The organism is Streptomyces sp. NBC_01508, assembly GCF_045040315.1.
Lineage (GTDB): Bacteria > Actinomycetota > Actinomycetes > Streptomycetales > Streptomycetaceae > Streptomyces.
Genome location: NZ_CP109419.1, coordinates 5999671 through 6115013, shown reverse-complemented (window position 1 = coordinate 6115013; position 115343 = coordinate 5999671). Strand labels below are relative to the sequence as shown.

97 protein-coding genes, 3 tRNA genes and 2 pseudogenes (2 of these 102 only partly in view) are annotated in these 115343 nt (G+C 71.4%); 33 read left to right on the top strand and 69 right to left on the bottom strand.

Features of this window, described 5'->3' with window-relative positions; all coding sequences use genetic code 11:
• Positions 1-697: the 3' portion of a methyltransferase gene (locus tag OG700_RS28320; RefSeq protein ID WP_405618372.1), read on the top strand. The gene continues 422 nt to the left of window position 1, outside the view; only the last 697 of its 1119 coding nucleotides appear in the window; its start codon lies off the left edge, out of view; the stop codon is at positions 695-697.
• A gap of 346 nt (positions 698-1043) precedes the next feature.
• On the opposite strand, the gene OG700_RS28315 is transcribed toward OG700_RS28320, so the two are convergent.
• The 5 genes from OG700_RS28315 to OG700_RS28295 all read right to left on the bottom strand — a co-directional run bounded on the left by OG700_RS28315 (position 1044) and on the right by OG700_RS28295 (position 6012).
• Entirely contained in the window at positions 1044-1910 is an 867-nt protein-coding gene (locus tag OG700_RS28315; RefSeq protein ID WP_405618370.1) for a hypothetical protein, read from the bottom strand.
• Positions 1911-1975: 65 nt separating this feature from the next.
• Complete coding sequence (locus tag OG700_RS28310) at positions 1976-3967, bottom strand: ABC transporter permease (protein WP_405618368.1); 1992 nt, start codon at positions 3965-3967, stop codon at positions 1976-1978.
• A gap of 139 nt (positions 3968-4106) precedes the next feature.
• A complete protein-coding gene (gene modA, locus OG700_RS28305) occupies positions 4107-4928 on the bottom strand; it encodes a molybdate ABC transporter substrate-binding protein (RefSeq protein ID WP_405618366.1) in 822 nt (273 codons plus the stop codon).
• Between the two features lie 41 nt (positions 4929-4969).
• Entirely contained in the window at positions 4970-5365 is a 396-nt protein-coding gene (locus OG700_RS28300; protein WP_405618364.1) for a molybdopterin-binding protein, read from the bottom strand.
• Between the two features lie 104 nt (positions 5366-5469).
• Positions 5470-6012, bottom strand: coding sequence for a molybdopterin-dependent oxidoreductase (locus OG700_RS28295; protein WP_405618362.1), 543 nt, complete (start codon positions 6010-6012; stop codon positions 5470-5472).
• Positions 6013-6284: 272 nt separating this feature from the next.
• Here OG700_RS28295 and OG700_RS28290 point away from each other — a divergent pair, with 272 nt between their 5' ends.
• A complete protein-coding gene (locus OG700_RS28290; RefSeq protein ID WP_405618360.1) occupies positions 6285-7124 on the top strand; it encodes a hypothetical protein in 840 nt (279 codons plus the stop codon).
• A gap of 76 nt (positions 7125-7200) precedes the next feature.
• Here the strand turns inward: OG700_RS28290 and OG700_RS28285 are convergent, their stop codons facing one another.
• The 3 genes from OG700_RS28285 to OG700_RS28275 form a co-directional block, all read right to left on the bottom strand.
• Positions 7201-7905, bottom strand: a complete 705-nt coding sequence (locus OG700_RS28285; RefSeq protein ID WP_405618358.1) for a class F sortase — start codon at positions 7903-7905, stop codon at positions 7201-7203.
• Positions 7902-9614, bottom strand: coding sequence for a DUF4331 domain-containing protein (locus OG700_RS28280; protein WP_405618356.1), 1713 nt, complete (start codon positions 9612-9614; stop codon positions 7902-7904). The genes OG700_RS28285 and OG700_RS28280 overlap by 4 nt, the downstream gene beginning before the upstream one ends.
• Before the next feature lie 414 nt (positions 9615-10028).
• Complete coding sequence (locus OG700_RS28275; RefSeq protein WP_405618354.1) at positions 10029-10580, bottom strand: hypothetical protein; 552 nt, start codon at positions 10578-10580, stop codon at positions 10029-10031.
• A 289-nt stretch (positions 10581-10869) separates the two neighbouring features.
• Between OG700_RS28275 and OG700_RS28270 the strand changes: the two genes are divergently transcribed.
• Complete coding sequence (locus OG700_RS28270; protein WP_405618352.1) at positions 10870-11343, top strand: DinB family protein; 474 nt, start codon at positions 10870-10872, stop codon at positions 11341-11343.
• Positions 11344-11352: 9 nt separating this feature from the next.
• Here OG700_RS28270 and OG700_RS28265 read toward each other — a convergent pair whose 3' ends face one another.
• The 9 genes from OG700_RS28265 to OG700_RS28225 form a co-directional block, all read right to left on the bottom strand.
• The gene (locus OG700_RS28265; protein ID WP_405618350.1) at positions 11353-12660 is read right to left on the bottom strand and encodes a hypothetical protein; all 1308 of its coding nucleotides are present in this window, start codon (positions 12658-12660) and stop codon (positions 11353-11355) included.
• A 116-nt stretch (positions 12661-12776) separates the two neighbouring features.
• Positions 12777-14378 (bottom strand): nickel/cobalt transporter, encoded by a 1602-nt coding sequence (locus tag OG700_RS28260; RefSeq protein WP_405618347.1) that lies wholly within the window; start codon positions 14376-14378, stop codon positions 12777-12779.
• On the bottom strand, positions 14375-15760 hold the full coding sequence (locus tag OG700_RS28255; RefSeq protein WP_405618345.1) for a tetratricopeptide repeat protein: 1386 nt from the start codon (positions 15758-15760) through the stop codon (positions 14375-14377). Before OG700_RS28255 ends, OG700_RS28260 begins: the two co-directional genes overlap by 4 nt.
• Positions 15761-15986: 226 nt before the next feature.
• Positions 15987-17564 (bottom strand): DUF4331 domain-containing protein, encoded by a 1578-nt coding sequence (locus OG700_RS28250; RefSeq protein WP_405618343.1) that lies wholly within the window; start codon positions 17562-17564, stop codon positions 15987-15989.
• 522 nt (positions 17565-18086) lie between these two features.
• Positions 18087-18944 carry a ferritin-like domain-containing protein gene (locus OG700_RS28245; protein WP_405618341.1) on the bottom strand — a complete coding sequence of 286 codons (858 nt, stop codon included), beginning with the start codon at positions 18942-18944 and terminating at the stop codon, positions 18087-18089.
• Positions 18941-19723 (bottom strand): ferritin-like domain-containing protein, encoded by a 783-nt coding sequence (locus OG700_RS28240; protein ID WP_405618338.1) that lies wholly within the window; start codon positions 19721-19723, stop codon positions 18941-18943. Before OG700_RS28240 ends, OG700_RS28245 begins: the two co-directional genes overlap by 4 nt.
• A 292-nt stretch (positions 19724-20015) precedes the next feature.
• Positions 20016-20092, bottom strand: a tRNA-Ile gene (locus tag OG700_RS28235).
• Between the two features lie 244 nt (positions 20093-20336).
• Positions 20337-20409, bottom strand: a tRNA-Asn gene (locus OG700_RS28230).
• 5 nt (positions 20410-20414) lie between these two features.
• Positions 20415-20487 (bottom strand) — tRNA-Asn (locus OG700_RS28225).
• Positions 20488-20689: 202 nt separating this feature from the next.
• Between OG700_RS28225 and OG700_RS28220 the strand changes: the two genes are divergently transcribed.
• From OG700_RS28220 to OG700_RS28205, 4 genes are all read left to right on the top strand, one after another.
• Positions 20690-20986 carry a YtxH domain-containing protein gene (locus OG700_RS28220; RefSeq protein ID WP_405618336.1) on the top strand — a complete coding sequence of 99 codons (297 nt, stop codon included), beginning with the start codon at positions 20690-20692 and terminating at the stop codon, positions 20984-20986.
• Between the two features lie 88 nt (positions 20987-21074).
• Positions 21075-22526, top strand: a complete 1452-nt coding sequence (locus OG700_RS28215) for an FGGY-family carbohydrate kinase (RefSeq protein ID WP_405618334.1) — start codon at positions 21075-21077, stop codon at positions 22524-22526.
• Positions 22527-22696: 170 nt separating this feature from the next.
• Positions 22697-24430: an ABC transporter ATP-binding protein gene (locus OG700_RS28210; protein WP_405622029.1), complete on the top strand. Its 1734-nt coding sequence runs from the start codon at positions 22697-22699 to the stop codon at positions 24428-24430.
• Positions 24430-26364, top strand: coding sequence for an ABC transporter ATP-binding protein (locus tag OG700_RS28205; protein WP_405618332.1), 1935 nt, complete (start codon positions 24430-24432; stop codon positions 26362-26364). Before OG700_RS28210 ends, OG700_RS28205 begins: the two co-directional genes overlap by 1 nt.
• A gap of 280 nt (positions 26365-26644) precedes the next feature.
• On the opposite strand, the gene OG700_RS28200 is transcribed toward OG700_RS28205, so the two are convergent.
• The 9 genes and pseudogenes from OG700_RS28200 to OG700_RS28160 form a co-directional block, all read right to left on the bottom strand.
• On the bottom strand, positions 26645-27889 hold the full coding sequence (locus tag OG700_RS28200) for an RNA polymerase sigma factor (RefSeq protein ID WP_405618330.1): 1245 nt from the start codon (positions 27887-27889) through the stop codon (positions 26645-26647).
• Positions 27890-28080: 191 nt separating this feature from the next.
• Entirely contained in the window at positions 28081-29994 is a 1914-nt protein-coding gene (dnaG, locus tag OG700_RS28195) for a DNA primase (protein WP_405618328.1), read from the bottom strand.
• A gap of 66 nt (positions 29995-30060) precedes the next feature.
• Positions 30061-31338 carry an NAD(P)/FAD-dependent oxidoreductase gene (locus OG700_RS28190; RefSeq protein ID WP_405618326.1) on the bottom strand — a complete coding sequence of 426 codons (1278 nt, stop codon included), beginning with the start codon at positions 31336-31338 and terminating at the stop codon, positions 30061-30063.
• A gap of 237 nt (positions 31339-31575) precedes the next feature.
• A complete protein-coding gene (locus tag OG700_RS28185; protein WP_405618324.1) occupies positions 31576-32940 on the bottom strand; it encodes a deoxyguanosinetriphosphate triphosphohydrolase in 1365 nt (454 codons plus the stop codon).
• Positions 32941-32975: 35 nt separating this feature from the next.
• Positions 32976-33244 (bottom strand): annotated as a pseudogene (locus OG700_RS28180) (CbiX/SirB N-terminal domain-containing protein); the annotation flags it as partial.
• A gap of 288 nt (positions 33245-33532) precedes the next feature.
• Positions 33533-33868: a divalent-cation tolerance protein CutA gene (gene cutA / locus OG700_RS28175; RefSeq protein WP_405618322.1), complete on the bottom strand. Its 336-nt coding sequence runs from the start codon at positions 33866-33868 to the stop codon at positions 33533-33535.
• A 22-nt stretch (positions 33869-33890) separates the two neighbouring features.
• A complete protein-coding gene (locus OG700_RS28170; protein WP_405618320.1) occupies positions 33891-35771 on the bottom strand; it encodes an ABC transporter ATP-binding protein in 1881 nt (626 codons plus the stop codon).
• Positions 35768-37531 (bottom strand): ABC transporter ATP-binding protein, encoded by a 1764-nt coding sequence (locus OG700_RS28165; protein WP_405618318.1) that lies wholly within the window; start codon positions 37529-37531, stop codon positions 35768-35770. The genes OG700_RS28170 and OG700_RS28165 overlap by 4 nt, the downstream gene beginning before the upstream one ends.
• A 12-nt stretch (positions 37532-37543) precedes the next feature.
• Positions 37544-38182 (bottom strand): NADPH-dependent FMN reductase, encoded by a 639-nt coding sequence (locus tag OG700_RS28160; RefSeq protein ID WP_405618316.1) that lies wholly within the window; start codon positions 38180-38182, stop codon positions 37544-37546.
• 52 nt (positions 38183-38234) lie between these two features.
• Between OG700_RS28160 and soxR the strand changes: the two genes are divergently transcribed.
• The 4 genes from soxR (at position 38235) to OG700_RS28140 (ending at position 41067) form a co-directional block, all read left to right on the top strand.
• Positions 38235-38690: a redox-sensitive transcriptional activator SoxR gene (gene soxR / locus OG700_RS28155; protein ID WP_405618314.1), complete on the top strand. Its 456-nt coding sequence runs from the start codon at positions 38235-38237 to the stop codon at positions 38688-38690.
• A gap of 19 nt (positions 38691-38709) precedes the next feature.
• Complete coding sequence (locus OG700_RS28150; RefSeq protein WP_405618312.1) at positions 38710-39483, top strand: aminotransferase class IV; 774 nt, start codon at positions 38710-38712, stop codon at positions 39481-39483.
• Positions 39484-39727: 244 nt separating this feature from the next.
• Complete coding sequence (locus OG700_RS28145; protein ID WP_405618310.1) at positions 39728-40261, top strand: hypothetical protein; 534 nt, start codon at positions 39728-39730, stop codon at positions 40259-40261.
• Between the two features lie 176 nt (positions 40262-40437).
• Positions 40438-41067 (top strand): class F sortase, encoded by a 630-nt coding sequence (locus OG700_RS28140; RefSeq protein ID WP_405618308.1) that lies wholly within the window; start codon positions 40438-40440, stop codon positions 41065-41067.
• 63 nt (positions 41068-41130) lie between these two features.
• Here OG700_RS28140 and OG700_RS28135 read toward each other — a convergent pair whose 3' ends face one another.
• Positions 41131-41910: a sulfite exporter TauE/SafE family protein gene (locus OG700_RS28135; RefSeq protein ID WP_405618306.1), complete on the bottom strand. Its 780-nt coding sequence runs from the start codon at positions 41908-41910 to the stop codon at positions 41131-41133.
• A 241-nt stretch (positions 41911-42151) separates the two neighbouring features.
• Between OG700_RS28135 and OG700_RS28130 the strand changes: the two genes are divergently transcribed.
• The 5 genes from OG700_RS28130 to OG700_RS28110 all read left to right on the top strand — a co-directional run bounded on the left by OG700_RS28130 (position 42152) and on the right by OG700_RS28110 (position 46369).
• Positions 42152-42352 (top strand): hypothetical protein, encoded by a 201-nt coding sequence (locus OG700_RS28130; RefSeq protein ID WP_405618303.1) that lies wholly within the window; start codon positions 42152-42154, stop codon positions 42350-42352.
• A gap of 33 nt (positions 42353-42385) precedes the next feature.
• On the top strand, positions 42386-42970 hold the full coding sequence (locus OG700_RS28125) for a TetR/AcrR family transcriptional regulator (RefSeq protein WP_405618301.1): 585 nt from the start codon (positions 42386-42388) through the stop codon (positions 42968-42970).
• Between the two features lie 100 nt (positions 42971-43070).
• Complete coding sequence (locus OG700_RS28120; RefSeq protein ID WP_405618299.1) at positions 43071-44468, top strand: MFS transporter; 1398 nt, start codon at positions 43071-43073, stop codon at positions 44466-44468.
• A gap of 82 nt (positions 44469-44550) precedes the next feature.
• Complete coding sequence (locus OG700_RS28115) at positions 44551-45312, top strand: SDR family NAD(P)-dependent oxidoreductase (protein WP_405618297.1); 762 nt, start codon at positions 44551-44553, stop codon at positions 45310-45312.
• A gap of 100 nt (positions 45313-45412) precedes the next feature.
• The gene (locus tag OG700_RS28110; RefSeq protein ID WP_405618296.1) at positions 45413-46369 is read left to right on the top strand and encodes an oxidoreductase; all 957 of its coding nucleotides are present in this window, start codon (positions 45413-45415) and stop codon (positions 46367-46369) included.
• Between the two features lie 97 nt (positions 46370-46466).
• On the opposite strand, the gene OG700_RS28105 is transcribed toward OG700_RS28110, so the two are convergent.
• Positions 46467-47420: a LysR family transcriptional regulator gene (locus OG700_RS28105; protein ID WP_405618295.1), complete on the bottom strand. Its 954-nt coding sequence runs from the start codon at positions 47418-47420 to the stop codon at positions 46467-46469.
• 70 nt (positions 47421-47490) lie between these two features.
• On the opposite strand from OG700_RS28105, the gene OG700_RS28100 reads away from it, so the two are divergent.
• The 3 genes from OG700_RS28100 (at position 47491) to OG700_RS28090 (ending at position 49987) form a co-directional block, all read left to right on the top strand.
• Positions 47491-48144: a maleylpyruvate isomerase family mycothiol-dependent enzyme gene (locus OG700_RS28100; RefSeq protein ID WP_405618293.1), complete on the top strand. Its 654-nt coding sequence runs from the start codon at positions 47491-47493 to the stop codon at positions 48142-48144.
• Positions 48145-48300: 156 nt separating this feature from the next.
• The gene (locus OG700_RS28095; protein ID WP_405618291.1) at positions 48301-48678 is read left to right on the top strand and encodes an antibiotic biosynthesis monooxygenase family protein; all 378 of its coding nucleotides are present in this window, start codon (positions 48301-48303) and stop codon (positions 48676-48678) included.
• A gap of 148 nt (positions 48679-48826) precedes the next feature.
• Positions 48827-49987: an alkaline phosphatase PhoX gene (locus tag OG700_RS28090; protein WP_405618289.1), complete on the top strand. Its 1161-nt coding sequence runs from the start codon at positions 48827-48829 to the stop codon at positions 49985-49987.
• 40 nt (positions 49988-50027) lie between these two features.
• Here OG700_RS28090 and OG700_RS28085 read toward each other — a convergent pair whose 3' ends face one another.
• The gene (locus tag OG700_RS28085; RefSeq protein ID WP_405618287.1) at positions 50028-51020 is read right to left on the bottom strand and encodes an ArsR family transcriptional regulator; all 993 of its coding nucleotides are present in this window, start codon (positions 51018-51020) and stop codon (positions 50028-50030) included.
• Between the two features lie 384 nt (positions 51021-51404).
• Positions 51405-54152 carry a pyruvate, phosphate dikinase gene (gene ppdK / locus OG700_RS28080; RefSeq protein WP_405618285.1) on the bottom strand — a complete coding sequence of 916 codons (2748 nt, stop codon included), beginning with the start codon at positions 54150-54152 and terminating at the stop codon, positions 51405-51407.
• Between the two features lie 415 nt (positions 54153-54567).
• Between ppdK and OG700_RS28075 the strand changes: the two genes are divergently transcribed.
• The 3 genes from OG700_RS28075 (at position 54568) to OG700_RS28065 (ending at position 58044) form a co-directional block, all read left to right on the top strand.
• Entirely contained in the window at positions 54568-55995 is a 1428-nt protein-coding gene (locus tag OG700_RS28075; protein WP_405618283.1) for a sensor histidine kinase, read from the top strand.
• A 19-nt stretch (positions 55996-56014) separates the two neighbouring features.
• Positions 56015-56683 carry a response regulator gene (locus OG700_RS28070; RefSeq protein ID WP_405618281.1) on the top strand — a complete coding sequence of 223 codons (669 nt, stop codon included), beginning with the start codon at positions 56015-56017 and terminating at the stop codon, positions 56681-56683.
• 107 nt (positions 56684-56790) lie between these two features.
• Entirely contained in the window at positions 56791-58044 is a 1254-nt protein-coding gene (locus OG700_RS28065) for an alpha/beta hydrolase family protein (RefSeq protein ID WP_405618279.1), read from the top strand.
• 7 nt (positions 58045-58051) lie between these two features.
• Here the strand turns inward: OG700_RS28065 and OG700_RS28060 are convergent, their stop codons facing one another.
• Together OG700_RS28060 and dusB are read right to left on the bottom strand one after the other, a co-directional pair.
• Positions 58052-59146, bottom strand: coding sequence for a hypothetical protein (locus tag OG700_RS28060; RefSeq protein ID WP_405618277.1), 1095 nt, complete (start codon positions 59144-59146; stop codon positions 58052-58054).
• A 39-nt stretch (positions 59147-59185) separates the two neighbouring features.
• Complete coding sequence (dusB, locus tag OG700_RS28055) at positions 59186-60376, bottom strand: tRNA dihydrouridine synthase DusB (protein ID WP_405618275.1); 1191 nt, start codon at positions 60374-60376, stop codon at positions 59186-59188.
• A 118-nt stretch (positions 60377-60494) separates the two neighbouring features.
• On the opposite strand from dusB, the gene OG700_RS28050 reads away from it, so the two are divergent.
• Complete coding sequence (locus OG700_RS28050) at positions 60495-61919, top strand: MFS transporter (protein WP_405622027.1); 1425 nt, start codon at positions 60495-60497, stop codon at positions 61917-61919.
• A 116-nt stretch (positions 61920-62035) separates the two neighbouring features.
• Here OG700_RS28050 and OG700_RS28045 read toward each other — a convergent pair whose 3' ends face one another.
• The 3 genes from OG700_RS28045 to OG700_RS28035 form a co-directional block, all read right to left on the bottom strand.
• Entirely contained in the window at positions 62036-62281 is a 246-nt protein-coding gene (locus OG700_RS28045) for a DUF6243 family protein (protein ID WP_405618272.1), read from the bottom strand.
• 187 nt (positions 62282-62468) lie between these two features.
• Positions 62469-62684 carry a hypothetical protein gene (locus OG700_RS28040; RefSeq protein WP_405618270.1) on the bottom strand — a complete coding sequence of 72 codons (216 nt, stop codon included), beginning with the start codon at positions 62682-62684 and terminating at the stop codon, positions 62469-62471.
• A gap of 108 nt (positions 62685-62792) precedes the next feature.
• Positions 62793-64175, bottom strand: coding sequence for a glycine--tRNA ligase (locus OG700_RS28035; protein ID WP_405618268.1), 1383 nt, complete (start codon positions 64173-64175; stop codon positions 62793-62795).
• Positions 64176-64316: 141 nt separating this feature from the next.
• Between OG700_RS28035 and OG700_RS28030 the strand changes: the two genes are divergently transcribed.
• The 4 genes from OG700_RS28030 (at position 64317) to OG700_RS28015 (ending at position 67687) form a co-directional block, all read left to right on the top strand.
• The gene (locus tag OG700_RS28030; protein ID WP_405618266.1) at positions 64317-65315 is read left to right on the top strand and encodes a metal ABC transporter substrate-binding protein; all 999 of its coding nucleotides are present in this window, start codon (positions 64317-64319) and stop codon (positions 65313-65315) included.
• A gap of 110 nt (positions 65316-65425) precedes the next feature.
• Complete coding sequence (locus OG700_RS28025; RefSeq protein ID WP_405622025.1) at positions 65426-66199, top strand: metal ABC transporter ATP-binding protein; 774 nt, start codon at positions 65426-65428, stop codon at positions 66197-66199.
• Between the two features lie 2 nt (positions 66200-66201).
• Positions 66202-67131: a metal ABC transporter permease gene (locus OG700_RS28020; RefSeq protein ID WP_405618264.1), complete on the top strand. Its 930-nt coding sequence runs from the start codon at positions 66202-66204 to the stop codon at positions 67129-67131.
• A gap of 61 nt (positions 67132-67192) precedes the next feature.
• Positions 67193-67687 (top strand): Fur family transcriptional regulator, encoded by a 495-nt coding sequence (locus OG700_RS28015; protein ID WP_405618262.1) that lies wholly within the window; start codon positions 67193-67195, stop codon positions 67685-67687.
• Between the two features lie 97 nt (positions 67688-67784).
• On the opposite strand, the gene OG700_RS28010 is transcribed toward OG700_RS28015, so the two are convergent.
• The 11 genes and pseudogenes from OG700_RS28010 to OG700_RS27960 form a co-directional block, all read right to left on the bottom strand.
• Positions 67785-68639 (bottom strand): isoprenyl transferase, encoded by an 855-nt coding sequence (locus tag OG700_RS28010; protein ID WP_405618260.1) that lies wholly within the window; start codon positions 68637-68639, stop codon positions 67785-67787.
• A gap of 38 nt (positions 68640-68677) precedes the next feature.
• The gene (gene recO / locus OG700_RS28005) at positions 68678-69427 is read right to left on the bottom strand and encodes a DNA repair protein RecO (RefSeq protein WP_382567880.1); all 750 of its coding nucleotides are present in this window, start codon (positions 69425-69427) and stop codon (positions 68678-68680) included.
• Between the two features lie 66 nt (positions 69428-69493).
• Positions 69494-70189: a response regulator gene (locus OG700_RS28000; protein WP_405618258.1), complete on the bottom strand. Its 696-nt coding sequence runs from the start codon at positions 70187-70189 to the stop codon at positions 69494-69496.
• On the bottom strand, positions 70186-71508 hold the full coding sequence (locus OG700_RS27995; RefSeq protein ID WP_405618255.1) for a sensor histidine kinase: 1323 nt from the start codon (positions 71506-71508) through the stop codon (positions 70186-70188). The genes OG700_RS28000 and OG700_RS27995 overlap by 4 nt, the downstream gene beginning before the upstream one ends.
• A gap of 110 nt (positions 71509-71618) precedes the next feature.
• Positions 71619-73757 (bottom strand): MMPL family transporter, encoded by a 2139-nt coding sequence (locus tag OG700_RS27990; RefSeq protein WP_405618253.1) that lies wholly within the window; start codon positions 73755-73757, stop codon positions 71619-71621.
• Between the two features lie 174 nt (positions 73758-73931).
• Positions 73932-74642 carry a TerB family tellurite resistance protein gene (locus OG700_RS27985; protein ID WP_405618251.1) on the bottom strand — a complete coding sequence of 237 codons (711 nt, stop codon included), beginning with the start codon at positions 74640-74642 and terminating at the stop codon, positions 73932-73934.
• 150 nt (positions 74643-74792) lie between these two features.
• Positions 74793-76589, bottom strand: a complete 1797-nt coding sequence (gene leuA / locus OG700_RS27980) for a 2-isopropylmalate synthase (protein WP_405618249.1) — start codon at positions 76587-76589, stop codon at positions 74793-74795.
• Between the two features lie 360 nt (positions 76590-76949).
• The gene (gene era / locus OG700_RS27975; protein ID WP_405618247.1) at positions 76950-77924 is read right to left on the bottom strand and encodes a GTPase Era; all 975 of its coding nucleotides are present in this window, start codon (positions 77922-77924) and stop codon (positions 76950-76952) included.
• 71 nt (positions 77925-77995) lie between these two features.
• Positions 77996-78349: a cytidine deaminase gene (locus OG700_RS27970; RefSeq protein WP_405618245.1), complete on the bottom strand. Its 354-nt coding sequence runs from the start codon at positions 78347-78349 to the stop codon at positions 77996-77998.
• Positions 78350-78372: 23 nt separating this feature from the next.
• On the bottom strand, positions 78373-78741 hold the full coding sequence (locus tag OG700_RS27965) for a VOC family protein (RefSeq protein WP_405618243.1): 369 nt from the start codon (positions 78739-78741) through the stop codon (positions 78373-78375).
• A 31-nt stretch (positions 78742-78772) separates the two neighbouring features.
• Positions 78773-79542 (bottom strand): annotated as a pseudogene (locus tag OG700_RS27960) (GntR family transcriptional regulator).
• A gap of 344 nt (positions 79543-79886) precedes the next feature.
• Between OG700_RS27960 and OG700_RS27955 the strand changes: the two are divergent.
• Positions 79887-81293, top strand: coding sequence for a polysaccharide pyruvyl transferase family protein (locus OG700_RS27955; protein WP_405618241.1), 1407 nt, complete (start codon positions 79887-79889; stop codon positions 81291-81293).
• Between the two features lie 13 nt (positions 81294-81306).
• Here the strand turns inward: OG700_RS27955 and OG700_RS27950 are convergent, their stop codons facing one another.
• The 11 genes from OG700_RS27950 to hrcA form a co-directional block, all read right to left on the bottom strand.
• Positions 81307-81684, bottom strand: a complete 378-nt coding sequence (locus tag OG700_RS27950; protein WP_405618239.1) for an MmcQ/YjbR family DNA-binding protein — start codon at positions 81682-81684, stop codon at positions 81307-81309.
• Positions 81681-82967 (bottom strand): hemolysin family protein, encoded by a 1287-nt coding sequence (locus OG700_RS27945; RefSeq protein ID WP_405618236.1) that lies wholly within the window; start codon positions 82965-82967, stop codon positions 81681-81683. Before OG700_RS27945 ends, OG700_RS27950 begins: the two co-directional genes overlap by 4 nt.
• Positions 82964-83461 (bottom strand): rRNA maturation RNase YbeY, encoded by a 498-nt coding sequence (gene ybeY / locus OG700_RS27940; protein ID WP_147872981.1) that lies wholly within the window; start codon positions 83459-83461, stop codon positions 82964-82966. Before ybeY ends, OG700_RS27945 begins: the two co-directional genes overlap by 4 nt.
• A 52-nt stretch (positions 83462-83513) precedes the next feature.
• Complete coding sequence (locus OG700_RS27935) at positions 83514-85622, bottom strand: PhoH family protein (protein WP_405618234.1); 2109 nt, start codon at positions 85620-85622, stop codon at positions 83514-83516.
• A gap of 194 nt (positions 85623-85816) precedes the next feature.
• Positions 85817-86929, bottom strand: coding sequence for a PfkB family carbohydrate kinase (locus OG700_RS27930; RefSeq protein ID WP_405618232.1), 1113 nt, complete (start codon positions 86927-86929; stop codon positions 85817-85819).
• 107 nt (positions 86930-87036) lie between these two features.
• The gene (locus OG700_RS27925; RefSeq protein ID WP_405618230.1) at positions 87037-87945 is read right to left on the bottom strand and encodes a ribonuclease Z; all 909 of its coding nucleotides are present in this window, start codon (positions 87943-87945) and stop codon (positions 87037-87039) included.
• A gap of 13 nt (positions 87946-87958) precedes the next feature.
• Positions 87959-88318 carry a histidine triad nucleotide-binding protein gene (locus OG700_RS27920; RefSeq protein WP_405618228.1) on the bottom strand — a complete coding sequence of 120 codons (360 nt, stop codon included), beginning with the start codon at positions 88316-88318 and terminating at the stop codon, positions 87959-87961.
• A 98-nt stretch (positions 88319-88416) separates the two neighbouring features.
• Entirely contained in the window at positions 88417-89166 is a 750-nt protein-coding gene (locus OG700_RS27915; RefSeq protein ID WP_405618226.1) for a 16S rRNA (uracil(1498)-N(3))-methyltransferase, read from the bottom strand.
• On the bottom strand, positions 89163-90236 hold the full coding sequence (locus OG700_RS27910; protein ID WP_405618223.1) for a nitronate monooxygenase: 1074 nt from the start codon (positions 90234-90236) through the stop codon (positions 89163-89165). Before OG700_RS27910 ends, OG700_RS27915 begins: the two co-directional genes overlap by 4 nt.
• A gap of 114 nt (positions 90237-90350) precedes the next feature.
• Positions 90351-91484, bottom strand: a complete 1134-nt coding sequence (dnaJ, locus tag OG700_RS27905; RefSeq protein ID WP_189108274.1) for a molecular chaperone DnaJ — start codon at positions 91482-91484, stop codon at positions 90351-90353.
• Positions 91485-92501 carry a heat-inducible transcriptional repressor HrcA gene (gene hrcA, locus OG700_RS27900; RefSeq protein WP_405618219.1) on the bottom strand — a complete coding sequence of 339 codons (1017 nt, stop codon included), beginning with the start codon at positions 92499-92501 and terminating at the stop codon, positions 91485-91487.
• A 164-nt stretch (positions 92502-92665) separates the two neighbouring features.
• On the opposite strand from hrcA, the gene OG700_RS27895 reads away from it, so the two are divergent.
• Together OG700_RS27895 and OG700_RS27890 are read left to right on the top strand one after the other, a co-directional pair.
• Positions 92666-93400: an MBL fold metallo-hydrolase gene (locus OG700_RS27895; RefSeq protein WP_405618217.1), complete on the top strand. Its 735-nt coding sequence runs from the start codon at positions 92666-92668 to the stop codon at positions 93398-93400.
• Positions 93401-93479: 79 nt separating this feature from the next.
• Positions 93480-94304, top strand: coding sequence for a DUF3097 domain-containing protein (locus OG700_RS27890; RefSeq protein ID WP_405618215.1), 825 nt, complete (start codon positions 93480-93482; stop codon positions 94302-94304).
• A 335-nt stretch (positions 94305-94639) separates the two neighbouring features.
• On the opposite strand, the gene hemW is transcribed toward OG700_RS27890, so the two are convergent.
• Both hemW and OG700_RS27880 read right to left on the bottom strand, forming a co-directional pair.
• Positions 94640-95872 (bottom strand): radical SAM family heme chaperone HemW, encoded by a 1233-nt coding sequence (gene hemW / locus OG700_RS27885; protein ID WP_405618213.1) that lies wholly within the window; start codon positions 95870-95872, stop codon positions 94640-94642.
• Between the two features lie 30 nt (positions 95873-95902).
• The gene (locus OG700_RS27880; RefSeq protein ID WP_405622023.1) at positions 95903-98122 is read right to left on the bottom strand and encodes a SpoIIE family protein phosphatase; all 2220 of its coding nucleotides are present in this window, start codon (positions 98120-98122) and stop codon (positions 95903-95905) included.
• Between the two features lie 316 nt (positions 98123-98438).
• Between OG700_RS27880 and OG700_RS27875 the strand changes: the two genes are divergently transcribed.
• Entirely contained in the window at positions 98439-99134 is a 696-nt protein-coding gene (locus OG700_RS27875; protein ID WP_405618211.1) for a two-component system response regulator, read from the top strand.
• Positions 99135-99185: 51 nt separating this feature from the next.
• Here the strand turns inward: OG700_RS27875 and OG700_RS27870 are convergent, their stop codons facing one another.
• Positions 99186-101078, bottom strand: a complete 1893-nt coding sequence (locus OG700_RS27870) for an AMP-dependent synthetase/ligase (RefSeq protein WP_405618209.1) — start codon at positions 101076-101078, stop codon at positions 99186-99188.
• Positions 101079-101316: 238 nt separating this feature from the next.
• On the bottom strand, positions 101317-103182 hold the full coding sequence (gene lepA, locus OG700_RS27865; RefSeq protein ID WP_405618207.1) for a translation elongation factor 4: 1866 nt from the start codon (positions 103180-103182) through the stop codon (positions 101317-101319).
• Positions 103183-103382: 200 nt separating this feature from the next.
• On the opposite strand from lepA, the gene rpsT reads away from it, so the two are divergent.
• Positions 103383-103649, top strand: a complete 267-nt coding sequence (gene rpsT, locus OG700_RS27860; protein WP_023541903.1) for a 30S ribosomal protein S20 — start codon at positions 103383-103385, stop codon at positions 103647-103649.
• 204 nt (positions 103650-103853) lie between these two features.
• On the opposite strand, the gene holA is transcribed toward rpsT, so the two are convergent.
• A complete protein-coding gene (gene holA / locus OG700_RS27855) occupies positions 103854-104840 on the bottom strand; it encodes a DNA polymerase III subunit delta (protein WP_405618205.1) in 987 nt (328 codons plus the stop codon).
• Between the two features lie 69 nt (positions 104841-104909).
• Here holA and OG700_RS27850 point away from each other — a divergent pair, with 69 nt between their 5' ends.
• Positions 104910-105161, top strand: coding sequence for a hypothetical protein (locus OG700_RS27850; protein ID WP_405618203.1), 252 nt, complete (start codon positions 104910-104912; stop codon positions 105159-105161).
• A 38-nt stretch (positions 105162-105199) separates the two neighbouring features.
• Here OG700_RS27850 and OG700_RS27845 read toward each other — a convergent pair whose 3' ends face one another.
• The 7 genes from OG700_RS27845 to leuS all read right to left on the bottom strand — a co-directional run.
• Positions 105200-106081 (bottom strand): YceI family protein, encoded by an 882-nt coding sequence (locus tag OG700_RS27845; protein ID WP_405618201.1) that lies wholly within the window; start codon positions 106079-106081, stop codon positions 105200-105202.
• 179 nt (positions 106082-106260) lie between these two features.
• Entirely contained in the window at positions 106261-107076 is an 816-nt protein-coding gene (locus OG700_RS27840) for an arylamine N-acetyltransferase (protein WP_405618199.1), read from the bottom strand.
• 96 nt (positions 107077-107172) lie between these two features.
• Entirely contained in the window at positions 107173-109683 is a 2511-nt protein-coding gene (locus tag OG700_RS27835) for a ComEC/Rec2 family competence protein (protein WP_405618196.1), read from the bottom strand.
• Positions 109680-110426, bottom strand: coding sequence for a helix-hairpin-helix domain-containing protein (locus OG700_RS27830; RefSeq protein WP_405618194.1), 747 nt, complete (start codon positions 110424-110426; stop codon positions 109680-109682). Before OG700_RS27830 ends, OG700_RS27835 begins: the two co-directional genes overlap by 4 nt.
• A gap of 528 nt (positions 110427-110954) precedes the next feature.
• Positions 110955-111800 carry a DegV family protein gene (locus tag OG700_RS27825; RefSeq protein WP_405622021.1) on the bottom strand — a complete coding sequence of 282 codons (846 nt, stop codon included), beginning with the start codon at positions 111798-111800 and terminating at the stop codon, positions 110955-110957.
• Positions 111801-112020: 220 nt separating this feature from the next.
• Positions 112021-112863, bottom strand: coding sequence for a hypothetical protein (locus OG700_RS27820; protein ID WP_405618192.1), 843 nt, complete (start codon positions 112861-112863; stop codon positions 112021-112023).
• A 204-nt stretch (positions 112864-113067) separates the two neighbouring features.
• Positions 113068-115343, bottom strand: the 3' portion of a protein-coding gene (leuS, locus tag OG700_RS27815) for a leucine--tRNA ligase (protein ID WP_405618190.1). The gene runs 625 nt beyond the window's last position; 2276 of the gene's 2901 nt are visible here — the last part of the coding sequence; its start codon lies off the right edge, out of view; it ends in the stop codon at positions 113068-113070.

Sequence of the window (115343 nt, the reverse complement as noted above, 5' to 3'; positions counted from 1 at the left end):
CAGCGAACTGCTGGGCGTGATCGGCGCGCGGCAGTGGCGCGTCAAGGGGGTGGATGTGCCGGCGCTCGGCTCCCGCGTGCATCCCCACTACGGCGTGTTCTCGCCGGTCAGAGGGGAGTACGTCGACCTCGTCGCGCACGCGCCGCTGGATGTTCGGCCCCGCACGGCCTTCGACCTCGGCACGGGCACCGGTGTGCTGGCCGCCGTCCTGGCCGGGCGCGGACCCGACCGTGTCGTGGCCACCGACATCAGCCCGCGCGCCCTCGTCTGCGCCGACGACAACGTCCGCGCGCTGGGCCTCGCCGAGAAGATCGAGATCGTGGGCCCGTGCCTGTACCCGCAGGGCCGCGCCGACCTGGTCGTCTGCAACCCGCCGTGGATTCCCGCGCGGCCGACCTCCACCGTCGAGCAGGGTGTCTACGACCCGGACAGCGGCATGCTCCACGGCTTCCTGGACGGGCTCGCGAGCCATCTCGAACCGGGTGGTGAGGGCTGGCTCGTCCTGTCGGACCTGGCCGAACACCTCGGTCTGCGGACCCGGCACGAACTGCTGTCGGGCATCGGGGCGGCGGGTCTGCGCGTGGTGGACAGGACCGACACCAAGCCGCGCCATCCACGGGCGGCGGACACCACCGACCCGCTGCACGCGGCGCGCGCCGCGGAGATCACGTCGCTCTGGCGCCTGAGCAGCGCCTGAGCAACGTCTCGGCAGCACCTTGCGCCGGACAAGAAACCGGTCAGTACTCCCGCGCCCGCCCGGGATCGCCGGCACGTGCCGCAGCAGTACGACCACCAGCACCGCCGTCACCAGCGCGAACGCCACGCTGACGACGGCCGCCGCATGGAACCCGGCGGTGAAGGCGTCCCGCGCGACCACCAGCAACTCGGCCCGGCCGGGGCTGTCCTGCGCGGGCGTCGTTGGTGCGGGCGTCGTTGGTTGGGTCGGTACTGATGAGGTCATGGGTGGACTGTGCGACGGGGTGTCCCGGGTCCGGCTCGGACGGTTTTGCGGTCCGGTTCGGACGCCGGTCCCCGCCGCCGGGTCAGCTCAGCAGCCCTCGCAGGGAGACCGCCGTCCGGGCGATGAACGCGTCGCGGGTCGTCTCGTCCAGCAGTTCCAGCGACAGGAACGGGTTGAGGTCTTCCAACTCCACCAGCAGCAGCTCCCCGTCCGGCGCGCGGCACGCGTCGACGCGCTGGATGCCGTGGTCGAGGGTGTTCCAGTCGATGAACTTCCGCGCGAAGTCCAGGTCGACGGCCTTGGCCTCGTACGGTACGAGTTCCCAACGCCGGTCCGGGTCGGGTGCGTGGAGCGCGTACTGAAAGTCGTGGTCGACGAAGTAGAAGGAGACCTCGTAGCGGAAGGGGACGCGCGGCTGTACGAGTACGTCCCCGAGAGCCCTGCCTCGATCTCCGCCTCGATCCCCGCCTCCCAGTACGTCACCCAGCCGGTCGCGCGGCACGAACCGCAGCCCTATGGAGTCCGCCCCGTCCTTCGGCTTGACGACGTACTCGTCGGCGTCCGGCAGCCGGCCCAGATCCTCGGCCCTGTCGACGGTCGGTATGACGGGAAACCCCGCGGCGCTCAGCTCCACCAGGTACTGCTTGCCCGCCATGTCGCCGCGCCCGGTCAGCGGGTTGTAGACGCGCACGCCGTCGGCCGACGCCCGTTCCCGGAAGGCGTCGTAGACCTCGCGGTAGTGGGTCACGGGGCCGCTGTTGCGTACGAGGACACCGTCGAAATCGCCCATGAGCCGGGCGGCGTCGGCCGGATGGCAGGTGGCGATGGTGAAGTCCCGGCGCAGCCGGGCGCAGAGCATGATGTCCTCGTCGCAGTAGCGGCGGCCCCTGGCCTCGTAGGCGAGGTCGGTGACGTAGAGGATGCGGGGAGACAGGGCGGCGGCAGGCATCGTGCTCCTGAGAGATACGGGGATGTCCGCAGGCTACGCGGCAGGACACCCCCACGCCCACGCCCTCACACAGCCACGACGCCCGCTTCCGTCGCCTTCACGCTCGCCCAGACCGGCACCCCGTCCGCGAGCCGGAGTTCGGCGGCGGCCTGCGGGGTGATCTCCGCCACCAGGTCCGGGGCCTCGGGCGAGGTGATCAGCACGCGCAGCCGGCTGCCGCTGGCGGTGATCTCGCGTACGGTGCCGGGCCAGACGTTACGGGGGCTGCCGCTCGGCCGGTCGCGGTGCACGGACACGGCCTCCGGCGCGATGATCGCCAGCGCGCGGGTGCCCGGCGGCAGCGGCTCGGCGACGACCAGCAGGCCGCCGCCGGTGAGTGTGAGCCCGTCCGCGGTGGCGGTGCCGGGCCACGCGTTACGGCCGAGCATCCGGGCCACCCAGGGCGAGCGGGGGTGGCGGGTGACATCGGCGGGCGGCGCGTCCTGGACGACGCGTCCCTCGTCCAGGACGAGGACCCGGTCGGCCAACGACACTGCCTCCACCGGGTCGTGAGTGACCATCAGACAGACTCCGCCGAAGCCTTCGAGGTGGGTACGCAGGGTGTGCCGTACCCGGGACCGGGTCGTCTGGTCGAGCGCGGCCAGCGGTTCGTCGAGCAGCAACAGCCGGGGCCGGGTCGCCAACGCCCTTGCCAACGCCACCCGTTGGGCCTGTCCGCCGGAGACCTGCGCGGGTCTGCGGTGCGCGAGGTGGCCCACATCGAGCCGGTCGAGCCACTGTTGGGCGGTCCGGCGGGCCTCGGCGCGGCGGACGCCGTGGGCGCGGAGCCCGTATGCCGTATTGCTCAGGGCGCTCAAGTGCGGGAAGAGCGCGCCGTCCTGGGGCACCCAGGCGACGCCCCGGCGGTGCGGCGGGAGCGCGGTGACGTCGAGCGCGCCGAGGCGCAGCTCGGCGTGGGCGCGGGGGGTCAGGCCGAGGAGGGCGCGCAGGAGGGTGGTCTTGCCGGCGCCGTTGGGGCCGACGACGGCGATGGTGGTGCCGGGTTCGGCGTCGAGTACGAGACGGGTGAAACCGGTGACGTCGGCGTGCAGCGCCCAGCGTTCACCGGTCGGCTCCTTCACCGGCCCCGGCCCCGGCGCCGCCCGGCCCGGCTCGGTGTCGTCCTCGTCGGGTGAACTCGTCTGTCTCCGGGCGGCCTTGTTCGCACCGTCCCGGGTGTCGCGTGGCGTACCCGTCCAGCGCCCGCGCAGCGCGATCAGTACGGCCATGGCGATGACGAGCAGCAGCAGCGAGACGGATGTCGCGGCCTCCGGCGAGCTCTGGAGCAGCAGATAGACCTGGAGCGGCAGCGTCTGGGTGGTGCCGGGCAGATTCCCCGCGAAGGTGATGGTCGCGCCGAACTCGCCGAGCGCCCGCGCCCAGGTCAGCGCCGCCCCGGCGAGCAGTCCGGGAGCGACCATGGGCAGCGTGACGGTGGCGAACACCCGTACAGGCGAGGCCCCGAGGGACGCGGCGGTCTCCTCGTAGGTGGGGCGCAGTCCGCCCAGCGCGCCTTCGAGGCTGATGACGAGGAACGGCATCGCGACGAACGTCGCCGCCACGACCGCGCCCGAGGTGTGGAACGGCAGCGTGATGCCGAACGTGTCCTCCAGCCAGGGGCCGAGCAGCCCGCGCCGCCCGAAGGCGAGGAGCAGCGCGACGCCGCCGACGGTGGGCGGCAGCACCATCGGCAGCAGGACCAGCGACCGTACGAACGCCTTGCCGGGGAAGTCCACCCGCGCCAGCAGCCAGGCCAGCGGCACCCCCAGGACCAGGGAGAGCGCGAGGGCCCAGAAGGAGACGAGGAGCGAGAGCTTCAGCGCCTCGACGACTCCGGGGCTGGTCAGATGCGTACCGACCTCGCCCCAGGAGGTCCGGGCGAGGATCCCGACGAGCGGCAGCAGCAGGAAGGCGACGGCGAGCAGCGCGGGGACGGCGAGCGCGAGGGGGGCACGGGTACGGGTACGGGTACGGGTACGGCCCGTGGCGGCCCGGCGGGTGAAGCTGAGGCGGCTCATCGGGCTCCTGCGATCGCTGGCATCCGCCTCGCGCGGCGGTGACGGGCCTGACATGGCCTGTCCTGACCTGACCTGCTTCGCAAGCGAGTTGGCGGGGCTGGGCGTGCCGGACCGCCGACTCGCTCGCGAATCGGGCGGGTTACGGCTGCTGGAAGCCGGCGTCCTGGAGGAGCTTCTGCGCCTCGGGGGTGCTGAGCCACGCGACGAACGCGGCTGCCGCTTCCGTGTGTTCGGACGTCTTGAGCGTGGCGGCCGGGTATTCGGCGACGGCGTTCTGCGCGTCGGGGATCTCGATCGCGTCGACCTTGTCCGTGGCGGTGGCCGCGTCCGTCTTGTAGACGATCCCGGCGTCCGCCTCGCCGAGTTCGACCTTGCTGAGGACGGCGCGGACGTTCGGCTCCTGCGAGACCGGCTTGACGTCGATCTTCTGCGCGTCGAGCACCTGTTCGCTGTACCGGCCGACCGGGACCTCGGGCGCCGCGAGGACGACCTTGAGCTTGGTGTCGGCGAGATCCTTCAGATTCTCGATCTTCTCCGGGTTGCCCTCGCCGGTGGCGATGACGAGCCGGTTCTTGGCGATGACGGTCGGCGTCCCGGTGTCGGCCTTCAGCCCGCCCATGGTCTTGGTGTCGGCGGTGACCAACGCGTCGGCGGGGGCGCCCTGTTGGACCTGCGCGGCAAGTTCCTGGGAGCCGGCGAAGGAGAACGTCACCTTGGTGCCCGGGTTCTTCTTCTCGTACGCGGCGCCCGCCGTCTTGAAGACGTCGGTGAGCGACGAGGCGGCGAGAACGGTCAGGTCGGCCTTCGGGGCGCCGGTGGCCGACCCGGTGGACTTGGCGCCGGTGGCGCTGTCGTCCTCCTTCTTGTCGCTTCCGCCGCAGGCGGCCAGCGGGACGAGCAGGGCCGCGGTGAGCGCCGTGACGGCGGTGCGGCGTATGGCGGGGCTGAGGGTGAAAGACATGAGGGTGAGACTCCCTGGCAGGCGGTAAGGGGTCAGCCGCGTCAGACGCGGTCGATGTGCACGCTGGTCGACTTCACACGGGCGGTGGCCTGCATGCCGACCTCAAGACCAAGCTCCTCGACGGCCTCCCTGGTCAGGAGCGAGACGAGCCGGTGCGGGCCGGCCTGGATCTCGACCTGGGCCGCCACGTCGCCGAGCTTGACGGCGGTGACGATGCCCGGGAAGGCGTTGCGGGCGGAGGTGTACGAGACGTCCTCGTCGCCGCTGCCGCTCTGGCCGACCTCGATCGAGAACGCGGCGAGGTCGCGGCCGTCGATGAGCCGTCGGCCGCCGTCGTCGCGATGGGTGGCGACCCGGCCGGCGTCGGCCCAGCGGCGAGCGGTGTCGGTGCTGACGCCCAGCAGGCGTGCCGCCTGACCGATTGTGTAGGACTGCATGCGCGGAAAGATAGGCCGCCAAGACTCGCATTTGCAAGGTTTGGGGTGAATATCCATAGCAGATGCATGTCGACTCGGAGGAACACCCAAGGGCGACGGACGGCTCACTCGGGGCCAGGGCCGGGGCCGGGAGCCGAGCTACTGAGGCCGAGGTCGGGAGCCGGGCCGGGGACGAGGCTCGCGCCGACCCACACGCTCGTGATCGCGCTGATGTAGCGCGCCCCGCACCGGTCGGTCGGCACGACGAGCTGGCTGCCCGCCAGATCCAGCGCCACCCCGTCGAGCGCGGTGGCGAGCAGCGCGGGCACATCGCCGAAGTCGGGGTCTATCTCACCCCAGGACAGCACCGTGTGGTGCCCGTCCCCGCCGGTGACGGCCAGCAGGAAACGGGAGCGGTCCCGGCGGCGCCGTACGTCGAAGTCCGGCCGCGCGTCGGCGACGACCTCACGGAGCAGGGGTCCTTCGAACCGGTGGTGCCGCGGCCCGCTGCTCGCACACTCGAAGACCACGTCGGCGCTGTGCTGCTCCCACCCCCGCCGGAGATCGGCGACGGTCAGCGTGCCGGGCCGGCCCACCTCACCGCGCAGGGCGAAGGCTCCCGTACGTACCGAAGTAGGGCCGCTGGGTGGCGTCTTGAGTCGGCCCATCGAAATCCCCCTCCGAACGGCGCACACGCGACAACCACGACGAGGTGATGCCCGCCGGGCGGCCCGTGGAATCATATCTGCGAGCTTCGAAGCTGCTTTGCCCTTGCTTCTGCGGTTGGAAGGCGCCGAAACCGGCCGCGATTGCGCCAACGCGGGCCGCGCTCCCCGGGAGGGCGAGGGCGGCGATCGCCCGGTCTGGACGTGGGCGGCCCCAGCGGTCACCCTGGGCGGGAGGGCGAACGCGCGGCCGGGACTTGGCAGTTGGGGGACCGATGAGCGACGACTACGGCTGGGACGACGGCGGAAGCGACTCGGGCTACGGATCCGGAGGGCCGAGTGGGCCGAGTGGATACGAGGACTCCGGAAGCTCAGGAAGCTCAGGAGGGTACGAGGACTCCAGCGGGTACGAGGACGCCAGCGGATACGGCAGTTCCGGCGGGTCCGTGACGATCGCCGCCTCCCACGAGACGGAGAGGCCCGTGTACGACGGGAGTTCGTCGGCCGCCGCGAGCCCGGAAGCCCTCGCCGCCGGTGGCGAGCCGGACCCCGAGGACGGCTGGAGCACCCTGCGGGTCGCCGCGGCGGCGGGAGGCGGACTCCTGGTCTCGGCCTTCCTCGGCGCGGTGGGTGCCCAGTTGGGCGAGCGGAGCGTCCAGGGCGCACGGGACAGGTTCGCCCGGCGGCGTAACGGTGCGGGCACCCGCGAGGGCGACTCGGCGACCCAATCGGCCTTCCTCGACGCGGTACGTGTGGTCTGCGACGCCCGTCCCTCCGACGGCGTCGCGGTACGTCTGTCCGGCCCCAATCGCACCGTGACCGTCGTACACGCCTCCCTGCCCCCGGACGCCGTCGCGCAGTTCCGCCGGCTGGACCTGGCCGATCCGCAGATCGCCGACCTGGTGGTCACCTGGGAAGGCAGGGTGAGCGGCTACAACGTGCACGACGTCTGGGTGGATTCCAGCGACGTATGGGCCACGTCCTTCAAGCCCGCACGGGCGCGGGGCGACGTGCGCGACCGGGCGATCCGGTACGTCTGGAACGATCGGATCCTGCTGTGGCAGCGCCGTACCGACGAGCCGTGGCGGTCCGGCGACGACGCGGGAGGACCGTAACCGGCAGCCGGATAAGGCCGGTTGGCCGTTTGCGGTTGGCCGTCTGCGGTTGGCGGTTGGCGGTTGACCGGGGCGCTCAGCTCGCGGACGTGGCGTAGACGACGAGGTTGTCGCGGTACTCGCCCCGCCCACGGTCGTACGTACCGCCGCAGGTGATCAGCCGCAGGGCCGGCGGGCCGGTGGTCGCGTAGACCTGGCTGTCGGGGATGGCGTTCTTCTCGTACTGCCGCAACGCCTGGATGGTGAACGTCACTTCGCCGCCGTCCTCGCGACGCAGGGTGACCTTGTCGCCGGGGCGCAGCGAGGAGAGCCCGTGGAAGGCACCGGGTCCGGTGGCCGAGTCGACGTGCCCGACGACGACCACCGCGCCGGGGTCGCCCGGCCGTGGCCCGTCGCTCCACCAGCCGACGCGGGCGGGGTCCTTCGGTACGCCGAGGCGGCCGTCCTGCTGCACCCGCAGGCCGAGGAGTCCCTGGTCGAGCCCGATGGCGGGTATCCGTATGCGGGTCGGAGGTGCGGCGGTCGCGGCGCTCCCGGAGGGGGCGACGGCCTCGTCCGGGCCCGAGTGAACGGGCAGGGTGCCTATGTCGGTGCGTCCCGGCGCCGGCTCAGGGGATGAAAGCAGCGCGGACACGCCGACGCAGGCCAGCGCCGTGCCGACGACGACCGTCCCGGCGGCGGCTGTTCGGCGCCGCCTCGGCGGCCGGAACTCTCTGCCGGCGCGCGGTCGCCCGCCCCGCCGGAAGCGGGGCGGGCGACCTGAGAAGAGCGGGCCGGTCATACCTGCTCGGCTCGCCGTCGGCGCAGGGCCATGACACCGGCACAGGCCAGCAGCGCGCCGCCGCCCACGGCCGCGACGGGCACGACGGGGAAGCCGCCGCCGAACGAGGTGCCGCCGAGGCCCGCGCCGACGCCGCCGTCGGGGTGCAGGGCGTCGGCCTGGTTGACGGCCGCGGTGTTGGGCTGCGCCACGTACGGGAACGAGTCACCGGGCTCGCGGTAGGGGGTGTCGACGGCGTCACCGGCGGCCAGCGCGGGCACGATCTTGCCGGTCTGCGCGGCGCCTTCGAGGGCCTGGAGCGAGATGTCGACGACGTCGTCGTTGAGCCGGCGGCCGTTGGGGAAGCCGGCCAGGTCCTTGCCGAGGACACCGAGCCGGTTGGGCTTGGCGGCGGGCGGGACGGACATGTTCAGGCGCAGTTCCTCGGCCGGGACGATGGCCGCCTTGTCGGCGTCGGCGTTGAGCTGCTGCGCGTTGAGGTCGGCCTTGATGGGGCCGCACTCCTTGCAGATGCCGGTGAGGAAGATCTCGACCAGGTCGTCGCGCGGGGTGGCGGGGGCGGGGACCCCGTAGATGCTCTGGATGAGCTTCGGGACGATCGGGTCCTTCACCTTGTCGACGACCGGTGTGACGGAGGCGTCCTTGTCCGGGGTGAGCGCGTTGAAGGCGTCCTTGTACTTCAGCGGTACGACGACCTCGTTGATCAGCGGGTTGCCCAGGCGTGAGACCTGGCGCCAGCCGCCCTCACCACCCTTGTCGGGTGTGCCGCCCGCGTCCCGCGCCTTGCCGTCCGTGGCGGCGCCGTCCACAGCCGCTCCGTCCACAGCCGAGGCGCTCGCGGCCGAGTCGTTCTCGCCGCCCTTGCCGCCGGTGACGTCGGCGCCCTTGCGGTCGGTCGTGGACCACACGCCGATCACGGGGTTACGCGTCACGTCGCCCTTCAGGGCCACGGACTTCTTCGGCACCTGGATGGCGATCGTGTTCACGTTGTAGCCGGCGAGCGTGTTGTGGCCGGTCTCCTTGAGATTGCCCCCGTACAGGAGGTCGAAGATCCGCAGATCCAGGAAGAAGGGGTCCGACGCCTGGCCCGCCATCGTCTGGCCACCGTCGGGCAGCGACTTCACGGCCTGCTTGCGCAGCGACGCGTAGTCGGGCATCGACGCCTTGCCCACGTTCGAGGGGGCGGCGGGTGCGTCGTTGAGGAGCGTCTTGCGGTTGCCGCTGCTGTCGGTGACCGTCAGGTCGTACGTCTGGCGGAAGTTCAGGGTCGGGTCGTCCAGGTTCTTGACGACACCGGTGTTGTAGAGGAACTGGTCCGCGGAGTCCCGGATGTGGTCCGTGAACTCCCAGGTGTAGGTGGTGTCGGGCTTGCCGTCGCCGTCCGCGTCGATCTTGATGTTGTAGCGCGCGTCGTTGGCGAACGGGTAGAAGTTCGGGCCGCCGTTGGGCTCCTGGAACGGGATCCAGTTCGCCACCAGGGTGACGGTGTCCGGCTTGTCCGGGCTGGTGAAGGCGTAGACGTCGGTGTTGTCGGCCTTCGGGTCGCCCGCGGTCATCGGCGCTTCGCGGTGGCTGGAGGCGGAGCTGGTGGCGGGAGCGAGCCCGGTGACGGCCGCCGCGGCCACCAGGGAGAGCGTGCCGACCGTGGCGAGAGTGCGCTCGCCGCGCCTGGACGCGTGCTTTCGTCTGGACAGACGTGAGGGCTGCATGGGTCATCCGATCCGGTGAGAGCCGCCGCGCGCCTCCGCGTCGTCCGGGGGCGCGGCGGCTGAACGCTGCGGTTGCTCCGAGCGCCACCCGGGCCGGCCCGCGGAGGCGCCCTGATCGGCGATGGCTACGCGGCGAAAGCCCCATACTGTGACGGAGAGCTACCCATAGGGCACCACGCGTGAGGAGACCCCGCAACGGCTCCTCGGCCGAATGGGGCGCGAAGGCGGGGACACGCCCTAGGGCGTGTTTCGAAAGTCCCGCCTGGCCGACGACGCCTGGCACGCGCACTCGCCGCGTTGTCGGAATCATCCAAGTACGTCCAGTACGAGAACGATCCTCCGCCTTGCGATCGCACGCACCAGACGCCGTAGGCCCCGCCCTTCGGGCGGACGGCGCTACTTTCGCAACACGCCCTAGAGTCCCTGGACCTGGTGGAGTTGCCCTGCGGGGACGCCGGAGAGGCCGTCGAGGGCGCTGCCGAGCGCGTCCCGCGTATCGCTCGTGTCGCTCGTGTCGCTCCGGGAGGCGAGATGCGCGGCCACGGCGGGGTCCGTACGCGCCAGGAAGGCCAGGTGCCTGACGGCGTGCGCGGCGACGTGATGCGACTTCAGACCGGGTGGGGCGGGGTGGCCCGGCCGCGGGGACCGGGCGACGGCGTGCGGGTCGGGCAGCGGGGTGCCGGGCAGGTCCGGCGCCGGGTCGGGATGGACGAGGTAGGTCAGCACGATCTGGCCGTCGTCGGTCGCACGCCAGCTGGTGGAGTGCACGAGGTGGCCTCCCTCGTCGCGTTCCGCCGGCAGCGCGAGACGCCGCGCGGTGTCGTCGGGACGGGCCCGGCCGCCCAGCGCCGTGATCAGCCGGCGGTAGGCGAAGCCCTCGGTCGGGTCGTGCCGCAGCAGCAGAGCTTCGACGAGGACGGTCGGTGGAGCGGCGGCCGGTGAAGCACCGTGAGAGACGGACGTCATCGGGTGACGGCTCCTGGGTCGGCGGACGAGCCCGACGTCACCGCGGGCCCTGGGCCGAACCTAATGCACAGCCTGTGCAACTGCATCTCGCACGCACAGGACGCGTGGGACACACAGGGCACACAGGGCACACAGGGCACACAGGGCACACGTTGCCGATTCCGCAAGGAAATTTGCCCCCAGGCGGTCACCCTGGCCACTGTGCGGGCAGACACGGAAACCGGCACGCGACACGAGAACGCGCCGACACCCCTCGCACCGGCGCCCCCTCACACGTAAGGAACTCCTCATGGCCGACACCAGGCCCCCTCGCACCGGCGCCGACGAGGCGTCCACCCTGCTGGGCTTTCTCGACTACCTGCGGGACGCGATCACCGACAAGGTGACGGGCGTGCCGGAACCGCAGATCCGCACCGCGGGGGTGCCCTCGGGCACCAGCCTGCTGGGGCTGGTCAAACACCTGACCGCCGTCGAACGGTTCTGGTTCCTCGGCGAGGACTCCGACGACTGGGCGGCGACCATGCGGCCCACCCCCGACGAGAGCACCGAGCAACTGCTCGCCGACTACCGGAAGGCCGTGGAGCAGGCCAACGAAGTGGTCGGGGCCTGCACGGACCTGAGTCGTCCGGTACGTCATCTGCCGCGCCCCGGCTCCGGACCGTCGATGCGGTGGATTCTCACGCACCTGATCGAGGAGACCGGCCGGCACGCGGGCCACGCCGACATCCTCCGCGAGCAGATCGACGGCACGACCGGCCGCTGAACTTCTCGCTCAACGCTCTTGCCCGCCGGAGTCGGCCGGTTCGTCGCCGGCAGCCGCCGTGAAACTCCATTCGCTGCCGTCCGACGTGTCGCGTATCCGCACACCACCGGCCGTGAGCGCCGCGCGTAACTCGTCCGCCGCACCGTACGTCCCCCGGGCCCGCAGCCGCCGCCGGAGATCGAGCAGCGGACCAACGATCCGCCCCAGGGTGGCTTCCGGTTCGTCCAGGCCCCGTTGGGCGGGCCGTACGCACTGGCGGATCATGCCGCGCAGTACCGTACGGGCCCACTCCCCGCCCTGGTCCTCCTCCGTGTCCGCGCCCCAGGCCGCGATCACCGCCTCCAGATCGAGGACGGCGCCCACCATCGCCTCGGCGTCGCGCGCCGCGAGGGCGCCGTCGAAGCGGGACTCCGCCGCGGCGACCGCCTCCTGAAGCGTCGCCGGACCGTCCTCGATGGAAGAAGCACCTGACTCACCGTCAACTGTCGTGCGAGGTAAGGGAATCGCGTCCGCCACCCGGCCCCTGCCGCTCACCAGATCACGCAGCCGCTCCAGGGGCAGGACGGTGCCCGCGCGGACGGGGACGCTGACGCCGCGTCGGCGTACGGTCAGCACGCCCCGCCCCCACACCCGCGCCAGCGACGTGTCCAGGTCGACCACGAGCGCGGTGTGCTCGTCGATCCCCAGGACAGCACTGTCGTCGGGCAGTTCACGTTCGAGGGCGGCCAGCCGGGGTTCACCGAGATAGCAGAAACGGGTGTCATGCGTGCCGCCCTCGGCGTTGTCGTAGTGCGGGATCACCGCGACCGGCAGACCGAGCGCCCCCATCAGGTCCAGCCCGTCGAGCCACACCGGCGGATGACCGGCCTTGTACACCTCGTACACCGGCAGCGCCGCGAATCCGGCGGTGCACGCGGCGGCGGAGGCCATCACCGTCACCCCGTGGCCACGGCGCACCCGCTCGTACAGGATCTCCCCGACGCGCTGGGTGTGCCAGCGGCCCAGGGCGTACGACGGGCTGCCGGGACCGGAGAACACCCAGTCGGCGCGCCGCAGTTGATCGCGCACCCCGTCCGAGTCCGTGTCCGCTTCCGTGTCGGGCGCGACCACCGTGGTCAGCCCGACGCTGCGGCGGAAGTACTCCCGTGCGCCGGCGGAGATTGCGTCCCGGTTGACCTGGAAGCCGTACGGCGTCTCCAGGATCACCGCGCCCGGTCCGTTCCCCAGGTGGGCGACCAGCTCACGGTGCAGCGTCACCATCGTGGGGCTCGTCTCGCCGGAGCCCATCAGTGCCAGAATTCCCCGTGCGGCGTCCACGCCGACCCACCCCACCCGTCCGGTCCTGCGTGCCGGACCACCCGCAGGACCCGTATCCGTACCCGCAGGACATCCGACCCATACCGGCACGCCCCCTCGAACCGGGCAGGTGCGGGTCACCAAGGTCCGGTGGCCGCGCGCACGGTGAGCCCGACGCCCACCAGCAGCACGAGGGTGGAGGTCGTGACCGGACCCCAACGGGCCAGCTTCCGGAGCCCCTTCCAGCGGGTGGCCGCGGCGGCGCGCGTACCGTGCTCGACACGGTCGCGCAGCCGGACCAGCAGGAGTCCGGCCAGGGTAAGCGTGCCGGCCATGCCGAGTCCGTAGCCCAGAACGAGCAGCACACCGAAGGCGGTCCGGCCCAGGGCGACGGCGCCGAGCAGGACGACGAGCGCCGAGGGGCTGGGGACGAGGCCGCCCGCGACCCCCATGCCGATGAGACCGCCACGCGTCGCGGTGGCGGGGTGGGTGTGGGTGTGGGTGTGCGGTTCGGCGTGGACGGGGGTCAGAACGGCGACGGATGACGACCCGTCGCCGAACGGCGGCTCCGGATGCGGGTGATCGTGGCCATGGTCGCGCGGCCCGTGCCCGTGATGCGCGTACGCGTGCGCGTGATGGTGATCGTGACCGTGCGTGGGCCGGCCCCGTACTGCGGAGCGCAGCAGCCACAGCCCGATCCCCGTCACCAGCAGCCCGCTGGCCAGCCCGAGCCACGTCAGCACGGTCTCCCCGGCGAGCGACGTGGCGACCGGCAGCAGCAGCCCGAGGACGAGCACCCCGGCGGTGTGGGTGAGCGTGACGGTCGCGCCGACCGTCACCGCGTCGCGCGGCGTGCCGCGCCGGCCCGCCAGATAGGCCGCCATGATGGTCTTCCCGTGACCGGGCATGGCCGCGTGCGAGGCGCCGAGCACCACGGCGAGCAGGAGGGCCAACAGCCCTACGGGAAGCGTGAGTTGGCGCGTACCGACGAGTGAGTCGAAGACGCCGGACACCTTGTCCAGCGCGGCCGTCACCGGACCGGGGACCCACTGCGCGCCGGGCAGCGCGGCAGCCCCCACCGAACCTCCGCCGTCCCCGCCCGATCCGCCCGGCTCCGTGCGCAGGGTGGCCGACCGCTGGTCGAGCGGAGACGCCAGCGGGTCGGTCGGATAGCGGCGCAGTTCGTCGGTGGCGGAGGCGGCGGGCACGTCGCTCGCCTCCAGCGTGACACCGCTCCCCCGCGCGGTGATCTCCTGCCAGCCGATCCGGCGGCTGTCGTAGGCGGTGCGCACGGTGACGTCCGCCGGTCGCCGCAGATCCGCCGGGGCGGTGAGCGCGCAGCGCAGCCGGCTCGTCCGGAGCCCGGCCTCGCCGGGGTGGTAGGTGAAGCCGCTGTCCCGGACGGTGAAGTCGAGAGCCGTGGCGCCGTTCTTGACCCGCAGCCCACCGGCGGCGCTCGCGCAGGCCGTGCGCGCGTACTCCCGGGCCTCGGCGGCGTTCACGGCGCCGCTGCCGTCACGGTCGACGCCGGGAAGTTCCTGCGCGGCGGCGATCTCGGCGCGGTCGACGACGAGTAGGGCGTCGACGCGGTCCGGGTGGAGCGTGAGACCGGTGTGGTGGTTGACCGTGAAGTTGCCCAGCGGGTGCGCGGCGGCGGCGGGTGCCGCCGCGCCCGCGGTGACGGTCGCGGCGGCCAGCAGGATCCCGGCGGCGAGGGCGCGGCGCGCTGTGGGATTCATGAGGCGCCCTCGCTCCGGTCGAGGATCCGGTCAAGGGCGGTGCGGGCGCGGGGAGCGTGCAGCGGGTGGAAGTGCGGGTCGATGACCAGGGCCTGTTCGAGGTCCTTTCGCGCCGCCGAGGTGTCCCCGAGCGCGCTGTGGATCATCGCCCGGTGGTAGTGGAAGAGCGCGCTACGCGTCCCGAGCGCCAGGGCGCGGTCCGCGTACGGAAGGGCTTCCGCGTCCCGCCCCGCGCGGTGCGACGCCCAGGCGCAGGCGTCCTGTACGGCGATGAAGGGGCGTGCCTCGACGGCGGTGCGCGCCATCGTGACGGCCTGCCTGGCGTCGCCGTGATCGGCTTCGAAGAGGATCGCGTCCGTGTCGGCGGGGGCGTTCCCGGCCCGGCGCACCTGTTCCTGGGCGCGCAGGACGCCGTACTGCGTACGGGCCTCCGCGTCCCGCCCGAGGGACTGCTGGAGTTCGCCGAGGCCCAGGACGTACTGCGGCAGCGGGGCGATCGCGACGGCCGCCGTGTAGTCCGCGACGGCCTGCCGCTCGTGGCCGAGCGCGGCGTGCGCGCGGGCGCGGGCCTCAAGCAGCGGCGCGTCGTCCTTGGCCGTGCGAAGACCGGCCGAGGCCTCCCGCAGGGCGGTCGTGGGATCGCCCGACTCCTGTGCGAGCGTGGCGAGATGGAGCCGCGCGAAGGACCGGTCCGGCGGCGAGGCCGCGTCGTCCAGCGCGCGCTTCATGAGCGCGCGGGCCTTCGGGAGGTCACCGCGCAGCTCCCAGGTGTAGGAGGCGCGGGCGAGCGAGGAACTGTCGGGACGCAGGTCGGTCATGCGCTGTACGGCGCGGTACGACTCCTCGTACCGCCCGAGTTGGGTGTACGCGTCGGCGAGCACGGCCTGCGCGGCGGCGTTCGACGGGTTGGTCGCGGCGGCCTTGCGGCCCCAGGTCAGTGCGGTGGCGAAGTCGTGCCGTGCGGCGGCGAGCGCGCCCATGCCGGTCTCGGCCTGGTAGTTGTCGCGCGGCTGGACCTTCAGCGACCTGCGGAGGGCCGACTCGGCCTTGGCGTAGAGGGCGGGATCGGCGGTGGTACGGCCCTGTTGGACGTACGCCATGCCCAACTGCGCCCAGCCGACCGGGTTGTCCGGCAGTCTGCGCAGGTCCGCGCGGAGCGCGTCGATCGATCCGCGCGGTGAACTCGCGCCCGGCCGCTCGTCCTTGGCGGTGCCGGGGTCCTGGTTCAGGGGCGAGAGCCCGACGGCGCCCGCCAGGAACAGCGCGGCGCCCAGGGCCACGGTGACCACGGTGGCGCGCAGCCTTCTGCGGCCGGAGGGACGGGAGTTCGGGTCGGCGGCCTGATCCGGGGCCGGGTCGGGGGTGCCGGTCTGCTGGGGCACGGTCCTCCTCGCGGAGCGCGTACAGGTGTGGGGGCACCGCGTTCTCGGTGCTCGATGGCGCGTGGCGGCCGGGCGGGGGCGGGGCCCCCCGTCCGGCCAGAGGTGGACCGGTGGTCGGCCGGTCATCCTTCGGTCAGTCGGTCAGTCGGTCAGTCGGTGCTTCGGTACATCGCCTCGGCGTCGCGGCGTACGGGCGCGACGCCGGGGTGTCGGTTCCGGTGTTCGCTCAGCCTGCGTCGGTGTTCCTGCGGCGCCACAGGCGGAATCCGCCGGTGCCGAGCAGGAGCGCGCCCACGCCGCCGATGGCCACGGCGTTGGTGGGGTCGAGCGCGGTGGACGCCTGGTCGGCGTCCGCGGCCCGGTTCTTGCCGCCCGACTTGCTGGTGCTCGGGAGCGCCAGGTACGGGAAGGTCTTCCCGAAGCGGACGTCGTTCGTGTTGACCTTGTCGCCCGCGGCCAGTGCGGGGACGAGCTTGCCCGTCTGGGCGGCGCCCTCGACGGCCTGGAGCGAGATGTCGATCGCGTCGTCGGCGAGGCGCCGTCCGTTGGGGAAGCCGGCCAGGTCACCGGCGAGGACGCCGAGCCGCTGCGGCTTCTTGGCGGGAGCGACGCCCATGTTCAGCCGCAGTTCCTCGGCCGGGAAGATCTGGCCGGGGTCGGCGTCCTTGTTGAGCCGGTGGGCGTTCAGATCGGCCTTGATCGGCCCGCACGCCTTGCAGATACCGGTCAGGTAGATCTCGGCGAGGTCGTCGCGGGGCGTCTTGGGCGCGGGGATCCCGTACACCTTCTGGATCAGCTTCGGCAGGATCGGGTCGTAGACCTTGTCCACCACGGGCTGCACGGTGCGGTCCTGGTCCGGCGAGATCGAGTTGAAGGCGTCCTTGTACTTCAGCGGAACGACGACCTCGTTCACCAGCGGGTTGCCCAGGCGCGAGACCTGCCGCCAGCCCTCATGGCTCTTGTTCGCGCCGCCCATGACAGCCGCGCCCCGGCGCTCCGTGGTGGACCACACGCCGACGACCGGGTTGCGGGCCGCGTTGCCCTTCAGGGCCAGGTACTTCTTGGGCACCTGGAGGGCAACCGAGTTGACGTTGTAGCCGGCGAGGGTGTCCTGGCCGCGCTCGCTGAGGTCACCGCCGTACAGCAGGTCGAAGACCCGCAGATCGGCGAAGAACGGGTCCTCCGCCTGCCCGGCGAACGCCTTGGTGCCGCCGGGCACCGGCCGGACGGCCTGGGCCCGCAGGGCGCCGTAGTCGGGCATCGACGCCTTGCCGACGCGGGAGGGGGCGACGGGTGCGTTCCGCAGCAGGGTGCGGGTGTTGCCGCTCTCGGTGACCGTCAGGTCGTACGTCTGACGGAAGTTGAGGTTCGGGTCGTCGATCCTGCGGACCGGACCGGTGTTGTAGAGGAACTGGTTCTCGGCGTCGCGCACCTCGTTGCGGAAGCGCCAGGTGTACGTGACGTCGGCGACTCCGTCACCGGTGTTGTCGATCTTGATGTGGTAGCGGGCGTCGTCCGCGAACGCGTAGAAGTTCGGCCCGCCGTTGGGCTCCTCGAACGGGATCCAGTTCGCGACCAGCGTCACCGTGTCGGCGCGGTCCGGGCTGGTGAACGCGTACACGTCCGTGTTGTCGGCCCGCGGGTCACCGGCGGTCATCGGCGCCTCGCGGTGACTGGACGCGGCGCTGATGCCGGGCGCGAGGGTGAGCACGGCCAGCCCGGTGGCGAGGGCGCCGGCGCCCAGCACGACCAGGGACTGATCGAGCGTGCGTCGTGAACGCGGCCGTGCGGAGGTCGTTTTCAAAGGTGTTCCTCTCGTCTGCGAACCCGCCCCCGGCGTGGGCGGAGCCGCACGGCCGGGGGCGGGATTCAGCTGGAAGGTGTGTGATCGCTCGACCCGGCGGGCGGGACGCGGGCGGGACGTCGGTACGCGTCCGGACGGCTTCCACGAAGGCACCCGGGCAAGGTGCCTTCGCCGGTCGAGGAGCACCGCGCACCGGAGGACCGGCACGCAGAAGGCAGACAAGCATGAGGAAGAGGCCGCAATTTCGCATTTCGCCCGGACCGATCCCTCGGACGGCCCGGAGGCCGGCGCGTAACCGCAGGTGGCGAGCGGTTGACGGGACACCGCGAACGGACCGAAACACGGTGCGACACGGGGTGCCGCGTTAGCCCGATGGAAGGGACGCGGCCAGGCGCCACCGGTCCTACAAAAGGGCCGACGGCAGGTGGGTCAGGTGCGAGCGGGGACGCGCACCTGACCCGGCGTTCGACCGGCCCCGTGTGGTCGACGGGCGACGGGCCGGCAAATCCGACTTCAGGTGGTTCAGACGGTCAACAGGGCCGGGCTGGCGGCCTTGTCGGTGCCGATGAAGGTGTCGGGCACCGGGTACTGACCCAGCACGAAATGCAGGATCGACGCGTGCATGGCCTCGACCGGGGCGATGGTGGCCGCGGTGTTGATGCCGCCCGCGCTCTTGACGTTGAACGTCGCGAACACGTACGTCTGCGCCGCCTGGTCCTCCAGTCGCAGCGCCAGCCTGGCCACCCCGGGCACGTCCTTGACCTGGCCCAGCGCCTTGGTGACCGCGGCCTGGTTGGACAGCGGAACGCCAGTGATCTTGGGCTTGCCCGACGACGCCAGGACGTCGTTCCACACGTTCGCGTGGTCCTTGTGCTGAGCCATCGCGGTCTGCGCGAAGGTCGTGAACGCCGGCGGTACGGTGCCGAGCTTGCCCGCCTTGGCCGCCGCGAGAGCCGCCTCGTACGCGCCCACGGCCTGGTTCTCCAGGGCCACCGCCAGCGCGACGACCTTCAGATCACCGGTGTAGGTGCCGGACGCGGACGGTGAGGCCCCGGATCCCGACGGGCTGGGGCCCGCGGCGTCGACCTCGGACTTGCCACCGCACGCGGCGAGCGCGAGCAGCGCCGCGGACGCGCCGGCGCCCACCAGGAACCGGCGGCGGGCCAGGTGCGCGTGCCGCTCCCGGTCGCCGTCCGTGGTTCCGCCGCCGCCGCCGTCGCCGCCGCCGCTGAGATCGCGCAACTCCCGCGAGAGGTCACGGGCGGACGCGGTCATCGCCGGCAGGGTCGCCCGGTGCGCCCCGTCCAGTTCCTCGGTCAGCCGGGCCAGTTCGCCCTCGCTGATCGGCAGCTCCCGGCCACCCTTGTTGTCGGTGCTCATTTCACGGCCCCTTCGCTGACCGGCGACGCGTCCTTGGTGGGGTAGAAGGTGTCGGGGATGCCGACGCTGCCCGCGGCGGCGGGAAGCTTCGCGGCGTCCGTGGGAATCGCCACGAGGGTCTCCAGGTTCGCGGCCAGCAGCGCCTGCACCGCCAGCAGCGTGGCCCGGTGCTGGGCCTCGACGGGCGCGACCGAGGCGAACAGCTGCCGCAGATTCGCGTCCTGGACCTGGCCGACGTTCTTCGTGTACGTCTGCGCGGCGACGTCCTCCAGCGTGATGGCCAGCTTGACCACGTCCGCCGGCGTCTTGAGCGACGGCAGTTGCTGCTTGACGATCGCCGCGTACTTCGGGTCGGGCGCGGTCTGGGCCTTGCCGCCGGCCTTCGTCGCCGCCGAGTTGAACGCCTTGCCGTGCGCGAGGTGCTGCTCGGTGGTCTTGGTGATGAACGCGAGCACGGTCTGGTTGCCGTTCTTGATGAACGACAGCCCGGCGGCGGTCTGGTACACGCTCACCGCCAGGTTCTCCAGCGACGCCGCGGTCTGGAGCGCCATGACGTCGGTACTCGCCGCCGCCGCGCGCCCGGAACCCAGCAGGGTCGCGGCCCCGAGACCGCCCAGCAATGCCCCACTCCGCTGCCACCAGCGCCTGTTCGCCGGCTCGGCGGCCTCGGTGTAGTCGGTCAGCGCGGCGTTGGTGACCCGCAGCGCGTCACTGTTCAGATCCTGCGACTGCTCGGTGAGTTCCCTCAGCAGCCTGGTGTCGACGTTGTCTGTTCCCATCGCGTCCCGTCTCCTTCCCCGTGCCCGAACGGCACAGGTGTCGGGCCTCACCCTTCGTCAGGAGGGAGAGGGGAACGCGTCGGATGCCCCCGAATGACGCGCCGGCCTACTCGAAGGAGCGACCGAGTCGCACGTATGCCGGGGCGAGAGACCGGCGACAGGCCGCGTCCACGGCCCGGAACGGAACGAACGAAACGAGGGAAACGAACGAAAGACGGTGGTCGCCACGTCGGCGTGGCAACCACCGTCGCCACGTTGTGGCAGGTAGAAACGATCCTGCTAAGGGCACGCCTGGTGGGGCGGGTGGGACTCGAACCCACGGCCGACGGATTATGAGTCCGCTGCTCTAACCGGCTGAGCTACCGCCCCTAACGGCGCGTCGCGCACATTTGTGCGCGCCGTCTGCCGCAGCATAGCCGCTCATACGATCTCCTGCCTCGGATGGTCGGCAACGCCTGACCATGAGGACTTCGCCGCGCGTCGGCCGGTTCCAGGAACCCCGAAGATCACCCGGAAGACGGTCGGCGAAAGTGCCGGCGGAGGCGTCGGCGGGGGTCGCCGAGCGTCGGCGGACACAAGGAAGAGGACCCCGAGGGGTCCTCTTCCGTGTTTGCTCTCCCGGCTGGACTCGAACCAGCAACCCTCCGGTTAACAGCCGAATGCTCTGCCAATTGAGCTACAGGAGATCGCGCTCCCCCGACTGGACTCGAACCAGTAACCTGCCGGTTAACAGCCGGCTGCTCTGCCAATTGAGCTACAGGGGATTGCTGCGTATGCACCGAACGCACTCACCCCGGCTCTCCCGGGCGGCGGACGTTCGCTGCGACACATACATTAGCGCAAGCAGGGGGGTGCTCCGCCAATCGGTATCCCGCCGGGTCACACTGGGTGATCTCGGGCCTCGGGGGTAGGCGGACGTCACGGCTCAAGGTCCGATGCCAAGGAACTAACGAAGGGTGGCAGGCCATGCGGCGCCTCACGTTCATCGCGGGACTGGCTGTCGGTTACGTACTGGGAACCAGGGCCGGGCGCGAGCGCTACGAGCAGCTCAAGAAGTCCGCCAGCCGGATCTCGCAGAACCCGGCCGTGCGCAACGCCGCCGAGACGGCGGCGCTGTCCGGCCGCGAGTACGCCGGCAAGGCGTACCACTCGGTGAGCGAGAAGGTCGGGGACAAGGTCCCCGGGTCCGTCGCCGACCGGGTCCGGTCGCTGCGGTCGCGGAACCACAACGGTGAGGACGACTGGGGGACCACCAACACCTGACCCCCTGGGCCGGGCTTCCGGCACCGGTTCGCGTCCTCGGGCGGTCCCGGAAGCCTCCGCCGCTTCGCGCGTGCGGCAGAATCGTGTCATGGGAATAGTCGCCGGGTTGGACAGTTCGTCGGGTTCCACGCGCATCGTCGTGTGTGACGCGGACACGGGTGCCGTGCTGAAGCAGGGATACGCGGCACATCCCGTGGAGGCCAAGGCCACCGAGGTCGATCCGCAGGCCTGGCTGCTGTCGCTCGGTGAGGCCGCGGGCGGCGGGCTGTTGGAGGGCGTGCAGGCCATCGGCGTCTCCGCGCAGCAGCACGGGCTCGTGCCGCTGGACCAGTCCGGCAATCTCGTACGCCCCGCGCTGCTCGGCAACGACAAGCGCGCGCAGGTCGCCGCCGCCGATCTGATCGAAGCCCTCGGCGGGCGGCAGGCCTGGGCCGAGGCCGTCGGGTCGGTGCCGCAGTCCGGTCAGCCGGTGGCGAAGCTGCGCTGGCTGGCCCGGCACGAGCCGGACGCGGCGCGGCGTACGGCGATGGTCCTCCAGCCGCACGACTGGCTGGTGTGGCAGTTGCTCGGCCGGCCCGCGCGGCGCACGACGGACCGGGGCGCGGCGTCCGGTTCCGGTTTCTGGTCGGCCCGCACGGGTGCGTACCGGCCGGATCTGATGGAGCTGGCGCTGGGCCACCAGGCTGCGCTGCCGGAGGTGCTCGGCCCGGCCGAGGCCGCCGGGACCACCCCCGAGGGGCTGCTGATATCCGCCGGTACGGGCGAGACCATGGCCGCCGCCTTCGGGCTCGGCGTCGGGATCGGGGACGCGGTCGTGTCGCTGGGCGCCTCCGGGTCGGTGATGACCGTGCACCACGAGGCGCTGGCGGACCCCTCCGGGATGATCACGTCGTTCGCCGACGCCACGGGGATGCATCTGCCGGTCGTCCACACGCTCAACGCCGTACGGGCTCTGCGCGGCACGGCGGAGCTGTTGGGGACCGAGGATCTGGAGGAGTTGTCGGCGCTGGCGCTCAAGTCCACGCCGGGCGCGTCCGGTCTGGTGTTCCTGCCCTATCTGGAGGGCGAGAAGACGCCGCATCTGCCGCACACGGCAGGCACGTTGAGCGGTCTGCGGCGCGAGTCGATGAAGCCGGAGCACCTGGCGCGGGCCGCGTTCGAGGGGATGCTCTGCTCGCTGGCCGACGCGATGGACGTGGTGCGCGGGCGCGGGGTCGAGGTGCGGCGGGTGTTCCTGCTGGGCGCGGCGGCCGGGCTGCCCGCCGTACAGGCGGCCGCGCCGGGGATCTTCGGGGCGCAGGTCGTCGTCCCGGAGCCCGCCGACTACGCGGCGCTGGGCGCGGCGCGGCAGGCCGCCTGGGCGCTGGGGGTGTCGAAGAACACGCTGTCCCCGCACAGCCCGCCCGACTGGCGTGGCGCGGCGGCGCGGGTCTTCGAGCCGGGCGAGGACGCGGCGGTCGGCGCGGCGGTGCGCCAGCAGTACACGGCCAGCCGCGAGCACATCCACCCGGGCGCGTTCCCCTCGGGGTCGGGGGCGTAAGGGGGCTTGGTGGGTGGGGCGTAGGACCTGGCACGGGGCGGGGGATTCGGTGGGCGGCGGGATGTTAATCGTTCTTGACCGGTCCTTTGTGGAAAACCTTTGGGTTCCGGCGGGCGGAGTGGCGCAGGATGGGTTCGACCCCCGATCTTGCCGAGCCCGAGAGACCGCACGTGCTGCTACGACTGCTCAGAACACATCTGGCCCCCTACAAGAGAGCCATCAGCCTGCTGGTGGCGCTCCAACTGCTCCAGACCTGCGCCAGCCTCTACCTGCCCACCCTCAACGCCGACATCATCGACAACGGTGTCGTGAAGGGGGACACGGGCTACATCATGGAGTTCGGCGGTCTCATGATCGCCGTGAGCGTCGCCCAGGTTCTGGGTCAGATAGGCGCCGTCTACTACGGTGCGCGCACCGCGTCGGCCCTCGGCCGTGACGTGCGGGCCGCGATCTTCGACCGGGTGCAGAGCTTCTCCGCCCGCGAGGTCGGCCAGTTCGGCGCGCCGTCGCTGATCACGCGTACCACCAACGACGTGCAGCAGGTGCAGATGCTGGTGCTCATGTCGTTCACGTTGATGGTGTCCGCCCCGATCATGTGTGTCGGCGGCATCATCATGGCGCTCGGCCAGGACGTGCCGCTGTCGGCGGTGCTGCTCGCCGTCGTGCCGGTCCTCGGCATCTCCGTGAGCCTGATCGTGAGGCGGATGCGCCCGCTGTTCCGCACCATGCAGGAGCGGCTCGACACGGTGAACCGGGTGCTGCGGGAGCAGATCACCGGCAACCGCGTCATCCGGGCCTTCGTGCGCGACGAGTACGAGAAGGAGCGGTTCAAGGGCGCCAACACCGGTCTCACCGAGATGCAGTTGGCGACCGGCCGGCTGATGGCGCTGATGTTCCCGGTCGTGATGACGGTCGTGAACGTGTCGTCGGTCGCCGTCGTCTGGTTCGGCGCGCACCGGATCGACAGCGGCGGGATGCAGATCGGCGCGCTGACCGCGTTCCTCGCGTATCTGATGCAGATCGTGATGGCCGTGATGATGGCCACCTTCATGTTCATGATGGTGCCGCGTGCCGAGGTGTGTGCCGAGCGCATCGAGGAGGTGCTGGACACCAGGTCGAGTGTCGTCCCGCCGAAGGATCCGGTGCGGACGCTGCGCCGGCACGGTCATCTGGAGGTGCGGGGCGCGGAGTTCCGCTATCCGGGGGCCGAGGAACCGGTGCTGCGCGATGTGTCGCTGACCGCCCGGCCGGGCGAGACGACCGCGGTCATCGGCTCGACCGGCAGCGGCAAGTCGACACTGCTGGGGCTGGTGCCCCGGCTGGTCGACGCGACGGCCGGCGAGGTGCTGGTCGACGGGGAGAACGTACGGGGGCTCGATCCGGCGCTGCTGGCCAAGACGGTCAGCATGGTGCCGCAGAAGCCGTATCTGTTCTCGGGGACGGTGGCGACGAACCTGCGTTACGGGAATCCGGACGCGACCGACGACGAGCTGTGGCACGCGCTGGACGTCGCGCAGGCCAAGGAGTTCGTCTCCGATCTGGAGGGCGGGCTGAACGCGCCCGTCGCGCAGGGCGGGACGAACGTCTCCGGCGGGCAGCGCCAGCGCCTCGCGATCGCGCGCACGCTGGTGCAGCGGCCGGAGATATACCTGTTCGACGACTCGTTCTCCGCGCTGGACTACGCGACGGACGCGGCCCTGCGCGCCGCCCTGGCGCGCGAGACCTCCGAGGCGACGGTGGTGATCGTCGCCCAGCGGGTGTCGACCATCCGCGACGCCGACCGGATCATCGTCATGGACGAGGGCCGGGTGGTCGGTGAGGGGCGTCATCACGAGCTGATGGCCGAGAACCAGACGTACCGGGAGATCGTGCTCTCCCAGCTGACCGAGGCGGAGGCGGCCTGATGAGCAGTCATGGTGCACGCATGATGACGGCCGGCGCGGGCGCTCCCGACCAGCGGTCGATGGACTTCAAGGGGTCGAGCAAACGGCTGCTGCGGCAGTTGGCGCGCGAGAAGATCACCCTGTGGTGGATGCTCGCCGCGGGTGTGCTGAGCGTGGCCGCCTCGGTGGTCGGCCCGAAGATACTCGGCTCGGCGACCGACCTGATCTTCGCGGGCGTCGTCGGCCGGCAGACGCAGAGCGGTGTCAGCAAGGAGGACACCGTCTCGCGGCTGCGGGAGGCGGGCGACGGCGGGATAGCCGATCTGCTCTCCGGGGTGGACTTCACGCCGGGGCAGGGCATCGACTTCGACGCGGTCGGCCGGGTCCTGCTGATGGCACTGGCGGTGTACGTCGCGGCCGGGCTGCTGATGCTGGTCTCGACACGGCTGTCGATCCGGGTCATCAACCACACCATCTACCGGATGCGTGAGGACGTACAGGCCAAGCTGTCGCGGCTGCCGCTGTCGTACTTCGACCGTCAGCAGCGCGGCGAGGTGCTGAGCCGGGCGACGAACGATGTCGACAACATCGCGCAGACGCTCCAGCAGACGATGGGCCAGCTCGTCAACTCACTGCTGACGATCGTCGGCGTCCTGGGGATGATGCTGTGGATCTCGCCGCTGCTGGCGCTGGTCGCGCTGGTGACGGTCCCGCTGTCGGTGCTGGTGGCGACGAAGGTCGGCAAGCGCTCGCAGCCACACTTCGTGCAGCAGTGGAAGTCGACGGGCACGCTGAACGCGCATGTCGAGGAGATGTACACGGGCCACTCGCTGGTGAAGGTCTTCGGGCGGCAGGACCAGTCGGCGAAGGCGTTCAAGGAACAGAACGACGCGCTGTACGAGGCGGGTTTCAAGGCGCAGTTCAACAGCGGGATCATGCAGCCGCTGATGTTCTTCGTCTCCAACCTCAACTATGTGATGGTGGCGGTCGTCGGCGGGCTGCGGGTCGCGTCGGGCACGCTGTCCATCGGCGATGTGCAGGCGTTCATCCAGTACTCGCGCCAGTTCTCGATGCCGCTGACGCAGGTGGCGTCGATGGCCAACCTCGTCCAGTCCGGGGTCGCGTCCGCCGAGCGGATCTTCGAACTGCTGGACGCGGAGGAGCAGGAGAAGGACGCGCCCTCGGCCACGCGCCCGCAGGAGCTGCGGGGACGGGTGGCGCTGGACAACGTGGCGTTCCGCTACGAGCTGGACAAGCCGCTCATCGAGGACCTGTCGCTGTCGGTCGAGCCGGGCCAGACGGTCGCGATCGTCGGCCCGACGGGCGCGGGCAAGACGACGCTGGTCAATCTGCTGATGCGGTTCTACGAGGTGACGGCCGGCCGGATCAGTCTGGACGACATCGACATCGCCACCATGTCGCGGGAGGATCTGCGGTCCCGCATAGGCATGGTCCTCCAGGACACCTGGCTGTTCGGCGGCACGATCGCGGAGAACATCGCGTACGGCGCTTCGCGCGAGGTCACCCGGGAGGAGATCGAGGAGGCGTCGCGGGCGGCCCACGCGGACCGTTTCATCCGCACACTGCCCGACGGCTACGAGACCGTGATCGACGACGAGGGATCGGGCGTCAGCGCGGGCGAGAAGCAGCTCATCACGATCGCTCGGGCGTTCCTGTCGGATCCGGTGATCCTGGTGCTGGACGAGGCGACCAGTTCGGTGGACACCCGTACCGAGGTGCTGATCCAGAAGGCGATGGCCCAACTGGCGCACGGGCGGACGAGTTTCGTGATCGCCCACCGGCTGTCCACGATCAGGGACGCGGACGTGATCCTGGTGATGGAGAACGGCTCGATCGTGGAACAGGGCACGCACGAGGGGCTGCTGACAGCGCAGGGCGCGTACGCGCGGCTGTACGCGGCGCAGTTCGCGCAGGCGGTGGCGGAGATGGACTAGGGCGTCTCGTTTGGATCTTCGGGGATCAGCCCGGGACGTCCGGTGCGGTGCGTCGCAAGGCGGAGGATCGTGCTCGTACTGGACGTACTCGGATGCCTTCGAAAACGCCGACAACGAAGCGAGGCGCCGTGCCAGGGCGACCCGGACCCCCGAAGACCCGCCGCACAGGACCTGGGGCGTGACCGGGCCGGCCGGTGGGCCGGTTCGTCCTCGATCGCCGGACGGGCCGCGTGTTCTGTCTCAAGCGCCGGACGGGCTCTGAGCCCGTCCGGCGTGGCGCTCAGTCCAGGTAGCCCCGCAGTTGGTCCGCGAACGCGTGGTCGCGCAGTTTGTTCAGGGTCTTGGACTCGATCTGCCGGATGCGTTCGCGGGTGACGCCGAAGATCCGGCCGATCTCCTCCAGTGTGCGCGGGCGGCCGTCCGCCAGGCCGTAGCGGAGCTGGACGACCTTGCGTTCGCGCTCGCCGAGCGTGGACAGGACCGCCTCCAGATGCTCGCGGAGCAGCAGGAACGCCGCCGACTCGACGGGTGAGGCGGCGTCGCCGTCCTCGATGAGGTCGCCGAAGGCGACATCGTCCTCCTCGCCCACCGGCGCGTGCAGCGAGACGGGTTCCTGGGCTAGCCGCAGCACCTCGCCGACCCGCTCGGGGGTCAGCTCCAGTTGGCCGGCGACCTCTTCGTGGGTCGGTTCGTAGCCGCGCTCCTGGAGCATGCGGCGCTGGACGCGGACGACGCGGTTGATCAGTTCGACCACATGGACGGGGACGCGGATCGTACGGGCCTGGTCGGCGAGCGCGCGGGACATCGCCTGGCGGATCCACCACGTCGCGTACGTCGAGAACTTGTAGCCGCGGGCGTAGTCGAACTTCTCCACGGCCCGGATCAGGCCGAGGTTGCCCTCCTGGACGAGGTCGAGCATCGTCAGTCCGCGGCCGACGTAGCGCTTGGCGACGGAGACGACGAGCCGCAGGTTCGCCTCGATGAGCCGGCGTTTGGCCATCCGGCCGAGTACGACGAGCCGGTCGAGGTCGACGGCGAGCTGGGAGTCCAGGTCGGGCGTGGAGCCGAGCTTCTCCTCGGCGAAGAGTCCGGCCTCGACGCGGCGCGCGAGGTCCACCTCCTCGACGGCGGTGAGCAGTTGGATCCGGCCGATCTCCCGCAGATACTGCCGGAAGAGGTCGGACGACGGCCCGCCGCTGTCGGCCTTGCCGCGCGTCCCGGCGCGCTCCGGGACCCCGGGGATGTCCACCGGGTCCTCGGTGACGGTCTCCGGGGCGGACTCGGTGGTCGCCTCGGGGTGGTGCGCGGCGCGGCTCTGCGGTGGAACCGCGGGCGCCAGGTCGGTCTCGGTCAGGGTCTGGGTCTGCACGGGGGCGGCCTCCAGGGTGATCGCTGCCGGATCGGGGGCGTGCGGCAGCGGGACGTCGGCGGCCGGGCCGCCTTCAGTCCCGTACACGATGAGCGGATCCGCGGGGGTGAGAGGTCCACCGTGGGTGGACCGTCCGCGCTCCGAGAACTCAGGCACCGCTGCCCAGTGTGGGGTACAGCGCACTGCCGCCACGAGGGTCGTGCGGGCACTTTCTGAGTCCCGTGCGTAACCGGGCAGTTACCGAAGGATGTTTGGAACGGTGGAAGCTGGGGTGGGTGGGGGTGGAGTGGCGGATACGGAGCCGGGTCCGCCCGATGGCCGGTTCGTGCTCCGCCGCCGGACAGGGCCTAGAGCGCCGCCGCGCCGCTGTTGCGCAGGGACTGGCGGTACTGCTGGAGCACCCACAGCTCGTTCTGGACGGCCTGGTGCCGTTCGTGGTCGTCTCCGGTGCCCAGACGGGCCAGGGTGCCGGTCACGTCGTGGATGCGGATGTCGACGGCGCGCAGCCGGACCCGGACCAGTTGCTCCCCCGCGTACGCCTCGTCGATCGTCTTGCCGTGGAACACCTCCACCGCCAGCTCCGTGACCAGCGCGCGCACCGCGTCGTTCGGCGCGGCCTCGCGGACCCCGGCCAGATACTCGGGCGCGGAGGCCATGCCCTGTTCGGCGCCGCCCGCGTCCTCGACGGCCCGGCGGACGGCCGCGTACGGCGGGGCGGTGAACTCGTCCACGCCGTACGCGTCGAAGGCCGGGGAGACCAGCTCCGGCCGCTGGAGGGCGAGCTTCAGCAGCTCGCGCTCCGTGCGGTGGGCGGGGCTGCGGAGGTTGAGCGCGGGGCCGGAGGGGGCCGGGGAGCGCCCGGAGTCGTACGACGGCGACGGGTGGCCCGCCTGGCCGCCGCGCTCCGACGCCGGACCGCGCCCGCCCCGGTCGCGGGCCCAACGGGCCATCTGTGCGACGCGCTTGACCACGAACTGGGTGTCGAGGATGCCGAGGATGCCGGCGAGCTGGACGGCGACCTCGTGCTGCGACGCGCCGTTCTTGATCCGGGCCACGATGGGGCCCGCCTCGTCCAGCGCGGACGCGCGGCCCGCCGGGGTCTCCAGGTCGTACCGGGACACGATCTGGCGGATCGCGAACTCGAAGAGCGGCGTGCGCGGTTCCACCAGGTCCTGGACCGCCGCGTCGCCCTTGCTGAGCCGCAGTTCGCACGGGTCCATGCCGTCGGGCGCGATCGCGATGTATGTCTCGGCGGCGAACTTCTGGTCGTCCTCGAAGGCGCGCAGCGCGGCCTTCTGGCCGGCCGCGTCGCCGTCGAAGGTGAAGATCACCCGCGCGCTGCCGTTGTCCATCAGCAGCCTGCGCAGGATCTTGATGTGGTCGGTGCCGAAGGCCGTGCCGCAGGTGGCGATGGCGGTGGTGATGCCCGCCAGGTGGCAGGCCATCACGTCCGTGTAGCCCTCGACCACCACCGCGCGGCTGGCCTTGGCGATGTCCTTCTTGGCCAGGTCCACCCCGTAGAGCACCTGGGACTTCTTGTAGATCGCGGTGTCGGGGGTGTTCAGATACTTCGGCCCGTTGTCGTCGTCGCGCAGCTTGCGCGCGCCGAAGCCGACGACTTCGCCCGAGATGTCCCGGATGGGCCACATCAGCCGGCCCCGGAACCGGTCGATCGGGCCCCGGCGGCCGTCCTGGGAGAGCCCGGCGAGCAGCAGCTCCTTGTCGCTGAATCCCTTGCCGCGCAGGAAGCGGGTCAGATGGTCCCAGCCCGCCGGGCTGTAACCGACGCCGAAGTGCTCGGCCGCCGCCTGGTCGAAGCCCCGCTCGGCCAGGAACTTCCGGCCGATCTCGGCCTCTTCGCCACCGAGCTGCTCCACATAGAACTCGGCCGCCGCCTTGTGCGCCTCCACCAGCCGGATGCGCTCGCCCCGCTGGTGGGTGGGGTTGTAGCCCCCCTCCTCGTACCGCAGGGTGATGCCCGCCTTGGCGGCGAGGCGTTCGACCGTCTCGGAGAAGGAGAGATGGTCGATCTTCATCACGAAGGCGATGGTGTCCCCGCCCTCCTGGCAGCCGAAGCAGTGGAAGAGACCCTTGCTCGGACTGACCTGGAAGGATGGGGACTTCTCGTCGTGGAAGGGGCAGAGGCCCTTCATGTTGCCGCCGCCGGCGGGGCGCAGTTGCAGGTACTCGGACACGACGGTGTCGATCGGGACCGCGTCCCGAACCACCTTCACGTCGTCGTCGTTGATCCTGCCTGCCACGCGAGAATTCTACGTGCGCGCACCGACAGTCCCTTACGCCCGGTCCGCGGATCGGCGCGGGGGCGGTCAGGTACCGAGCGTGTCCAGCGGCACCGTCGGGTCGGCGAGGGCGTCCAGATCCTGCGGGACACCGGAGCGGATGAGCCGCTGGATGTCGCCGGTGACGTCCCACACGTTGACGTTCATGCCCGCGAGCACCCGGCGGTCCTTGAGCCAGTAGGCGATGAACTCCCGCTTTCCCGCGTCGCCGCGTACCACCACCTGGTCGTAGCTGCCGGGCGGCGCCCAGCCCGAGTACTCCAGGCCCAGGTCGTACTGGTCGGAGAAGAAGTACGGGACGCGGTCGTACGTCACGTCCTGGCCGAGCATCGAGCGGGCGGCGGCGGGGCCGCCGTTGAGCGCGTTGGCCCAGTGCTCGACGCGCAGCCTGCCCGCGGGCAGTTCGGTGCCGGGCGGCGAGAACGGGACGGAGGCCACGTCGCCCGCCGCGTAGATGTCCGGGTCGCAGGTGCGCAGCGCCAGGTCGACGGCGATGCCGCCGCCGTGCTCGTCGCCCACGAGGTCGAGTCCGGCCGCCTCGGCGAGTCCCGTGCGGGGCGCGGCGCCGATCGCGGCGAGCACGTCGTGCGCCATGTGCTCCTGGCCGTCGTCCGTACGGACGGACAGGACCATGCCGTCCTGTCCGACGATCTCGGTGAGCCGGGCGCCGAAGTGGAACCGTACGCCGTGCTCGCTGTGCAGTTCGGTGAAGAGCTGGCCCAGCTCCGGGCCGATGACCTGGTGGAGCGGTGTCGGGTGCGGCTCGACGACGGTGACCTCGGCGCCGTATCCGCGGGCGGCCGCGGCGACCTCCAGCCCGATCCAGCCACCGCCTGCGATGACCAGATGGCCGTTGTCACGGCCGAGGGCGGTGAGGACGTGGCGCAGCCGGTCGGCGTGGGCGAGCCTGCGCAGATGGTGGACGCCCACGAGGTCGGTGCCGGGGATGTCGAGGCGTCGGGGTTCGGAGCCGGTGGTCAGGAGCAGCTTGTCGTAGCGCACGGAGGTGCCGTCGCCGAGGTGGACGCAGCGGGTGTCGCGGTCGATCCCGGTGACCGTCTGGCCGAGGTGCAGCTCGACCTGGTGCCGGGCGTACCAGGCGGGCTCGTGGACGAAGACGCTGTCGCGCTCCTCCTTGCCCATGAGGAAGCCCTTGGACAGCGGGGGACGTTCGTAGGGGTGGTCTCCCTCGTCCCCGATGACGATCACGCGGCCGGTGAATCCGTCGGAACGGAGGGTTTCCGCGGCCTTCGCCCCGGCCAGCCCACCACCGACGATGACGAATGTCCGATGTGCGTCGACCACTTGATGCCTCCTCGTTGTGCTGCCGCCATCTGTGAGCGTCCCGCACGGAGCGTGATGGCGAAAGAGGGGAGGCTCCACGGGCATGGTTCCGGCTTGATGTGGCTACCTTGCTACACGCGTCACCCCTTGGCGGGGCGGCTCGGCCCGCTTCGGCCGTTGGCTGAATATGACGGGTGCGGGATGACGGGTGAATGACGGGTGCGGGATGACGGGGGCTGCTCTCCCGACGGACCGCGATCAGGTGCGGCCCGTGAGCGCCGTGTGCAGCGAGCGCGCCGCCGCATCCGTGAGAGAGGCGATCTGGTCGACGATCACCCGCTTGCGGGCGCGGTCGTCGGACGCCGTCTCGAAGAGCGCGCGGAACTGCGGGTCGAGCCCTTCTGGGGCGCGGGCCGTCAGCGTCCGCGCGAGTTCGGCGAGGACGATGCGCTGGTCCGCGCGGAGCGATTCCTGGTCGGCGCGCTGCATCACATAGCGGTGCGCGACGGCCTTGAGTACGGCGCACTCGTCGCGCGCCTCGCGCGGGACGACCAGCGAGGCGCCGTACCGGGTGAGCGGGCCGGTGCCGTACTCCATCCGCGTCGCGCCCTCGGCGGCGAGGCAGAAGCGGCCGATGAGCTGGCTGGTGGCGTCCTTGAGCCTGGCCTGGGCGACGGCCGTCCCGTCGTAGCCGTGCGGCCACCACTCCTGGGCCATCAGCCGGTCGAGCGCGGCGGCCAGTTGTTGCGGGTCGGTGTCGTGCGGTACGTAGCGGCCGATCGCGACCGCCCAGATCTCGGCCCGTTCGGGCCCGGAGACCAGCATGCCCGGGTCGACGTGGCCGGCGTGCAGGCCGTCCTCGAAATCGTGCACCGAGTACGCGACGTCGTCGGCCCAGTCCATGACCTGGGCCTCGAAGCAGGTGCGGTTCGGCGGGGCGCCGCGCCTGGCCCATTCGAAGACCGGCAGGTCGTCCTCGTACACACCGAACTTCACCGAGCCTGGGTCGGTGGGGTGGGCGCCCTGCGGCCAGGGGTACTTCGTGGCGGCGTCGAGGACGGCGCGGGTGAGGTTGAGGCCGACGCTGACGAGGCGGGCGCCGCCGCCGGTCTCCGCGCCGGCTTCGACGGCCGCCTCGGCCTGGGACGCGGTGATCGCCGGGGGCACCGAGTCGGCGCGGACGAAACGCTTCGGCTCGATCCGGGTGAGCAGCCGCAGCGACTGGGCGTTGCCCTCGAAGCCGCCGCAGTCCTTGGCGAAGTCGTTGAGCACCTGTTCGCCGTTGTGGCCGAACGGCGGGTGCCCCATGTCGTGCGAGAGACACGCCGTCTCCACGAGGTCCGGGTCGCAGCCGAGTGCGGCGCCGAGTTCGCGGCCGACCTGGGCGCACTCCAGGGAGTGGGTCAGCCGGGTGCGCGGGCTGGCGTCCCACTCCTGGCTCTGCGATCCGGGTGTCACGACCTGGGTCTTGCCGGCGAGACGGCGCAGGGCGGAGGAGTGCAGGACGCGTGCGCGGTCGCGCTGAAAGGCGGTGCGGCCGGGGCGCTTGTCGGGCTCGGCCGAGAAGCGTTCGGTGGCCGCCTCGTCGTAGGCGCTGTCGTGAGGTGCGGTGATGCCGTCCATGCACCGAAGGTAACCGGCTGGGCGGTCAGGGGTGTCCGCGCCTCGTCGTAGCGGTGCGGCAGGAGGCGGGCCAGGTCCGGGTGGTCGCCGAGCGGGGCGGCGGCGATCCAGGGCGCGTGGGCGGCGGCGCGGGTGGCGAAGTGGCCGGGGGCGGTGAAGTACGAGGCCAGCGCGGTACGGCCGCGCCCGCGTGCGGCCGGCTCCCGTACGGCGTCGGGGACGGTGGGCGCGGCGGCGGACGCGTACGCGGGGACCACCGGTACTCCCCCGAGCCGCGCGCCGGCAGCGTGGCCGTACGGCGGGTGGCGGGTGGCGGGTGGCGGGTGGCGGGTGGCGGGTGGCCGGGCATCGCCGGACGGGCTGGATTGGTTCCATCGCGCCCGCGTGCGGCCGGCTCCCGTACGGCGTCGGGGACGGTGGGCGCGGCGGCGGACGCGTACGCGGGGACCACCGGTACTCCCCCGAGCCGCGCGCCGGCAGCGTGGCCGTACGGCGGGTGGCGGCGGCCGGGCATCGCCGGACGGGCTGGATTGGTTCCATCCGGCGGGCCGGGCTGTCCTCAATCGGCGGACGGGGGGGCTTGATTGGGCGGCTACGCGGTCGGTGGCGCCGTCTCGGTCGCGAGCCAGGCGAGGTACGGCGCGTTACCCCGTACCACCGGAACGGCCAGGATCTCCGGCGTCTCGTAGTCGTGGGCGGCCGTCAGATGCGCCTCAAGTGCTTCGTAGCAGACGGCGGTCGTCTTGAAGAGCACCTGCCACTCCTCCGCCGTCTCGATCGCGCCCTGCCAGCGGTAGACGGAGGTGACCGGCGCCGAGATCTGCGCGCACGCGGCGAGCCGCGCCTCCACCGCGCCCCTGGCCAGAGCCTCAGCCTTCGCGGCGCTGTCGGTGGTGGTCAGTACGGTCAGAAACTCGGCACCGGTCATCTGCGGTACTCCTCCGGTCGGGTCAGGCCGCCGCCGCCGCGAACTGCGAGGCGTACAGGTGGGCGTACGCGCCCCCGGACGCCAGGAGTTCGTCGTGGGTGCCCTGTTCCACGATATGGCCCGCTTCCATCACGAGTATCACGTCCGCGTCCCTGATCGTGGAGAGCCGGTGCGCGATGACGAAGCTCGTGCGGCCCTCGCGCAGCGACGACATGGCCCGCTGGATGAGGACTTCGGTGCGGGTGTCGACGGAGCTGGTCGCCTCGTCCAGCACCAGGATGGCCGGTTCGACGAGGTACGCCCGTGCGATGGTGAGCAGTTGCTTCTCGCCCGCGCTGAGGCCGCCGCCCTCCTCGTCCACGACGGTGTCGTAGCCGTCGGGGAGCGTACGGATGAACCGGTCGGCGTGGGTGGCCATCGCCGCCTCGACCACGCGTTCGCGCGGGACGCCGCCGGGGACTCCGTAGGCGATGTTGTCGGCGATCGTGCCGCCGAACAGCCAGGTGTCCTGGAGGACCATGCCGATCCCGGAGCGCAGTTCCCGCCGCGACATCGTGGCGATGTCGACGCCGTCGAGGGTGATCCGGCCGCCGGTGACCTCGTAGAAGCGCATCAGCAGGTTGACGAGCGTGGTCTTGCCCGCGCCGGTGGGGCCGACGATCGCGACGGTCTGGCCCGGTTCGACGGACAGCGACAGGTCCTTGATGAGCGGTTCGGCGGCCTCGTAGCTGAAGGCGACCTTCTCGAAGGAGACGCGGCCGGAGCGCTTGCCCGGCTTCGTGCCCCGCCCGGCCGGCTCCACGGGCTCCGCCGGCTCCACGGGCTCCGCCGACTCCTCCTCCTCGTCCAGCAGCTCGAAGACGCGCTCCGCCGACGCGACGCCCGACTGGAGGAGGTTCGCCATGGCCGCGATCTGGGTGACCGGGCCGTTGAACTCGTAGGAGTACTGGACAAACGCCTGCACGTCGCCGATGGACAACGTCCCCGACGCGACGCGCAGCCCGCCGACGACCGCGATGAGCACGTAGTTGAGGTTGCCGACGAAGGTCATGGCCGGCTGGATGAAGCCGGAGATGAACTGGGCCCGGAAACTCGACGCGTACAGCGCCTCGTTGTGCTCCTCGAAGGTGCGCACCGCGTCGTCCTTGCGGCCGAACACCACCACCTCGGCGTGGCCCGTGTACATCTCCTCGACATGCCCGTTGAGCTTGCCGGTCACGGCCCACTGCCTGACGAACTGCGGCTGCGCCCGCTTCCCGATCAGTACGGCGCCGAGCACCGAGACCGGCACGGTCACCAGCACCACGAGGGCCAGCAGCGGCGAGATCCAGACCATCATCACCAGCACACCGACGAGGGTGAGCAGCGCCCGGATGATCTGGGCGAAGACCTGTTGCAGAGTCTGGGTGATGTTGTCGATGTCGTTGGTGGTGCGGGAGAGGACTTCGCCGCGCGGCTGCTTGTCGTAGTACGCGAGCGGCAGGCGCGAGAGCTTCGTGTGGGCACGCTCGCGCAGCCGGTGGCCGACCCGCTGAACTACTTCGGTGGCGAGCCGCAGTTGGAGCCAGGTGAGCCCGGCGGACACGGTGATCAGGGCGAGTACGAGGCCCAGGCTCTCGCCCACGTCCCGGAAGTCGACTCCCCCGGGGTTCCCCGCGCCGGCGACGACGAGGTCGGTGGCGTGGCCGAGGATCCTCGGGATGACGACGGTGAGGGTCACCGCTCCCGTGCCGGCGGCGAGTACCGCGAGGAGCAGGGCGAGTTCGGGGGCTCCCGGGGTGACCATCCGCAGCAGCCGGACGCCGGAGCGGCGGAAGTCCAGGGAGCGTTCGAGGGAGGGTGTGGCCGACGTGCCAGGGCCGATCCGGGGCGCGGGGCCGCCCCGGCGTTCGGGGGCGCTCATGCTGCTTCCTCCTCGGTGAGCTGGGAGAGGACGATCTCCCGGTAGGTGTCGTTGTCCCGCATGAGCTGTTCGTGGCTGCCGGTGCCGACGACTCGCCCCTGGTCGAGGACGACGATCCGGTCCGCGCCACGGATGGTGGACACCCGCTGCGCGACGATCACCACGGTCGCTCCGGTGGCCCACGTCTCCTCCGCCAGTGCCGTCCGCAGCGCCGCGTCGGTCGTGTAGTCGAGCGCGGAGAAGGAGTCGTCGAACAGGTACAGCGCCGGTTTGGTCACCAACACCCGTGCGATGGCGAGGCGTTGGCGCTGGCCGCCGGAGAGGTTGCCGCCGCCCTGGGAGACCGGGGCGTCGAGCCCTTCGGGCAGCGCGGCGACGAACTCCCTGGCTTGCGCGATCTTCAGCGCCTGCCACAGCTCTTCGTCGGTCGCGTCCGGCTTCCCGTAGCGGAGGTTGGAGGCGACGGTGCCGGAGAAGAGGTACGGCTTCTGCGGGACGAGGCCGACGGTGCGGGCGAGCAGTGCCGGGTCCATGTCCCGTACGTCGACTCCCCCGATCCGTACCTCGCCCGCCGTGGCGTCGAAGAGTCTCGGCACCAGATGGAGCAGGGTCGTCTTGCCGCTGCCCGTGGAGCCGACGACGGCGGTGGTACGCCCCGAGGCCGCCGTCAGGTCGATGCCGGTCAGCACCGGTTCCTCGGCGCCGGGGTAGCTGAAGCCGGCGCCCCGGATCTCCAGTCGGCCGGGTTCGCCGCGAGGGCCGTGGAGCGCCGTCACGGACGCCGACACGGACGGGGAGGGCGGGACGACGCTGGACTCGGTGTCCAGAACCTCCTTGATGCGTTCCGCGCTCACGGCGGCGCGCGGCACCTGCATCAGCAGGAACAGCGTCATCATCACGGCCATCAGGATCTGCATCAGATAGCTCAGGAAGGCGATCAGCGAACCGGCTTGCAGCTCACCGGAGTTGATCCGGTGTCCGCCGAACCAGATGATCGAGACGGTCGCCAACTCCCAGACGAGGATGACGGACGGCATGATCAGCGCCATGAGCCCGCCGACGCGCAGGGCGACGGTCATCAGCTCGCGGTTCGCACCGCCGTACCGCTTCTGCTCGTGCTCGTCGCGGACGAAGGCCCTGATCACCCGGATGCCGGTGATCTGCTCGCGCATCATCCGGTTGACGTTGTCGATGCGTTCCTGCATACCGCGGAAGAGCACCGGCATACGGACGAGGATCAGCCCGATCACTCCGGCAAGGAGGGGGATGAAGAGCAGCAGGAGCAGCGCGAGCGGGGGGTCCTGGTCGACGGCCATCACGGCGCCGCCCATCCAGGTCAGCGGCGCGGCGACGAGCACGGTCAGGGCGAGGACCGTGAGCGTCTGCACCTGTTGCACGTCGTTGGTGGTGCGGGTGATCAGTGAGGCGGTGCCGAAGTGGCTCATCTCCCGTGCGGAGAAGTCCTGTACGCGGGAGAAGACGGCGGACCGCAGATCACGGCCGACGCCCATGGCGACGCGGGCGCCGACGTAGACGGCGGCTCCGGCGGCGGTGATCTGGAGCAGGGTGACGGCGATCATCACGGCTCCGGAGGACAGAATGTGGTCCGTCTCGCCGCGCAGGACGCCGTTGTTGATGATGTCGGCGTTGAGGGTGGGCAGATAGAGGGTGGCCAGGGTCTGGATCAGTTGGAGTACGACGGACAGGGCGAGCAGCCCTCTGTAGGGGCGCAGTTGGGCGCCGAGAAGTCGGATCAGCATGTCGCGCGCCCATCAACCGGCGTACGCGCGGACGGACTTGGCCTCGCGCAAGGCCAGACCCCACCAGGCGAGTTGGTCGAGCATCGCGGTGGCGGCGGCATCGGCGCCGTCGGGGTCCCGGTGCCGACCCTCGTCGTCGAAGAGCGCGCCGGCGTTGTGGAAGGAGACGGTGTCGCGGACGGCCACGGCGTGCAGTTCGGCGAAGACCTGGCGCAGATGCTCGACGGCGCGCAGGCCGCCGGAGATCCCGCCGTAGGAGACGAAACCGACGGGCTTGGCCTGCCACTCGGCGAAGTGCCAGTCGATCAGGGCCTTGAGGGAGGCGGGGTAGGAGTGGTTGTACTCGGGGGTGACGACCACGAAGGCGTCGGCCCCGGCCAGTCGGTGGGTGACCTTGGCGAGCTGGTCACGGACCGGGACGGACGGGCTGAAGGAGAGTGCGGTCGGCAGGTCGGTGTCGGCGAGGTCGATCAGCTCGACGGCGAAGTCGTCATGTCCGGTGGCCCGGGAGACGAACCAGTCGGAGACGACGGGGCCGAACCTTCCTTCGCGGTTGCTGCCCATGATGACGGCGAGCTTGAGGGGCGCCTGCGGGAGCTGGGGGGTCCGGGGGGACGTCTGGGTCTCGGAATCGTTCGTCGTGATGTTCATGGGACGAGCGTGATACTTAAACCATGGTTCAGGTCAAGCTACTGTGTCCTACATGACTCAACTCTCCTGGAGCGCCAAGGAAGCCACGGTCGGCGAACTGGCCGAACGCAGTGGCGTCTCCCCCTCCGCCCTGCGCTTCTACGAACGCGAGGGACTGATCACCAGCCGCCGCACATCGGGCAACCAGCGGCGCTACAGCCGCGACACCCTCCGGCGTGTCGCCTTCATCCGCACCTCGCAGCGCCTCGGCATCCCGCTCGCCCTGATCGGCGGCGTGCTGGCGCTGCTGCCGGAGGACCGTACGCCCACCGCGGAGGACTGGGCCCGGATCTCCGAATGCTGGCGCGACGATCTGGAGGCCCGGATCCGGACCCTCCAGCGGCTGCGCGACCACCTCGCCGACTGCATCGGCTGCGGCTGCCTCTCACTGGACCGCTGCGCCCTGTCCAACCCCGGCGACGAGTTGGCCGCACAGGGACCCGGGCCCCGCAGGCTGATCGAGGACTGACCGGTTCTACCGTGGCCCCATGGCGCCTTCCGAAGTTTTCGAAGTCATCGAGATCAACGGCGAGCCGGCCGCGGAGGCCGCGCCGCGGGTCCACGCACTCACCAATTACGGACACTTCACCGCGATGCAGATCCGGGGCGGCCGGGTACGCGGACGGGACCTCCACCTCGCCCGGCTCGACTCGGCCACCCGCGAGCTGTTCGGCGCGGGCCTGGACGGGGAGCGCGTACGGGAACTGCTCCGGCACGCGCTCGGTGACGTGTCCGACGCGTCCGCCCGCGTCTACGTGTCCTGGCCGGAGGGCGACAAGGGCGCGCGGGTGACGGTCACCGTCCGGCCGCCGCAGACCAAGGCCGGCCGGCCGCACGGCCTGATGTCGGTGCCGTACGCCCGCGAGGTCCCGCACATCAAGCGCCCGGGCGGCTTCGGCCAGATGTACCATCTGCGGGCCGCCGAACGCGCGGGCTTCGACGAGGCGCTGCTGACCGCGCCCGGCGGGCTGGTGGCGGAGGGGGCGATCACCAACATCGCCTTCTGGGACGGCACGTCCGTGGTCTGGCCGCAGGCGCCCGCGCTGCTGGGGATCACGATGGCGCTGCTGGAGCCGCGGCTGCCTTCCGTACGGCGCCCGGTGACGCTGGCCGACCTGCGCTCGTACGCGTCGGCCTTCATCACGAACTCGCAGGGCTTCGCGCCCGTGGACCGGATCGACGACGTGGCGTTCACGGTCGACGCGGAGCTGATGGGGAGGGTGGCGGCGGCGTACGAGACGGTGGAGTGGGACGTGCTCTGAGCCGGTCCGAGCCCGCCCCCGGCCGGTCCGAGCCACCCCCGCTCCCGCTCCTCACCCATTCGGCACGACTGGTCACCCGGCGTGTCGCACCGCCGATCGTGCGCCGCTGACCTGCGGAAATATCAACTGGCAAGTGGGACACGCCGTACGGAACCGGCCAATCTGATCCTCCATCAGCAGGCGTGCGCGCCGGGCTGCGCCTTATCTCGGAAGAGACGAGAACCGCGCCGCCACGGAGGACACCATGCGCACCACCGCCCGCCTGCTGACCGGTACCGCGCTGGCGGTCGCCTCGCTCGGAGTCTCCCTCGGGGCCGCCACCGCCGCGGTCGCCGGTGACCGCGACCGTGAGAGGGGTGAGCTGGAGCTGTACCCCTCGACGTCCGCGCCCGGCGCGACCGTCACGGTCAACACCACCGCCTGCGGCAAGGGCGGCCGCGGCAAGGGCGACGCCAGCTCCCTGGGCGCGGGCGAGTTCCACCTGCGGCCCGGCGACTACAAGGACATCGTCGTCGGGCAGTTCCGGGTGCCCGAGAACACCCGGGCCGGCACCTACGGCATCTTTGTACGCTGCGAGAACGGCAGAGAGGCCCGCGGCGACGTGACGATCGAGCACCACCGCGAGCAGCAGCCGTCCGGCCACGTGCGGACGGGGGTCGGCGGCAGCGTCGGTCCCGACACCACCCAGATCGCGGCGGGGGCGGCCGTACTGGCCGCAGCCGCCGTCGGCGGGACCTGGCTCCTGCGCCGCCGGGCGAGCGGCGCGCAGGGCAGCTGACGGGGCGGGGCTGCCGTCCGGCCTGAACCGAACGGCAGCCCTGGCGGCCTCCACCGCCCCCGTACCGCCGTGGTCCCCGCCCCCGTCATGCTCATCGCTGCCGGGGGCGGGGGAACAACTTCCGGAGGACCCATGACCGCGACCCTGACCGCGACCCTGACCGCGAAGGCCGATCCATGACCGGCAAGGGCAAGGCGTGGCTGCTGGCCGGCGCGGCGTGCGTCGGCGTGTGGCTCGTACAGAACGGCTCCCAGACCATCACCCCGCCCATCCCGTCGGCCGCCCAGGCGTTCGCCGCCGGGCCCGGCTTCCACACGGACGCCGCCGCCGACCCGATGCCCACATCCGCGCCCGTACGGCTGCGGATACCCGAGATCGGCGTCGACGCGCCCGTCGCGCCGCTGGGCCTGGCGAAGGACGGCAGCCTCGACGTGCCGCCGGCCGAGAACGGCGACACCGCGGGCTGGTACAAGCACGGCACCACCCCGGGGGCCAAGGGCACGGCGATCGTCGCGGGGCATGTGGACAACGCACATGGTCCGGCCGTCTTCTACAGCCTGGGCACCCTGAAGAAGGGCCAGCGGATCGAGGTCACGCGCGAGGACCGGCGGACCGCGGTCTTCACGGTCGACGCCGTCGAGGTGTACGACAACGCCGACTTTCCCGACCAGAAGGTCTACGGGAAGAAGGACCGGGCCGAACTGCGAGTGATCACCTGCGGCGGCGGATTCTCCGAGAAGACCGGCTACCAGGGCAACGTGGTGACGTACGCGCACCTCATCGGGGTCCGGGACGACGCGTCGTAGGGTCCGGCGGTCCCGTGGCCGGGCTGTCCCGTGGTCCGGCTGTCCGGCTGACCCCTCGCGCCGTCAGGCCGTCCACTGGTCGAAGGCGAGCTTCGCGACCAGTGAGAACACCACGACGAGCAGCACACCGCGCACGAACTCGCTGCCCTTCTTGAGCGCCATCCGCGCGCCGAACATGCCGCCCGCCAGGTTGAACACCGCCATCAGCGCGGCCAGTTGCCACAGCACGGTGCCCTGGTAGGCGAACATCGCGAGCGCCCCGCCGTTGGTGCAGACGTTGACGATCTTGGCCGTGGCCGACGCCGCGACCAGGTCGAGGTGCAGCACGGCCGTCAGCGCCAGCACGAGGAACGTCCCCGTGCCGGGGCCGAACAGCCCGTCGTAGAAGCCGATCCCCCCGCCGACGAGGACGATCGCGGTGATGTGCCGGCCCCGGGTGACCGGCCCGCCCGCCCGCGCCCTGCCGAAGGCGGGCCGCAGCATCACGAAGGCGGCGACGGCCAGCAGCACCACCATGATGACGGGGCGCAGGACGTCGCTGCTGATCCCGGCGGCGAAGAACGCCCCCGTCATCGACCCGGCGAGCGCCATCAGCCCGATCCGTACGGCGCTCTTCACGTCCACCGGCGCCTTGCGCACATACGTCACGGCGGCCCCGGTGGTGCCGACGATCGCCACGGCCTTGTTGGTACCGAGGATGTGCGCGGCGGGGACCTGTGGCAGACCGAGCAGCAGCGCGGGCAGGAGCAGCAGCCCGCCCCCGCCCACCACGGCGTCGATCCAGCCGGCGGCGGCTGCCGCGAGGCAGAGGACGACGAGCATGGTCAGCGATATCTCGGGCATGATCGCGACCTTATGGGACGAGGCGGTCGGCCCTCACACCGATATCCGGTGAGGTGGCGCACGCCACGTCCGCGACGGCCTCCGCCCCGCGATTCGCCGCCGCACACCCACTTCGCACCCCACTTCGCACCCCGCCTCACGTCCCGCCTCACACCCGGTACCGGGCCGCGCCGAGGGCAGCGTTCCGAGCGGGAAACAGTGGTGGTGCCGCCGGGTAGCACCGGCCGCGCAGTCTGCGGACATGACGGCTGACGGCCGCACCCCGGACGAACTCTCCCTGGCCGAACCGGACTTCATGGCCAGGCACGGTATCGAGCCGCATCTCGACGACCCGGCCGAGACCGACCGCGCCACGCGCACGGGTCACCTCGCGCGCCGGACCGACCGTCCGGGCGTCAGCACACAGGCGGTGACGGCCTACGCCTCCAGAGTCGAATCTTGACCGATCGTTCCACATAGGCTTAAAGTCAGGCAGGTGGCCAGGACCAAGGAATTCGATCCGGACGCCGCGCTCCAGTCGGCCCTTGAGCTGTTCTGGCGGCGCGGCTACGAGGCGACGTCCATGGCGGACCTCGTCGAACATCTCGGCATCGGCCGCGCCAGTGTCTACGCGACGTTCGGCAACAAGCACGACCTGTACCTGAAGGCGCTGGACCGGTACGGCGAGACGCACGACCCGCCGCTGCTCGACGACCTGGCGAAGCCGGGGCCGGCGCTGCCCGCGGTGCGGGCGATGGTGCGGCGGTTCGCCACCGACGCGGGCACCGAGCCACAGCGCTCGAAGGGCTGCTTCATCACCAACACGGCCGCCGAGCTGGGTCCGCACGACCCCGAGGCGGCCCGCCGGGTCGAGCTGAGCTGGCAGCACATCGAGACACTGACGCACGCGGCGCTCGTCCGGGCCCAGGGCCAGGGCGAGTTGTCGCGGGACCGCGATCCGCGGGCACTGGCACGGCTGCTGCTCGTGCTGATGCAGGGCATGCGGGTGGTCGGCAAGAACTCGCAGGACCCGGCGCGGGTGCGCGACGCGGCCGAGCAGGCGCTGAGTCTGCTCGACTGACGGGACCGGCCCACCTCACCACCCGGGCAGGCCGGTTTTCCGCTGCCCTCATAACAGAACGATCGGTCCAGATAAGTGGCCCGGTACACAGGGGGACGGCATGACCGCGAGCACGACCACCACACCTGGCATCGGCACGCCCGTCCGGTCCGCCGCCGCCTTCGCCCTCCTGGGCACCGTCCAGGCCACCCTGATCTTCACGCTCGCCGCCCTCGCCGTGCCACTGCCCGGCATCGGGCGGGAGTTCGCCCTCGACCGGTCCCAACTGATCCTGCTCAGCGCCGCGTACGGACTCACCTTCGCCGGACTGCTGCTCCTCGGCGGCCGGCTCGCCGACCGGTACGGCGGGCGCCGCGCGCTCACCGCCGGCCTGCTGGTCTTCGCCGCCGCGTCGGCCGCCGCCCCGTTCGCCCCCGGATACGAGTGGCTGCTCGCCGGCCGATTCGCGCAGGGCGTGGGCGCCGCACTGATCGCGCCGGCCGCGATGAACGTCCTGCGCACGGCGTCCGGTTCGCCCGCCGCGTACGGCAGGGCCATGGCGACCTGGGGCGGGCTCTCGGTGCTCGGCGCCACCGCGGGCAACCTCGGCTCGGGCATCATCTCGGCTCTGCTGTCGTGGCGTTGGAGTTTCGCCGTACCGCTGCTGGTGGCGGGCGCGGCCCTCGCGCTGGCGCCCCGGCTGCTGCCCGCCACCCCGCCCGGCGCGGGCCGTTCGCTGGACCTGCCGGGCGCGGTCCTCGCCACCGGCGGGATCACGCTGGCCAGTTACGGCCTCGTCCTGACCGACGCCCGCCCGTGGACATCCCCGGCGGTCCTCGTACCCCTGGCGGCCGGAGTCGCGCTCTTCACGGCGTTCCTGGTCGCCGAACGCCGGTCCCGCGACCCGCTGTTGCCCCCGCGCTTCGTCCTCGACCGCGGGCGGGCGACGGGTCTCGCCGCGATCGCGCTGACAGCGGCGGGCACGTCCATGACGTTCATCCTGCTGTCGATCCACCTCCAGCAGGGGCGCGGCTACTCGGAGTTGGGGACCTCGGCCGCGTTCACGCCGTTCGCCGTCGCCCTGTTGGCGGCGGGCCGGGCCGCCGGGCCGCTGATCGCGCGGTACGGGGCGCCCCGGGTCACGGCGACGGGGCTGGCGACGGGCGCGGCCGGTCTCGCGCTGCTGGCCACGACGGGGCTGGGCGCCACGCCGTACGCGTACGGGCTGCTGCCCGGCCTCGTGCTGCTGCCGGCGGGCGCCGCCCTGTCCTTCGCGGGGGCGGCCGTACTCGCGACCGGCGGGGTCCCGGACCGGCAGACGGGCCTGGCGGGCGGCGTGCTCAACACGGCCATGGAACTGGGGCCGACCGTGCTCCTCGCCGCGCTGCTCACCCTCGGCGGCGACGCGGTCTCACTCGCGGCGACGGCGGGCGCGTTCGTGGCACTCTCCCGCGTCACGGCGGCGACAGCCGCGCTCACGGGCCGTGAGGCCCGGAAGGCGCGGGAGCACGCCCCCTGACACCGGCCACCGCTTCCCCCTCCACCAGCTCCTCATCTCACCGTCCGAATCCAACGTCCACATCTCACCAGGGAGTTGTTCCATGTCCGCTCGCTTCACCGACAAGACCGTCCTCGTCACCGGCGCCGGTTCCGGAATCGGCCGTGCCGTCGCCGTGGCGTTCGCGGCCGAAGGCGCCTCGGTCGTCCTCTCCGGCCGGGGCGCCGCGCCGCTGGAGGAGACCCGCGCCCTGATCGCGGCGGCGGGCGGCGACCCGCTCGTCGTCACCGCCGACGTCTCCCGCGCGGACGACGTGCGGGAATTGGTACGGACGACGGTCGAACACTTCGGACGGCTGGACATCGCCGTCAACAACGCGGGAATCTTCCGGGGCGGCGCGCCCCTCGCCGACCTCCCCGTCGAGGACTGGCAGGCGCTGCTCGACATCAACGTCACCGGCGTCCTGCACTGCCTCCAGGCGGAGACAGCCCATATGCGGGCCAACGGCGGCGGCGTCATCGTCAATGTCGCCTCCAACCTCGGCGCGCACATGCGCATCCCGAATGTGGCCGGCTATCTCACCTCGAAGGCCGCCGTCTCCACACTGAGCCGCGCCGCCGCCCTGGACCACATCCAGGACGGGGTACGGATCAACGCCGTCAGCCCCGGCGCGACGGACACCACCATGTCACTGCTGCCGGGCGAGAGCCCGGCCGACCGGACGGCGCGGATGAGGGAGCAGTCGCCGCTCGGCCGGGTCTCGACGACGCGGGAGGTGGCGGCGGCCGTGCTGTACCTCGCCTCGCCGGACGCCGCGTCCGTCGTGGGGGCCGACCTCGTGGTCGACAGCGGCGCGGCGGCCTGACGCCGCGCCGCGGCACCACCGCCGCTCCCCCCGCCCCTCCGGTCACGGCCGTAGGCTGGACGGAAAGGTGCCACAGGGGGTCAGCGACAGGGAGTGCCGCATGCCGAGGACCGGCTGGAATCTCAGCGACATGCCCGACCAGCACGGCCGGACGGCGGTGGTCACGGGCGCCAACAGCGGGATCGGGCTCGTCACGGCCCGCGAACTGGCCCGGCGGGGGGCGAGGGTGCTGCTCGCCTGCCGCAGCGAGACACGCGGCGAGGCGGCGGTGGCGCACATCGTCTCGCAAGTGCCGGACGCCGAAGTGGAGTTCGGCGCGCTGGACCTCGCGGACCTGGCCTCCGTAAGGGACTTCGCGGCCCGGTACCCGTACGACGGGCTCGATCTGCTCGTGAACAACGCGGGTGTGATGGCCCTGCCGTACGGGGTGACCGCCGACGGCTTCGAGACCCAGTTCGGCGTCAACCACCTCGGCCACTTCGCCCTCACCGGTCTCCTGCTCCCCCGGCTGCTCGGCGCGCCGGGGGCGCGGGTGGTGAGCGTGTCGAGCGGCCTGCACGCGCTGGCGAACATCGACATCAACGACCTCAACAGCGAGCACGGCTACCAGCGTTGGGTCGCGTACGGCCGGTCGAAGTCGGCGAACCTGCTGTTCGTCCACGAGCTGTCGCGGCGGCTGCGAGCGGCCGGCTCGGACATCGTGGCCGCCGCCGCCCAGCCGGGCTACGCGGCGACGAACCTCCAGACGGCCGGGGTACGGATGGAGGGCCGTAGGCGGACGGAGCGCGTCGTGGGCCTCGCCAACCGGATCATCGCCCAGCCCGCCGAGGCCGGCGCCCTGCCCACCCTCTACGCGGCCACGGCCCCCGGCGTACGCCCCGACTCCTTCACCGGCCCCCGCATCCAGGGCTGGCGCGGCGCCCCCACGGCGTCGTGGCGCGCGAAGTGGACACGCAACGACACCGCGGGCGAACGGCTCTGGGCGGAGTCCGAGCGGCTGACCTCGGTCCTGTACGAAGGGCTCAGCCCCACCCCGCCGTCAGCCCCCGCGGGCTGACGCGGGTGGCCGCGCGAGCCGGCCAACGCGCTCGGCCGCCACGCCGGTGCCGCGGCCGGGGAGGTTCACCGGGTCCGTCCGGGCAGCCGGTTGGTCCTCAATCGCCGGACGGGCTCCCCAGGGAGCCCGTCCGGCGATTGAGGACCGGCGCGGCCAGAGTCGTACGCAGCAGGTCCAGGAAGACGGTCGTCGCCGGACCGGCCTGACAGCCTGTCCGCCAGGCCAGCGCGACCCGGCCGCGCAGCGGCGGTTGAGTGATCTCCAGCGTCCGCAGCCCGTACGCCGACACCACGTCGGCGGAGAGGGCCGGAACCACCGCCACGCCGAGACCACGGGCGGCGAGCCGCGCGAGGAACAGCGGAGCGGCTGCCTCGAAGGCGATACGGGGCCGGAACCCCGCCTGCTCGCAGGCGCGGTCCAGTACCGCGCGCACCCCCGTGCCACGCGGCAGGCTGATCAGCGGGCGATCGCGCAACTCGGCCAGCGGAATGCCCGTACGACCCGTGCCCGTGCGGGCGGGGTCGTCCCGGGCGACGGCCGCGACCAGGGGTTCGTCGATCACGACCTGGAGGGAGATGCCCGGCGGGGGTTCCTCGTCCGCGACTCCGACCACGGCGATGTCGAGTTCCCCGCGAGTCAGCGCGGCGAGCATCCGCTCCGATGTGTCCTCGGTCAGGGCGATCTCGACCTGGGGGTGTTCGTCGTGGAAGCCGGCCAGGACGGCGGCCATGTCGAATTCGTAGGCGCCGCCGCCCGAGACGATGCCGATCGCGACCCGGCCGCGCAGCAGCCCCGTGAACTCCTCCACGGCCTGCCCCACCGCTTCGACGGCGGTGAGCGCGGCCCGCGCGTACGGCAGGACCGCCTCGCCGACCTCGGTCAGCGTCACCGATCGGCCGGAGCGGTCCAGCAGGGGCTGCCCGAGTTCCCTCTCCAGCTGCCGGATCTGAGCGCTCACCCCCGGCTGCGCCAGGTGCAGACGGGCGGCGGCGCGGGTGAAGCTGGCCTCTTCCGCCACCGTGACGAAGTACCGCAGGTGCCGAATGTCCATAACTGGCAATTCTAGCTGCGAGAATTACCAGCTCTTGGACTTATGGCTGGCCTGTCGCGACCCTTGGACCATGGGGAACACGACGAACCGGAGACCACCGAGGGACATCAGAGCCGCGATCGCGGCCGAACGCCGGGAGCTGGCGGCGCTGCTGGACGGCCTGTCCGCCGAGGAGTGGAACGCTCCGACCCTGTGCGCGGGGTGGCGGGTACGGGAGGTCGCGGCCCATATGACGATGGGGTTCCGGTACTCGCTGCCCACCATGGTGTGGGAACTCGTCAAGGCGCGGGGCAGCCTCCACCGGATGACCGATCGACGCGCCCGCAAGGACGCGGCGGCCCATTCGACACGTGAGCTGGCCGCGCTGCTCGCCGACAACGCGGACCACCCCTGGACGCCGCCCGTCGGCGGGATCGAGGCGGCCCTGGGCCACGATGTGATCCACGGCCTGGACATCACGGTCGCGCTGGGCATCGGCCGCCGGATTCCCGAGGACCGGTTGCGCGTTCTCCTCGAAGGCGTGAACGCCAAGTCCCTCAAGTTCTTCGGCGCCGACCTCGACGGCGTCGAACTCCGCGCCGACGACGTCGACTGGTCCTTCGGTACCGGAACGCCGCTGTCCGGCGCCGCGCAGGATCTCCTCCTGCTCGCGTACGGCCGCCGGCTACCCCCGGGGCATCTGCACGGCGAACCGCGCGATCGCTTCGTCACCGTGCCCGGGTGAGCCGGGGGTGGCCGGCGGCCGTACACCTGCCTGTTCACCTGCCTGTTCACCTGCCTCTTCGCCTGCCTGTTTCCCGGCCCGCGTCGGCCCGCGTCGGCCCGCGTCGGCCCGCGTCCGGCCCGCGTCCGGCCGCGCCTTCCGTTCCTGGAGTCCTTCATGACCGACGACAACCGCCCCGCGCACACGCCGGGCTCGCCCGTCACCTTCATCAACGTCTTCGAAGTAGCCGGCGGAGACCTCGACGCGTTCGTCGCCCAGTGGGAGCGACGCGCCGCGATCATGAGCACCAAGCCCGGCTTTCTCGATTCCCGGCTGCACCGGGCCCGTTCGTCGGCGAACAGGTTCCAGTTCGTCAATGTCGCCCACTGGGAGAGCCAGGAGGCATGGGAATCGGCCACCGCGGACGTCGGGTTCCGCCAGCGCACCCAAGCCGCGCACGACGACACACGCACGCCGATCACGTCGAACCCCGGCCTGTACGACGTGGCCTCCGAGTTCTCCACCGTGCGGGCGGAGCCGGGGCGGCCCGGCTGACCGCCCCGGCGGGGCGGGGCATCACGGCGTCGTGTTCGCGCCGATGACCGGGCGTGCCGCCCCGGTGTTCAGCCGGTGGCCATCCGGTCGCTCTACGCTGCTGCGTGCACGCGACCGCACGCCCACCCACCCCCCATGGAGCGGCCCAGTGGAACGTCGCAACTTTCTGCGTGGAGCGATCGTCTCAGGCTCCGCCGCCGCACTCGGCGGCACTCTCTGGCGCGGCAGCGCGTACGCCGACCCCGCGCAGCCGGGCGCGGGACCGTACGGAGCGCTCGCCGCCGCCGACGCCAACAGCATCCGGCTGCCCGCCGGGTTCACCAGCAGGGTCGTCGCCCGGTCCGGGCAGAGCGTGCCCGGCACGTCGTACACCTGGCACAACGCCCCTGACGGCGGCGCCTGTTACGCCGACGGCAGCGGCTGGATCTACGTCTCCAACTCGGAGATCAACCCGTCCGGCGGTGCGGGCGCGGTCCGGTTCTCCTCGGCCGGCGCGATCACCGGCGCGTACCGGATCCTCGCCGGCACCCGGCAGAACTGCGCGGGTGGCAGCACCCCGTGGAACACCTGGCTGTCCTGCGAGGAGGTGGACCGCGGGTATGTGTACGAGACCGACCCGTGGGGCGTCGACGCGGCGGTACGGCGCGACGCGATGGGCCGGTTCAAGCACGAGGCCGCCGCGGCCGACCCGGTGCGCCGGGTGATCTATCTGACCGAGGACGAGTCGAACGGGTGCTTCTACCGCTTCACGCCCACCACGTGGGGCGATCTCTCCTCGGGCACTCTTCAGGTGCTGCGGGCCGGCACCGCCACCTCGGGCGCCTTCACCTGGGCGCCGGTGCCGGACCCGGACGGCACGCCGACCCTCACCCGTGACCAGGTCTCGGGCGCCAAGCGGTTCGACGGCGGCGAGGGCTGTTACTACGCGGACGGCTCGGTGTGGTTCACCACGAAGGGCGACAACCGTCTCTGGCGGGTCGATCCGGCCGCCGGTACCTACGAGTTGGCGTACGACGACTCGCTGGTCACCGGCGGCGGCGCGCCGCTGACCGGCGTCGACAACGTCACCGGTTCGTCGTCGGGCGATCTCTTCGTCGCGGAGGACGGCGGGAACATGGAGATCTGCGTGATCACCCCTGACGACGTCGTCGCGCCGTTCCTGCGGGTCGACGGGCAGTCGGGGTCCGAGATCACCGGTCCGGCGTTCTCGCCGGACGGTTCGCGGCTGTACTTCTCCAGCCAGCGCGGCACGAGCGGCAGTTCGTCGGGCGGCATCACCTACGAGGTGACGGGGCCGTTCCGCACGTAGCGCCCGCCCGTCTGCCCGCTCGTGACCGTCCGCTCGTGACTCAGTCGCCGGACGGGCGGGCTCCGCCGTACAGCACGGCGGCGCCCAGCGGGGTGAGCGTGTGCAGGACGGCGTTGCCGTGGCGCAGGGTCACCACCAGTCCCGCCTCGCGCAGGACGCACGCGTGCTGACTGGCCGAGGCGAGCGACACCCCTGCCCTGCGGGCCAGTTCGCTGGTGGTCGTGCCGTGCTCGATGGCGCCCAGGACGGCGGAGCGCGTACGGCCGACCAGCCGGCCGAGGGACGGTCCGGCGCCCCGGCCGCCGTGTCCGGCGGCGGTCGGGCCATCCGCGTGGGTGACGGGGTAGACGAGCACCGGCGGCAGTCCCGGATCGCGGTAGACGACCGGGGTGTCCCGGCAGAAGAACGACGGCTGGAGCAGCAACCCCCTTCCGTCCAGCGACAGTTCACGCTCCACGGGATAGTCCGCCTCCAGGACCGGCGCGCGCCAGCGGATCATCGGCGGGAGCGTGGCGAGCAGTTCGTCGGCGCCGCCGTCGAGCAGCGCCCGGCCCCGTACGACGCGGTCCGCCTCCGTACGGGCCCTGATGTGCGGCCAGTACGGCTCCACGGCGGCCCGGTGGTACGCGCGCAGCGCGCCGGCGAGCCGGCCCAGCCCCGCTGGTTCGTCCTCCCGGAGCGCGGCGACCCGGGCGGGGAGCGCGGGCGACCCGGAGCCGAGCAGGGCCAGTTCCGTACGGACCCGCACCCCCGGCGTCGCGCGCAGCGCCTCCAGTCCCTCCGCGAGCCCGAGGCGGCTCTCCGGGGGGTTGAGGAAATCCGGGAAATAGCCGCGCCGCGGTATGAGCGCGCCGAGCAGACGTGTTTCACCTTTCAACCTCACGCGCGTTTCCCTGCGCCATTCCCCGAAAGCGGGTGCGCCCCGCCGGTCCCGCAATCGGTGAAAGCTGAGAATCGTTTCCCACAGCGGGTCGGGACCGGCGGCCATCCGGACCCCGCCCAGGTCTCTCCCCGTGAAGTGAATGCGCAGCACCGATCCCCCACCTGTCGCCTCTGTTACATCCGCAATCGCCCCCAAGCGATGAGTATGCACGCCATCACAGGCCGTCACCATGGGGTTTCAGCCACAGTTGAAACGCATCGCGCGAATTGGGTGCGGAACGGAAGGCTGTACCAGGTCAGGCGCGAAACCCGAGCCACCGAAAAAGGCCGGCGAAGGCCGTGGGGGGCTTTGCCGGCCCGACGGCGGTCGGTGAGGGTTGCGGCTCCGTGCCCGGCGGGAAAATGGGGCGCGGCCGGTGGGTGGGGATCCACCGGCCGCACTCCGATTTGTTTGAGTCCCGGCCTTATCCATTCCGGGAAGAGCGCCAGTAGGCGATTTCACATTCGGCGGGACACCGCCTGATGTGACGCGGTCTCAGCGCGAGTCGCCGCCGCCGTCCGACTGCGCCGCCGCCCGCCCGGCCTCCAGCCGCGCCACCGGGATCCGGAACGGCGAGCAGGAGACGTAATCCAGGCCCACCTCGTGGAAGAAGTGCACCGACTCGGGGTCGCCGCCGTGCTCCCCGCAGACGCCCAGCTTCAGATCGGGCCGCGTCCTGCGCCCGGCCTCGCACGCGCTGCGTACGAGCGCGCCGACACCGTCCATGTCGATGGTCTCGAACGGGGACACCCCGAAGATGCCCTTCTCCAGGTACGCGGTGAAGAAGCTCGCCTCGACGTCGTCGCGGGAGAAGCCCCACACGGTCTGGGTGAGGTCGTTCGTACCGAAGGAGAAGAACTCGGCGGCTTCCGCGATCTGACCGGCCGTCAGGGCGGCGCGCGGCAGTTCGATCATCGTGCCGAGCGACAGCTTGAGGTCGATCCCGGTGGACTTGATCACCTCGGCGATGACCTGCTGGGCCTCGTCGCGGACGATCTCCAGCTCCTGGACGGTGCCGACGAGCGGGATCATGATCTCGGCGCGCGGGTCGCCCTTGGCGTTCTTCCGCTCGGCCGCGGCCTCGGCGATGGCCCGTACCTGCATCGCGAACAGTCCGGGGATGACCAGGCCGAGCCGTACGCCGCGCAGTCCGAGCATCGGGTTCTGCTCGTGCAGTTTGTGCACGGCCTGGAGCAGCCGCAGATCGTTCTCGTTGTGGTCCTTGCGGGACTCGGCGAGCGCGACCCGTACCGACAACTCCGTGATGTCGGGCAGGAATTCGTGCAGTGGCGGATCCAACAGCCTTACGGTGACGGGCAGTCCGTCCATCGCCTCGAACAGCTCGACGAAGTCCTTCTTCTGGAGCGGCAGGAGTGTCCGGAGCGCCCGCTCACGCTCGTCGTCGGTGTCCGCGAGGATCAACTTCTCGACCATGGAACGGCGTTCGCCGAGGAACATGTGCTCGGTGCGGCACAGTCCGATGCCCTGCGCGCCGAAGCGGCGCGCCCGCAGCGCGTCCTCGGCGTTGTCGGCGTTGGCGCGCACCCGCAGCCGGCGGCGGCGGTCGGCGTACGCCATCATCCGGTGCACGGCCTCGACCAGTTCGTCGGCGTCGTCGGCGCCCGCGTGCATCCGGCCCTCGAAGTACTCGACCACCGGCGAGGGGACGACCGGGACCTCACCGAGGTAGACCTTGCCGGTCGAACCGTCGACGGAGACGATGTCGCCCTCCTCGATGACGGTCTTGCCTGCGGTCATCCGGCGCCGCTTGGTGTCGACCTCCAGCTCCTCGGCGCCGCAGACACAGGTCTTGCCCATGCCACGGGCGACGACGGCGGCGTGCGAGGTCTTGCCGCCGCGCGAGGTGAGGATGCCCTCGGCGGCGATCATGCCGTCCAGGTCGTCGGGGTTGGTCTCGCGGCGGATGAGGATGACCCGCTCGCCGGAACGCGACCACTTGACCGCGGTGTACGAGTCGAAGACGGCCTTGCCGACGGCGGCGCCGGGCGAGGCGGCGATACCGCGCCCCAGCAGTTCGGCGCCCTTCCCGCCGTCGTCGAAGCGCGGGAACATCAGCTGGGCGAGCTGCGCCCCGTTGACGCGCTGAAGTGCCTCCGCCTCGTCGATCAGGCCCTGGTCCACGAGTTGGGTCGCGATCCGGAAGGCGGCACCGGCGGTGCGCTTGCCCACGCGGGTCTGGAGCATCCACAACTCACCGCGCTCGATGGTGAATTCGATGTCGCACAGGTCCCGGTAGTGCGTCTCCAGGATCTCCATGATCTGCGTCAGCCGGTCGTAGGACTTCTTGTCGATGGTCTCCAGGTCGGCGAGCGGCACGGTGTTGCGGATGCCGGCGACGACGTCCTCGCCCTGCGCGTTCTGGAGGTAGTCGCCGTACACACCCTGGTGGCCGCTGGCCGGGTCGCGGGTGAAGGCGACGCCCGTGCCGGAGTCCGGGCCGAGGTTGCCGAAGACCATGGAGCAGATGTTGACGGCGGTGCCGAGGTCGCCGGGGATGCGCTCCTGGCGGCGGTAGAGCTTGGCGCGGTCGGTGTTCCAGGACTCGAAGACGGAGCGGATGGCGAGGTCCATCTGCTCGCGCGGGTCCTGCGGGAAGTCGCGGCCCGCCTCGCGCGAGACGATCTTCTTGAACTGCTTGACCAGCTTCTTCAGATCGGCGGCGTCGAGATCGATGTCGGAGGCGGCCTTCTTCGCCCGCTTGGCCTCCTCCAGCGCCTCCTCGAAGAGGTCGCCGTCGACGCCGAGGACGGTCTTGCCGAACATCTGGATGAGCCTGCGGTACGAGTCCCAGGCGAAGCGCTCGTCGCCGGACTGCTTGGCGAGGCCGGCGACGGAGGTGTCCGAGAGCCCGATGTTGAGGACGGTGTCCATCATGCCGGGCATGGAGAACTTGGCACCGGACCGTACGGAGACGAGCAGCGGGTCGTCGGACTGGCCGAGCTTCTTGCCCATCTTCCGTTCGAGGGCGTCGAGATGTACGCCGACCTCGTCACTCAGTGCCGCCGGTTCCGTACCGGTGTCGAGGTAGACCTTGCACGCCTCGCTGGTGATGGTGAAACCCGGAGGGACGGGCAGGCCGAGGTTGGTCATCTCGGCGAGGTTGGCACCCTTGCCGCCGAGGAGGCCCTTGAGATCCTTGTTGCCCTCGGTGAAGTCGTAGACGAACTTCTGGTGCTGGGGGGCGGTGTCTCTCGCTACGTGGGGGTCTTTGCTTCTCGACACGGATCTCGACTCCTCCGGGAGGCGCTGGCTGCCCTGACGGCCAGGAACATACCCAGATCGAAGGTGCCTGGACATGTCCACCTGTCCGTCATACGGCCGCAACCACCCGTCCGCCACTGGATCGAATGCGTGTGACGGGGAGTCGGCCGGCCCGGCCCCCTTCACGCCTCGAACCGGGCATGACCTTCGCATGACGCAAGGCGCTCACCTGAGCAGGTATCGCGACTTCTGAGTTCACCTCTCGAACGCGGATGAGGTGGCACCCAGTGCCACCCTTTCCGGAAGTGCAGTCGGGCGCCAGCCGCTCGTCTGAGCGAGTGGCCTATCAGGCGTGGCGAGAATCACTACGGGGACGGGCGCCCCACTGGACTTTCGACAGTGTCGGAGCGTCCTCGCGATCCGTACGGTCGTACGGGTGGACAGCACGACGACCGACAGACCCGCCGGCAGGCCGCTCTCCTCCGGGAGCCTTCTGACGGCGGCAGCCGCCGTGAGCGCCGGGCTGAGCGCGGTGAGCCTGTGGTGGACCGTGCCGACGGTGCTCGCCGCGTTCCTCGCGGGGCGGCGGCCCGGCAGGACGGGGCCGACCGCGCTCGTGCTGGTCGCGGTTCTCGCGGCCGGCGTGGTGGCGGTGACCACGGTTCCCGCCTGGCTCCCGCTCGGGAGCCGGTTCGTCGGGGTGATTGCCTTCGGGGCGATGCTGCCGTGGTTCGCGGGGCGATTCCGGCGCCAGTGGCAGGACCTCACGCAGGCCGGCTGGGAGCGGGCCGAACAGCTCGAACGCGAACAGCGGTTGGTCGCCGAGCAGGCCCGATCGCGCGAACGCGCCCGTATCGCCCAGGACATGCACGACGTACTCGGCCACGACCTCAGCCTGATCGCGCTGTCGGCCGGGGCGCTGAAGCTCGCACCCGGCCTCGACGAACGGCACCGGACGGCCGCCGGGGACATCAGGACGCGGGCGGCGACCGCCGTGGAGAAGCTGGGAGAGGTGATCGGCGTGCTGCGCGAGGAGGCCGACGCGGCTGCGGAGGTACGGGGGACGGGCATCGCGCGGCTGGCCGAGGAGGCGTCCGCGTCCGGACTCGCCGTCGAGTTGTGCGTGGACGGTGAGCCGGCGGACCTGCCGCCGATGGTCGGGCGGGCCGCGCACCGCGTCGTACAGGAGGCGCTGACGAACGTCGCCAAGCACGCGCCGGACGCCACGGCGACGGTGCGGGTGACGCACTCGGCCGGGGAGACGACCGTCGGGGTGGAGAACGGCCCGTCGCGATCGGCGTCGTCACCGTCCCCGACGAGGACGGCGGCGGGACGCGGTCTCATCGGCCTGGACGAACGGGTCCGGCTGGCCGGCGGCACCTTCGAGTACGGTCCGCGCGACGGCGGCTTCGCCGTGGGCGCCCGCATCCCCCACGCCGCACCGGCCCGACGGCCGACGCCGACCGCCACCCCCGGACCGCGCGGTGAGCTGCCCCGCGAACACCGCCACGCCCGCCGCCGCGCCACCGGAACCCTGGTCGCGGCGCTCATGCTGCCCCTGGTCACGGCGGCGCTGCTGAGCGGGGCGCTCGCCCGGTGGGAGATGCTGTCGGCGGCGCGGTCGGTGCTCGAACCGGGCGACTACGCCCGCCTGCGGGTGGGCCTCGACAGGTCGGCGGTGGCACCGCTGCTGCCCGACCGTGAGACGAACCAACGGCCGCCAGGCGCGGAACCGGAAGAGCGAGGGACGACGTGCGAGTACTACGCGATGACGGCCGACCGCTTCGACGACCGCTCCGGCGACGTCTACCGGCTCTGCTACCGCAAGGACACCCTGGTGTCGCTGGACGCCCTCACCCCATGAACGGCCGGACGGGCTCACGATGATCCGTGTACTGATCGCCGACGACGAACCGATGATCCGCGCCGGGGTACGCGCCGTACTGGCCACGTCCCCGGACATGGACGTGGTCGCCGAGGCCGGAGACGGACACGACGCCGTGGAGCTGGCCCGGCGCCACCGCCCGGCCGTGGCGGTCCTCGACATCCGCATGCCGGGTCTGGGCGGCATCGAGGCCGCCGCCGAGATCCGCGCCACCGTGCCGGAGACGAACGTCATCATGCTGACGACGTTCGGCGAGGACGACTACATCCTCCAGGCGCTCGGCGGCGGCGCGGCCGGGTTCCTGATCAAGTCGGGAGAGCCGGAGGAGCTGATCGCCGGAGTCCGCGCGGTGGCCGAGGGCGCCGCGTATCTGTCGCCCAGGGTCGCCGCCCGCGTCGTCGCCCATCTCGCGGCGACCGGCGCGGGCGCCGTGGCGGGCCGCCGTGCCGCAGCCCGCGCCAGGACCGACGCGCTCACCGACCGGGAACGGGACGTACTGGTCTGCCTGGGCAGCGGGCTCTCCAACGCCCGGATCGCCCGCCGTCTGCGTGTGGTGGAGGGCACGGTGAAGGCGCACGTCAGCTCGATCCTGGCCCGGCTGGGCGTGGGCAACCGGGCGGCCGCGGCGATCGTGGCGCACGAGGCCGGGCTCGTTCCGCCGCCGTAGCCGGTCGTAACCGACCGGGCCACCAAGGGAGTTGGTGCCGAAGGACGGGGGCGAGGGGCGACTTTCGTCAGTACGGCGAGCTGTGCTCCGTTCCTAGGCTCTCGCCCATGAACCGAACTCACCGCAGGACAGCGGCCGTTGTCCTCACTCTCGCACTTCCGCTGTCGGCCGCCGCGTCGGCGGGTGCCCAAGCGACTGCCCAAGCGACTGCCCGAGCGACACCACCCTCGGCCACCGCGACGGCAGCACCCGCACCCGCGCCCACACCCACCGTCCTCCAAATCCCCCGCCCCACTGGCCCGTTCGCGGTCGGGCGGGACATCCGTCACCTGGTCGACCAGAAGCGCCGTGACCCATGGATACCCAAGGCCGGTGCCCGCGAGCTGATGGTGTCGATGTACTACCCGGCCCGCGCCGGCGGCCCCGGCGCCCGTGCCCCCTACCTGACCACCGAAGAGGCCCGGCTGCTCCTGGAGGGCCGGCGGCTCGACGGTGCCGTCGCCGTCGAGCAGGTCACCGGCACCCTCACGAACGCCCGTGCCGGTGCGCGTCCCGTCGGCGGCACGCACCCGCTGGTGGTGCTCTCCCCCGGCTTCAGCCTCACGCGGGGCACCCTCACCACCCTCTCGGAAGAACTCGCCTCACGCGGCTACGTCGTGGCCCTGCTGGACCACGCGCACGAATCGTTCGGCACCAGCTTCCCCGGCGGGCGCACCCTCACCTGTACGGCGTGCGACATCGTCGAGGCCGCGCCGAGCGACGAGGCGTCGCGCAAGCGGCTGGCCAGGGCCGCCACCGACCGCGCGGCCGACATCTCCTTCGTCGTGGACGAACTGACCGGGCGCCCGGCGGCAGGAGAGCCCGCCTTCTGGAAGCACGCGGCGATGATCGACCCGAAACGCGTCGGTGCGGCGGGCCACTCGCTCGGCGGCAACGCCTCGGCGCACGCCATGGCCGTCGACCCCCGGATCCGCGCGGGTGTGAACATGGACGGCACGTTCTTCCGGCCGGTACCCGCCGCCGGCCTCGGCGGGCGCCCCTTCCTGATGCTCGGCACACTCGACGGCCACGCGCCCGCCGGCGAGGACACCACCTGGCCCACCGCCTGGCAGCGCCTCGACGGCTGGAAGCGCTGGCTCACGGTGCGCGACTCCGGCCACTTCACCTTTACCGACCTGCCGGTCCTCGCCGGACAGCTCGGTATGACCGACCCGTCGGCACCACTGCCCGGGGACCGGTCGGGCGCGATCACCACGGCGTACGTGGGCGCCTTCTTCGACCAGGCGCTACGGTCCGTCCACCAGCCGCTGCTGGACGGACCGTCCGCGGCCGACCCGGAGGTCACGTTCCAGAACCCTTGAGCCGACGTCAGCGGGGGCGTTCGAGCAGGGAGCGGACCTCGGCGAGCAGGGTGCCGTAGTCGTCGCCGTACGTCGCCGCCGCGGCGAACAGCGCGTCCACCGCCGCCTGGAGCGGGTCCGGATCCGCCGCCGCGAACACCGCCGGGACGGCCAGGTGCGGCTGCGAGATGGCCGTCCCGCTCCGGGGGACGTTCACCAGCGTCAGCGGCACCCGTTCGTCCGTGGACAGCAACTCCCACACCCGGTCCGGCTCGTCGAACGGCGGCGCCAACTCCCGTCCCCGGTCGAGGGTTTCGAGGGTGGGCGCGACCCAGTCCAGCTCCGCCAGGCCCGCCACCGTACAGGCGCGGTTCGCCGCCAGCCGTGCCACGGCGCGCTGGGCGTCCGGGCCTGCCGCGTCCAGCGCGTGCAGGAGGTGGACGTCGAGCTCGACCATCCCCGACACATTGCCGCGTACGGCGCGCAGTCGGTCGCTCGGCAGTCGGCCGCCCCAGGCGCGCGCCTCCGCGTCGACCCGCTCCCGCTCGCGCTCCAGTTCGGCGAGACGCGCCGCCTCCGCCACCTCCTCGGGGGTCGGCGGGGGCGGCAACTTGCTTGCCCATGTGTGCCAGTAGGCGGCGTGTCCGGTGGTCTGCCGCACGATGCGGGCCGGTGCCGCCCGATCGCACGGCCAGAACTGCAGTAGGTAGTGGTCCACGGGCTCTTCGGACTCCCAGGAGTCAGGGTCCCTCGCCTCGGCCATCCCCCGCGCGCTGTACCGGACCCGGTAGTCGATCTCTTCGAGGTCCAACTCCCGGGAATCGCCTCCCCATTCCACGAACAGGGCCCCGGGCGACAGCGGTCGGAACGACACTTCCACCACCTCCTCCCACCGGGGACCGAGCGGCGGCGGCTCGTCGTGCCGCTCGACGGTGAGTCCGACTTCGCCCGTGTGCAGCCCGGTCAACAGGAAGAGCGATCCGGGCACGGCGCCCCCGCACAGCCCCGCCTTCTGTCCCGCGAAGGCCGCGCCGAGGTCGCTCCCGGTGCATCCCTCCGGATCGCTCAGCACATACATCTGCCCGTAATCCACGCGCACTTCGCCGAACAGCAGTGTCTCCACAGCGCCCCCACCCGTCTCGTCGCCCCATGGGCGGACCCGTCAGCCGCCCGACGTGTCCAGTTCCGCGTCCGCGCCGAGACCCGCGCAGTCGTACGGGTCCTTCAGCCAACCGTCCGGCAGGACCACCCGGTTGTTCCCCGACGTCCGCCCGCGCGGTCCGTCGGCACCGTCGGGCCACGGCTGGTCCAGGTCCAACTCACCCAGCAGCGCGTCCAGTTCGGCGAGCGACGAGGTGATCGCGAGCTTCTTGCGCATTTCGGAACCGACCGAGAAGCCCTTCAGATACCAGGCCACGTGCTTACGGAAGTCGATCACCCCGCGCGCCTCGTCGCCGATCCACTCCCCCAGCAGCTCCGCGTGCCGCCGCATCACCCCGGCGACCTCGCGCAGCGCGGGCCGGGCGAGCTCCCCCGTACCCTCGAAGGCCGCCACCAGATCGCCGAAGATCCACGGCCGGCCGAGGCAGCCGCGCCCCACGACCACACCGTCACAGCCGGTCTCCCGGACCATCCGCAGCGCGTCGTCCGCCGACCAGATGTCGCCGTTGCCGAGGACGGGGATCTCGGGGACGTGCTCCTTGAGCCGGGCGATGGCGTCCCAGTCAGCGGTGCCGCCGTAGTGCTGGGCGGCCGTCCTGCCGTGCAGGGCGATCGCCGTCACACCCTCTTCGACGGCGATGCGGCCCGCGTCCAGGTAGGTCAGGTGGCCGTCGTCGATGCCCTTGCGCATCTTCATCGTGACCGGCAGCTCCCCGGCGTTCGACACCGCCTCGTGCAGGATCGCGCGCAGCAGGGGCCGCTTGTACGGGAGGGCCGAGCCGCCGCCCTTGCGGGTGACCTTGGGGACGGGGCAGCCGAAGTTCAGGTCGATGTGGTCGGCCAGGCCCTCGTCCGCGATCATGCGGACGGCCTTGCCGACGGTGACCGGGTCCACCCCGTACAGCTGGATCGAGCGCGGTGTCTCGGTCGCGTCGAAGCGGATGAGCTGCATCGTCTTCTCGTTGCGCTCGACCAGCGCCCGCGTGGTGATCATCTCGCTGACGAACAGCCCCTTTCCGCCCGAGAACTCCCGGCACAGCGTCCGGAACGGAGCGTTGGTGATCCCGGCCATCGGCGCGAGCACCACGGGCGGGCGCACGGGGTACGGGCCGACCGCGAGCGTGCTGGACGGTGCGGCGGCCGGGGCGGGAGACGGGGCGAGCGGAGCGGTCATCCGTCCATTGTCGCGCATGGCGGGGGAGGCGCCGCCGGGCGCCGGACTCTACCATCGCCCCATGCCAGCCCCCCAGCCCCAGCCCTCGCCGGAGCCGTCGAAAGAGCCCGTGGAGGAGTGCGGTCGCCGCAGGCGGATGGTGATCCTGGGGACGTGCTGCATGAGTCTGCTGATCGTCAGTCTCGACAACACGGTGCTCAACGTGGCGCTGCCGTCGATGCAGAAGGATCTGCACACCACGGTCGCCGGTATGCAGTGGACGATCGACGCGTACACCCTGGTCATCGCCTCGCTGCTGATGCTCGCGGGCTCCACGGCCGACCGCATCGGCAGACGGCGGGTCTTCAAGACCGGGCTGGTGGTCTTCACCCTCGGCTCGGCGCTGTGCTCGGTCGCGCCGAATCTTGAATCGCTGGTCGCGTTCCGGATGGTGCAGGCGGTCGGCGGCTCGATGCTCAACCCGGTCGCCATGTCGATCATCACCAACGTCTTCACCGAGCCGCGTGAGCGCGCCCGTGCGATCGGCATCTGGGGCGGGGTCGTGGGCATCTCGATGGCGGCCGGGCCGCTGATCGGCGGGCTCCTGGTGGAGACGGTCGGCTGGCGCGCGATCTTCCTGATCAATGTGCCGATCGGAATCACGGCGTTCATCCTCACCTGGCGGTACGTCCCCGAGTCGCGCGCCGCGAAGCCGCGCCGCCCCGACCCCGTCGGCCAACTGCTGGTCATGGCCACCCTCGGCGCGCTGACGTACGCGATCATCGAGGCCCCGACCGCCGGTTGGACGTCGCCGCTGATCCTGTGCTTCCTCGGGGTCGCGGTGTGCTCGCTGGCCGGGCTGGTGCTGTACGAGCCGAGGCGCCCGGAGCCGCTGATCGATCTGCGCTTCTTCCGCAGCGCGCCGTTCAGCGGGGCGACGGTCATCGCGGTGTGCGCGTTCGGCGCGCTCGGCGGCTTCCTGTTCATGAACACGCTCTATCTCCAGAACGTCCGGGACCTCTCCGCCCTGGAGGCCGGTCTCTACATTCTGCCGATGGCGGCGCTCGCCTTCGTCTGCGCGCCGTTGTCGGGGAGGCTCGTCGGTTCGCGCGGGCCGCGCCTCCCGCTGCTGCTCGCGGGCACGGCCATCGCGGCGAGCGGGCTGCTGTTCGCGGGCTTCGAGGCGGAGCGGCACACGGTGCTGCTGCTCATCGGATACATGCTGTTCGGCGCGGGCTTCGGCATGGTGAACGCCCCGATCACCAACACGGCGGTGTCCGGGATGCCGCTCTCCCAGTCGGGGGTGGCCGCCGCCGTCGCGTCGACCAGCAGACAGATCGGGCAGACGCTGGGCGTCGCGGTGATCGGCGCGGTCCTGGCGGCGGGCGCGGCGGGGGCCACGCACCGCGGCGGCATCGACGAGTCGGCCTTCGCCGCCGCGAGCCGGCCCGCGTGGTGGATCATCACCGGGCTCGGCGTGTGCGTGCTGGTGGTCGGCGCGCTGACCAGCGGGGAGTGGGCGCGGGGTACGGCGCGCCGCAACGCGGAACGGCTGGAGCCGGCGTCGGCACCGGGCTCGTAGACCGCACTCGGGCGGACGAACGGCACTACGCTCCCCGGCCGGCTGACGGGCCACGCGGCGACCGACGGCCCGGACCACCGAGGTGGTCCGGGCCGTCGGCGCGCTGAAGCGGTGTGTCAGGACTGGGCGGCAGGCCCGTCGGTCACGCCGTTCGCCTCGGGGGTGTCCGTCGCGTCCGTGGTGGCCTCGTCGGGCTCCGTGCCGGTCGCGCGCTCGCGCATCCTGCGCACCAGTTCCTGCTTCTTGTCCTCGGCGACCTTGCGGTCGGCGTTCCGGGCGGGGCCGTTGCCCTGCTGATCGGCGCGGGACAGCTTCTTTCGCTGTCCGCCCACGCCGAGAAGGTTGTTCCGGCTTTTTGCCACGGGTTCTCCCGAATTGGTGAAGGCGAAGTGATCTGCGGATTCGTCTGGTGAGAGGCGGACCGTGACCGCCGCGTTCTCACTCGTAGATCTGGAAGAACATGCCAGAGACGCTACCACCGGGCGGGTGGCGCCCGTCACCTCATTTTTCCCGGCCCCGACGCGCTCCCCGACGACCTGCGAGGGCTGCTCAGCCGCTGCCGGACACCGTCGGGTCCACGGTCGCCCGGTGCGCCTCGGCCAGATGTTCCTCCGCCTTGAGCCACGGCAGGAACTGGGCGTCCTTGGTCCAGTCGCAGGTGTCGCAGGTCAACGCCCGCCGCATGCCCGCCTTTTGGACATGGACGACATGCTCGCGACCGTGCTGGTCCCACCGGCTTACCTTGCTGCTGGTCGTGGGCGGCATGGGTGCCTCCTGTAGACGGATGCGGCCACTGAGCAGTGTGCGACGAAGCCCCCGGCTCCGTCACGGAACCGGGGGCTTCGAGCCACGACCGTAATCAGCGGCCTTGAATCAGCAGCCGAGCAGCCGCTCGCCCAGGTAGCCCTGGATCTGGCTGAGCGAGACGCGCTCCTGCTTCATGGTGTCGCGCTCGCGCACCGTCACCGCGTCGTCGTCGAGCGTGTCGAAGTCGACGGTGACGCAGAACGGCGTACCGATCTCGTCCTGCCTGCGGTAACGCCGGCCGATCGCGCCCGCGTCGTCGAACTCGATGTTCCAGTTCTTCCGCAGGTCCGCCGAGAGCCCCTTCGCCTTCGGCGACAGCTGCGGGTTCCGCGACAGCGGCAGCACCGCGACCTTGACCGGCGCCAGGCGCGGGTCGAGGCGCATCACGGCGCGCTTCTCCAGCACGCCCTTCGCGTTCGGCGCCTCGTCCTCGTTGTACGCGTCGAGGAGGAAGGCCAGCATCGCGCGGCCGACACCGGCGGCGGGCTCGATGACGTACGGCGTCCAGCGCTCACCGGCCTCCTGGTCGAAGTACGACAGGTCGTGGCCGGACGCCTTGGAGTGCGCGTTGAGGTCAAAGTCCGTGCGGTTCGCGACGCCTTCGAGCTCGCCCCACTCCGAGCCGCCGAAGCTGAAGCGGTACTCGATGTCGGCGGTGCGCTTGGAGTAGTGGGAGAGCTTCTCCTTCGGGTGCTCGAACCAGCGCATGTTCTCCTCGCGCAGGCCCAGGTCCCGGTACCAGTTCCAGCGCTGCTCCATCCAGTAGTCCTGCCACGTCTCGTCCTCGCCGGGCTTGACGAAGAATTCCATCTCCATCTGCTCGAACTCACGTGTGCGGAAGATGAAGTTGCCGGGCGTGATCTCGTTACGGAAGGACTTGCCCATCTGCGCGATGCCGAACGGCGGCTTCTTGCGCGATGTCACCTGCACCTGGGCGAAGTTGGTGAAGATGCCCTGGGCGGTCTCGGGGCGCAGATACGCGACCGAGCCGGAGTCCTGTGTCGGGCCGAGGTGCGTGGAGAGCAGCCCGGAGAAGGACTTGGGCTCGGTGAAGGTGCCCTTGTTGCCACAGTTGGGGCAGTTGAGGTCCTTGAGGCCGTTGACCGGCGGCTTGCCGTGCTTCTCCTCGTACGCCTCCTCCAAGTGGTCGGCGCGGAAACGCTTGTGGCAGGAGGTGCACTCGGTGAGCGGGTCGGTGAACGTGGCGACGTGGCCCGAGGCCTCCCAGACCTCGGGGGCCAGGATCACCGACGAGTCGAGACCGACAACGTCCTCGCGCGAAGTGACCATGTAACGCCACCACTGGCGCTTGATGTTCTCCTTCAGCTCGACCCCGAGCGGCCCGTAGTCCCAGGCGGCACGCTGTCCGCCGTAGATCTCGCTGCACGGGTAGACGAAGCCACGGCGCTTGCTCAGGTTGACGATGCTGTCGATCTTGTCGGCGGCCACGGTGCTCTCTTCATTACGACGACGAACGGCGAATGCTTCAGATTAGCGGCGGGCGCACCCCCTGTATCAAATCGGTGTCCCGCAGTGGCTCTCACCACCCCTTGTTGACAATCGTTTCCACTTTTGTTGAAAATGACTGTCATGAACGTACGACGCCTCATACCCACCGCCGCGCTCGCCGGATCCGTCACCCTCGGCCTGGTCGCGCTGATCGCGTGCTCCCCCTCCGACGCGGCCGACAGCGAGGGCGGCGCGGGCGGGAGGAGCGGCGGCAAGCTCGCGGTCGTCACGTCGTTCTACCCCATGCAGTACCTGGCCGAGGAGATAGGCGGGACGCACGTCGACGTCTCCACCCTCACCAAGCCGGGCGTCGAGCCGCACGAACTGGAGCTGGGGACCCGGCAGGCCGCCCAGCTCGGCGAGGCCGACTACATCCTCTACCTCAAGGGCATCCAGCCCGCCGTCGACGAGGCCATCACCGCCGCCGGCGTCAAGAACACCGTCGACGCCGCCTCCCTCACCACGCTGGAGAAGCACGGCGCGGAAGACGGACACGACCACGGGGAAGACGGACACGAACACGAAGCGGATCACGGGCACGAGGGCGAGGGCGAGGCCGGTACCGACCCGCACATCTGGCTCGACCCCGTGAAGTACACCGAGGTCGCCAAGGGCGTCGGCGCCTCGCTGGAGAAGGCCGACCCGGACAACGCCGCCGCGTACCGCAAGAACACCACCGCCCTGGTCGAGCGCCTCACCACCCTCGACACCGCCTTCGAGCAGGGCCTCGCCGACACCGCCACCAAGACCTTCATCACCACGCACTCGGCCTTCGGCTATCTCGCCGAGCGCTACGGCCTCACCCAGGAGTCCATCTCGGGCCTCTCCCCCGAGTCCGAGCCCAGCCCGGCCCGGATCAAGGAACTGCGGTCCGTCGCGGACAGGGACAAGGTCGGCACGGTCTTCTTCGAAACGCTCGTCAGCGACAAGACGGCGAAGACCGTCGCCGCCGACAGCGGTCTGCGGACGGACGTCCTGGACCCCGTCGAGGGAATCACCGACAGGTCCAAGGGCGCTGACTACGTCGAGGTCATGGAGTCCAACCTCGCCGCGCTGGAGAAAGCCCTCGGCGCGAAGTGAACCAGCCGACAGCGGCAACGGAGGTACGGGACGTGACGACGACGCAGACCGGGCAGACCGGGCAGACCACCGGGCAGGACGCCAGGGACGAGAGCGGCACCCCCACCGTCCTGTCCCTGCGCGGCGCCACCGCCACGCTCGGCTCCCGCCCCGTGCTGCGCGGCATCGACCTCACCCTGCGGCGCGGCGAGGTCGTCGCGCTGCTCGGCGCCAACGGCTCCGGCAAGTCCACCGCCGTACGCTCCGTGATCGGCCAAGTCCCGCTCACCGGCGGCGAGGTGACCCTCTTCGGCACCCCGCTGCGGCGCTTCCACGACTGGGCGCGCGTCGGCTACGTACCGCAGCGCACCACGGCCGCGAGCGGCGTGCCCGCGACCGTCCGCGAGGTCGTGGCGTCCGGGCGGCTCTCCCGCTCCGGGCTGCTGCGTTGGCCCTCCAAGGCCGACCGGGCGGCCGTCCAGCGCGTCATCGAGCTGGTCGGGCTCGCGGACCGGGCGAAGGACGCGGTCGGCGCGCTCTCCGGCGGCCAGCACCAGCGGGTGCTCATCGCGCGTGCCCTGGCCGCCGAACCCGAACTGCTGATCATGGACGAGCCGATGGCGGGCGTCGACCTGGCCAGCCAGGAGATCCTGGCGGCCACGCTGCGTGACCAGGTGGCGGCCAGCACGACTGTGCTGCTCGTCCTGCACGAACTGGGCCCGCTGGAGCCGCTGATCGACCGCGCGGTGGTGCTGCGCGACGGCTGTGTGACACACGACGGGCCGCCGCCGAAGGCCGTGGGCCAGCACGCGCTGCCCGGCCATGACCCCGATCCTTTGACCAATCAAGGCTGCCATCCGCACTCGTCGGCCGGCGAGCCGCTCCGTACAGGACTGCTGACCTGATCATGGAAATCCTTGAGACCGCCCTCATGCAGCGGGCCCTGATCGCGGCCGTGCTGGTCGGCGTCATCGCGCCCGCCGTCGGCATCTACCTCGTCCAGCGGCGCCAGGCCCTGATGGGCGACGGCATCGGCCATGTCGCCATGACCGGTGTCGGTCTGGGCTTCCTGCTCTCCACCAGCCCCGTGTGGATGGCGACGGCCGTGGCGATCGTCGGCTCCATCGCGATGGAGCTGATCCGGGCGTACGGGCGCACGCGCGGCGACATCGCGCTGGCCATGCTCTTCTACGGCGGTATGGCGGGCGGCGTCCTGCTGATCAACCTCTCGCCGACCGGCTCCAACGCCAACCTCAGCTCGTATCTCTTCGGCTCGCTCGCCACGGTCTCCGAGGCCGATCTGGACGCGATCTGGATCCTGGCCGCCCTGGTGGTGCTGGTCACCGTGGGGCTGCGGCGGCAGCTGTTCGCCGTCAGCCAGGACGAGGAGTTCGCGCGGGTCACCGGGCTGCCGGTGCGCGCGCTCAACCTGCTCGTCGCCGTCACGGCCGCCGTGACCGTCACCGTCGCGATGCGGGTCGTGGGCCTGCTGCTGGTCAGCGCGCTGATGGTGGTGCCGGTCGCCGCCGCGCAGCAGATCACCCGGTCCTTCGCCGTCACCTTCGTCCTGGCGGTGGCGATCGGTACGGCGGTCACGCTGGCCGGCACGGTCACCTCGTACTACCAGGACGTCCCGCCCGGAGCGACAATTGTGTTGCTGGCCATCGGCGTCTTCCTCGTCCTGACCGTGCTCGCGACGCCACTGGCGAGACGGCGGGCACGGGCGTTGAGGTCGGCGGAGAGCGAAAACGTCCAGGAGGCGACGGACCCGGTCGGCGTTCCCGATGGTCCCGCCGTTCCCGCCATGCGCGGACCGTCGGACGGGGCGACGGCCTGACGCGAGCTGGCAGAATGGCCCGACAGATGAGCGATTCCGGGCACATGTATGGGAGGCATCCGTGACGACTGCGCCTGGCGGTGGGGCGAGCACCGCCCCGGTACGCGGCCGATCGACCCGGCAGCGTGCCGCCGTGGCCGCCGCGCTGGACGAGGTGGACGAGTTCCGCAGCGCGCAGGAGCTGCACGACATGCTGAAGCACCGCGGCGACTCGGTCGGGCTGACGACGGTCTACCGCACGCTCCAGTCGCTCGCCGACGCGGGCGATGTCGACGTGCTGCGCACGAACGACGGGGAGTCCGTCTACCGACGCTGCTCGACCGGTGATCACCACCACCATCTGGTGTGCCGGGTGTGCGGCAAGGCCGTCGAGGTCGAGGGTCCGGCCGTCGAGCAGTGGGCCGAGACGATCGCGGCCGAGCACGGCTTCGTGGCCGTGGCGCACACGGTGGAGGTCTTCGGCACCTGCGCGGAGTGCGCCGCGGGCAACGGCCCCGGAGCGGGCACGGGCGCCGGTACGTCGGCCGGTCGGGACCGGTCCGGCACCGGCCGCTGACCGGCGCGGGGCGCCGGCTGTCCCGGCCGCCCCGCCCCGTACGTCCAATCCGTACGCCCGCCGTATGTCTCCCCCGTACGCCCCCGTACGACCGATCCTACTCGCCCTCGCCCGCGTGGTTCTTCTCGCTCAACTCACCGGACTTGTCGGACTGGTTGGGCAGCGCCCCGCCGAAACGGCGGTCCCGGTGCGCGTACTCCAGACAGGCCCGCCACAGGTCCCGCCGGTCGAAGTCCGGCCACAGCACGTCCTGGAAGACCATCTCGGCGTAACTGCTCTGCCAGATCAGGTAGTTGGACGTCCGCTGCTCGCCGCTCGGCCGCAGGAAGAGATCCACGTCCGGCATGTCCGGGTAGTACAGGTACTTGGCGAAGGTCTTCTCGTTGACCTTGGACGGGTCGAGCTTTCCCGACGCCACGTCCGCCGCGAGCGCCCGCGCCGCGTCCGCGATCTCCGCGCGGCCCCCGTAGTTGACGCAGAAGTAGAGCGTCATGGCGTCGTTGTCGACGGTCTGCTCCTGCGCGACCTGGAGCTCCTGGACGACCGACTTCCACATCTTGGGCATCCGGCCGACCCAGCGGATCCGGATGCCCAGCTCGTTCATCTCGTCGCGGCGGCGGCGGATGACATCGCGGTTGAAGTTCATCAGGAAGCGCACCTCGTCGGGCGTGCGCTTCCAGTTCTCGGTGGAGAAGGCGAACAGGGAGAGGTTCTTGACGCCCATCTCCAGGCAGCCCTTGAGCACGTCCAGCACGACGCCCTCGCCGACCTTGTGGCCCTCGGTGCGCGGCAGACCGCGCTCCTTGGCCCAGCGGCCGTTGCCGTCCATGACGCACGCGACGTGCTTGGGCACCAGCTCGCCGGGGATCTTCGGCGGGACCGCACCGGAGGGGTGCGGCTCGGGGACCTTGTACTCGCGGCGGGGCCGGCCCAGGATTCCGCGTCGTGCCATGCGCTCGTGTCTCCTCGATTTTCCGTGCTGGTTCTTCACTAGTTCTTCTCTACGTATCTGAGTGAGCGCAGACCGCGCTCCAGATGCCAGTGCAGATACGCGGACACCAGCCCGCTGCCCTCCCGGACATGACGAGCCTCGCACGCGTCCGCCGTCCCCCAGTCCCCGGTCAGCAGCGCGCTGAGGAGACCGACCGCCTCGGACGACGGTACGACGCTGCCCGGCACCCGGCAGTCGCCGCATATGACCCCACCCGCCGCGACCGAGAAGAACCGGTTCGGCCCGTCGAGACCGCACTTCGCGCAGTCGTCGAAGCTCGGCGCGTACCCGTTGACCGCGAGGGAGCGCAGCAGGAAGGCGTCCAGGATCAGATGCGGGGCGTGCTCGCCGCGCGAGAGCGTGCGCAGGCCGCCGACGAGGAGCAGATACTGCTGAACCGCGGGTTCGCCCTCGTGGTCGGTGAACCGCTCGGCGGTCTCCAGCATGGCCGTACCGGCCGTGTAGCGAGGGTAGTCGGTGACGATGGCGCCGCCGTACGGGGCGATGGTCTCGCTCTGCGTACAGAGCGGCAGTCCGCGTCCGACGAGTTCGCTGCCGCGTGCGAAGAACTGCACGTCGACATGGGAGAACGGTTCGAGCCTGGCGCCGAACTTGGACTTCGTACGGCGCACTCCGCGCGCCACGGCCCGGACCCGCCCGTGGCCACGGGTGAGGAACGTGATGATGCGGTCCGCCTCACCCAGCTTCTGGGTGCGCAGCACGATGCCGTCGTCGCGGAACAGGCTCATGCGCGCCATTCTCCCGCACCGGGAAGGTGCGCGGGGCTGGCGCCCCGGTATTCGGGTCGGCCTCGATCAGCCGCCGTCCGGCGCCGTGATCCGGACGTCACCCGGGGTCACCAGCCCCGACTCGTAAGCGATGATCACCAGTTGGGCCCGGTCCCGCGCGCACAGCTTGCCCATGATGCGGCTCACATGCGTCTTGGCGGTCAGCGGGCTGAGGTCGAGCGACTCCGCGATCTCCGTGTTGGTGAGGCCGCGTGCGACGAGGGCGAGCACCTGCCGTTCGCGGGCCGACAGACAGTCGGGGCCGACGGCCGGCGAGGTGTCCGGGACACGGCTGCGCGCGCTCAGCACGCGGGCGATCAGCCGCGCCGTGGGGCCCGGGGAGAGCAGCGAGTCGCCGGCCGCCACCGTCCTGATGGCGGTGAGGAGTTCGGCCGGTCTGGTGTCCTTCACGAGGAAGCCGGACGCGCCGGCGCGCAGCGCCTCCACGACGTGGTCGTCGGTGTCGTACGTGGTGAGGACCAGCACCTTGACGCCCGTGAGGTCGTCGGCGGCGGCGATCAGCCGGGTCGCCTCGATGCCGTCCATGTCGGGCATCCGGATGTCCATGACGACGAGGTCGGCCCGTGCGGAGCGGACCAGTTCGACGGCTTCCCGGCCGGTGCCGGCCTGGCCCACGACCTCCATGTCGGCGGCGGACTCGACGAGCATCGCGAAGGCCGCCCTGACGAGGCGCTGGTCGTCGGCGAGCAGGACACGGATCATGCGACGGACTCCCGCCGGCCGCCCGGCTCGACCGCGTCGCCGGCCGGTGGCCCGGCGTCGGCCGGTGCCGCCTCCACGGCCCGTTCGCCGTGCTCCCGCAGGGGCAGCACCGCGACCACCCGGAAGCCCTCGTCGTACGGTCCCGCGTCCAGCGTGCCCCCCACGCTGCGGGCCCGCTCACGCATGCCGACGATGCCGTAGCCGGGTTCGGCGGGTGGCTCCTTGCCGCCGAGCGCGCCCCCGTTGTCGGTCACGGTGACGTGCAGGGCGTTGTCGCACGTCTCCACCAGCACCCGCACCCGTGGGGCGGGGCCCGCGTGCCGTACGGCGTTGGTGAGCGATTCCTGCACGATCCGGTACGCGGCGGCCTCGGCCACCGGCGGTACGCGTACCTCCCGCGTCCGCACCGTGAGCTGTGTCTCCGCGCCCGCCGTCCGCGCGGCCTCCACCAGGCCGGACAGCGCGGACAGATCGGGCAGGGCGCCCCAGGTGCCCTCATCGCCCTCGGCCGTCCCGGCGGCGCGCAGCACCTCCAGCGTGGTGCGCAGTTCGGAGCGTGCCTCGCGGCAGGTGTCCGAGATGCCGTCGAGCGCCTGCGTGATCGCGGCCCGGTCCAGCCGGTCGGGGTCGACGGTCAGGACGTGCGACGCCACCGACGTCTGTACGCCGATGAGCGTGATGCTGTGGGCCAGCAGGTCGTGCAGGTCCCGGGCGATCCGCAGGCGCTCCTCGGCGACGCGCCGGGCGGCCTCCTCCTCCCGGGTCCGTTCGGCGCGTTCGGCGCGTTCCACGACCGCCGCGATGTACTTGCGGTAGACCCGTACGTCCATGCCGATGACGACGACCGCGATGATCCAGCCGGACGTGCGGAGCATCTCCAGGCCCTGGTCGACGTTGACGAAGAACATCACCGCGAGCGTGAGACAGACGATGCCGACACCGAGCAGCGCGGCGCGCAGCGGCGGGCCGGTGACGGCGACGGTGTAGAGGGCGACCATCGTGGCCGGGGTGGTCGCGGCGTGCGAGTAGTCCAGTACGTGGTACGTGGCGACGAGGGGCACCATCACCAGCAGGACGGCCACCGGGTGGCGCCGCCGCCACACCAGGCACCCGGCGACGGCGGCGAACAGCGCCCAGCCGAGGACGTCGAGGGACCTGCCGGAGCCGGGCCCGGCCAGGCCGAGCAGCATGCCCAGCGCGCCGACGACCGCGGTGACCACCAGGTCCGTGCGCAGTGGGTGCGGTGCGTCGAGCGGGTCGCGGTTGAGCACCGCGAAGACGCGTTCGGCGCGCGGTCCTCTGCCGGAGGTCTCTGACACGGGTCCATCCTCTCTTGTCGCGCCCCGGCACGGTAGGCCCGTGGGCGGCGCCCGGTGCGGTACGGCTCCCTCCCCCTCGGAGCCGTACCGCACCGGAGACTCACGGCCGCTCAGACGCCGGTGCCGACCGACTCCCGCTCGCGGTCGCCGTGTTCACCGCCGCCCCGCTCCCCGGCGGGCGGCGGCGCGGCCGGCCGCTCGGACAGCGCTCCCGGCCACCAGACCTTGCGGCCGAGCAGCACGCTCGCGCTCGTCACCAGATACGTACGCACCAGGAAGGTGTCCAGCAGGACGCCCACGGCGACGAGGATGCCCATCTCGGCGAGCACCACCAGCGGCAGGGAGGCCAGGACACCGAACGTCGCGGCGAGTACGACACCGGCCGAGGCGATCACGCCGCCCGTGCTGCGCAGCGCGCTCAGCGCGGCCTCTTTCGGCTCGGCCCCCTTCAGGGCCTCTTCCCGCATCCGGTGCATCAGGAAGATGCCGTAGTCGACGCCGAGGGCGACCAGGAAGACGAACGAGAGCAGCGGAAGCCCCGGATCGACCCCGGCGAAGCCCAGCAGCGGCTCGAAGACCAGCCCGCCGATGCCCATCGCCGCACCCCACACGACCACGACGGCGACCACCAGTATCAGCGGTGCGACGAGGCTGCGCAGCAGGGCGACGAGGATCAGCAGGACGGCGAGGACGACGAGCGGGATCACGTACAGCTGGTCGCTCGCGTTGGTGTCGGCGAGGTCGAGCTGCTGCGCGCTGGGCCCGCCGACGTACGTCTCGTCGCCGAGGGCGGACCGCAGCCGCTCGATGGTGGCGGTCTCCCTCGCCGACTCGGGCGCGTCCTTCGCGAAGACGGCGATCTCGGTCCAGCCGCCGCCGCTGCGGCCCCGTTCGGCATCGGCGACGCCGGGGTCCGTACGGGCGGTGTCGAGCGCCGTGTCGGCCCCACCGGTCGGCGCCATGACGCTGATGGGCTGGGCGCTCTGCTCCGGGTAGGCGTCGGTCAGGCGTGCCATGGCGGTGACGGACTCGGGCCGGTCGACGAAGCTGTCCTCCTGCTTGAGCGCGCCGGGCAGGTTCAGCACGCCGAGGGCGAGGGCGCCGAGCAGCACCAGACCGGTGCCGAGCACGGCGACCGGCCGGCGGGCGGCCGACGTGCCCATGGCGGCGAAGAAGGAGCGGCGCTGCTTGACCTCACTGCCGTAGGCAGGGATCAGCGGCCAGAAGACGCGGCGGCCGAGGAGCACCAGGACGGCGGGGAGCAGCGTGAGCATCGCGATGAGCGCGCACACGACGCCGACGGCGGCGATCGGTCCCATGCCCCGGCTGCTGTTGAGGTCGGCGGCCATGAGGCACAGCAGGCCGGCCGCGACGGTGCCGGAGGAGGCGAGGACGGCGGGGCCGCAGCTGCGCAGCGCGGTGCGCATGGCGTCGTACGGGTGGGGTACGCGGCGCAACTCCTCGCGGTAGCGGGCGACGAGCAGCAGCGCGTAGTCGGTGCCCGCGCCGAACACGAGCACCGTCATGATGGCCGCGCTCTGGCTGGTCACGACCACGTCGAAGGCCTGCACCAGCCCGTAGACGACCGCCATGGAGCTGACGGCGGCGGCGCCGACGACGAACAGCGGCACGATCCACAGGAACGGGCTGCGGTAGGTGATGATCAGCAGAAAGGCGACGACCAGCACGGTCGCGATCATCAGGGTGCCGTCGATGGACTCGAAGACGGTCTCCATGTCGGCCATGAGCGCGCCGGCCCCGCCCACCTCGATGTCGAGCCCACCGCTTCCGCCCCCGCCGCCGTCGGTCGTGGCGACGGCGCGTACGTCCTCGACGAAGGCCTTCTGCGCTGCCTCCTTGTCGACGCCCGGCCCCTCGGGGGCGGCGCTCGCGATCGGGTACATCAGGGTCGTGCCGTCCTTCGACGGGATGCCCTTGGGCGGGGCGGTGAGCTTCTGCTCGGCCGCGATCCGTGTCAGCTGCTCCCCGGCGGTCGTCCGGTCGGCGGCCGTGAGTCCGCCGTCGCGGTGGTAGACGACGATCAGGTCGGTCGTCTCACCGCCGGGCAGCTCCTGGCGGACCTTCTCCACCTGGGTGGAGTCGGCGCTCGCCGGGAGGTAGTCGACGGCCTCGTCACGCTGTACGCCGCCGAGCTTCCCGGCGAACATGGCGGCCACGGCGATCACGATCACCCACAGCCCGACCACCGCCCAGGGCAGCAGACGTCTGCGTTTGTTCTCGGGCCCCATCGCGGGCCCCCCTTCTGCACAGCCGGTCAGAGTCTGGTCTCAGCCTCGGGCCGGGAAGGGGCGGATTCGTCGCGCGTGAGAGCGAGATGGGGGTTACTACGCCAGGTGACAGGGGCGCGCGGCTACTCCCGGGGGAGTACGCGGGCGACGTACACGGGCGAGCGGAACGGGGGCTCAGGAGGACGGCGTACGGGCCGATTCGAGCAGCCGCGCCGTGTCGTCGGCGCACAGCTGCAACGCGCCGCCGACGGTGGACAGCACGTCGCGCTCCGCCGCGCTGTACGGCCCGTCGGCGAGGGCGATCCGGGCGCCCTGGAGCAGGATCGACTCCCGCCCGGCCGCGGCGAGATGCGGGGCCAGCGGCTCCAGCGCCTCGTGCAGCTCGATGGCGAGCGCCGCCCCGCAGGGCCCCGGGTCGATCAGGAACCGCCCCGTGTCGGCGGCCAGCGCCTCCACCAGCTCCGTGAGCTGCTCCTCGGTGCAGTCCTCTATCCCGGCCGCCCTGACCGCGGAGACGGCGGTCTCCCGGACCGTACGCGCGGATGTGCCGCCCGCGGCGAGGACGGCGAGCGCGACCGTGTGCACGGCGTCGCGGAGCATCGCCGAGAAGCGGACGGTGGTGGGGTGGTCGAGGATGTCGGTGCCGAAGTGGCCGTGGCAGGCGGCGCATTCGATGACGGGGCCGGCCGGGCCGCGCGGCACCAGCGGCACTCCGAGCACGGCGAAGCGTCGACGGCCGGTGCGCCGGCGGTAGTTGCGGTCGCCTCCGCAGTCGGGGCAGAAGAACTCCCCGTCCCCGATGGTGTTCCACGCGGTGTGAATGCCGCAGATGCGCAGTTTCCTGCCGTTCGATGCCTGGTCTGACAGCACGTCGCGCACCTCCATAACGCTTCGGCAACTTTGCCGCATTGACGTGATGTTAACCACAGTGACGATGCGGCGTCATTACCTCGGCGTCAGGTCGCCACGACATGGCCGAACCCCGCCCACCGCGATCGGTGGACAGGGCTCCGGGCCGGGTGGTAAACGCTCAGGTCAGCGCGTTGCGCGGTTCACCGCGGAGACAACGGCCTTCAGCGAGGCGCGGGTGGTGTTGGCGTCAATACCGATACCCCACAGCACCTTTCCGTCGATCGCGCACTCGATGTACGAGGCGGCCTGCGCGCTCGCGCCCTCGCTCATGGTGTGTTCCGAGTAGTCCAGCAGCCGGGCGTCGACCCCGACGGCGGCCAGCGCGGCGAAGAAGGCCGAAATCGGCCCGTTGCCGGAGCCGGTGAGCACGGTGTCCTCGCCGTCCACGACGGCTTCGACGGTCAGGGTGTCCGTGCCGTCATTGTCGGTCGTGGTCTGCCCGGAACGCAGCTGGAGCCGTCCCCAACGGGCGTCGGCGTCGCCCGGGCTGGGCAGGTACTCGTCCTCGAAGGCCGACCAGATCGCCTTGGGGGTGACCTCGCCGCCCTCGGTGTCGGTCTTCGCCTGGATGATCCGCGAGAACTCGATCTGCATCCGGCGCGGCAGGTCCAGCTTGTGGTCGTTCTTCAGTACGTAGGCGATGCCGCCCTTGCCGGACTGCGAGTTGACCCGGATGACCGCCTCGTACGAACGGCCCACGTCCTTGGGATCGATCGGCAGGTACGGCACGGCCCACTCGATGTCGTCGACCGTCACGCCCCGGGCGGCGGCGTCGGCCTCCATGGCGTCGAAGCCCTTCTTGATGGCGTCCTGGTGGGAGCCGGAGAAGGCGGTGTACACGAGGTCGCCCGCGTAGGGGTGACGCGGGTGGATCTCCATCTGGTTGCAGTACTCGCTGGTGCGGCGGATCTCGTCGATCTGCGAGAAGTCGATCTGCGGGTCGACGCCTTGGGAGAACAGGTTCATGCCCAGGGTCACCAGGTCGACGTTGCCGGTGCGCTCGCCCTGGCCGAACAGACAGCCCTCGATCCGGTCGGCCCCGGCCATGAGCGCCAGCTCGGCGGCGGCGACGGCGGTGCCGCGGTCGTTGTGCGGGTGGACGGAGAGACACACGTGCTCGCGGCGGGACAGGTTCCGCGACATCCACTCGAAGCGGTCGGCGTGCGTGGACGGCGTGGACCGCTCGACCGTGGCCGGCAGGTTGAGGATGATCTCGCGGCCCTCCTCGGGCTGCCAGACGTCCATGACGCCCTCGCAGACCTCCAGGGCGAAGTCCAGCTCGGTGTCGGTGAAGATCTCCGGGCTGTACTGGTAGCCGAAGACGGTCTCCGGGCCCAGGATCTTCTCCGCGTACTCGGAGACCAGCCGCGTACCGTCCACGGCGATCTGCCTGACCTGCTCACGGGTGCCGCGGAAGACGACGCGGCGGAAGGTGGGGGCGGTGGCGTTGTACAGGTGGACGGTGGCGCGGTGGGCGCCGACGAGCGACTGGACGGTGCGCTCGATCAGCTCTTCCCTGGCCTGGGTGAGGACGGAGATGGTCACGTCCTCGGGGATGGCGCCCTCTTCGATGATCGACCGCACGAAGGCGAAGTCGGTCTCGCCGGACGACGGGAAACCGACCTCGATCTCCTTGTAGCCCATACGCACCAGCAGATCGAACATCTCGCGCTTGCGGGCGGGCGACATGGGGTCGATCAGGGCCTGGTTGCCGTCACGCAGATCGGTGGAGAGCCAGCGGGGCGCCTGGGTGACGCGGTTGTCCGGCCACGTGCGGTCGGGGATGTCCACGGCCTCGTAGCGGCCGTACTTGTGGATCGGCATCCCGGACGGCTTCTGGGTGTGCGTCGCGTTGGTGACGGGGGTGGGACGGCCGACGGCCGATCCGCTCACCGCGGGGTCGGGCATGCGCTCAGACATTGCGTGGGGCTCCTCGTGTGTCCGCTGGGACGGCCGACGGGGCGGGTAAACCGCATCACCAGACTCCGCGGGGAGGGGGTCGGCCTACGACTACGGACCCTCGCCGCGGCAGCTAAGGAGAAGCAGCCCGAAACGCATGATGTGCCGCAGCCTAACGGAGCCGCGCGGTCCTCGCGGGGCCGTATCAGTATGCGGGATCACCGGGGGCGCGGGTCAAATCCCCTCAAAACCCCCGACCCCGGGGGCTGCGCGCCTCAGAACCCGAGCTTGCGCAGCCGCACCGGGACTTTCCTGTCTGCCGCACTCGCACGGCTCGGCCCCGGGGGCCTCCCCGGCTTCGAGCGGCTGCGCCGGTCCCGCTCAGAATCCGAGCTTGCGCAGCTGCTTCGGATCGCGCTGCCAGTCCTTCGCGACCTTGACGTGCAGATCCAGGAAGACCGGGGTGCCCAGCAGGGCCTCGATGTGCTTGCGGGACTTCGTCCCGACCTCCTTGAGCCGCTTGCCCTTGGGGCCGATGATGATCCCCTTCTGGCTCGGCCGCTCGATGTAGACGTTCGCGTGGATGTCCAGCAGCGGCTTGTCCGCCGGCCGGTCCTCGCGCGGCAGCATCTCCTCGACCACGACAGCGATCGAGTGCGGCAGCTCGTCCCGTACGCCTTCGAGCGCGGCCTCACGGATCAGCTCGGCCACCATGACCATCTCGGGCTCGTCGGTGAGGTCGCCCTCCGGGTAGAGCGGCGGGCTCTCGGGCAGCAGCGGGACCAGCAGATCGGCGACCAGCTCGACCTGGTCGCCACTGACGGCCGAGACAGGGACGATCTCCGCCCACTCGAAGCCCAGCTCCTTGCCGAGCTGGTCGATCGCGATGAGCTGCTCCGCCAGGACGCGGGAGTCGACGAGGTCGGTCTTGGTGACGAGCGCGACCTTCGGCGTCTTGCGGATCCCGGCCAGCTCCTTGGCGATGAAGCGGTCACCGGGGCCGAGCTTCTGGTCGGCGGGCACGCAGAAACCGATGACGTCGACCTCGGACCAGGTGGTCCGTACGACGTCGTTCAGCCGCTCCCCGAGCAGCGTGCGCGGCTTGTGCAGACCAGGGGTGTCGACCAGGATCAGCTGCGCCTCGGGCCGGTGCACGATGCCGCGCACCGTGTGGCGCGTGGTCTGCGGCCGGCTGGAGGTGATCGCCACCTTCTGGCCGACCAGAGCGTTCGTGAGGGTGGACTTACCCGCGTTGGGGCGACCGACGAAACAGGCGAAACCGGCCCGGTGGGGGGCTCCGGTCGGTTCGGCGGAAGTCTCGGGAGACGAAGGGGTACGAGCGCTCATGCCGCCCATTCTCCCCGATCGCCCCGCCCCCGCCGACCAGTCGGCCCCCGCGACAGCCGCAGAGGGCCCCTCCGGATGCCTCAGCCGGCGGTGACGGTCAGCCGCACGGTCCCGTCGGGAGCGGCCACCAGCACGGGCGTCCCGGCGCCCCCGAGGTCTCGTACGGCGGCCCGGTCCTCGTCACTCACGACCCCCGCCTCGCTGACGACGGCGGCGGCCTCCAACGAGGTCGCGCCGCTCGCGACGGCCATCGCGACAGCGGTCCGCAGCGCGCTGAGCCTGAGGGAGTCGAGCGCCACGGTCCCGGCGGCATACGTCCGCCCGGTGTCGTCCCGCACGGCGGCCCCCTCGGGCACCCCGTTGCGGGCGCGGACACTGCGGGCCAACGTGATGATCTTGCGGTCCTCGGGATCGAGGTCGGTGCTCTGCGTCATGGACCCGAGCATAGAGAGCCGGCTCAGCCGAGCAGACAGAAGGGATGCCCCGCCGGATCCGCGAAAACCCGCCACCCGGCGGGTTCGACACGGAGCAACACGGCACCGAGACCGAGGACTTGCTCCTGTGCCCGGTCGATGTCCTCGACATCGAGATCCAGATGGAACTGCTGCGGATACTCGGCGTCCGGCCACCGCGGCGCCCGGTACCCCGCCACCCGCTGAAACGCCAGGACGAGACCGTCACCGGTGTGCAGGGTCGCGAAGTCGTCGTCCACGGCCCACGGAGGGGCGGGCTGATTCACGGCGCCGCCGAGGAGCGCCTGGTAGAACCGCGCGAGTTCCTCCGGTTCGGGGCAGTCCAGCACCACACACTGCAGTTTGCCGATCACTGGTCGATCGTCCTTCCGTCGGTCGGGGCCGCTACGCGTCGAAGTCGTACTCCAGGATGTACGACGCCGAGTCGAGAATCATCTCGTTGACCTCGACCGCCCGCCCGTCGGCGGTGAACGCCGTGCGGCAGACCAGCATGACGGGCGTCCCGGCGGACAGGGCCAGCCGCCGCGCGACTCGTCCTGGGACGGCATCCGCGAGCGGACTTCCTCCCTGAAGTGCGCGGGTTCGTGGCCGAGTTCGGCGAGGCGCGCGTAAATGCCACCGGCCCCGGTGTCCTCCCGCGTGATCGCGGACCCCGCGACGAGGGCGGCGGGCAGGTGGCTCACGGCCAGCAGCACCGGCTTCCCGTCCAGGACGAAGCGCCGACTCCGTACGCACACGGCGTCGCCCGGCGCGAGGTCCAGCACGTGGGCGACCCGTTCCGGGGCGGGCTCCTCGGTCACGGCGATCCGATCGACGACGAGGTCGCGGTCCTGGACGTCCGCCGCCCAGATCGACCGCCCGGCGCCCCACCCCTCACCCGACACCCGACCGGCGACGGCGTGCTGTGGATGCTGGGCGAGAGCCCCGACGAACCTGGCAGCTCCGGGGCGGAGTTCGATGAACTCATCACAGCCCAGCCGCCGGTCCGCTCGCCCTGCGCCGTGAAGTCTGCCCAGGTCTGCCCGCATCTGCGTCGACGGTGCACGGTCCTGCGGGCGCACTCGTTCGACCTCGTCGGAGTGCGAGGAGCCCTCTACCGTCCGGGGCGACCGGTTCCCGTCCCCTGGGACGCGGCGGGCGTGGGCTTCGGCGATCCCCGAATCCGTTGGATCCGCGCCGGGCAGTCACTCGCGCGGCTGGGCGGAACCACCGACCTCGACCTCGACCTCGACGCGCTCCGTGGAGGGCCGTCGGCGCACGCAGCGCGCCCCTTGGCTGACGGAGCGTTAGCCACCCCGAGTCCGCCGTGACATGAGAGCTTAAGATCACATGAATGGCATCCCAATAAAGCATGAAATACCCATGTCTTCTAGCTTTTGATCTCGGGTATCGTCCCGTTCCACGCGGCTCGGATATCTGACCAGGACCGGTGCCGTTGGGGGGAGAGCGGTTGCCGGGCTCCCGGGGCAGGTCTTCTGAGCGAACGAGGAAGAAGGTCATGAAGCGCATACTCATACGCTCTGGTAAGAGCCCGTTCTACGTCGCCAGTCAGCAGGAGTTCATCCAGAAGGACCTGATCGGCACAAACTCCGGGAATCTGCTCTTCAGCGACGCCGCGCACAAGATCCTGCTCACCGAGCGGACCGAGGTGACGTCCAACGGGATAGGCACCGTCGCGACGCCGGAGCGGGCGCGGCAGATCAACGAGGACTACGACGTCTTCGTCATCCCGCTGGCCAACGCCTTCCGGCCGTCCTTCAAGCCCAATCTGAACAAGCTCTCCACCCTCATCGAGCAGCTCACCATCCCCGTCGTGGTCATGGGGGTCGGCGCGCAGGTGCCCGAGGACTACGACACCGCCCGGCTCGCTCCCATCGAGTCCTCGGTCAAGCGGTTCGTCAAGGCCGTCCTGGAGAGATCCGCGTCCATCGGCGTACGCGGTGAGCTGACCGCCTCCTACCTGGAACGGCTCGGGTTCAAGCAGCACACCGAGATCATCGGCTGTCCGTCGATGTTCCTGCACGGGGACACCTTCCCCACCCCGCGCGACCCGGGCACGCTGGACGCCCACTCCCGGATCGTGATCAACATGTCGCCGGGCGCGATAGCCGTCGGCGACATGGAGGGCATGGCCCACCACGCGCTCGAACGCTTCCCGCACCTGCGGTACTACGCGCAGAACATCGCCGACGCCGAAGTCCTCTTCTGGGGCGACACCTCCGCCGTCACCGGCCCCAAGACCCGCTTCCCCCGCCGGTTGACCCACCCGCTGTTCGAGGAGAACCGGGTCAGGGTCCCGCTGGATCCCAAGACGTGGATGGACGAGCTGTCGACGTACGACTTCGTCTACGGCACCCGCATCCACGGCAACATCGCTCCGCTGCTCGCCGGCACCCCCAGCGTCGTGCTCGTCCACGACTCGCGGACCCTGGAGCTGTGCCGTTACTTCGGCATACCGCACCGGATGCTCAGCTCCACGCCCGCCGACATCCATCCGCAGGAGCTGTACGACCAGGCCGACTACAGCGAGATGGTGAACGGGCACAAGGAACGCTTCGACCGCTTCGTCGGCTTCCTCGACAGGAACGGTCTGGAGAACACCTTCACGCACGGCGACGGCGGCGCCGCCTACGAGCTGCGGCTCGGCGCCCTCGATCTGCCGCCCTCACTCGGCGTGTGGGACGGCACCGACGACGGCTCGCTGCACTACCGCTTCAGCCGGCTGCACGAGCGGCACACCGTGACCGACCGCCGTATCGAGATTCTCACCAAGAAGAACACCGAGCTCCAGAAGAAGCTCGCGTCCATGGAACGGCGGCTGTCCGATCTGGAGGGTGGCTCGCCGCTGCGGATCGGTTCGGCCGTCCGTCGTCAGGTCCGGCGCAGGCTGCGGCCCAACAGCTGAGCGCACCCGGGCTTCAGAGCCGGTCCAGCCGAAGACGCTCCGCCTTCGGCAGACCGGCCACCACCAGGTCGTAACTGTCCTCGATCAGCTCGCGCACCGTCCGCGCGGGCAGCCCGGTGACCGTGACCGTGTTCCAGTGCCGCTTGTTGAGGTGCCATCCGGGGACGATCTCCGGATGGACCGCACGCAGCCTGATCGCCTCGTCCGGATCGCACTTGAGCGAGATCTTCAACGGCTCGGCGTCCAGGGCCGTGAGCGCGAACACCTTCCCCACGACCTTGAAGACCGAACTCTCCGGGCCGAAGGGGAACTCCTCCGTCGCCGCGTTGAACTCCAGGCAGAACGAGCGCAGTTCGTCCCGCGACAGCGGACCTTCGGCAGAAGCGCTCATCGCTTCTCCGCCGGTTCCGCCGGTTCCGCGAGGACCGTCACGATCTTGTTCCGCCGACCCGCCGGGGACTCCGCCGTCAGTCGCAGCGTGCGCCCGTCCGGCAGCTCCACCAGCGCGCTGGCTCCGGCGATCGGCACCCGGCCCAGCGCCTTCGCGAGCAGACCGCCGACCGTCTCCACGTCCTCGTCGTCGAACTCGTCGAGCCCGTACAGCTCCCCGAGATCGCCGATGTCGAGCCGGGCGGTGACCCGGTAGGAGTCGGTGCCGGTCTCCTCGACGGGCGGCAGCTCACGGTCGTACTCGTCCGTGATCTCGCCGACGATCTCCTCCAGAATGTCCTCGATCGTCACGATGCCGGCCGTGCCGCCGTACTCGTCGATGACGACGGCGACGTGCTTGCGCTCCTGCTGCATTTCCCGCAGCAGATCGCCCGCGTTCTTCGTGTCCGGCACGAACGCCGCCGGGCGCATCGCCGTGGAGACCAGATCGGTCTCGGAATCACGGTTGATGTGCGTCTTCCTGACGAGGTCCTTGAGGTAGACGATGCCGACGATGTCGTCCTCGTTCTCCCCCGTGACCGGAATCCGGGAGAACCCGGAGCGCAGCGCCAGCGTCAGGGCCTGGTGGATCGTCTTGTAGCGCTCGATGCAGACCAGGTCCGTACGCGGGACCATGACCTCCCGCACCAGCGTGTCGCCGAGTTCGAAGACCGAGTGCACCATCCGGCGCTCGTCGTCCTCGATCAGCGACTCCTGCTCCGCGAGATCCACCATCGCCCGCAGCTCGGCCTCGCTCGCGAACGGTCCCTTGCGGAAGCCCTTGCCCGGTGTGAGGGCGTTGCCCAGCAGAATCAGCAGCTGCGGAACGGGGCCCATGATCCGGGCCAGCGGGAGCAGCACGTACGCCGCGACGGTCGCCGTGTTCAGCGGGTGCTGGCGGCCGATGGTGCGCGGTGAGACGCCGACGGCGACGTAACTCACCAGGACCATCACGCCGATCGCGACGAGCAGCGCGGCCCAGGTGTCGGAGAACTCCTCCAGGCAGACGTACGTCACCAGCACCCCGGCCGCCATCTCGCACGCGACCCGCACCAGCAGCGCCACGTTGAGATAGCGCGTGGGGTCGGCGGCGATCTGCGCCAGTTTGTCGGCGCCGCGCCGCCCGGAGCGCTCTGCCTCGGCGGCGCGGAAGGTGGAGACGCGGGCGAGCCCCGCCTCCGCGCAGGCCGCCAGCCAGGCGACGACGACCAGCGCGACCGCCCCGATGATCAGTTGCGTGATCACGAGACGGTCGGCGCGGGAGAGGGACCGGTGAGGCCCTGCTCGGCCCGCCAGCCGTCCACGATGGCCGCCTGGAGGCCGAACATCTCGGCCTTCTCGTCCGGCTCCTCGTGGTCGTACCCGAGGAGGTGCAGCACGCCGTGCACGGTGAGGAGTTGAAGCTCCTCGTCCATGGAGTGCCGCGTCGGCGCCTCCTCGCCCTGGGTCTTCGCGACCTCCGGGCAGAGCACGACGTCACCGAGGAGCCCCTGCGGGGGCTCCTCGTCGTCCTTCACCGGCGGACGCAGCTCGTCCATCGGGAAGGACATGACATCGGTCGGACCGGGGAGGTCCATCCACTGCATGTGCAGCTGCTCCATGGCGGCGGAGTCCACCACGATCACCGACAGCTCGGAGAGGGGGTGGATACGCATCCGGGTGAGCGCGTAGCGGGCGGCCCCGAGGATCGCCTGCTCGTCGACCTCGGTGCCTGACTCGTTGTTGACGTCGATCGACATGGTGCGGTGTGACTCTCCCCGATAGGTGCCGCTGGGCCGCGAGGCTCAAGGCTCAGCTGTGCGGTTCGTTGCCGTTGCGGCTGTCGTACTGCTCGTAGGCGTCGACGATACGGCCGACGAGCTTGTGCCGTACGACATCGTCGGAGGTGAGCCGGGAGAAGTGCACATCCTCCACGTCGTGCAGGATGTCCTGGACCTGGCGCAGCCCGCTCTTCGTACCGCCGGGGAGGTCGACCTGGGTGACATCGCCGGTGATGACGATCTTCGAGTCGAAGCCGAGCCTCGTCAGGAACATCTTCATCTGCTGCGAGCTGGTGTTCTGCGCCTCGTCGAGGATGATGAACGCGTCGTTCAGCGTGTTGTGCGTCAGCAGATAGTCCTCGGTGACGTAGAGCGAGTCCTCCGCCGCGACCTGGATGCAGACCGCCTCCTCGCGGCCCGCCGGGTCGATCCGGTCGATGAACCGCGTCGGCCGGCCCCCGCCGCTCGCCAGGTACTTCTCACGCTTGCGTCCGAGACGGAACGGCTCGACGCCCTCAGGAAGGCGGATGTCGATGATGTGAGCGTCCCTGCGGTGCTCCACGTCCCGACCGTTGGCCCTGCCCGGCCGCCTGCCGGCCGCCGCCCTCCGGCTGGAGTAGGCGACGCCTCCCAAGGACTGGACCAGGCTGATGACGTCGTCGCGCAGCAGAATCGACGTGGTCGTGTACTGGATACGACAGGTCCGGTCGGACTGCGTGACCGGGCCCCCGTCGGAATCCAGCAGTCCCTGGAGCAGGGCCAAGCGAACGTCCGCGGAGTTGTACAGATAGGCGTCGGGGACGAACTTCGAGCACGACCTGGTGCCGAGCAGATCCAGTTCGCGGAGCACCCTCGTCACCGGATTTTCCAGCGTCACCACGTCACCGGGGGACTTCACCCTGTTCGGGGTGTAGTTGACCTGGTCCTTCCAGTTCACCGCGACACCGGGCAGCGCGGCTTCGAGCAGGGGGATCAGCTCCTCGTCAGCCGTCGCGAACGATGGCGTGGTGGAGCCGGTCAGACACCCGTCACCGAGCAGGAGCCCGAGCGCGTACGCGTCCATGGGCACCTCCCGTTCCGGGAAGCACACCGGCTGGGTCAGCATCGGCAGCTCGTACCGGCGCGCGTGCCCGGCACGAAGGTTGCCGATCATCTCCTTGGTCTCCAGGACCCGCCATGGCTTGTCACGCCTTCGGTCCGAGGCGGTCCGGACGGTCCAGAGGTGCTCCCCGCAGCAGAGGGTCGACGATCCGTCCTGTGCCGTGACCCGGTAGATGTCCTTCTCGCCCTGCGGATACACGCCGAGGACGGGTGTCGGCTCGCCGTTGGACCCGATGACCAGGTCGCCCACCATCAGCTCCCCGATGGGGCGCCAGCCGTCCGGCGTGAGCACGTTCGTAAAGAGGGGTTGGGAACGGCCGCGCATGTACGCCAGCGGCGCGACCTCGATCGTGCCCGCCGCCATCAGGCGTGGGATCGAGTCGGGGTCGAGCATGTCGTGCAGCGCGTCGTAGAGGGGGCGCAGATACGGGTCGATCTTCTCGTACAGCGTGCCGGGCAGGAAGCCGAGGCGCTCCCCCGCCTCCACCGCGGGCCTGGTCAGGATGATCCTGGTGACCTGCTTGGACTGCAGGGCCTGTACGGCCTTGGCCATGGCGAGATAGGTCTTGCCGGTGCCCGCCGGGCCGATGCCGAAGACGATCGTGTGCTTGTCGATCGCGTCCACGTAGCGCTTCTGGTTCAGCGTCTTGGGGCGGATCGTGCGGCCACGGCTGGAGACGATGTTCTGCGTGAGAACGTCGGCGGGGGTCTCGGGTCCGTCCGCGCCGCCGTTCTCGCTCGCCCTGAGCATGGCGATCGAGCGTTCCACTGCGTCCTCCGTCATCGGCTGACCGGTGCGGAGCACCAGCATCATCTCGTCGAACAGGCTCTGGATCAGCGCGACCTCGGCCGCGTCGCCCACGGCACTGATCTCATTGCCCCGGACATGGATGTCGGCGGCCGGGAACGCCTTCTCGATCACGCGCAGCAGCGAGTCACCGGAGCCCAGGATCGTCACCATCGGGTGCTTGGCGGGGATCGTGAAGTGGGCTCGTGCCTGACCGTGCGCGGGGGTGGGGACTGTGGGTGTCTGAGTCATGGGCCGGCACTGTGGCCTGCACATACCTCCCGTTGCGGGGTTCTCGCCGCTCGACAACCTCTGGGTACCAGCGTACGACCCCGCACCGACAACGCCGTAGGGCTTTTCCGCGCGCCTTCCCGCACGGCTCCCGTGTGGCTCCCGCGCGCCGTTCCCTGGTGCTCTCCGCGAAGGCGTGTGGACCCCGTGCCGCCTCAGGCCGAGCGGCCGAAGCCGATCGTCGGTACGGCCCTGCGCAGCGGCCACGGCCGGCTCGGCGCGGGCAGCAGACCCGCCAGGAAGGCGTACCGCCGCAGCGCCGCCGGATCCTGGTCCGACGACGCCCGGACGCGACTCCACCAGGCGGCGACCTCCGACCAGCCGGGCGCCGACAGCGATCCGCCGAACTCCTGGACCGACAGTGCGGCCGTGAGCCCGGAGAACGCGAGCCGGTCGGCGAGCGGCCAGCCGGCGAGGGTGCCGGTGACGAACCCGGCGACGAACACGTCGCCCGCGCCCGTCGGGTCCAGCGCCTCCACGTCGATCGCCGGCACCTCGGCGGTGGCGCCGGTGGCGCTGTCCACCGCGTACGCGCCCTCGGCGCCCAGGGTCACGACCACCAGCGGCACCAGGTCGGCGAGCGCCCGCGCGGCGGCCCTGGGGCAGTTGGTACGGGTGTAGCGCATCGCCTCGTCGGCGTTGGGCAGGAACGCCTCGCAGTGCGCCAGGTCGGGTAGTGAGGCGAGGTCCCAGCGGCCCGTGTCGTCCCACCCGACGTCGGCGAAGACCCGCGCGCCGTTTCCGGCGGCGCGGGCGATCCACTCCTCGCTGCGGCCCGGGGTGAGCGCGGCGACGGCGGCACGCGCACGCGGCGGGCACTCGGGCAGGGTGCCGTCGGGCGGCGGGGCCTCGTGGCCGTGCGAGACCATCGTGCGCTCGCCCTCGTACGCCATGGAGACGGTGACCGGGGAGTGCCAGCCGGGCACGGTGCGCGAGCGGGAGAGGTCGATGCCCTCGCCCTGCTCCAGCGCGTCCCAGCAGTACTCCCCGTAGTGGTCGTCGCCGAAGGCGGCCGCGAGCGAGGTGCGCAGCCCGAGCCGGGCCAGCGCGCTGGCCATGTTGGCGATGCCGCCGGGGCTCGAACCCATGCCCCTGGCCCAGGACTCGGTGCCGCGCACGGGGGCGCTTTCGAGGCCGGTGAAGATGATGTCGAGGAAGACCGTGCCGGTCAGGTAGACGTCGCAGTCCGGGTCGTCCGGGGCGCGCAGGGCGCCCAGCGGGTCGACATCGGCGGTGTGGTCCTGCGGCGTTCCTGCACTTGGGGTCACGGTCGCGCTCCCGGATCGGCGTACGGATCCGGACAGTGTGCCCGATGCCTCTGACAGTCGGCGTGAGGCCGGGGCCGGGCCGGGGCCCTGGTCCCGCGGGGTGGGGATCATCCGGAGCGCTTGGGCAGCGGGACCCGTACGAGGTCGGCCGCGACGGTCAGTTCGCCTTCGTACCCGGCCGCCCTGGCCTGCCGTTCGAACTCCGCCGGGTCGCCGTAGCGCTGCGAGAAGTGCGTCAGTACGAGGTGCCGTACGCCGGCCTCCCGCGCCACCGCCCCCGCCTGCCCCGCGGTCAGATGGCCGTGGTCCACGGCCAGTTGGCCGTCCTCGTCGAGGAAGGTGGACTCGATGACCAGCATGTCGCAGCCGTCGGCCAGCGCGTGCACCCCGGGACAGAGCCGGGTGTCCATGACGAACGCGAAGCTCTGGCCCCGGCGCTCCTCGCTGACGTCGGCGAGCGTCACCCCGCGCAGTTCGCCGTCCCGCGCCAGGCGCCCCACGTCGGGCCCCTGGATGCCGTGCGCGGCGAGGCGTTCCGGGATCATCCGGCGGCCGTCGGGCGCGGTGATCCGGTAGCCGTAGGACTCGACGGGGTGCGAGAGCTTGTGCGCCCGGAGGGTGTACGCGTCGGTCCGGGCGAGTACGCCGTCGGTGTCGACGGGCGCCTCGGTGATGCCGACGGTCTCGCGGTACGCCGTCGCGTAACGCAGCCTCCTGAAGAAGACGTGTCCGCTCGCCGGGTAGTGCGCGGTGACCTCGTGCGGGACGCGGTCCAGGTTGACGCGCTGGATCACCCCGGCGAGGCCGAGCGAGTGGTCGCCGTGGAAGTGCGTGACGCAGATCCGGTTGATGTCGTACGCCGCGACCCCGGCGCGCACCATCTGGCGCTGGGTGCCGTCACCGGGGTCGAAGAGGATGCCCTCGCCGTCCCAGCGCAGCAGATAGCCGTTGTGGTTGCGGTGCCGGGTGGGGACCTGGCTGGCGGTGCCCAGGACGACGAGCTCTCGTACGGACAAGGTGTCGGCCGCCCTACCCGGGGGGCCAGTTGAGGCCGCGGCCGCCCAGCACGTGGGCGTGCGCGTGGAAGACGGTCTGGCCGGCGCCGCTGCCGGTGTTGAAGACGATCCGGTAGCCGCTGCCGGCGGTCTTGTCCTCGGCGGCGACCTCGGCGGACTCGCGCAGGATGTCGGCGGCGATCTGCGGCTCGGCCGCGGCGAGCGCCGCGGCGTCCGGGTAGTGGACCTTGGGGATCACCAGCACATGGGTGGGGGCCTGCGGGTTGATGTCCCTGAAGGCCACGGTGGTGTCCGTCTCGCGTACGAGGGTGGCGGGCACCTCCCCGGCGACGATCTTGCAGAACAGGCAGTCGGCCTGTCGTTCACCCGCCATGGTCCGGGTCTCCTCGTGTCGTTCGGCCGGTCGCCCCTGGTCGCTTCCGTACGGAGGCAGCCTATCCGGCCACAGGTGCCCGGACCGCGTCCGGGCGCTCAGGACCAGCGGCCCGTGCGGCCCAGCAGCAGCGCGCAGGCGGCCGTACCGGCGGTGGACGTCCGCAGGACGGTGCGGCCGAGCCGGTACGGGGTGGCCCCGGCGGTCGCGAACAGCGCCAGTTCGTCCGGCGAGACGCCGCCCTCGGGGCCGACGACCAGCACGATGCTTCCGGCGGTGGGGAGTTCGGCGGTGGCGAGCGGTTCGCTGCCGTCCTCGTGCAGGACGGCGGCGAAGTCGGCCGTGGCCAGCAGCGCCGCGACCTGTTTGGCGGACATCGCCTCCGTGACCTGGGGGAAGCGGAGCCGACGGGACTGCTTGCCCGCCTCGCGGGCGGTGGCGCGCCATTTGGCCAGGGCCTTGGCGCCCCGTTCGCCCTTCCACTGCGTGACGCACCGTGCGGCCTGCCAGGGCACGATCGCGTCGACGCCGGTCTCGGTCATCGTCTCGACGGACAGCTCGCCGCGGTCGCCCTTGGGCAGTGCCTGGACGACGGTGATCCGGGGCACGGGCTCGTCCTGCGTACGTACGCCGGTGACCTCGACGTCCAGGCGGTCCTTGCCGTGGACGGCGGCGACCGTGCCGTGCGCGCCGGTGCCGGCGCCGTCCGTGAGGACGACCTCCTCGCCGACGCGCAGCCTCCTTACGGAGACGGCGTGGCGGCCCTCGGGGCCGTCGAGCGTGACGATCCCCGGCCGCAGGGTGGTGGCGGCGTCGGTGGTGTCGACGACGAAGACGGGTGCGGTCATGAGGTGTCCCCCAGGGTCAACGAGGCGCGGGCGGCTTCGAGTTCGTCGACGAGGACGCCGACGAGCTGTCCGGCGGGCAGAGCGCGGGCCATCCGGTGGCCCTGGCCGGCCCACAGGGCCATGCCCTGCGGGTCGCCGACCTTGGCGGCGGCCTTGCGCAGCCCGGCGGTGAGGTGGTGCACCTCGGGGTACGCGGGCGGGGCGTAGGGGCCGTGTTCGCGCATGAAGCGGTTGACGAGACCACGCGCGGGCCGGCCGGAGAAGGCGCGGGTGAGTTCGGTGCGGGTGAACAGCGGGTTGGTCATGGCGTGCTTGTGCAGGGCGTGGGCGCCGGACTCCGGGCTGACCAGGAACGCGGTGCCGAACTGCGCGGCGTCGGCGCCCGCGGCGAGGACGGCGGCGATCTGGCCGCCGCGCATGAGCCCGCCGGCCGCGATGATCGGCAGCCGTACGGATTCCCGTACCTGTGTGACGAGCGACAGCAGCCCGATGCCCGCGCCGTCGGTGGCGGGGTCGTCGCGGTGCGTGCCCTGGTGGCCGCCGGCCTCGATGCCCTGGACGCAGACGACGTCGGCGCCCGACCACTCGGCGGTCTGGGCCTCCTCGGGTGTGGTCACGGTCACGACGGTGAGGGTGCCGACGCGGGTGAAGGCGTCGAGGACGGTGGGCGTGGGGCAGCCGAAGGTGAACGACACGACGGGGACGGGATCGTCGAGCAGTATCGCGAGCTTGGCCTCGTACCCGTCGTCGCGGCCCGCCTCGGGGTCGCCGAGGGGGGTCTCGTACCAGGTCGCCTCACCGGCGAGCTGATCGCGGTAGACCTCCACGGCGGCGTGGTCGTCGTGGTGCGGCTGCGGCATGAACAGGTTGATCCCGAAGGTGCTGCCGCTGAGCCCCCGGAGCTGCTTGACCTCCTGGTACATCCCGTCGGCGGTCTTGTACCCGGCGGCGAGGAATCCGAGCCCTCCGGCGTCACCGACGGCCGCGACCAACGGGGGGCAGGACGCGCCGCCGGCCATGGGAGCCTGCACGATCGGATACCGGCAGAGATCGGTCAACACGGAGGACATGCACGCATGGTGCCATGTCCCTCCGGGGGTGCTGATGCCGGTTCGTCCTCAATCGCCGGACGGGCTGTCGAAAGCCCGTCCGGCGCTTGAGGACAGAGATCCGCCGGACACGCCCTAGCGGCCGTTGAACGCGTCCTTCAGCCTTGAGAAAAGCCCCTGTTGACCCGGTTGAAACTGGCCGGTGGGCCGTTCCTCGCCCCTGAGCTTCGCCAGCTCTCGCAGCAACCGCTCCTGCTCCGGGTCGAGTTTCGACGGGGTCATGACCTCGACATGGACGATCAGGTCGCCCCGGCCACCGCCCCGCAGATGCGTGATGCCGCGGCCGTGCAGCGGGATCGACTGGCCCGACTGGGTGCCCGGACGGACGTCGATGTCCTCGACCCCGTCCAGCGTCTCCAGCGGGCACTGCGTGCCCAGCGAGGCCGCCGTCATCGGGATGGTCACCGTGCAGTGCAGATCGTCGCCGCGCCGCTGGAACACCGCGTGCGGCAGCTCGTGGATCTCGACGTACAGGTCACCCGCCGGGCCGCCGCCGGGCCCGACCTCGCCCTCACCGGAGAGCTGGATACGGGTGCCGTTGTCGACGCCCGCCGGGATCTTGACCGTGAGGGTGCGGCGCGACCTGATGCGGCCGTCGCCCGCGCACTCGGGGCAGGGGGTCGGCACGACCGTACCGAAGCCCTGGCACTGCGGGCACGGCCGCGAGGTCATGACCTGGCCCAGGAAGGACCGCGTGACCTGCGAGACCTCGCCGCGACCGCGGCACATGTCGCAGGTCTGCGCGGAGGTGCCGGGTGCGGCGCCCTCGCCCGAGCAGGTCGTGCAGACGACCGCCGTGTCGACCTGGATGTCCTTGGTGGTGCCGAAGGCCGCCTCGTTGAGGTCGATCTCCAGCCGGATCATGGCGTCCTGGCCGCGCCGCGTCCGCGACCTCGGCCCGCGCTGCTGCGACGTCCCGAAGAACGCGTCCATGATGTCCGAGAAGTTGCCGAAGCCACCGGCCCCGAAGCCACCGGCCCCGCCGCCCGCCTGCGAGAGCGGGTCGCCGCCGAGGTCGTAGACCTGCTTCTTCTGCGGGTCCGACAACACCTCGTAGGCGGCGTTGATCTCCTTGAAGCGCTCCTGCGTCTTGGGATCGGGATTGACATCCGGGTGCAGCTCGCGTGCGAGCCTGCGGAATGCCTTCTTGATCTCGTCCTGTGATGCGTCGCGGCGTACGCCGAGTACGGCGTAGTAGTCCGTGGCCACTTACGACTCCGCCAGGATCTGTCCGACGTAACGTGCCACTGCGCGTACCGCTCCCATCGTTCCGGGGTAGTCCATGCGGGTCGGTCCGACCACGCCGAGTTTGGCGACTGCCTCGTCGCCCGAACCGTAGCCGACCGCGACGACGGACGTGGAGTTGAGGCCCTCGTGGGCGTTCTCGTGCCCGATTCGTACGGTCATGCCCGAGTCTTCGGCCTCGCCGAGCAGCCTGAGGAGCACAACCTGCTCCTCAAGTGCCTCCAGCACCGGCCGGATCGTCAGGGGGAAGTCGTGCCCGAAGCGCGTCAGATTGGCGGTGCCGCCGATCATCAGCCGTTCCTCGGTCTCCTCGACCAGCGTCTCCAGCAGCGTCGCGAGGACCGTGGTCACCGTCCCCCGGTCCTCCATGTCGAAGGATTCGGGCAACTCCTGCACCAGCAGCGGCACATCGGAGAACCGGCGGCCGACGACCCGGGCGTTGAGCCGGGCCCGCAGGTCCGCCAGCGACGTGTCGCCGAACGGCACGGGACAGTCGATCATGCGCTGCTCGACCCGGCCGGTGTCGGTGATCAGGACGAGCATCAGCCGCGCGGGGGCGAGCGAGAGCAGTTCCACGTGCCGCACCGTCGAGCGGGTCAGCGAGGGGTACTGCACGACCGCGACCTGCCGGGTGAGCTGCGCGAGCAGCCGTACCGTACGGGCCACGACGTCGTCGAGGTCGACGGCGCTGTCGAGAAAGTTCTGGATGGCCCTGCGCTCCGGCGCCGACAGGGGCTTGACGCCCGCCAGCCGGTCGACGAAGAGCCGGTAACCCTTGTCCGTCGGAATACGCCCCGCACTGGTGTGGGGCTGGGCGATGAAGCCCTCGTCCTCCAGGACCGCCATGTCGTTACGGACAGTGGCCGGGGAGACACCGAGCTTGTGCCGCTCGGTCAACGCCTTGGAGCCGACGGGCTCCTCGGTGCCGACATAGTCCTGGACGATGGCGCGCAGCACCTCAAGCCTGCGTTCGCTCAGCATCGCGCACACCTCCAGCTCTGGGTCCTCGGCTCCGGCTTGGCACTCGATGCGTAGGAGTGCCAGCATTCCCCGGGGCCAGTGTACGGCCGTGAGGTACGCCCCTAGCAAGGCCGACCGGACACGCTACCGCGCGGTACCGCCCGCCCCACCGATAGCGTCGCCGTATGAACGTCCGTTGGGAAGAGCACGGCTGGGAACGGATCGCCCCGGGAGTCGGCAGACGACGGCTGCCTGGCTGGGATGCGACGGTCGGTCTGGTCGTGGGCGAGGACGCCGTCCTGCTGTACGACACGGGCTCCACGCTCCGTGAGGGCGCGGAGATCCGCGCGCAGGCGCAGGCGCTGTGCGGCGGCCGGCGCGTGACGCACATCGTGCTCAGCCACGCCCACTTCGACCATGTCCTGGGCACGGCGGCGTTCTCGGGCACCCAGGTCTACGGCGCGGTGGGCCTGGCGGAGCTGCTGCTCCGGGACCGCGAGAGCCTGCGCGCCTCGGCCGTACGGCACGGGGTGTCCGCCTCCGAGGCCGCCTCCGCGGTGGACGTGCTGGTCGTGCCGGGGCACCCGGTGTCGGGTGAGTGGACGCTCGACCTCGGCGGGCGGCAGGTACTTCTCGCCAATGTCGGCCCGGGGCACTCCGGGCACGATCTGGCGCTGCTCGTCCCCGCCGGCCGGGAGGCCGGCCGGGAGGCCGTCTTCTGCGGGGACCTGGTCGAGGAGTCGGGCGAGCCACAGGCCGGCGACGACGCGATCCCGGCGCGCTGGCCGGCGGCGCTGGACCGGCTGCTGGCGCTGGGCGGGGAGGACGCGGTGTACGTGCCCGGCCATGGCGCGGCCGTCGACGCGGCGTTCGTACGGGCGCAGCGTGGCGCGCTGGCCGCGCGTTTCGGCTCGGCGTAGCGCCAGGGCCTGTCCGGCGGATCTCCGTGGACCCGCGCGGATCCGCCGGGTTGCCCCCCGGTCCCGTTATCGTCTGCGGATGCGCAGTTACAGCCCTGATCTGACCCCGCCCTGGAAGCGTTCGAAGCCGGTGCCCGAGGTGCCCGCCGAACCGGATCTGGTGGTCGAGGAGGTGTCGACGGGCTTCTGCGGCGCGGTGATCCGCTGCGAGAAGACCGCGGAGGGTCTGACGGTCACCCTGGAGGACCGCTTCGGCAAACACCGGGTGTTCCCGCTGGTGGAGCGGGGGTTCATGCTCGAAGGCCGGGTCGTCACCCTGGTCCGGCCGGCTGCCGGCGGTCCCGCCCGTCCCGCCCGTACGGCCTCCGGCTCGGTCGCCGTCCCGGGCGCGCGGGCGCGGGTGGCCCGTGCGGGGCGTATCTACGTGGAAGGGCGGCACGACGCGGAACTGGTCGAGCGGGTCTGGGGGGACGACCTGCGGATCGAGGGCGTGGTCGTGGAGTACCTGGAGGGCATCGACGATCTCCCGGCGATCGTCGCGGAGTTCGGCCCGGCGGCGGACGCGCGTCTCGGCGTGCTGGTCGACCACCTGGTGCCCGGCTCCAAGGAGTCCCGCCTCGCCGGGCAGGTCACCGGGGAGGACGTGCTGGTCGTGGGCCATCCGTACATCGACGTCTGGGAGGCGGTGAAGCCGTCGTCCGTGGGCATCCCGGCGTGGCCGGCGATCCCGCGCGGCCAGGACTGGAAGACGGGGGTCTGCCGCGAGCTGGGCTGGCCGGAAAACACCGGTGCGGCGTGGCAGCGGATCCTGGCCTCGGTCCGCTCCTACCGGGACCTGGAGCCGGCGCTGCTGGGGCGGGTGGAGGAGCTGATCGACTTCGTGACGGAGCCGGGGTTGGGTTGACCCTGCGGGCCGGTGGTCGTTGTCCTCAAGCGCCGGACGGGCTTGGTGGTTGCGGTTGTCGGTCGGGGTTCGGGGTCCGCGGGTGGGTATGTCCGGACGGCGCGATGTGTGGCGCAACCCGGACCAGCAGCTCTCCGGTGACCGCTGGGCGCCGTCATGCCGTCCGGACATGACCCCGGAGCGGCACCCGGCCACCGGCCCGCACCACAGACGCGTCAACCCACCGCCGGGCCGGCGGAATTCAAGCCCGTCCGGCGAATGAGGGCAACCACCCACCGGGCGGACCCGGTCAGCGAAACCCCGGCCACCACCAGCCCGCCCGCAGGGCCGAACCGTCAATCCACCAGGTCCCGCACCACCGCGTCCGCCAGCAGCCGCCCCCGCAGCGTCAGCACCGCCCGACCCTCCCCGTACGGCCCCGCCGCCAGCCGACCGTCCGCCAGCGCGCGACCAGCCGCCGCCAGCCCCGCCGGCCGCAGCAGGGACAGTTCCACGCCGTCCGACAGCCGCAGTTCCAGCAGGATGCGCTCGACGCGCCGGTCCTCCGCCGTGAGGAGTTCGCGGCCCGCGCCCGGTGACCGGCCCTCCGCGAGCGCCGCCGCGTACGCCCCCGGGTGCTTCACGTTCCACCAGCGCACCCCGCCGACATGGCTGTGCGCGCCCGGCCCCGCGCCCCACCAGTCCGCGCCGCGCCAGTAGAGCTCGTTGTGCAGGCAGCGACCGGCGTCGGTGGTGGCCCAGTTGGAGACCTCGTACCAGGAGAACCCGGCCGCGCCCAGCGTCTCGTCCGCGATCAGGTAGCGGTCGGCGTGCTCGTCGTCGTCGGTCATGGGGACCTCGCCGCGCCGGATGCGCCGGGCCAGCCCCGTGCCCTCCTCGACGATCAGCGCGTACGCGGAGATGTGGTCGGGTCCCGCGCCCACCGCCGCCGCCAGCGACGCGCGCCAGTCGTCGTCGCTCTCGCCGGGTGTGCCGTAGATCAGGTCGAGGTTCACATGGTCGAATCCGGCCGCGCGGGCCTCGGCGACGCAGGCCTCGGGCCGCCCGGGGGTGTGCGTGCGGTCGAGCACCTTGAGGACGTGCTGTTTCGCGCTCTGCATGCCGAAGGAGATCCGGTTGAAGCCGCCTTCACGCAGCTCCGCGAGGTACTCCGGGCCGACGGACTCCGGATTCGCCTCGGTGGTGATCTCGGCGTCGTCGGCGAGGCCGAACTCGTCGCGTACGGCGCCCAGCATCTGTACGAGGTCGGCCGCGGCCAGCAGCGTGGGCGTACCGCCGCCGACGAAGACCGTACGGGCGGGCCTGGGGTCGTCGCCGAGGATCTTGCGGGCGAGCCGGATCTCGTCGGTCAGGGTGTCGGCGTAGTTGTCGCGGGAGGCCAGCACACCACCCGAGCCGCGCAGCTCGGTCGCCGTGTAGGTGTTGAAGTCGCAGTATCCGCAGCGGGTGGCGCAGTACGGCACGTGCAGGTAGAAGCCGAGCGGCCGGTCCGCCGCGCCGTCCAGGGCGTGCGGGGGCAGCGCGCCGGACTCGGGCATGGGGTCACCGTCGGGCAGGGCGGAAGGCATGCCCCCAGTGTCCCGCACCCCTGCGGGAAGCTACACCGCGCGCAGCACCAGCATCGCCAGGTCGTCCGATGGCGGGCTCGGGTCGAAGTCGTGCACGGCTCGTCTTATCCGCTCGGCGACGCCCTGGGCGCTCAGGCCCGTGCAGCCCGCCAGGATCGCGGCGAGGCCGTCGTCGTCGTCCAGGAGCAGCCGCCCGGAGCGGCGCTCGGTGATGCCGTCGGTGACGCACAGGAGCGTGTCCCCCGACGCCAGGTCGAAGCTGAGGCTCTCGTACGCGACGTTCTCGTCGACCCCGAGGAGCAGCTGCGGCTCGGCCGCCACCCGTACCGTCCCGTCGGGCCGCAGCAGCAGCGGCAGGGGGTGGCCCGCGCTCGCGAGGGTGCAGCGGGCGCCGCCTTCGGTGCCGGGGAGTGGTGCCAGCTCGCCGTAGAGCAGGGACAGGAAGCGTGACTGGCCGCCGTCGGCGAGCCCGCCGCCGTGGCCGTCGTCGAGGCTCTTGCCGATGTCGCGGATGTCACCGAGCGGGCCCAGGTCGCTGAGGCCGGGGAGCCCGCTCTCGCCGCCGGAGAGATCCTGTCCGCCGGCGACGGCGACCATCAGCGCGGCGGCCTCGGCTGCCTCCATCGCGTCGTCCAGCAGGAGCCGGTTGAGCCGGTCGAGGACTTCGCCGACGCCGTACCCCTCACGGGCGAGGAGCCGCAGCCAGGGCCGGGCGAGGCCGGTGACGACGGCGGCCTCGGGGCCGCTGCCCTGGACGTCGCCGAGCATGAAGCACCAGCGGCCGCCGGGCGGGGCGGGAAAGACGTCGTAGAAGTCGCCGCCGACCACGCCGTCGTCGGCGGGCTCGTACACGAGGTGGCTCTCGACGCCCGGGATCCTGGCCACCTGGCTGGGCAGCAGACTGCGTTGCAGGACGCGGCTGATGGTGGCCTGCCGGGTGTAGCGGCGGGCGGCGCCGATCGCGAGGGCGACGCGTCGGGCGAAGTCCTCGATGAGCGCGACCACTTCGTCGGGCATCCGGGCGAGCCGGCGCCGGCCGAGGACCAGGGTGCCGAGGGGGCGGCCGTTGGCGACGAGCCGGCAGGCGACGGCCGCGCCGTCGTGCGCGCCGGTCTGGCCGGAGCCGGGCCAGGGGACGGGTACGGGGACGTTCCGCCCGCCGCTCGCACCGGTGCCCGTGCCGTCCCGCTCGCGCTGGGAGTCGAGCAGCCGCGGCGGCTCCTTCTCCAGGAGGGTGCGCAGCAGCTCGATGCGGGACTCGTCGGCGTGCCAGACCCGGGCGAGCCGGGGTGCGGCGCCCGCCCTGCCGTGGCCTTCGCCTTCGCCGTCGAGCCAGATCGCGCACCAGTCGGCGAGCCGGGGTACGAGCAACTGGCCGGCGAGGGCGGCGACCAGGTCCTCGTCGAGCTGTCCGGCGAGCAGGTCGGAGGCCTCGGCGAGGAAGGAGAGGGCGCCCCGGCTGATCCAGTCCGGGTCCTCGCGCGGCATCCCGCGCGGTGCGGGGGCGAGGATCTCGGCGGCGCGCAGGCCGCGGCGCAGGGCGGGTTCGCCGACGACCCCGGTTCCGTTGACTCCCGCGGCTGAGTCGGCTCCGGTGCCGGCCGTGGTTTCGGCGGTCGGCCCGTCGAGCGGGAGGCGGGCCCAGACGGTCTTGAGGCCGGTGCGGTACGTGATGCCCCAGCGTTCCGCGAGGGCGGCGATGAGCTGGAGGCCCCGGCCGTACTCGGGGGAGCCGCCGCCCGCCGGGCCGTGGGCGTCGCTGCGTACGGAGCGGGCGGGGTGGTGGTCGGACACCTCGATGACGAGTGCGGCGGGCTCCCGGGGCTCCCGCTCGGGGTGCGCGTCAGGCTCGGGGTCCGTGGGGGACGTGCCGTCGCCGGACCCGCCGGGACCGTCGGACCCACCGGACCCGTCGGACCCACCGGACCCGTCGGACCCACCGGTCCCGTCCCGGGGTTCGGCCTCGGACGGGTCGTCGGGTCCGTCGCCGTCCGGCTCCCGCTGGGCCGCTTCGAGGCGGCAGAGCAGTTCCACGTTGGTGCCGGCGTGCACGACGGCGTTGGTGACCAGTTCGTCGACGATCAGCACCGCGTCGTCCGCCAGCCCGTCCGAGCTGTGCCGGCCCGGTGGGCACGCCTCGTCGCCCTGGCAGAGGGCGCAGGTGGTGAGCAGCCCGAGGCTGGTCCACTCGGCGAGCGCCGCGCGCACGAAACGGCGCGCGGCGGACGGGGCGAGCGGGTTCCCCGGCAGGCTGGTGCGTGCCGTGCGTCGCTCGTCGTCCCGGAACGTACGGCTCCGCGCTGGAGTCAGCACTTCCGGATCGTCCGGTTTCCGGCGGTCCCCTATAGGCCCCACATGCGGCTCCTGGTTGTTTCTTTCGTTGCGCCGCTCACGACCCCGACAGAGTGACAGACTGAGCGTGCCCATAAGCGTCGAGTCATCGAAATGGGCGAAGAAGTGGGCGAGGAACGGAGCTCAGAGGCCACTTCCCGGCCGCCGCACCCCCGACACACTACGCACCCGGATCCCCCGCACCCGGCCATCACCTACTCGGACGCCATCCACGATGACCAACCGGATACCCACCGATCCACCCGCCGACACCCCGGTCACCGACCGTGCCGGCATCCTTCTCGTCGACGACATGGAGGAGAATCTTCTCGCGCTCGAAGCGGTGCTGGCATCGCTCAACGTGCCGCTGGTGCGGGCCCGTTCGGGCGAGGAGGCGATGCGGGCCCTGCGTCGTGAGCGGTTCGCCCTGGTCCTGCTGGACGTACGGATGCCGGGCATGGACGGCTTCGACACCGCCGCCGGCATCAAGCGCCTGGATCAGGCCAAGGACGTCCCGATCATCTTTCTGACCGGCAGCGATCCCGACAGCGGCTTCACCTTCCGCGGCTACGCGACGGGGGCCGCCGACTTCATCCCGAAGCCGTTCGACCCGTGGGTGCTGCGCGCCAAGGTGACGGTGTTTCTGGAACTGCACCGCAAGAACCGCCAGTTGGAGGCCCTGCTCGCCCAGGACCAGGTGCAGCTCGCCGAGATGGCCCATCGGCTCTCCGCGATCGGGTCGATGCTCGACGCGAACGACGCGCACGAAGCACATGACGCGGGTGTCCCGAACGGCGCGGACGGTGCTGGCGGCCCGGCCGCCACGCACGGGCCGGACGGTCACGGCGAACTGGCGGCGCTGCGCGACCATGTGGCGGGGCTGGACAATGTACTGCGGGAATTACGGCGCGGGCGGGGCGGTCGGCCGTAGTCCCCGGCCGACCGCCCCGCCCGCGCCCTGATGCACCAGGCGTAGGCGCGGCTACGCCTCCCGCGACCCCGCGTACATCTCGTCCAGCAGGTGCTTGTACTCCCGCTCCACGACCGGCCGCTTGAGCTTCAGGCTGGGCGTCAGCTCACCGTGCTCGATGTCCAGGTCGCGCGGCAGCAGCCGGAACTTCCTGATCGTCTGCCAGCGCTGAAGGCCCTCGTTGAGTTCCTTCACATAGCCCTCGATCAGCTCCTGGGTCCGCGGCGACGCCACGACGTCGGCGTACGACGCGCCCTCCAGGCCGTTCTCTGCCGCCCAGCCGAGCAGGGCCGGTTCGTCCAGCGCGATGAGCGCGGTGCAGAAGTTGCGGTCGGCACCGTGCACCAGGATGTTGGAGACGTACGGGCACACCGCCTTGAACCGGCCCTCGACCTCGGCCGGGGCGATGTACTTGCCGGCGGACGTTTTGATCAGGTCCTTCTTGCGGTCGGTGATCCGCAGATAGCCGTCGACCGACAGCTCGCCGATGTCGCCGGTGTGCAACCAGCCGTCGGATTCGAGGACTTCGGCGGTCTTCTGGGGCAGCCCGTGGTAGCCGTCCATGATGCCGGGGCCGCGCAGCATGATCTCGCCGTCGTCGGCGATACGGACCTCGCAGCCGGGCAGCGGCTTGCCGACGGTGCCGGTGCGGTAGGCCTCGCCCGGGTTGACGAAGCTCGCGGCGCTCGACTCCGTCAGGCCGTAGCCCTCCAGGATGTGGACTCCCGCGCCGGCGAAGAAGAAGCCGATCTCGGGCGAGAGCGCGGCGGATCCGGAGATCGCGGCGCGCAGCCGGCCGCCGAACGCCGCGCGGAGCTTGGCGAAGACGAGCTTGTCGGCGACGGTGTGCTTGGCGCCGAGGGCGAAGGGCACCGAACTGGTGCCGGTATGGCGGAAGTTGTCCTGGCTGACCTTCGCGTACTCGCGTGCGACGCCCGCGGCCCACTGGAAGATCTTGTACTTCGCGGGACCGCCGGCCCGCGCCTTGGCCGCGACCCCGTTGTAGACCTTCTCGAAGATGCGGGGCACCGCGGCCATGTAGGTCGGCCGCACCACCGGCAGATTCTCGATGATCTTGTCGACGCGGCCGTCGACGGCGGTGACATGGCCGACCTCGATCTGACCGGAGGTCAGCACCTTGCCGAAGACGTGCGCCAGCGGCAGCCACAGGTACTGAACGTCGTCCTTGGTGATGAGCCCGGTGCCCGCGATCGCCTTCGCCATGTAAGACCAGTTGTCGTGCCGCAGCCGCACGCCCTTGGGTCGGCCCGTGGTGCCCGAGGTGTAGATGAGAGTGGCGAGCTGTTCGGCCGTGATCGCGCCGACCCGCTCCTTGACGGCCTCGGGCTGCTCCTGAAGGAGCTTCGTCCCGCGCTCCTCCAGCTCGGCGAGGGAGAGCACCCAGCCGTCCGGGTCGCCCTCGGCGGGCTTCGCGTCGGCCGCCTCGATCACCACGACATGGGCGAGGTTCGGCAGCTCGGCCCGGCGCTCGCGCGCCTTGGCGAGCTGGTCGGCGTCCTCGGCGATGAGGACGCGGCTCGCGGAGTCGGCGAGGATGTACGCGCACTCCTCGGCGTTCGTCGAGGGGTAGACCGTCGTGGTCGCGGCGCCCGCGCACATCACACCGAGGTCGGTGAGGATCCACTCGACCCGGGTGGCGGCGGCGAGCGCGACGCGCTCCTCGGGCCGTACGCCCAGCGCGATCAGACCGGCCGCCACCGCGTACACCCGCACCGCGGCCTGCCCCCAGCTGAGGGACTCCCAGTCGTCGGGGCCGCCCTGGCCCGAGGCGGGAGGAACGGGATAGCGGTAGGCCTCGGCGTCCGGCGTGGCCGCCACACGCTCCATGAAGAGGGCAGCCACCGACGGCGGCCGGTTCTCGATCAAGGTCTTTGTGTCGCTCACGACGTCCTCCGGGCCCCGCAAAGCTTGCGCGACTGGCTAGTTGTTTAACTGGTGAGTAACCATCGAGCAGTGATCAGACTAGAGCGCGCCCGGCCGGTGCGTAAGGGGACGCGGGAAGCCGCTTCATAACGAACCGGACCCGTGAACGCCGGTCGGGTCCGCGCGCCTGTGCGCACGGACCCAACCGGTCCTACTCGCGGGTCACTTCCCGGTCACTTCCCCCCGGCACCGCCGCGCGTCACTTCTTCTTGCTCGACGATTCGTCGCTCGACAGCACCGCGATGAACGCCTCCTGCGGGACCTCCACGCTGCCGACCATCTTCATCCGCTTCTTGCCCTCCTTCTGCTTCTCCAGCAGCTTGCGCTTCCGGGAGATGTCACCGCCGTAGCACTTGGCGAGGACGTCCTTACGGATGGCGCGGATCGTCTCGCGGGCGATGACCCGCGAGCCGATGGCCGCCTGGATGGGGATCTCGAAGGCCTGGCGCGGGATGAGTTCCCTGAGCTTGGCGACGAGCCGTACGCCGTACGCGTACGCCTGGTCCCGGTGCGTGATCGCGGAGAACGCGTCGACCTTGTCGCCGTGCAGCAGGATGTCGACCTTGACGAGGTTGGCGGTCTGCTCGCCCGTGGGCTCGTAGTCCAGCGAGGCGTAGCCGCGGGTCTTGGACTTCAGCTGGTCGAAGAAGTCGAAGACGATCTCGGCGAGCGGCAGGGTGTAGCGGATCTCGACCCGGTCGGCGGAGAGGTAGTCCATACCGAGGAGCGTGCCGCGGCGGTTCTGGCACAGCTCCATGATCGAGCCGATGAACTCGCTGGGCGCGAGGATCGTGGCCCGGACGACCGGCTCGTGCACCGAGTCGATCTTCCCCTCCGGGAACTCGCTCGGGTTGGTGACGGTGTGCTCCTTGCCGTCCTCCATCTCGACCCGGTAGACCACATTGGGCGCGGTCGCGATCAGGTCGAGGTTGAACTCGCGCTCCAGCCGCTCCCGGATCACATCGAGGTGCAGCAGCCCGAGGAAGCCGACGCGGAAGCCGAAGCCGAGAGCCGCCGAGGTCTCCGGCTCGTAGACCAGGGCGGCGTCGTTGAGCTGGAGCTTGTCGAGGGCGTCGCGCAGCTCGGGGTAGTCCGAGCCGTCCAGCGGATAGAGGCCGGAGAACACCATCGGCTTGGGGTCCTTGTAGCCGCCCAGCGCCTCGGTCGCGCCCTTGTGGAGGGACGTGATCGTGTCACCGACCTTGGACTGCCGGACGTCCTTCACGCCGGTGATGATGTAGCCGACCTCGCCGACACCGATGCCGTCGGCCGGGGTCATCTCGGGCGAGGAGACACCGATCTCCAGCAGCTCGTGGGTGGCGCCGGTGGACATCATCCGGATGCGCTCGCGCTTGTTGAGCTGGCCGTCGATGACACGGACGTACGTGACGACGCCCCGGTAGGAGTCGTACACCGAGTCGAAGATCATCGCGCGTGCCGGGGCGTCGGCGGCGCCGACCGGCGGCGGCACGTCCTTGACGACCCGGTCGAGCAGGACGTCGACACCGACACCGGTCTTGGCGGAGACCTTGAGGACGTCCTCGGGCTGGCAGCCGATCAGGTTCGCCAGTTCCTCGGAGAACTTCTCGGGCTGCGCGGCCGGCAGGTCGATCTTGTTGAGCACCGGGACGATGGTGAGGTCGTTCTCCATCGCCAGATAGAGGTTGGCGAGGGTCTGCGCCTCGATGCCCTGCGCGGCGTCCACCAGCAGGACCGTGCCCTCGCAGGCGGCGAGCGAACGGGACACCTCGTAGGTGAAGTCCACGTGGCCCGGGGTGTCGATCATGTTCAGGACATGGGTGGTGCCCTGGTCCGGACCCTCGTTGGGGGCCCACGGCAGCCGGACCGCCTGGGACTTGATCGTGATGCCGCGCTCGCGCTCGATGTCCATCCGGTCGAGATACTGAGCGCGCATCTGCCGCTGGTCGACCACTCCGGTCAGCTGGAGCATCCGGTCGGCGAGTGTCGACTTGCCGTGGTCGATGTGCGCGATGATGCAGAAATTACGGAGCAGCGCCGGGTCCGTACGGCTCGGCTCGGGCACGTTGGTAGGGGTCGCGGGCACGCAGGGTCCTGATTCTTGAGACGCGCGGCGTCTCGTCTCGGGTCACATCGGATCGATACGTAGGCTCCATCGTCCCACGGGTACGGGGCTGCGCCCGGTTTGGGCCGGTCGGACGGTGGCTGGTAGCGTGGGCAGCTGTGTCTGCTGCCGTCTCGGCGCGGACGCTCATTCAAAGATCATCGAACCTGAAAAGGCATTTCGTGGCGAACATCAAGTCCCAGATCAAGCGGAACAAGACCAACGAGAAGGCGCGCCTGCGCAACAAGGCCGTCAAGTCGTCGCTCAAGACCGCGATCCGCAAGGCCCGCGAGGCTGTCGTCGCCGGTGACGTCGAGAAGGCCAATGTGGCCGTCCGTGAAGCGTCGCGCAAGCTCGACAAGGCCGCCTCGAAGGGCGTCATCCACAAGAACGCCGCCGCCAACAAGAAGTCGGCGCTGGCGTCCAAGGTTGCCGCCCTTCAGGGCTGAGCGATTGTCTGCTCACTCTTGATTCCAACCGCCGGAACGGACTCAGCGGGCCCTCTCTACCGCTCCTGACCGGTGTCTTTACGGATTCGCACACGACTGCGTTCGCCACGCGGGTGCGGATCCACCCAGGTTTGACGCCGAAGGCCCCGGTACGGCGTACCGGGGCCTTCGGCATGTTTGGTATGCGGGTCTCGTGCTGAGCGGTCAGCGGCCGGCGCGGGCCGCGTGGGCGATCGTGACGACCGCCTTCTCCAGCGCGTACTCGGGGTCCGCGCCGCCACCCTTGACGCCTTCGTCGGCCTCCGCGACCGCGCGCAGCGCCGTCGCCACCCCGTCCGGGGTCCAGCCGCGCATCTGCTGGCGCACCTTGTCGATCTTCCACGGCGGCATACCCAGCTCACGGGCGAGGTCGGCTGGCCGGCCGCCGCGCGCCGACGACAGCTTGCCGATGGCGCGCACGCCCTGCGCGAGGGCGCTGGTGATCAGTACGGGCGCGACGCCGGTCGAAAGCGACCAGCGCAGCGCTTCGAGCGCGTCGGCCGCGCGGCCCTCCACGGCCCGGTCGGCGACGGTGAAGCTGGAGGCCTCGGCGCGGCCCGTGTAGTACCGGGCGACGATCGCGTCGTCGATCGCGCCCTCGACATCCGCGGCAAGCTGGGACACCGCGCTCGCCAGCTCCCGCAGATCGCTGCCGATCGAGTCGACCAGCGCCTGGCAGGCCTCGGGCGTGGCCGAGCGGCCCAGCGCGCGGAACTCCGACCGTACGAAGCCGAGCCGCTCGGCGGGCTTGGTCGTCTTCGCGCAGGCGACCTCACGGGCGCCCGCCTTGCGGGCCGCGTCCAGCAGGGCCTTGCCCTTGGGGCCTCCCGCGTGCAGCAGCACGAGCGTGATCTCCTCGGCCGGTGCGTCGAGGTACGCCTTCACGTCCTTGATCGTGTCCGCGGCGAGGTCGTGCGCGTTCCGTACGACGACGACCTTGCGCTCGGCGAACAGCGACGGGCTCGTCAGCTCGGCGAGGGTGCCCGGAAGCAGCTGGTCGGAGGAGAGGTCGCGCACGTCCGTGTCCGGGTCGGAGGCGCGGGCCGCCGCCACGACCTGCTGGACGGCGCGGTCCAGCAGCAGGTCCTCCTGGCCCACGGCGAGCGTGAGCGGGGCGAGCGGATCGTCGGGGGAAGTCTTCCTGGTGGCCATCGCGGTCCAGCATCGCACGGCCCACCGACACCGCCCCGCGTACCGCCCGCCGTACGGGAGAATGACCGGGTGAGCGACGTTCGACATGTACTGGTGCTGCCCGACCGCGACACCGCCGAGGAGCTGGCGGGTGAACTCGCCGACCGCTTCGGGGTGCTGGAGGAGCCCCAGCTCGTACGGGACGCCCTGGCGGGCGAGGACGACGCCGAGGACGCGCAGTGGCTGGTCGTGATCGAGGACGAGCACTCCCGCCTCGACCCCACGGCACTGGACGCCTTCGCCGCCGAGTACGAGGGGTGGCTCGAAGCACCGCAGGGGTGACCGGACCTGGTCGCGTACGCCCGTGCCTGACCAGTGGGTCAGACCTTGCGGACGATCTGGATGTCCAGGTCGATGGAGATACTGGAGCCGACGACGGCGATGCCGCGGGCGAGCATCGTCTGCCAGGTGAGGGTGAAGTCCTCGCGGTGCAGCTCGGTCGTGGCGCGGCAGGCCGCGCGGGTCTCGCCCTCCATGCCGCTGCCGATGCCCAGGTAGCGGGTGTCGAGTGTCACCGTACGGCTCACGCCGTGCAGGGTCAGCCCGCCGGTCACGCCCCAGTGGCCGCCGCCCCGGTGGACGAAACGGTCGCTGTAGAACTCCAGCGTCGGATAGTTCGCGACGTCCAGGAAGTCCGCCGAGCGCAGGTGGTCGTCGCGCATCCGGACGTTGGTGTCGATGGACGAGGCGTCGATGACGACGTGCATCGCGGACCGGTCCATGCGCTCGGCTATCCGCACGGCGCCGGCGAAGGTGTTGAACCGGCCGTGGATCCGCGCCAGTCCGATATGGCGCGCGGTGAAGCCGATCTGGGAGTGCATCGGCTCGATCTCCCACTCTCCCGGCTCGGGGAGTGTCGGCGGCTTCGCGAGCTGGAGGGTCACGTCGCCGAGGCCCGTGTGCGCGCTCTCGCTCACCGCGGCGTTGCCGTGGTGCGGGGTGAAGCCGTCGGCCGTGACCGCGAGGCGGTACTCACCGGCCGGGACGGTCGCCATGACCGAGCCGAACGGATCGGTCTCCCCGCCGACCACCTTCCGCCCCAACCTGTCGCTGAGGACGAACTCGGCGCGGCGGACGGGTTCGCCGCCGGGGTCGAGAACGCGGCAGCTCAGTACGCCCGCCGTGAGGGGCACCGGCACCGCCGCGAGCGGACCGGCCTCCGCGGCACCGGCCGCGCGCCCGCCGAACCAGCGTTTGAACATTCCTGTACACCCCATGCGATTCGGGACTCATGGCCCGTGCCGGGCATCAGATCGTTGCCGAATACACGGACCGTCGACGAATAGGCATTCGATCACCCTTGTGCCGTTCAGGGCAAACACGGGCGCTCGGAGATGATTTGACCGTTCACCTACCCGCAAGTACCTGACGTCCAACTACGTCACTCCTCCTTCCTGTTGACCCCGACCTGCGGCACCTGGTCCAGTTCAAGGCCGAAGTGTTCCCGGTAGGCGGCCAGGATCTCGGCGTCCCCGGCCAGCTCCCGCTCGCGGCGCTCGCCGCCCACGGTGCTGACGAGCCTGTCGCCCGCGAGCGTGATCCGGCCGTCGTGGGTGTTGCGGGAACAGACCAGGGACCGGGTGAAATGCGAGTCGGGCGACGTCCGGTGGTACCAGGCCCCGGCGGCGAAGTCGGCCAGCGCACGCGGTCGTTGGTCGACACGGAACTGGGGCTTGCCGTCCCGCACGACATCGACGTCCCCGTCCGGCCCCGCCACGACCCGGAACGTACCGGCGGGGTCCCGCTGGTCACCGCGCTCGTCGAAGGCCAGCGGGTGGGTGCTGTGGTTCCCGAAGCCGACGTCGGCGAGCCACCGGTCGGCGCCGCGTCCGGACCCGGTCCGCGCGGGCGTCTCCACGAGGAGCGTCATGTGGTCGTACGGGATCCCCAGGGCGCCGTCCGCCGTGAACACCCGGGCCTGAAGGCGCGTCACCCGGAAGCCGAGTTCGCGCAGCAGCACCGCGAAGGCGCCGTTGAGTTCGTAGCAGAGACCTCCTCTCTTCCGCTCCACGACCTTGGCGACCAGCGCCCCCTCATCGAGGACGATCTCCTCCCCCAGATGCACGGACAGATTCTCGAACGGCACGGTCCGCAGGTGCCGAACCTGAAGATCCCGCAGTGCCACGGCGTCCGGTACGGCGGGCCGGTCGGCGCCGATCCGGTGCAGATAGCCGGAGATGGTCCGAGACATGTCCATGTCCCCAGTCTGTCCCGGTACCCTCCCTCCCACCATGCGTCTTTCGTCCTGGTCCGCAGGGCCGGGACGGCCCCGCGGACCGGCCGCCGGACCCGGTCACCCCGGCCCGCGCGCCACCGCCCGCAGCCCCGCTCCCGCGCCCGTCACCGCGACGGCGCCGTCCGTGTCGGTACGCATCACCACCGCTCCCCCGGCCCGCAGCGCACCGACCGTACGCGGCGAGGGGTGGCCGTACGGGTTGCCCCTGCCGCAGGAGATCAGCGCCAGCCGGGGTCGCACCGCTCGCAGCAGTCCGGGGTCCTGGAAGGCCGAGCCGTGGTGCGCGACCTTCAGCACGTCCACCGGTGGCAGCGCCGGGTGGTCCCTCGACAGGCCCTGCTGGGCGGGCGGTTCGAGATCACCGGGCAACAGCAGCGTCGGACCGCCCGCCGTCCGGACGAGCAGGGTGACGCTCGCGTCGTTCGGCCCGCCCGCGCCCAGCCCCGGCCCGGCCCTCGGCCACAGCACCCGCCAGTCGAGCGGCCCGACCCGGCGCCGCTCCCCCGGTATCGCACGCACCAGCGGGACATCGGCGGCCTCCGCCGTCCGCCGTACGAACTCGCTCTGCTCCCAAGGCTCTTGAAGGGTCGTCGTCTGGATGGCACCGACCCTTCTGCCGCGCAGCACCCCGGGCAGCCCGGTGACATGGTCGGCGTGGAAATGGCTGACCACGAGCAGCGGCACGCGGGTGATCCCGAGGTCCCGCAGACAGCGGTCGGCCAGCCGGGGATCGGGACCCGCGTCCACGACCACACCCGCGCCCTCGCCGGCCGCGAGCACCATCGTGTCGCCCTGACCGACGTCGCACATCGCCACCGCCCAGCCCGGCGGCGGCCAGCCGGTGACCAGCCGGGTGAAGGGGGCCGGCCGCAGGACGGCCAGCAGCAGGAGCACCGCGCAGGTGGCGGCGGTCCACGGGTGGCCGCGTATGCGCCGTACCGCGCACACGACGAGGACCGTGACCACGGCGAGCAGCGCCCCGCCCCGCCAGCCGCCGGGCCACTCGGCCTCGGCGCCCGGCAGCGCCGCGCCGGTACGGGCGACCGAGGCGATCCATCCGGCGGGCCAGCCCGCGCACCGGGCCAGCAGCTCGGCCACCGGTATCGCGACCGGTGCCGTGGCCAGCGCCGCGAACCCGAGGACCGTCGCGGGCGCCACCGCCAGTTCCGCGAACAGATTGCAGGGGATCGCGACGAGGCTGACCCGCGCGGCGAACACCGCGACCACCGGTGCGCACACGGCCTGCGCCGACGCCGCCGCGGCCAGCACCTCGGCGAGCCGGGGCGGCACCCCGCGCCGCCGCATCGCCGCACTCCAGCGCGGCCCGATGGTGAGCAGCGCACCCGTGGCGAGCACGGACAGCACAAAGCCGAAGCTGCGCGCCAGGGCCGGGTCCCAGAGGACGAGGAGCAGTACGGCGGCGGCCAGCGCCGGGATCAGCGATCTGCGCCGGCCGGTGCCGATGGCGAGCAGGGTGATCAGTCCGCAGGCAGCCGCCCGCAGCACGCTCGGTTCCGGTCGGCAGACCACCACGAAGGCGAGCGTGAGGGCCCCGCCGAACAGGGCGGTCGAGCGCAGCGAGATCCCCAGCCGCGGGGCGAGCCCGCGCCGCTCGGCCCGCAGCGCCAGCCCCGGAGGCCCGATGAGCAGGGCGAGAACGATCGTCAGATTGCTTCCGGAGACGGCGAGCAAATGCGAGAGGTCGGTCGCCGTGAACGCGTCGTGCAGCTCGGGCGGGATACGGGAGGTGTCCCCGACGACCAGTCCGGGCAGCAGCGCACGGGCGTCCGGCGGGAGCCCTTCCGTCGCCTCCCGCAGCCCGGCGCGCAGGTCTCCGGCCGTGCGTTGCAGACGGGTCGGCGGGCGTACGACCCGTGGCGGGCCGCTCCCCTCCACCCGCAGCAGCGCCGCGTACCGCCCGTCCCCCTCCGCCGGCGGTGCGAGCCGCCCGGCCACCCTGAGCCCGGTGGACGGCAGCAGCCGCCGCCACGCCTGGGTCCTTTCATCGGCCCCGGCCCCGCTGGCGGCGAATACGAGCACCGGCGTACGGACGGTGGTGACGGCTCCGTCGGCGGACGTCACGCGTGTCAGGTCGGCGTCCAGGACGAGGCCGGCCGACGAGAGCGCGTCGCCCCGGACCCGTGGCCGGGTGGAGCGGGGGTCGGAGGTGACCGTCAGGTCCACGGTGACGCGTGCGTACCGCTCCGCCAGTCCCGGCACCGGGCCTCGGTGGCGGTCCGCGCCGTGCAGCCAGGCGGACCCCGCCCCGGCGGCGGCGCAGAGCAGCACCGCGGCGGCGGCGACACCGTTCACCCGCCGTCGCACGCCCGCGCGGCGCCCCGGCGCCGCCGCCAGAGCCGCCCGCACCAGCAGCACACCCGTCACGGCCAGCCCGGCCAGCACCGCGCCGGCCGTCCAGCCGGCCGGCGCATCCGGCGCCAGCGCCGCGGCGACCCAGGCCGCCAGCGCGGGCGGGACCAGCCGCAGATCGGCCGGGCCGTCCTCCTGGCGGGGGTCCGCGGCGCCCAACGGGTGCCCCGAGGCCGCGTGGACGGCCGCGCGGGTCACGGCCGCACACGGGGCTCGATGTCGGCGAACCGGCGGTCGCCGATCCCGTTCACCTCGCGCAGTTCGTCCACGGACCTGAATCCGCCGTGCCGGGTGCGGTAGTCGACGATGTGCTGCGCGAGCACCGGGCCGACGCCCGGCAGTGTGTCGAGCTGTTCCACGGTGGCCGTGCCGAGACTCACCGGTGCCCCGGCGGGCGCCGCGCCGCCGGCGCCCGGCCCCGCCGCTCCCCCGCCGGGCGCGGCCTGTCCGGCAGGTGCGGGGCCGCCCACGACCACCTGCTCGCCGTCCATCAGCACACGCGCCCGGTTGAGCCCGCTCAGATCGGCGCCGGGCCTGACTCCCCCGGCGGCCCGCAGCGCGTCGGTGACGCGCGACCCCGCGGGCAGCCGGTGCACGCCGGGGCTGCGCACCTTGCCGCTGACATCGACCACCACGCGCCCGGCAGGCGACGCGGCGGCAGGTGGAGGTGCCCCCGACGACGGTCCCGGTTCCCCCGCCGGCCCGGTCGCGGCCACCTCCGCACGGACCGTCTCGGGCGCGCTGACCGGCTGCGGCCGGCCGGACCAGAAATGCTGCGCCGCCAGCACGGCGGCCACGACGAGCACGACCGCCAGCGCGCCCAGCGTCTTCGGCTCAAGCCCACACCTGAGCTGCACCCACAACGGCAACCGCTCCCGTACGGCGAGCCACACCCGCTCGCGCCGCCCGCCCGGCCGCTCCCCCGTCCCCGGCGGCGCCACCGCGCGACCCGCGCTTCCGGCACGGCCGTTGTCGACACCACCGGCCGTCGCCCCGGACGGAGTTGGCGCCGGGGTCGGCGCCGAAGCCGGAAGCGGAAGCGGGATCGGAGTTGGCGGCGGGGTTGGAACTGGAGTTGGAAGTGGAGTTGGCGGCGGACTCGCGCCCGGCATCATCGCGCCCGATGTCATCGCGTCCGGCGTCACCGCGAACAGGGCATCGGCTCGGTGGCGTAACGCGGTCGTCGCGGGTGTCGTCCCCGCCCGCCGGTGGCGCGAGCGCGGCGCGGCGGAGGCATGGCGCGCACGGCCGTCCGACATCGGGGCGCGGCCTGGGCCGCTGGTCACGGAGCGTGATCGAAGAGTCATGCCCCGACGGTAGGCACTCCCGCCCGATCCCGCCGAAGCCGTCGAATTACCGTGGATAACTCACCAGTTGTGGATAACTCGGCCACCCGAACGAGTGCTTCCGCCACCCACCCCCGACTCACCCACCCCCGACGCAGCCGCCCCACCTCAGCCACCCCCACCTCAGCGCGGCGAGATCACAGCCCCCAACAGCCCCGGCCCGGTGTGCGCCCCGATCACCGCGCCCACCTCGCTCACATGCATCTCCACGAGGCCCGGCACCCGCCCCCGCAGCCGGTCGGCGAGCGCGGCGGCCCGTTCCGGCGCCGCGAGATGGTGCACCGCGATGTCGACCTGACCGGTCCCCGCCCGCTCGGCGACGATCTCCTCAAGGCGCGCGATCGCCTTCGACGCCGTACGCACCCGCTCCAGCAACTCGATCCGGCCACCGTCCAGTTGAAGCAGCGGCTTCACGGCGAGCGCCGACCCGAGCAGTGCCTGCGCGGTACCGATACGGCCGCCGCGCCGCAGGTAGTCGAGCGTGTCGACGTAGAAGTACGCGTACGTCCCGGCGGCCCGCTTCTCGGCCGCCGCCACCGCCTCGTCCAGCGAGCCGTCCGCCTCCGCCGTCTCGGCCGCCGCCAGGGCGCAGAAGCCGAGGGCCATCGCGACCATCCCGGTGTCCACCACCCGTACGGGCACGGGCGCGTCGCGCGCCGCGAGGACCGCGGCGTCGTAGGTCCCGGAGAATTCCGCCGACAGGTGCAGGGAGACGATGCCCGTGGCCCCGGCCTCGGCGGCGGCCCGGTAGGTGGCGGCGAAGACTTCGGGGCTCGGCCGCGAGGTGGTCACGGAGCGGCGCTTCTGGAGCGCGAGGGCGAGCGATCTGGCCGAGATCTCGGTGCCTTCTTCGAGTGCCCGGTCACCCAGAACGACTGTCAGCGGCACCGCGGCGATGCCATGGCGTTCCATCGCCTGCGGCGGCAGGTAGGCCGTTGAATCGGTGACGATCGCGACATGGCGGGACATGAGCGGGAGGTTACCCGCCGCGACCACCGGCCGGGAGCCCGGCCCCGCCTCGCCGGTCGAATTCGAAGAGGTCCCCATCGGCTTCCGCCCTCTTCCTTGCTTCGACGTTCTCCATCTCGACGGGTCCATACCTCTGACGGCCCGTCACCCGCCATGCGTCTGCCCTGTCCGGCACCCCGTAACCACCGCCGCACATGGGCGGCGGACTCACACCGGACGGTCAGTTCGTCGTCTCCGGCCGGGCCGACTTCTCCTGCCACGGATAGGTCGTCTGCCGGGGGTCGGGCGGGTCGATCGCCTGCGGCCCTTCGGCGTGCGGCGGCGGCTCGGGCCAGGTCTGGTCGGCGAGCGTGGGCTCCGCGCCCGCCGGCCGCGCCGTACGCTCCGGCCGGCTCGTGGACTCCGGGGCGGGCGCCTGCTCGGGCTCCGGCCACTCCACCGGCCCCGCCTGCGGGTTCGAGCCCGTCCGAGGGTTCGACCCCGCCTGCGGGTTCGGCCGCGCGGAGGGCTCGGCTTCCACCGCCGACCAGTGCCGCAGGGCGCCCGACTCGACGTCGATCTGTTCGCTCAGAAGCGTCAGCTCGTCCTCGGAGAACTTCCGCGCCCGGTCCCTGGCCGCCCACCGCAGCGAATCGGCCGACTTCGTGATCCGTTCCGTACGCTCCCGCAGCTCGGGCAGCCGCCGCGAGATCGTCGCCCGGTCCGGGTCCCGCTCCAGCCGCCTCAGCTCGTCGTCCAGCTCGCGCCCGTACACACTCAACCGCTGGAAGAGGCTCAGCGACTCCGAAAGCGAGGCGTCCTCCGCCTCGTTCGCCCGGAGCGCCTCCTGGGTGGAGCGCATCGACGTACGCAGCGAGAGCCGCAGCTGTGCCAGCTCGGCCGGCACGCCGGTCTGCCCGAGGCTCTTCGCTCTCAGGGTGGTGTCCTCGACGGTCCGGCGGGCCTGCGTGATCGTACGATCCACGCCTCGCTTGGCAGCGCGGACCGCCTTGACGCTCACGAACACGCCCAAAGCCACGAATGCGACAAAGAGCAGCGCCACGATCAAAAGCACGGCCTCCATGTGGATGCCTCTCCGGTGTCGATGTCGGTCCCTCCACCGTAAACGGAACGGGCAGCCTGAGGGTTCCGTCCGAACCCCCAAACTGCCCGTAAGGGAAAGCCCCGTGCCCACAGAAGCCCTGCGGGAGCCGCGCGGGAGCCCCACAGGAGCCCCGCAAGCCCGCGGCGACCCCGCCGGCCACTCCCGCCCGTACCCCACTGGGGCTTACGCGGTCACGATGTTGACCAGTTTCGGCGCCCGCACGATCACCTTGCGGATGCCCGCGCCGCCCAGCGCCGCGACCACCGCGGCGTCGCCCAGCGCCAGCGCCTCCAGTTCCTCGCCCGAGATCGACGGGGAGACGTCCAGCCTCGCCCTGACCTTGCCCTTGACCTGGACGACGCAGGTGACGGTCTCGTCCACCACGTACGCCGGATCGGCGGCCGGGAAGGCCGCGTGCACGACCGAGCCGGTGTGCCCCAGCTTGCGCCACAACTCCTCGGCCACGTGCGGCGCCAGCGGCGCCACCAGCAGCACCAGCCGCTCCGCGACCGAGCGGGCGACCGGCCCGCCCGTCTTGGTCAGGTGGTTGTTCAGCTCGGTGATCTTGGCGATGGCGGTGTTGAAGCGCAGCGAGGCCATGTCCTGGCCGACCCCGTCGATCGCCTTGTGCAGGGCACGCAGCGTGTTCACGTCGATGTCGGCGTCCGGGACGTCCACGACCGTGACCTCACCGGTCGTCTCGTCCACGACATTGCGCCACAGCCGCTGGAGCAGCCGGTACTGGCCCACCACCGCGCGGGTGTCCCACGGCCGTGAGATGTCCAGCGGGCCCATCGCCATCTCGTACAGCCGCAGCGTGTCGGCGCCGTATTCCGCGAAGATCGAGTCCGGAGTGACCGCGTTCTTCAGGGACTTGCCCATCTTGCCCAGCAGCCTGGTGACCTTCTCGCCCCGGTACCAGTACCCGTCCTCGCGCTCCTCGACCTCGGCGGCCTCGACCGCGATGCCACGGCTGTCGCGGTAGAGGAACGCCTGGATCATGCCCTGGTTGTACAGCTTGTGGAACGGCTCGACCGCCGAGACATGACCCAGGTCGAACAGCACCTTGGACCAGAAGCGCGCGTACAGCAGGTGCAGTACGGCGTGCTCCTGGCCGCCCACGTACAGGTCGACGCCACCGTGCGGCATGCCTTCGCGAGGGCCCATCCAGTACTGCTCGACGGCGGGGTCGACCAGCTTCTCGGTGTTGTGCGGGTCCAGGTAGCGCATCTCGTACCAGCACGAACCGGCCCAGTTCGGCATGGTGTTGGTCTCGCGGCGGTAGCGCCGTACGCCCTTGCCGTCGCCCAGGTCCAGCTCGACGGCGACCCAGTCCTCGTTGCGCGACAGCGGTGTCTCGGGCCGGGTGTCCGCGTCGTCCGGGTCGAACGTGCGCGGTGAGTAGTCGTCCACCTCGGGCAGTTCCAGTGGCAGCATCGACTCGGGCAGGGAGTGCGCGACGCCGTCCTCGTCGTAGACGATGGGGAACGGCTCGCCCCAGTAGCGCTGCCGGCTGAACAGCCAGTCGCGCAGCCGGTAGTTGATCGTTCCCTCGCCGATGCCCTCGGCGACCAGCCATGCGGTGATCTTCGCCTTGGCGTCGACGACGCCCAGCCCGTCCAGCGCGATACCGGGGGCCGACGAGTTGACGAGCTCCGCTTCGTGCGCGACGAACGCGTCGTCCCACTGCGTGGGGTCGGTGCCCCGGCCGTCGCGCGGCTCCACGACGCAGCGCATCGCCAGCTCGAAAGCGCGTGCAAACGCAAAGTCTCGGCTGTCGTGCGCCGGGACGGCCATGATCGCGCCGGTGCCGTATCCCATCAGGACGTAGTCCGCGATGAAGACCGGGATCTGCTCGCCGTTGGCCGGATTGGTGGCGTACGCCCCGGTGAAGACGCCCGTCTTGTCCTTGGCCTCGGCCTGCCTTTCGACGTCGGACTTCGACGCGGCCTGCTTGCGGTACGCGTCGACGGCGTCCGCGGGCGCCGCGTGGCCGCCCGTCCACACGTCGTGGGTGCCCTCGGGCCACGCGGCCGGGACGATCTTCTCGACCAGTTCGTGCTCCGGCGCCAGGACCATGTACGTGGCGCCGAACAGGGTGTCCTGACGGGTCGTGAAGACGGTGATGGCACCGGCGTCGCCGACCGGGAAGTCGACCCGCGCGCCCTCGCTGCGGCCGATCCAGTTGCGCTGCTGGAGCTTGATGGCCTCGGGCCAGTCCAGCGCGTCCAGGTCGTCCACCAGCCGGTCTGCGTAGGCGGTGATGCGCATGTTCCACTGGCGCAGCTTGGACTTGAAGACCGGGAAGTTGCCGCGCTCGGAGCGTCCGTCGGCGGTGACCTCCTCGTTGGCCAGGACGGTGCCCAGGCCGGGACACCAGTTGACGGGGGCCTCGGAGGCGTACGCCAGCCGGTACTCGCTCAGGACGTCGGCACGCTCGTTCGCGGTCAGTTCGCGCC

Coding starts and splice junctions, on each gene's coding strand:
- OG700_RS28315 (WP_405618370.1), bottom strand. CDS start 1,910: ATGCCTGCCGCCGCCCTGTCTCCCCGCATCCTCTACGTCACCGACCTC.
- OG700_RS28310 (WP_405618368.1), bottom strand. CDS start 3,967: ATGAGCCGCCTCAGCTTCACCCGCCGGGCCGCCACGGGCCGTACCCGT.
- modA (WP_405618366.1), bottom strand. CDS start 4,928: ATGTCTTTCACCCTCAGCCCCGCCATACGCCGCACCGCCGTCACGGCG.
- OG700_RS28300 (WP_405618364.1), bottom strand. CDS start 5,365: ATGCAGTCCTACACAATCGGTCAGGCGGCACGCCTGCTGGGCGTCAGC.
- OG700_RS28295 (WP_405618362.1), bottom strand. CDS start 6,012: ATGGGCCGACTCAAGACGCCACCCAGCGGCCCTACTTCGGTACGTACG.
- OG700_RS28290 (WP_405618360.1), top strand. CDS start 6,285: ATGAGCGACGACTACGGCTGGGACGACGGCGGAAGCGACTCGGGCTAC.
- OG700_RS28285 (WP_405618358.1), bottom strand. CDS start 7,905: ATGACCGGCCCGCTCTTCTCAGGTCGCCCGCCCCGCTTCCGGCGGGGC.
- OG700_RS28280 (WP_405618356.1), bottom strand. CDS start 9,614: ATGCAGCCCTCACGTCTGTCCAGACGAAAGCACGCGTCCAGGCGCGGC.
- OG700_RS28275 (WP_405618354.1), bottom strand. CDS start 10,580: ATGACGTCCGTCTCTCACGGTGCTTCACCGGCCGCCGCTCCACCGACC.
- OG700_RS28270 (WP_405618352.1), top strand. CDS start 10,870: ATGGCCGACACCAGGCCCCCTCGCACCGGCGCCGACGAGGCGTCCACC.
- OG700_RS28260 (WP_405618347.1), bottom strand. CDS start 14,378: ATGAATCCCACAGCGCGCCGCGCCCTCGCCGCCGGGATCCTGCTGGCC.
- OG700_RS28245 (WP_405618341.1), bottom strand. CDS start 18,944: ATGAGCACCGACAACAAGGGTGGCCGGGAGCTGCCGATCAGCGAGGGC.
- OG700_RS28240 (WP_405618338.1), bottom strand. CDS start 19,723: ATGGGAACAGACAACGTCGACACCAGGCTGCTGAGGGAACTCACCGAG.
- OG700_RS28220 (WP_405618336.1), top strand. CDS start 20,690: ATGCGGCGCCTCACGTTCATCGCGGGACTGGCTGTCGGTTACGTACTG.
- OG700_RS28215 (WP_405618334.1), top strand. CDS start 21,075: ATGGGAATAGTCGCCGGGTTGGACAGTTCGTCGGGTTCCACGCGCATC.
- OG700_RS28205 (WP_405618332.1), top strand. CDS start 24,430: ATGAGCAGTCATGGTGCACGCATGATGACGGCCGGCGCGGGCGCTCCC.
- OG700_RS28185 (WP_405618324.1), bottom strand. CDS start 32,940: ATGGACGGCATCACCGCACCTCACGACAGCGCCTACGACGAGGCGGCC.
- cutA (WP_405618322.1), bottom strand. CDS start 33,868: ATGACCGGTGCCGAGTTTCTGACCGTACTGACCACCACCGACAGCGCC.
- OG700_RS28170 (WP_405618320.1), bottom strand. CDS start 35,771: ATGAGCGCCCCCGAACGCCGGGGCGGCCCCGCGCCCCGGATCGGCCCT.
- OG700_RS28165 (WP_405618318.1), bottom strand. CDS start 37,531: ATGCTGATCCGACTTCTCGGCGCCCAACTGCGCCCCTACAGAGGGCTG.
- OG700_RS28160 (WP_405618316.1), bottom strand. CDS start 38,182: ATGAACATCACGACGAACGATTCCGAGACCCAGACGTCCCCCCGGACC.
- soxR (WP_405618314.1), top strand. CDS start 38,235: ATGACTCAACTCTCCTGGAGCGCCAAGGAAGCCACGGTCGGCGAACTG.
- OG700_RS28150 (WP_405618312.1), top strand. CDS start 38,710: ATGGCGCCTTCCGAAGTTTTCGAAGTCATCGAGATCAACGGCGAGCCG.
- OG700_RS28145 (WP_405618310.1), top strand. CDS start 39,728: ATGCGCACCACCGCCCGCCTGCTGACCGGTACCGCGCTGGCGGTCGCC.
- OG700_RS28140 (WP_405618308.1), top strand. CDS start 40,438: ATGACCGGCAAGGGCAAGGCGTGGCTGCTGGCCGGCGCGGCGTGCGTC.
- OG700_RS28135 (WP_405618306.1), bottom strand. CDS start 41,910: ATGCCCGAGATATCGCTGACCATGCTCGTCGTCCTCTGCCTCGCGGCA.
- OG700_RS28130 (WP_405618303.1), top strand. CDS start 42,152: ATGACGGCTGACGGCCGCACCCCGGACGAACTCTCCCTGGCCGAACCG.
- OG700_RS28120 (WP_405618299.1), top strand. CDS start 43,071: ATGACCGCGAGCACGACCACCACACCTGGCATCGGCACGCCCGTCCGG.
- OG700_RS28115 (WP_405618297.1), top strand. CDS start 44,551: ATGTCCGCTCGCTTCACCGACAAGACCGTCCTCGTCACCGGCGCCGGT.
- OG700_RS28110 (WP_405618296.1), top strand. CDS start 45,413: ATGCCGAGGACCGGCTGGAATCTCAGCGACATGCCCGACCAGCACGGC.
- OG700_RS28105 (WP_405618295.1), bottom strand. CDS start 47,420: ATGGACATTCGGCACCTGCGGTACTTCGTCACGGTGGCGGAAGAGGCC.
- OG700_RS28100 (WP_405618293.1), top strand. CDS start 47,491: ATGGGGAACACGACGAACCGGAGACCACCGAGGGACATCAGAGCCGCG.
- OG700_RS28095 (WP_405618291.1), top strand. CDS start 48,301: ATGACCGACGACAACCGCCCCGCGCACACGCCGGGCTCGCCCGTCACC.
- OG700_RS28070 (WP_405618281.1), top strand. CDS start 56,015: ATGATCCGTGTACTGATCGCCGACGACGAACCGATGATCCGCGCCGGG.
- OG700_RS28065 (WP_405618279.1), top strand. CDS start 56,791: ATGAACCGAACTCACCGCAGGACAGCGGCCGTTGTCCTCACTCTCGCA.
- dusB (WP_405618275.1), bottom strand. CDS start 60,376: ATGCGCGACAATGGACGGATGACCGCTCCGCTCGCCCCGTCTCCCGCC.
- OG700_RS28050 (WP_405622027.1), top strand. CDS start 60,495: ATGGTGATCCTGGGGACGTGCTGCATGAGTCTGCTGATCGTCAGTCTC.
- OG700_RS28040 (WP_405618270.1), bottom strand. CDS start 62,684: ATGCCGCCCACGACCAGCAGCAAGGTAAGCCGGTGGGACCAGCACGGT.
- OG700_RS28030 (WP_405618266.1), top strand. CDS start 64,317: ATGAACGTACGACGCCTCATACCCACCGCCGCGCTCGCCGGATCCGTC.
- OG700_RS28020 (WP_405618264.1), top strand. CDS start 66,202: ATGGAAATCCTTGAGACCGCCCTCATGCAGCGGGCCCTGATCGCGGCC.
- OG700_RS28010 (WP_405618260.1), bottom strand. CDS start 68,639: ATGGCACGACGCGGAATCCTGGGCCGGCCCCGCCGCGAGTACAAGGTC.
- recO (WP_382567880.1), bottom strand. CDS start 69,427: ATGAGCCTGTTCCGCGACGACGGCATCGTGCTGCGCACCCAGAAGCTG.
- OG700_RS28000 (WP_405618258.1), bottom strand. CDS start 70,189: ATGATCCGTGTCCTGCTCGCCGACGACCAGCGCCTCGTCAGGGCGGCC.
- OG700_RS27990 (WP_405618253.1), bottom strand. CDS start 73,757: ATGGGGCCCGAGAACAAACGCAGACGTCTGCTGCCCTGGGCGGTGGTC.
- OG700_RS27985 (WP_405618251.1), bottom strand. CDS start 74,642: ATGGAGGTGCGCGACGTGCTGTCAGACCAGGCATCGAACGGCAGGAAA.
- leuA (WP_405618249.1), bottom strand. CDS start 76,589: ATGTCTGAGCGCATGCCCGACCCCGCGGTGAGCGGATCGGCCGTCGGC.
- era (WP_405618247.1), bottom strand. CDS start 77,924: ATGGGCGGCATGAGCGCTCGTACCCCTTCGTCTCCCGAGACTTCCGCC.
- OG700_RS27970 (WP_405618245.1), bottom strand. CDS start 78,349: ATGACGCAGAGCACCGACCTCGATCCCGAGGACCGCAAGATCATCACG.
- OG700_RS27955 (WP_405618241.1), top strand. CDS start 79,887: ATGAAGCGCATACTCATACGCTCTGGTAAGAGCCCGTTCTACGTCGCC.
- OG700_RS27950 (WP_405618239.1), bottom strand. CDS start 81,684: ATGAGCGCTTCTGCCGAAGGTCCGCTGTCGCGGGACGAACTGCGCTCG.
- ybeY (WP_147872981.1), bottom strand. CDS start 83,461: ATGTCGATCGACGTCAACAACGAGTCAGGCACCGAGGTCGACGAGCAG.
- OG700_RS27935 (WP_405618234.1), bottom strand. CDS start 85,622: ATGACTCAGACACCCACAGTCCCCACCCCCGCGCACGGTCAGGCACGA.
- OG700_RS27920 (WP_405618228.1), bottom strand. CDS start 88,318: ATGGCGGGTGAACGACAGGCCGACTGCCTGTTCTGCAAGATCGTCGCC.
- OG700_RS27915 (WP_405618226.1), bottom strand. CDS start 89,166: ATGACCGCACCCGTCTTCGTCGTCGACACCACCGACGCCGCCACCACC.
- OG700_RS27910 (WP_405618223.1), bottom strand. CDS start 90,236: ATGTCCTCCGTGTTGACCGATCTCTGCCGGTATCCGATCGTGCAGGCT.
- hrcA (WP_405618219.1), bottom strand. CDS start 92,501: ATGCTGAGCGAACGCAGGCTTGAGGTGCTGCGCGCCATCGTCCAGGAC.
- OG700_RS27895 (WP_405618217.1), top strand. CDS start 92,666: ATGAACGTCCGTTGGGAAGAGCACGGCTGGGAACGGATCGCCCCGGGA.
- OG700_RS27890 (WP_405618215.1), top strand. CDS start 93,480: ATGCGCAGTTACAGCCCTGATCTGACCCCGCCCTGGAAGCGTTCGAAG.
- hemW (WP_405618213.1), bottom strand. CDS start 95,872: ATGCCTTCCGCCCTGCCCGACGGTGACCCCATGCCCGAGTCCGGCGCG.
- OG700_RS27875 (WP_405618211.1), top strand. CDS start 98,439: ATGACCAACCGGATACCCACCGATCCACCCGCCGACACCCCGGTCACC.
- holA (WP_405618205.1), bottom strand. CDS start 104,840: ATGGCCACCAGGAAGACTTCCCCCGACGATCCGCTCGCCCCGCTCACG.
- OG700_RS27845 (WP_405618201.1), bottom strand. CDS start 106,081: ATGTTCAAACGCTGGTTCGGCGGGCGCGCGGCCGGTGCCGCGGAGGCC.
- OG700_RS27840 (WP_405618199.1), bottom strand. CDS start 107,076: ATGGACATGTCTCGGACCATCTCCGGCTATCTGCACCGGATCGGCGCC.
- OG700_RS27825 (WP_405622021.1), bottom strand. CDS start 111,800: ATGTCCCGCCATGTCGCGATCGTCACCGATTCAACGGCCTACCTGCCG.
- OG700_RS27820 (WP_405618192.1), bottom strand. CDS start 112,863: ATGGAGGCCGTGCTTTTGATCGTGGCGCTGCTCTTTGTCGCATTCGTG.